101 protein-coding genes and 1 riboswitch (2 of these 102 cut by a window edge) are annotated in these 115,343 nt (G+C 64.4%); of the genes, 51 read left to right on the top strand and 50 right to left on the bottom strand.

The genetic code is table 11. The annotated features are described in order from the left end of the window. Together V474_RS10430 and V474_RS10425 are read left to right on the top strand one after the other, a co-directional pair. A protein-coding gene (locus tag V474_RS10430) for a DUF2252 family protein (RefSeq protein ID WP_059151415.1) crosses the window boundary here: on the top strand, positions 1–953 show its 3' portion. Its footprint begins 241 nt before the window's first position; the window shows 953 of its 1,194 coding nt (coding positions 242–1,194); the start codon falls outside the window, past its left edge; the stop codon is at positions 951–953. A gap of 360 nt (positions 954–1,313) precedes the next feature. After that, entirely contained in the window at positions 1,314–4,319 is a 3,006-nt protein-coding gene (locus tag V474_RS10425) for an ATP-binding protein (protein WP_148649352.1), read from the top strand. Positions 4,320–4,450: 131 nt separating this feature from the next. On the opposite strand, the gene V474_RS10420 is transcribed toward V474_RS10425, so the two are convergent. The 3 genes from V474_RS10420 to V474_RS10410 form a co-directional block, all read right to left on the bottom strand. Next, positions 4,451–5,671, bottom strand: coding sequence for a phospholipase A (locus V474_RS10420; protein WP_059151414.1), 1,221 nt, complete (start codon positions 5,669–5,671; stop codon positions 4,451–4,453). A 107-nt stretch (positions 5,672–5,778) separates the two neighbouring features. After that, complete coding sequence (locus V474_RS10415; RefSeq protein WP_059151413.1) at positions 5,779–7,224, bottom strand: L,D-transpeptidase family protein; 1,446 nt, start codon at positions 7,222–7,224, stop codon at positions 5,779–5,781. Positions 7,225–7,283: 59 nt separating this feature from the next. After that, positions 7,284–7,976, bottom strand: coding sequence for a murein L,D-transpeptidase catalytic domain family protein (locus tag V474_RS10410; protein ID WP_059151412.1), 693 nt, complete (start codon positions 7,974–7,976; stop codon positions 7,284–7,286). A gap of 269 nt (positions 7,977–8,245) precedes the next feature. Between V474_RS10410 and V474_RS10405 the strand changes: the two genes are divergently transcribed. After that, entirely contained in the window at positions 8,246–10,315 is a 2,070-nt protein-coding gene (locus V474_RS10405) for an AsmA family protein (protein ID WP_059151509.1), read from the top strand. A 328-nt stretch (positions 10,316–10,643) separates the two neighbouring features. Here the strand turns inward: V474_RS10405 and V474_RS10400 are convergent, their stop codons facing one another. Then, positions 10,644–10,901, bottom strand: coding sequence for a GlsB/YeaQ/YmgE family stress response membrane protein (locus tag V474_RS10400; RefSeq protein ID WP_059151411.1), 258 nt, complete (start codon positions 10,899–10,901; stop codon positions 10,644–10,646). Positions 10,902–11,252: 351 nt separating this feature from the next. Then, a riboswitch (cobalamin riboswitch) is annotated at positions 11,253–11,476 on the top strand. Between the two features lie 243 nt (positions 11,477–11,719). Between V474_RS10400 and V474_RS10395 the strand changes: the two genes are divergently transcribed. The 4 genes from V474_RS10395 to cobJ are packed head-to-tail and all read left to right on the top strand — an operon-like array spanning position 11,720 to position 14,923. Further along, positions 11,720–12,802 carry a cobalamin biosynthesis protein CobG gene (locus V474_RS10395; RefSeq protein ID WP_059151508.1) on the top strand — a complete coding sequence of 361 codons (1,083 nt, stop codon included), beginning with the start codon at positions 11,720–11,722 and terminating at the stop codon, positions 12,800–12,802. Beyond that, complete coding sequence (locus V474_RS10390; RefSeq protein ID WP_059151410.1) at positions 12,802–13,431, top strand: precorrin-8X methylmutase; 630 nt, start codon at positions 12,802–12,804, stop codon at positions 13,429–13,431. Before V474_RS10395 ends, V474_RS10390 begins: the two co-directional genes overlap by 1 nt. Beyond that, positions 13,428–14,165 (top strand): precorrin-2 C(20)-methyltransferase, encoded by a 738-nt coding sequence (cobI, locus tag V474_RS10385; RefSeq protein ID WP_059151409.1) that lies wholly within the window; start codon positions 13,428–13,430, stop codon positions 14,163–14,165. Before V474_RS10390 ends, cobI begins: the two co-directional genes overlap by 4 nt. Then, positions 14,162–14,923, top strand: a complete 762-nt coding sequence (gene cobJ, locus V474_RS10380) for a precorrin-3B C(17)-methyltransferase (RefSeq protein WP_059151408.1) — start codon at positions 14,162–14,164, stop codon at positions 14,921–14,923. Before cobI ends, cobJ begins: the two co-directional genes overlap by 4 nt. On the opposite strand, the gene V474_RS10375 is transcribed toward cobJ, so the two are convergent. Then, a complete protein-coding gene (locus V474_RS10375; protein WP_059151507.1) occupies positions 14,887–15,657 on the bottom strand; it encodes a cobalt-precorrin-6A reductase in 771 nt (256 codons plus the stop codon). The two genes, cobJ and V474_RS10375, sit on opposite strands and share 37 nt — an antisense overlap. On the opposite strand from V474_RS10375, the gene cbiE reads away from it, so the two are divergent. The 4 genes from cbiE to cobF are packed head-to-tail and all read left to right on the top strand — an operon-like array spanning position 15,656 to position 18,801. Beyond that, entirely contained in the window at positions 15,656–16,858 is a 1,203-nt protein-coding gene (cbiE, locus tag V474_RS10370; protein ID WP_201786020.1) for a precorrin-6y C5,15-methyltransferase (decarboxylating) subunit CbiE, read from the top strand. The two genes, V474_RS10375 and cbiE, sit on opposite strands and share 2 nt — an antisense overlap. Then, the gene (locus V474_RS10365; protein WP_407938324.1) at positions 16,840–17,235 is read left to right on the top strand and encodes a cobalamin biosynthesis protein; all 396 of its coding nucleotides are present in this window, start codon (positions 16,840–16,842) and stop codon (positions 17,233–17,235) included. Before cbiE ends, V474_RS10365 begins: the two co-directional genes overlap by 19 nt. Beyond that, a complete protein-coding gene (gene cobM, locus V474_RS10360) occupies positions 17,232–18,017 on the top strand; it encodes a precorrin-4 C(11)-methyltransferase (protein ID WP_059151405.1) in 786 nt (261 codons plus the stop codon). The genes V474_RS10365 and cobM overlap by 4 nt, the downstream gene beginning before the upstream one ends. Before the next feature lie 28 nt (positions 18,018–18,045). After that, positions 18,046–18,801, top strand: a complete 756-nt coding sequence (gene cobF, locus V474_RS10355) for a precorrin-6A synthase (deacetylating) (protein ID WP_059151506.1) — start codon at positions 18,046–18,048, stop codon at positions 18,799–18,801. A 52-nt stretch (positions 18,802–18,853) separates the two neighbouring features. On the opposite strand, the gene V474_RS10350 is transcribed toward cobF, so the two are convergent. The 5 genes from V474_RS10350 to V474_RS10330 form a co-directional block, all read right to left on the bottom strand. Continuing rightward, entirely contained in the window at positions 18,854–21,208 is a 2,355-nt protein-coding gene (locus tag V474_RS10350; protein ID WP_059151404.1) for a TonB-dependent receptor, read from the bottom strand. Between the two features lie 177 nt (positions 21,209–21,385). Continuing rightward, positions 21,386–22,774, bottom strand: a complete 1,389-nt coding sequence (locus V474_RS10345) for an MFS transporter (protein WP_059151403.1) — start codon at positions 22,772–22,774, stop codon at positions 21,386–21,388. Between the two features lie 43 nt (positions 22,775–22,817). Further along, positions 22,818–23,411, bottom strand: coding sequence for a cupin domain-containing protein (locus V474_RS10340; RefSeq protein ID WP_059151402.1), 594 nt, complete (start codon positions 23,409–23,411; stop codon positions 22,818–22,820). Next, positions 23,408–24,265 carry a phytanoyl-CoA dioxygenase family protein gene (locus V474_RS10335; protein WP_059151401.1) on the bottom strand — a complete coding sequence of 286 codons (858 nt, stop codon included), beginning with the start codon at positions 24,263–24,265 and terminating at the stop codon, positions 23,408–23,410. The genes V474_RS10340 and V474_RS10335 overlap by 4 nt, the downstream gene beginning before the upstream one ends. Positions 24,266–24,416: 151 nt before the next feature. After that, positions 24,417–25,373, bottom strand: coding sequence for a LysR family transcriptional regulator (locus V474_RS10330; protein ID WP_059151400.1), 957 nt, complete (start codon positions 25,371–25,373; stop codon positions 24,417–24,419). A 171-nt stretch (positions 25,374–25,544) separates the two neighbouring features. Between V474_RS10330 and V474_RS10325 the strand changes: the two genes are divergently transcribed. The 4 genes from V474_RS10325 (at position 25,545) to V474_RS10310 (ending at position 29,687) form a co-directional block, all read left to right on the top strand. Next, entirely contained in the window at positions 25,545–26,738 is a 1,194-nt protein-coding gene (locus tag V474_RS10325) for an LLM class flavin-dependent oxidoreductase (protein WP_059151399.1), read from the top strand. Then, entirely contained in the window at positions 26,735–27,307 is a 573-nt protein-coding gene (locus V474_RS10320) for a cupin domain-containing protein (protein WP_059151398.1), read from the top strand. The genes V474_RS10325 and V474_RS10320 overlap by 4 nt, the downstream gene beginning before the upstream one ends. A 125-nt stretch (positions 27,308–27,432) precedes the next feature. Continuing rightward, positions 27,433–28,656 (top strand): alpha/beta hydrolase-fold protein, encoded by a 1,224-nt coding sequence (locus V474_RS10315; RefSeq protein ID WP_059151397.1) that lies wholly within the window; start codon positions 27,433–27,435, stop codon positions 28,654–28,656. An 11-nt stretch (positions 28,657–28,667) separates the two neighbouring features. Next, positions 28,668–29,687, top strand: coding sequence for an alpha/beta hydrolase (locus V474_RS10310; protein WP_236711120.1), 1,020 nt, complete (start codon positions 28,668–28,670; stop codon positions 29,685–29,687). Positions 29,688–29,715: 28 nt separating this feature from the next. Here V474_RS10310 and V474_RS10305 read toward each other — a convergent pair whose 3' ends face one another. Continuing rightward, positions 29,716–31,929 carry a beta-glucosidase family protein gene (locus tag V474_RS10305; RefSeq protein WP_059151396.1) on the bottom strand — a complete coding sequence of 738 codons (2,214 nt, stop codon included), beginning with the start codon at positions 31,927–31,929 and terminating at the stop codon, positions 29,716–29,718. 216 nt (positions 31,930–32,145) lie between these two features. Here V474_RS10305 and V474_RS10300 point away from each other — a divergent pair, with 216 nt between their 5' ends. The 4 genes from V474_RS10300 to V474_RS10285 all read left to right on the top strand — a co-directional run bounded on the left by V474_RS10300 (position 32,146) and on the right by V474_RS10285 (position 36,133). Further along, positions 32,146–33,549, top strand: coding sequence for an MFS transporter (locus tag V474_RS10300; RefSeq protein WP_236711118.1), 1,404 nt, complete (start codon positions 32,146–32,148; stop codon positions 33,547–33,549). A gap of 17 nt (positions 33,550–33,566) precedes the next feature. Beyond that, the gene (locus tag V474_RS10295; protein ID WP_236711116.1) at positions 33,567–34,631 is read left to right on the top strand and encodes a DUF3089 domain-containing protein; all 1,065 of its coding nucleotides are present in this window, start codon (positions 33,567–33,569) and stop codon (positions 34,629–34,631) included. Positions 34,632–34,817: 186 nt separating this feature from the next. Continuing rightward, positions 34,818–35,219 (top strand): c-type cytochrome, encoded by a 402-nt coding sequence (locus V474_RS10290; protein WP_059151394.1) that lies wholly within the window; start codon positions 34,818–34,820, stop codon positions 35,217–35,219. Continuing rightward, positions 35,216–36,133 carry an alpha/beta hydrolase family protein gene (locus V474_RS10285; protein ID WP_236711114.1) on the top strand — a complete coding sequence of 306 codons (918 nt, stop codon included), beginning with the start codon at positions 35,216–35,218 and terminating at the stop codon, positions 36,131–36,133. The genes V474_RS10290 and V474_RS10285 overlap by 4 nt, the downstream gene beginning before the upstream one ends. Positions 36,134–36,219: 86 nt before the next feature. Here V474_RS10285 and V474_RS10280 read toward each other — a convergent pair whose 3' ends face one another. Further along, complete coding sequence (locus tag V474_RS10280) at positions 36,220–37,779, bottom strand: FAD-binding oxidoreductase (protein WP_059151393.1); 1,560 nt, start codon at positions 37,777–37,779, stop codon at positions 36,220–36,222. 239 nt (positions 37,780–38,018) lie between these two features. Here V474_RS10280 and V474_RS10275 point away from each other — a divergent pair, with 239 nt between their 5' ends. From V474_RS10275 to V474_RS10260, 4 genes are all read left to right on the top strand, one after another. Continuing rightward, positions 38,019–38,585, top strand: a complete 567-nt coding sequence (locus V474_RS10275; protein WP_236711112.1) for an ureidoglycolate lyase — start codon at positions 38,019–38,021, stop codon at positions 38,583–38,585. Positions 38,586–38,589: 4 nt separating this feature from the next. Further along, positions 38,590–38,946: a hypothetical protein gene (locus tag V474_RS10270; RefSeq protein WP_059151391.1), complete on the top strand. Its 357-nt coding sequence runs from the start codon at positions 38,590–38,592 to the stop codon at positions 38,944–38,946. Positions 38,947–38,968: 22 nt separating this feature from the next. Then, positions 38,969–40,153: a class I SAM-dependent methyltransferase gene (locus V474_RS10265; protein WP_059151390.1), complete on the top strand. Its 1,185-nt coding sequence runs from the start codon at positions 38,969–38,971 to the stop codon at positions 40,151–40,153. A 254-nt stretch (positions 40,154–40,407) separates the two neighbouring features. Then, positions 40,408–41,493: an LLM class flavin-dependent oxidoreductase gene (locus V474_RS10260; RefSeq protein ID WP_059151389.1), complete on the top strand. Its 1,086-nt coding sequence runs from the start codon at positions 40,408–40,410 to the stop codon at positions 41,491–41,493. 53 nt (positions 41,494–41,546) lie between these two features. On the opposite strand, the gene V474_RS10255 is transcribed toward V474_RS10260, so the two are convergent. The 8 genes from V474_RS10255 to V474_RS10220 form a co-directional block, all read right to left on the bottom strand. Then, entirely contained in the window at positions 41,547–42,503 is a 957-nt protein-coding gene (locus tag V474_RS10255; protein WP_059151388.1) for an alpha/beta fold hydrolase, read from the bottom strand. Further along, positions 42,500–42,889, bottom strand: coding sequence for a Cap15 family cyclic dinucleotide receptor domain-containing protein (locus tag V474_RS10250; protein WP_059151387.1), 390 nt, complete (start codon positions 42,887–42,889; stop codon positions 42,500–42,502). Before V474_RS10250 ends, V474_RS10255 begins: the two co-directional genes overlap by 4 nt. Then, entirely contained in the window at positions 42,886–43,878 is a 993-nt protein-coding gene (locus V474_RS10245) for an alpha/beta fold hydrolase (RefSeq protein WP_059151386.1), read from the bottom strand. Before V474_RS10245 ends, V474_RS10250 begins: the two co-directional genes overlap by 4 nt. A gap of 65 nt (positions 43,879–43,943) precedes the next feature. Then, positions 43,944–45,347 carry an MFS transporter gene (locus tag V474_RS10240; RefSeq protein WP_236711103.1) on the bottom strand — a complete coding sequence of 468 codons (1,404 nt, stop codon included), beginning with the start codon at positions 45,345–45,347 and terminating at the stop codon, positions 43,944–43,946. Between the two features lie 14 nt (positions 45,348–45,361). After that, on the bottom strand, positions 45,362–46,378 hold the full coding sequence (locus V474_RS10235) for a phosphotransferase enzyme family protein (protein ID WP_059151384.1): 1,017 nt from the start codon (positions 46,376–46,378) through the stop codon (positions 45,362–45,364). Further along, a complete protein-coding gene (locus tag V474_RS10230) occupies positions 46,347–47,225 on the bottom strand; it encodes an alpha/beta fold hydrolase (RefSeq protein ID WP_059151502.1) in 879 nt (292 codons plus the stop codon). The genes V474_RS10235 and V474_RS10230 overlap by 32 nt, the downstream gene beginning before the upstream one ends. A 26-nt stretch (positions 47,226–47,251) precedes the next feature. After that, positions 47,252–48,646 (bottom strand): MFS transporter, encoded by a 1,395-nt coding sequence (locus V474_RS10225; RefSeq protein ID WP_236711101.1) that lies wholly within the window; start codon positions 48,644–48,646, stop codon positions 47,252–47,254. A gap of 2 nt (positions 48,647–48,648) precedes the next feature. Further along, positions 48,649–49,521 carry an alpha/beta fold hydrolase gene (locus tag V474_RS10220; RefSeq protein WP_059151382.1) on the bottom strand — a complete coding sequence of 291 codons (873 nt, stop codon included), beginning with the start codon at positions 49,519–49,521 and terminating at the stop codon, positions 48,649–48,651. A 119-nt stretch (positions 49,522–49,640) separates the two neighbouring features. Between V474_RS10220 and V474_RS10215 the strand changes: the two genes are divergently transcribed. The 8 genes from V474_RS10215 to V474_RS10180 all read left to right on the top strand — a co-directional run bounded on the left by V474_RS10215 (position 49,641) and on the right by V474_RS10180 (position 58,371). Then, the gene (locus tag V474_RS10215; RefSeq protein ID WP_059151381.1) at positions 49,641–50,942 is read left to right on the top strand and encodes a M24 family metallopeptidase; all 1,302 of its coding nucleotides are present in this window, start codon (positions 49,641–49,643) and stop codon (positions 50,940–50,942) included. Next, entirely contained in the window at positions 50,939–51,787 is an 849-nt protein-coding gene (locus tag V474_RS10210; protein WP_059151380.1) for an LLM class flavin-dependent oxidoreductase, read from the top strand. The genes V474_RS10215 and V474_RS10210 overlap by 4 nt, the downstream gene beginning before the upstream one ends. Next, positions 51,784–53,013, top strand: a complete 1,230-nt coding sequence (locus V474_RS10205) for an LLM class flavin-dependent oxidoreductase (RefSeq protein ID WP_059151379.1) — start codon at positions 51,784–51,786, stop codon at positions 53,011–53,013. Before V474_RS10210 ends, V474_RS10205 begins: the two co-directional genes overlap by 4 nt. Further along, positions 53,010–54,014 carry an alpha/beta fold hydrolase gene (locus V474_RS10200; RefSeq protein ID WP_059151378.1) on the top strand — a complete coding sequence of 335 codons (1,005 nt, stop codon included), beginning with the start codon at positions 53,010–53,012 and terminating at the stop codon, positions 54,012–54,014. Before V474_RS10205 ends, V474_RS10200 begins: the two co-directional genes overlap by 4 nt. Positions 54,015–54,140: 126 nt before the next feature. Then, the gene (locus V474_RS10195) at positions 54,141–55,349 is read left to right on the top strand and encodes an FAD-dependent oxidoreductase (RefSeq protein ID WP_059151377.1); all 1,209 of its coding nucleotides are present in this window, start codon (positions 54,141–54,143) and stop codon (positions 55,347–55,349) included. 53 nt (positions 55,350–55,402) lie between these two features. Then, the gene (locus V474_RS10190; RefSeq protein WP_059151376.1) at positions 55,403–55,693 is read left to right on the top strand and encodes a DUF1330 domain-containing protein; all 291 of its coding nucleotides are present in this window, start codon (positions 55,403–55,405) and stop codon (positions 55,691–55,693) included. 115 nt (positions 55,694–55,808) lie between these two features. Next, positions 55,809–57,257 carry an MFS transporter gene (locus V474_RS10185; protein WP_059151375.1) on the top strand — a complete coding sequence of 483 codons (1,449 nt, stop codon included), beginning with the start codon at positions 55,809–55,811 and terminating at the stop codon, positions 57,255–57,257. 46 nt (positions 57,258–57,303) lie between these two features. Beyond that, complete coding sequence (locus V474_RS10180) at positions 57,304–58,371, top strand: LLM class flavin-dependent oxidoreductase (protein WP_059151374.1); 1,068 nt, start codon at positions 57,304–57,306, stop codon at positions 58,369–58,371. Positions 58,372–58,463: 92 nt separating this feature from the next. On the opposite strand, the gene V474_RS10175 is transcribed toward V474_RS10180, so the two are convergent. After that, positions 58,464–58,829, bottom strand: coding sequence for a hypothetical protein (locus tag V474_RS10175; protein ID WP_059151501.1), 366 nt, complete (start codon positions 58,827–58,829; stop codon positions 58,464–58,466). A 5-nt stretch (positions 58,830–58,834) separates the two neighbouring features. After that, positions 58,835–60,064 (bottom strand): class I SAM-dependent methyltransferase, encoded by a 1,230-nt coding sequence (locus tag V474_RS10170; protein WP_059151373.1) that lies wholly within the window; start codon positions 60,062–60,064, stop codon positions 58,835–58,837. 180 nt (positions 60,065–60,244) lie between these two features. Between V474_RS10170 and V474_RS10165 the strand changes: the two genes are divergently transcribed. Further along, entirely contained in the window at positions 60,245–61,282 is a 1,038-nt protein-coding gene (locus tag V474_RS10165) for a DUF1838 family protein (RefSeq protein WP_059151372.1), read from the top strand. 165 nt (positions 61,283–61,447) lie between these two features. Continuing rightward, entirely contained in the window at positions 61,448–62,506 is a 1,059-nt protein-coding gene (locus tag V474_RS10160) for a Gfo/Idh/MocA family protein (protein ID WP_059151500.1), read from the top strand. 190 nt (positions 62,507–62,696) lie between these two features. Here the strand turns inward: V474_RS10160 and V474_RS10155 are convergent, their stop codons facing one another. From V474_RS10155 to V474_RS10120, 8 genes are all read right to left on the bottom strand, one after another. Continuing rightward, positions 62,697–65,225 (bottom strand): TonB-dependent receptor, encoded by a 2,529-nt coding sequence (locus V474_RS10155; RefSeq protein WP_059151371.1) that lies wholly within the window; start codon positions 65,223–65,225, stop codon positions 62,697–62,699. Between the two features lie 369 nt (positions 65,226–65,594). Beyond that, on the bottom strand, positions 65,595–66,389 hold the full coding sequence (locus V474_RS10150) for an SDR family NAD(P)-dependent oxidoreductase (protein WP_059151370.1): 795 nt from the start codon (positions 66,387–66,389) through the stop codon (positions 65,595–65,597). A 72-nt stretch (positions 66,390–66,461) separates the two neighbouring features. After that, complete coding sequence (locus tag V474_RS10145) at positions 66,462–67,097, bottom strand: isochorismatase family protein (protein WP_059151369.1); 636 nt, start codon at positions 67,095–67,097, stop codon at positions 66,462–66,464. Further along, positions 67,094–67,738 carry a 3-isopropylmalate dehydratase small subunit gene (gene leuD / locus V474_RS10140; protein WP_059151368.1) on the bottom strand — a complete coding sequence of 215 codons (645 nt, stop codon included), beginning with the start codon at positions 67,736–67,738 and terminating at the stop codon, positions 67,094–67,096. Before leuD (V474_RS10140) ends, V474_RS10145 begins: the two co-directional genes overlap by 4 nt. After that, positions 67,738–69,144: a 3-isopropylmalate dehydratase large subunit gene (gene leuC, locus V474_RS10135; RefSeq protein WP_059151367.1), complete on the bottom strand. Its 1,407-nt coding sequence runs from the start codon at positions 69,142–69,144 to the stop codon at positions 67,738–67,740. Before leuC ends, leuD (V474_RS10140) begins: the two co-directional genes overlap by 1 nt. An 85-nt stretch (positions 69,145–69,229) precedes the next feature. Then, positions 69,230–70,243, bottom strand: a complete 1,014-nt coding sequence (locus tag V474_RS10130; RefSeq protein ID WP_082699712.1) for an alpha/beta fold hydrolase — start codon at positions 70,241–70,243, stop codon at positions 69,230–69,232. 86 nt (positions 70,244–70,329) lie between these two features. Further along, positions 70,330–71,187 carry an alpha/beta fold hydrolase gene (locus V474_RS10125; RefSeq protein ID WP_059151366.1) on the bottom strand — a complete coding sequence of 286 codons (858 nt, stop codon included), beginning with the start codon at positions 71,185–71,187 and terminating at the stop codon, positions 70,330–70,332. 103 nt (positions 71,188–71,290) lie between these two features. Next, the gene (locus V474_RS10120; RefSeq protein ID WP_059151365.1) at positions 71,291–71,968 is read right to left on the bottom strand and encodes a hypothetical protein; all 678 of its coding nucleotides are present in this window, start codon (positions 71,966–71,968) and stop codon (positions 71,291–71,293) included. A gap of 170 nt (positions 71,969–72,138) precedes the next feature. On the opposite strand from V474_RS10120, the gene V474_RS10115 reads away from it, so the two are divergent. The 6 genes from V474_RS10115 (at position 72,139) to V474_RS10090 (ending at position 78,828) form a co-directional block, all read left to right on the top strand. Continuing rightward, positions 72,139–72,669 (top strand): VOC family protein, encoded by a 531-nt coding sequence (locus tag V474_RS10115; RefSeq protein ID WP_059151364.1) that lies wholly within the window; start codon positions 72,139–72,141, stop codon positions 72,667–72,669. Continuing rightward, the gene (locus V474_RS10110) at positions 72,666–73,484 is read left to right on the top strand and encodes an alpha/beta fold hydrolase (protein WP_059151363.1); all 819 of its coding nucleotides are present in this window, start codon (positions 72,666–72,668) and stop codon (positions 73,482–73,484) included. Before V474_RS10115 ends, V474_RS10110 begins: the two co-directional genes overlap by 4 nt. A 155-nt stretch (positions 73,485–73,639) precedes the next feature. Next, on the top strand, positions 73,640–75,106 hold the full coding sequence (locus V474_RS10105) for a flavin monoamine oxidase family protein (RefSeq protein WP_059151362.1): 1,467 nt from the start codon (positions 73,640–73,642) through the stop codon (positions 75,104–75,106). A 140-nt stretch (positions 75,107–75,246) separates the two neighbouring features. Beyond that, on the top strand, positions 75,247–76,170 hold the full coding sequence (locus tag V474_RS10100; protein ID WP_059151361.1) for a polysaccharide deacetylase family protein: 924 nt from the start codon (positions 75,247–75,249) through the stop codon (positions 76,168–76,170). Between the two features lies 1 nt (position 76,171). Beyond that, a complete protein-coding gene (locus tag V474_RS10095) occupies positions 76,172–77,323 on the top strand; it encodes an FAD-dependent oxidoreductase (RefSeq protein WP_059151360.1) in 1,152 nt (383 codons plus the stop codon). Next, positions 77,320–78,828: an aldehyde dehydrogenase family protein gene (locus tag V474_RS10090; protein WP_059151359.1), complete on the top strand. Its 1,509-nt coding sequence runs from the start codon at positions 77,320–77,322 to the stop codon at positions 78,826–78,828. Before V474_RS10095 ends, V474_RS10090 begins: the two co-directional genes overlap by 4 nt. 80 nt (positions 78,829–78,908) lie before the next feature. Here V474_RS10090 and V474_RS10085 read toward each other — a convergent pair whose 3' ends face one another. The 5 genes from V474_RS10085 to V474_RS10065 all read right to left on the bottom strand — a co-directional run bounded on the left by V474_RS10085 (position 78,909) and on the right by V474_RS10065 (position 85,853). Continuing rightward, positions 78,909–79,703: an IclR family transcriptional regulator gene (locus tag V474_RS10085; protein ID WP_059151358.1), complete on the bottom strand. Its 795-nt coding sequence runs from the start codon at positions 79,701–79,703 to the stop codon at positions 78,909–78,911. 158 nt (positions 79,704–79,861) lie between these two features. Beyond that, positions 79,862–80,992, bottom strand: coding sequence for an alcohol dehydrogenase catalytic domain-containing protein (locus V474_RS10080; RefSeq protein ID WP_059151357.1), 1,131 nt, complete (start codon positions 80,990–80,992; stop codon positions 79,862–79,864). Between the two features lie 11 nt (positions 80,993–81,003). Then, on the bottom strand, positions 81,004–81,876 hold the full coding sequence (locus V474_RS10075; protein WP_059151356.1) for an isocitrate lyase/PEP mutase family protein: 873 nt from the start codon (positions 81,874–81,876) through the stop codon (positions 81,004–81,006). A gap of 25 nt (positions 81,877–81,901) precedes the next feature. Then, a complete protein-coding gene (locus V474_RS10070; protein WP_059151355.1) occupies positions 81,902–83,791 on the bottom strand; it encodes a hydantoinase B/oxoprolinase family protein in 1,890 nt (629 codons plus the stop codon). A gap of 13 nt (positions 83,792–83,804) precedes the next feature. Then, complete coding sequence (locus V474_RS10065; RefSeq protein ID WP_059151354.1) at positions 83,805–85,853, bottom strand: hydantoinase/oxoprolinase family protein; 2,049 nt, start codon at positions 85,851–85,853, stop codon at positions 83,805–83,807. A gap of 258 nt (positions 85,854–86,111) precedes the next feature. Here V474_RS10065 and V474_RS10060 point away from each other — a divergent pair, with 258 nt between their 5' ends. The 3 genes from V474_RS10060 (at position 86,112) to V474_RS10050 (ending at position 89,913) form a co-directional block, all read left to right on the top strand. Beyond that, on the top strand, positions 86,112–87,617 hold the full coding sequence (locus V474_RS10060; RefSeq protein ID WP_059151353.1) for an aldehyde dehydrogenase family protein: 1,506 nt from the start codon (positions 86,112–86,114) through the stop codon (positions 87,615–87,617). 269 nt (positions 87,618–87,886) lie between these two features. Further along, on the top strand, positions 87,887–89,104 hold the full coding sequence (locus tag V474_RS10055; RefSeq protein ID WP_059151352.1) for an FAD-dependent oxidoreductase: 1,218 nt from the start codon (positions 87,887–87,889) through the stop codon (positions 89,102–89,104). A 65-nt stretch (positions 89,105–89,169) separates the two neighbouring features. After that, positions 89,170–89,913 (top strand): maleate cis-trans isomerase family protein, encoded by a 744-nt coding sequence (locus V474_RS10050; protein ID WP_059151351.1) that lies wholly within the window; start codon positions 89,170–89,172, stop codon positions 89,911–89,913. Between the two features lie 125 nt (positions 89,914–90,038). Here V474_RS10050 and V474_RS10045 read toward each other — a convergent pair whose 3' ends face one another. The 9 genes from V474_RS10045 to V474_RS10005 all read right to left on the bottom strand — a co-directional run bounded on the left by V474_RS10045 (position 90,039) and on the right by V474_RS10005 (position 99,942). Continuing rightward, positions 90,039–91,229, bottom strand: coding sequence for a CaiB/BaiF CoA transferase family protein (locus tag V474_RS10045; protein WP_059151350.1), 1,191 nt, complete (start codon positions 91,227–91,229; stop codon positions 90,039–90,041). Next, positions 91,226–92,146, bottom strand: coding sequence for a hydroxymethylglutaryl-CoA lyase (locus V474_RS10040; protein WP_059151349.1), 921 nt, complete (start codon positions 92,144–92,146; stop codon positions 91,226–91,228). Before V474_RS10040 ends, V474_RS10045 begins: the two co-directional genes overlap by 4 nt. After that, on the bottom strand, positions 92,143–92,748 hold the full coding sequence (gene leuD / locus V474_RS10035) for a 3-isopropylmalate dehydratase small subunit (protein ID WP_059151348.1): 606 nt from the start codon (positions 92,746–92,748) through the stop codon (positions 92,143–92,145). The genes V474_RS10040 and leuD (V474_RS10035) overlap by 4 nt, the downstream gene beginning before the upstream one ends. A 4-nt stretch (positions 92,749–92,752) precedes the next feature. Further along, positions 92,753–94,135: a 3-isopropylmalate dehydratase large subunit gene (locus V474_RS10030; protein WP_059151347.1), complete on the bottom strand. Its 1,383-nt coding sequence runs from the start codon at positions 94,133–94,135 to the stop codon at positions 92,753–92,755. A 28-nt stretch (positions 94,136–94,163) separates the two neighbouring features. After that, positions 94,164–95,189, bottom strand: a complete 1,026-nt coding sequence (locus tag V474_RS10025) for a zinc-binding dehydrogenase (RefSeq protein WP_236711096.1) — start codon at positions 95,187–95,189, stop codon at positions 94,164–94,166. Then, entirely contained in the window at positions 95,186–96,841 is a 1,656-nt protein-coding gene (locus V474_RS10020) for an FAD-binding oxidoreductase (protein ID WP_059151345.1), read from the bottom strand. The genes V474_RS10025 and V474_RS10020 overlap by 4 nt, the downstream gene beginning before the upstream one ends. Positions 96,842–96,935: 94 nt before the next feature. After that, complete coding sequence (locus tag V474_RS10015; protein ID WP_059151344.1) at positions 96,936–98,345, bottom strand: FAD-dependent oxidoreductase; 1,410 nt, start codon at positions 98,343–98,345, stop codon at positions 96,936–96,938. Beyond that, positions 98,342–98,701, bottom strand: a complete 360-nt coding sequence (locus V474_RS10010; protein ID WP_059151343.1) for a hypothetical protein — start codon at positions 98,699–98,701, stop codon at positions 98,342–98,344. The genes V474_RS10015 and V474_RS10010 overlap by 4 nt, the downstream gene beginning before the upstream one ends. After that, positions 98,698–99,942: a class I SAM-dependent methyltransferase gene (locus V474_RS10005; RefSeq protein WP_059151342.1), complete on the bottom strand. Its 1,245-nt coding sequence runs from the start codon at positions 99,940–99,942 to the stop codon at positions 98,698–98,700. The genes V474_RS10010 and V474_RS10005 overlap by 4 nt, the downstream gene beginning before the upstream one ends. Before the next feature lie 102 nt (positions 99,943–100,044). On the opposite strand from V474_RS10005, the gene V474_RS10000 reads away from it, so the two are divergent. The 7 genes from V474_RS10000 (at position 100,045) to V474_RS09970 (ending at position 105,825) form a co-directional block, all read left to right on the top strand. Then, positions 100,045–100,353, top strand: coding sequence for an REDY-like protein HapK (locus V474_RS10000; RefSeq protein WP_059151341.1), 309 nt, complete (start codon positions 100,045–100,047; stop codon positions 100,351–100,353). Beyond that, positions 100,350–101,171 carry an SDR family NAD(P)-dependent oxidoreductase gene (locus tag V474_RS09995; protein WP_059151340.1) on the top strand — a complete coding sequence of 274 codons (822 nt, stop codon included), beginning with the start codon at positions 100,350–100,352 and terminating at the stop codon, positions 101,169–101,171. Before V474_RS10000 ends, V474_RS09995 begins: the two co-directional genes overlap by 4 nt. 1 nt (position 101,172) lies before the next feature. Then, positions 101,173–102,549, top strand: coding sequence for an MmgE/PrpD family protein (locus V474_RS09990; RefSeq protein WP_059151339.1), 1,377 nt, complete (start codon positions 101,173–101,175; stop codon positions 102,547–102,549). 112 nt (positions 102,550–102,661) lie between these two features. Continuing rightward, the gene (locus V474_RS09985) at positions 102,662–103,552 is read left to right on the top strand and encodes a hypothetical protein (protein WP_059151338.1); all 891 of its coding nucleotides are present in this window, start codon (positions 102,662–102,664) and stop codon (positions 103,550–103,552) included. Between the two features lie 2 nt (positions 103,553–103,554). After that, positions 103,555–104,400: an alpha/beta fold hydrolase gene (locus tag V474_RS09980; protein WP_059151337.1), complete on the top strand. Its 846-nt coding sequence runs from the start codon at positions 103,555–103,557 to the stop codon at positions 104,398–104,400. Between the two features lie 3 nt (positions 104,401–104,403). After that, on the top strand, positions 104,404–105,066 hold the full coding sequence (locus V474_RS09975; RefSeq protein ID WP_059151336.1) for a hypothetical protein: 663 nt from the start codon (positions 104,404–104,406) through the stop codon (positions 105,064–105,066). 30 nt (positions 105,067–105,096) lie between these two features. After that, positions 105,097–105,825 (top strand): DUF3108 domain-containing protein, encoded by a 729-nt coding sequence (locus V474_RS09970; RefSeq protein ID WP_043970073.1) that lies wholly within the window; start codon positions 105,097–105,099, stop codon positions 105,823–105,825. Between the two features lie 37 nt (positions 105,826–105,862). Here the strand turns inward: V474_RS09970 and V474_RS09965 are convergent, their stop codons facing one another. The 3 genes from V474_RS09965 to V474_RS09955 are packed head-to-tail and all read right to left on the bottom strand — an operon-like array spanning position 105,863 to position 110,465. Continuing rightward, positions 105,863–107,440 (bottom strand): FAD-binding oxidoreductase, encoded by a 1,578-nt coding sequence (locus V474_RS09965; RefSeq protein WP_059151335.1) that lies wholly within the window; start codon positions 107,438–107,440, stop codon positions 105,863–105,865. Beyond that, entirely contained in the window at positions 107,437–108,780 is a 1,344-nt protein-coding gene (locus tag V474_RS09960; RefSeq protein ID WP_059151334.1) for an MFS transporter, read from the bottom strand. The genes V474_RS09965 and V474_RS09960 overlap by 4 nt, the downstream gene beginning before the upstream one ends. Continuing rightward, the gene (locus V474_RS09955; protein ID WP_059151333.1) at positions 108,777–110,465 is read right to left on the bottom strand and encodes an alpha/beta fold hydrolase; all 1,689 of its coding nucleotides are present in this window, start codon (positions 110,463–110,465) and stop codon (positions 108,777–108,779) included. Before V474_RS09955 ends, V474_RS09960 begins: the two co-directional genes overlap by 4 nt. A gap of 119 nt (positions 110,466–110,584) precedes the next feature. Here V474_RS09955 and V474_RS09950 point away from each other — a divergent pair, with 119 nt between their 5' ends. Then, positions 110,585–111,832, top strand: a complete 1,248-nt coding sequence (locus V474_RS09950) for an MFS transporter (RefSeq protein ID WP_059151332.1) — start codon at positions 110,585–110,587, stop codon at positions 111,830–111,832. Between the two features lie 89 nt (positions 111,833–111,921). Further along, positions 111,922–112,659, top strand: coding sequence for a GntR family transcriptional regulator (locus V474_RS09945; RefSeq protein ID WP_236711094.1), 738 nt, complete (start codon positions 111,922–111,924; stop codon positions 112,657–112,659). 57 nt (positions 112,660–112,716) lie between these two features. On the opposite strand, the gene V474_RS09940 is transcribed toward V474_RS09945, so the two are convergent. The 3 genes in view from V474_RS09940 to V474_RS09930 are tightly spaced (each overlapping or abutting the next) and all read right to left on the bottom strand, a layout consistent with a single transcriptional unit that may run on beyond the window. Then, positions 112,717–113,730, bottom strand: a complete 1,014-nt coding sequence (locus V474_RS09940) for a zinc-dependent alcohol dehydrogenase family protein (RefSeq protein ID WP_059151331.1) — start codon at positions 113,728–113,730, stop codon at positions 112,717–112,719. Then, positions 113,727–114,644: a polysaccharide deacetylase family protein gene (locus V474_RS09935; RefSeq protein ID WP_059151330.1), complete on the bottom strand. Its 918-nt coding sequence runs from the start codon at positions 114,642–114,644 to the stop codon at positions 113,727–113,729. The genes V474_RS09940 and V474_RS09935 overlap by 4 nt, the downstream gene beginning before the upstream one ends. Beyond that, a protein-coding gene (locus tag V474_RS09930) for a polysaccharide deacetylase family protein (protein WP_236711092.1) crosses the window boundary here: on the bottom strand, positions 114,641–115,343 show its 3' portion. The gene runs 200 nt beyond the window's last position; the window shows 703 of its 903 coding nt (coding positions 201–903); the start codon falls outside the window, past its right edge; its stop codon occupies positions 114,641–114,643. Before V474_RS09930 ends, V474_RS09935 begins: the two co-directional genes overlap by 4 nt.

Here is a 115,343-nt window from a genome sequence, read left to right as displayed (position 1 = left end):
GCGACCTCGACCAGGCCGTTATCGGCAATCCGGCGCACGATCTCGTCCGCCTCGGCCTCTCGCTTGCGACAGCGGCCCGGGGCTCGGACCTGCCCGGCGTGACAACTGCCTTGATGGTTCAGGAGATGGTCGAAGGCTATGCCTCGGCGATGAATGATCCGACGAGCGGCGATCCCGGCACCGAACCGGATGCCGTGCGCAGCGTTCGCCGCAAGGCGTGGAACCGCAGGTGGCGCCATCTCGCCAAGGACCGACTGGACGGCAACGAACCCCGAATCCCTATGGGCCGCAAGTTCTGGCCGCTGACGCCCGAAGAACATGACGCTCTGGACGCCCTGTTCAATGACGAAGACGTGATGCAACGCATCCTCGCGTTCGAACGGCACGACGAAGACCGAACGGTGCGCATGATCGATGCCGCATACTGGATGAAGGGATGTAGTTCGCTGGGTCTTTTGAGGTATGCCGTGCTCATCGAAATCCGAAGCGCCAAGGGCCGCCCCTCCTATGCGCTGGTAGACATAAAGGAGGCGACCGCTCCGGTAGCGCCCGCTTACCGGGATGCGACCATGCCTGAAGACAACGCCCATCGCGTTTTTGCCGCCGCCAAGGCGCTGTCTCCGCATTTGGGGGAGCGGATGATTCCAGTACAGATGATGGCCCGCTCTTTGTTCATTCGCGAACTGGCACCGCAAGACCTCAAACTGGAAATCGACCAGTTCACCGAAAGCCAAGCTGCCCGGGCCGCTCGTTATTTGGCGTTCGTGGTGGGCAAGGGCCATGCCAGGCAGATGGATCACATAACCCGGCACGAGTGGCGCGAACGGCTGGAAGCCGATCGCCGCACCTCCATCGATGCGCCGTCCTGGTTGTGGGAGAGCGTCGTCGCTTTGGCAGGGCGGCATGAAGCGGGATACCTTGATCACTGCCGCCGTTATGCTCTGGCCGCCTGATCGCGCTGCGTGAGACCTCTGCGTCATTATTCACGGTCGCCTCCCGGCCGGCAAAAGACCGAGCATCGCCAGGGGCCTCACATTCCTCTCACGTATCTGGGGTGAGGGTGAAGCGGCCGGGGTTTCGGCAGTAAACGATCCCTTTGCCGAAGCGACGGTGCTTGCATTGCCGGCAGGTGCATCCTGCAGCCGTCCGCGAGGCCTCCGGGGGGGTGGGCTCGACATCATAGCCAAGCCCGCTGGTGCGTAACGTCGTATCCAGCGGAAAAGGGGAACGTATCAACAAAACGGCAGTTTCTATCGAAAGCCGAGGGATGCGGCGCGAATTGATGACGCATCGGCAAGGGAACGTCGTCGCGAATGACCATTCTGAGTGAAGATCAAGACCGCGCTGCGCCTTCGTTTCTAACCGGGGGTGGGGAAATCGGGGCGTTGATGCGGGCATTTGACTGGAGCGCCACGCCTCTCGGTGATCCCGGGACATGGCCACAATCGCTGCGCTCGATCGTCTCGGCCTGCATCAACTCGCCAATCCTGGGCGCGGTCCTGTGGGGGCAAGATCTGATATTGCTCTATAACGATGCATACATCCCGGCACTCGCGGGCGGGCATCCCCATGCACTGGGCCGTCCGGCGGGCGACGGCTGGGGCGAGGCTTGGACCCTGCTCGCACCATCATATTACCGGGCGATGGAAACCGGTGAGGGTTTTTCGGCGAAGATGGTTCGCCTGGAATTGGTCCGGAATGGCGAGCGTGAAGTCACTTGGTGGGACTTCACGGCGGCCCCTATCCGTGGCGAGGATGGCGCCATCGCTGGCCTGCTTCATCAAGGTATCGAGATCACCGCGCAGGTCCAGGCAGAAGGCGAGTCGGCAAGCGAGAGGGACCGGCTTGCGCAGTTGTTCGCGCAGGCCCCCAGCTTTATGGCTTTACTGGAAGGCCCCGAACATCGTTTCGCGCTGGCCAATCCGGCCTACCTTCGATTGACCGGCCGAAGCGCTCTTGTCGGCCAGACTGTCGCTCAGGCGCTCCCCGATGCTGCGGCACAAGGATATGTTGCCACCCTCGACGAGGTGTTTCGCTCAGGCAAGGCATACAAAGCGGATGCGGCGCTCTACGCCGTTGAACCGGTCGCGGGGGGGCCAGTTACTAACCATCTTGTCGATTTTGTATTTCAGCCGGTTAAAGACGCAAACGATGTCGTCACGGGTATCTTCGTGGAGGGCGTCGACGTGACCGAACGGGTGAATGCCGATGTTGCGCTGCGCGAAAGCCAGGAGCGGCTCGAGCAGGCGCTTTCTGCGGGAGAAGGCATCGGCACCTGGGATTGGGACGTCGCCGCCAATTTCGTTCGCACGGATTCCAGGTTCGCGCGGCTTTACGGTGTCGATCCCCAAATGGCCCAACGCGGGGCGCCCATTGAGCTGTTCTTCCGGCGTCTGCATCCCGCCGATATGGACAGAGTGCAGGCCGCCATTGCCAACGCGCTGAACAGTGGCTGCATGTTCTACGAGGAATATCGCCTTGTGCAGGACAACGGCGCGATCGTGTGGCTCGTGGCGCAGGGTCGTTGCATCCTGTCGGACGCCGGTGAGCCACTGCACTTTCCCGGTGTCAGCTACGATATCACCGAGCGCAAGACCGCCGAGCAGCGCAAGTCCGCACTGCTCGATCTGAGCGACAAGCTGAGATCGATTGGCGAGATTGCCGAGATGGAATTTGCCGGCGCGACCGCACTCGCGCTTGGTCTGGGCGTGAGCCGCGCTGGCTACGGCACCGTGGACAAGGTCCTGGAAACGATCACTGTCCAGCGAGACTGGAACGCGCCCGGCATCAAGACGATTGCCGGTACACTCAACTTCCGCGAGCATGGCTCCTACATCGAGAATCTGAAGCGAGGCGAGACTGTCGCAATCGGTGACGTCAGGCTCGACGACCGCACGCACTCTACCGCTGACGTTCTGGAAGCGATCAGCGCCCGATCGTTCATCAACATGCCTCTGGTCGAGCAGGGCGACTTTGTAGCACTTGCATACGTAAACAATGCCGGGCCGCGCGTATGGAGCAATGAGGATGTGTTTTTCATGCGCGATGTTGCCGAGCGCGTGCGCGGGGCAACGGAGCGCAAGCGGCAGACCGAGGAACTAGCGCAGCTCAATGCAACTCTGGAGGAGCAGGTCAGCGTCCGGACACAGGAATTAATGGCCGCCGAAGAGGCGCTCCGCCAATCCCAAAAGATGGAAGCGGTCGGCCAACTGACCGGCGGCATTGCCCACGATTTCAACAATCTTCTTCAGGGCATTACAGGCAGTCTCGAGATCATACAGCGCCGCGTGGAACAGGGGCGCCATGCCGATATCAGTCGGTTCATCACCGGCGCCACTACCGCGGCCAATCGTGCGGCAGCTTTGACGCACCGCCTTCTTGCCTTCTCGCGCCGTCAACCGCTCGACCCCAAGGCGGTCCGGTCCAACAAGCTACTCGCTTCGGTGGAAGATCTGCTTAGGCGGACGATCGGTGAGCATATCGAACTGGAACTGGTGCTCGCTGGCGGTCTGTGGCCCACGCTGTGCGACCCCAATCAACTTGAAAGCGCGGTGCTTAATCTTGTAATCAACGCGCGCGATGCGATGCCCGATGGCGGCAAACTGACGATTGAAACTGGCAACGCGCATCTTGATCAGGCTTACGCTGCAAGAAAGAGCGGCGTTAAACCTGGGCAATACGTCTGCATCAGCGTCACCGATACCGGCACCGGGATGAGTAAGGATACAATTGCCAAGGCATTCGAACCTTTCTTCACCACCAAGCCGATTGGCCAGGGCACCGGCCTTGGCTTGTCCATGATCTACGGATTCGCCCAGCAGTCGGAAGGCTATGCCAAGATTTATAGCGAACTTGGCCATGGCACCACATTCAAGCTCTACCTTCCGCGGCACCTCGGGGAAGCAGAATGGGAAGAGGATATTCCAGCCCTCGGCGACGAGCATGTTTCCGATTCCGGTGAGGTCGTGCTTGTCGTCGAGGACGAGTCAGTCGTTCGCGACCTTATCATCGAGGTTCTGACCGAACTGGGCTACCGCGCGATCGAGGCGAACGACGGGCCAAAGGGGTTGCAGATGCTGCAGTCGGACAAGCGTATTGACCTGTTGATCACCGACATCGGGCTGCCCGGGCTCAACGGTCGCCAAGTCGTCGAGGCAGGGCGGCTGCTTCGGCCTGATCTCAAGGTGCTGTTTATGACCGGATATGCCGAGAACGCGGCGCTGGCGTCAGGCTTTCTTGAGCACGGGATGAGCATGATTACAAAGCCATTTGCAATGGAGGCGCTGGCCACGCGCGTTCGCGAAATCATCGAGGGATGATGCGGGTGCGTCGGGAGCCGCTTTGGCTCCCAGCGATTTGCCCTTCAATAGCCCCTAGATGTTTGAACTCCGGGTTTGGTGGTGCGAGACGGAAGCATTGCGGGATAGATTTGTCACGGGGGCCGCAGCCGTCACCTTACCAGAGCTACGCCGATGCGAAGGCGGGTGGTGCGCCGGTTGTAGTCCAGCAGGTTTTCGCCATAGCCTGTAAAAGTTTGACCGAAGAGGTAGAAGTCCGGGCCGCCGCCTAGAATGCGGCGTAGCGGATAAGACAAGTCTGCTGCGATCGAACCTTTCCCGCTGCCGAAGTTGAAGCGGCTAGAGGTGGAAAGGCGCAGGCCGTTTTCTTGGCCGATCTCTACGGATAAACCGGTATTCCCACGATAACGGCGGATATCCGGGTTGTCCGACAGGTCGCCCGCATACAGCCAGGCGCGGGGGGCAACCGTAAGGCGGGTGCCGCCGCCTAGCGAGAAGGCGGCCATCGGTGCGATGTAAACCGTGTTGAGGCTGCGCGAAAAGTCGCCGTCGCGCCCGTTCGATTCGTGACGCATGCCGATCTGCGCGCTCAACGTAGTTTTGTCGGACAGCGCCTTGGGCGGAGTTACGTAGAACAGTTCCGGTTGAAAATCGATGTTGCGGAAAGGAGAGGAGTCGGCCCCCAAATCCCAGAACATGCGCTGGGTATAGGCGAAGTAGAATCCGTCGCCCATTGCGGGCCTGCCCTCTCGGGCGCGACTACCGAACAACTGGTACTTGAAGCTCAGTTGTATGCGGGCCTCGCTGTTGGTGCCGGGCCCATAAACAGCATAGATCGGATCGTAGGCGCTCAGATTCTCAAGGAAAGCATTGCCTACGGTGCGATCGGTCGGCGGCGGGGTTGCCGGGAGGGCTGCGGCTATCTGCACGCCGGTGTCACGCGCCGCGCCTGACGGTGCGGCTGCCGGTACGGGATCCAACGCTGCGAGCGCCACGGTCTGCCCGCCCCAGACGGGCACCGAAAGCAATGCCCCGTTCTGGAAACTGCCCGGCGCCAATTGGTAGTGGGCGGAAGCGAAGCTGCCGGGAGTGATGGTGACCGTGGCAGGCGTCGCCGGCGCGCGGTGCAGCATGACGGTGCGCCCTGCGCCCAATGCCCCAGGCCGGGCCAGTCGTGCCTCGACGGCATCCGGAAGGCTTGCTTCGGCCGTCGCCGTACCGGTGTTGAGCAAGCGGATATCAAGCTCTGCGCCGCCATCCGCGCCTGGTTCGACATTGCCTATCAATGTTTCGATCACGCTCTGGGCGAATGCGTTGCCGGGCAGCGCGGCTGCTAGAGCCAGCGCGGACACAAACGTGAGCGGTCTTTTCATACGAGCAACTGCTCCCCGGCATGGATTGGGGCATGACCAATAGGGCTTATGCTACTGTAGGCAACAGGAGTTTGCGTTCAGTCAACCCGGACGCACCGTTCAGCACCTCAAGGGCCGACATCGTTGCCTGAAGTCTTCAGACGGTAAGTCTGGCGCGCAGGAAAGCTCAGTGCAGCTGCGACACCGTCGTTCCATCCGTAAGGATCGGAGCGGATAACCGGCTCACCGTCTTCGCCGAACCCCACCGTCTGGTAGATGAGCCTGACGGGGATCTCTCTCGGCAACGAAACGAAGGTTTCCTTGCCAGTTGCCCGGGCGCGGTGCCATTCGTCGATCACGCCTTCATCGCGCGCCAGCATTTCCGCAAAGTCCAGCGCATCGTCAACCCGTACGCAGCCGTGGCTGCGCTGGCGCTGAACTTCCTGGAACAGCTGCTTGGCGGGCGTGTCATGAAGGTAAATCTGGTGCTCGTTCTTCATATCGAACTTGACCAGACCAAGCGAATTTTTCGGACCTGGCTGCTGGACGACCCAGCCATTTTTCCAAGCCATATTGTTGCGGCGCAGATAGTCACCGCCCTTGCCGGCGATTTCCTTGCTCTGGATGGAGCGCGGCACGGTCCACGTTGGATTGGCAACCAGCCGGTAGATCGGCGATCCCAGCTGCGGCGTTTCGTTCGCCGGTTCGCCGACCACGACCTTGCGGCTGTCGGCGATTTTCCCGTCGCGCCAGTACAGCAGCCTCCCTGCGGCGATATTCACGTCAATGCGGGTCGGCGGGGCATTGCGATCCAGCCAGCGCATCCGCTCCATGGCGACTGCGATCGTCGTGGCACGGTCCGCATCGGACAAATTGAGGATTTCGAGCGCATCGCTCCCGATGATGCCGTCCGGCTTGATCCCGTAATCGGCCTGCATGTGCTGGACAGCCTGAACCATTGCCGGGCTGTAGCTACCGCCTTGCGCTGCAGAGCGGTCAAGATAGTCGGATGCCACCAGCTGGCGGGCGATTGCGGGAATGCGCGGGTCGGCAGTGCCGGGCTTCAGCGGCTCATCCCTGTCCGGGATAGCGGGTGTCGGCGCATCAGTCTGTTTGCGAAGCGCTAGATAGGCCCTGGACAAGGTGTCATAACCCTCGTCCTTCGGCGCGAGGCCATCGATCCAGTCCCCGACCTCGCCGGTGGAAAGCGCCCCGGCAAGCCCGCGCAGCAGATCGGGCTTTGGACGGCGCACTGTGTAGATGTCGTATAACTCGGCAGGGTCGGTGGCGCCGCGTGCCAAGGCTGCTGCATAGCGAAGAGCGCTGCGGGTTAGCGCCTCCTGGCCCTCTGCGCTGCCGGGTTGGCCTTCGACGACAAATTGCATGCGATCGAGGCCGTGTGCAGCGCGGCTGTCGACGGCTTTGCGAAGCTGGCGTACCGATGCTTCGTTCCAGTGCACTTGCTCAATTCTGGTCGCGACTGCCGCCTTGTCAGTTTCTCCGGCAAGGAAATTGCATCCGGCCAATGTGAACGTCAGAACCAACAGCGAACCAGCGATCACACTTTTGCGCACACGGATCTCCCTAAAAGACCCTTACAACAACAGGTGGCAGCGCTGAGAGTTTCACAGCGTCACGCGCGGACTGCGTAGACGAGCCGACCTTTCCCCAAAAACCCGAACACGTCGTCCAGCCTGTTCTCACCCACCGCGAAACAGCCCTGGCTACGGCCTAACTTGCCGTGAGCGGCTACCATTTCGTCATTGGCATACCATGCGCTGTGTATAACGATAGCCCGGTCGAGGGCGTTATTATTCGTCGCGTCGAGCCCGATCAGGCGTTGCGAGCGGCCGTGCTTGCCGGCGTAATAGGTATCGGTCATGAAAGCCCCTTCGCTGGAGGCATTGGATCCAAACGCATTCGAGAAACTTTTGAGGAAGCCGGTATGGCCCGGGTCCGAGCCGGACCCGTGTGCAACGAGCAGCCGAGTGGCTTTGCCACTTTCAACATCGAGAAAGTGAAGCCTCTGCTCGGAAGACGGTGCCGAAAAGTCAACAATGGCGATGCGATCGCGCGCGGTGATGGTCTTCGAATGCTCGTCGAGCGCGGCCAGCGCCTTTTGGAGGATCTTTGGGTCGACGGTAAACCGCGTGGTTGCCGGAGCAATTGCGGCGGGCGCGATCGGAGGGCGGGCCGGTAGAGGCATAGGCGGGGCGGACTCCGCCATAAATGGTACGCGAGTTGAACATGCTGCGGCGCCAACAGCCGCAGCAACACCGGCAAACATGGCGGCACGTCTGGAGGTTTGAAGGGACATTTTATCCATGGCCCCATTATGGAAATATGTTGGTCTATTTAAAGATGTTGACAGCGGGTTTCTTAGTTCACTTTTACACACTTCATTCAATTTTTACGATGAGCTGCCTGGTGGCGGTTCCGGGTGAATCTTGCCGAATAATTGGCTGAGTATGACGATATCTATTTGAGCACCGGTTTGTTTTCCGTGAACGACCGTGACTGTCATTTGCGAGTTACCTAGAGCGGCGCGTTGGTTGGATGGAAACCAAACGCTACCTTCGTGCGCTACGGCATATGATGGACGCAAATACACCTGCCGATGCGGATAGCCCAGCAACGCCTGCAGACGTGCGGCGGCGGCGGCATATTCTGAAAATCATACGCAACGCAGTGTTGATCTTGATTGGCGTGATTTTTGCGATCTGGCTGGTGCTTTTCATCACGAAAGGGCGTTTTCTAAAACACCCATTCGAAAATGTCGCAGGGTCGCTGGCGGATCGCAAAATTACCGTGGGAGGAGACTTCCAGCTTTATTTCGCACCGTTCCGCATCAAGTTTGTGGCAGAGAAGCTCACCGTTTCTAATCCGCAGTGGGCGTCCCGCGATACTCTTTTCGCTGCGCGGCGGATCGAGGCACGCATCGCGCCGTTTTCGATGATCTTCGGTCGCAAGCACGCTTATTCGCTCGATCTGGTGGATGGAAACGCCAATCTTGAATGGGATGCGCAGCACAAGCGCAATACCTGGACTTTTGGCAGCAGCGGTGAAGGCAAACCATTCGAACTGCCGCTCATCGACCGCGCCAGCGTGGCGGGCACGCGCATTCGCTATGTCGATCCGAAAATGCCGCTGCTGGCGAACCTCAGGATCGATCCCATCGTTTCGACTGATACCCGGATTGGCAAGTCAGTTGGAGTGAACGGCGACGGACGGTTTCGCGATACGCCGTTCCGGGTAGCCGCGCGCCTGCTTTCGCCCGATGCGAGCGTCGCTGGAGGGACGAACAAGCTGGAACTGCGCGCTTGGGCCGTGAACAGCGTGATCGACGTCGCCGGAACGCTCCCGGCGCTGACCGAGTTCGAAAATGTGCCGCTCCGCGTCGGTGCCCAGGGTAAAGACCTGTCGCAGCTGCTGGGGGTGATCGACGTCACTATTCCGCAAACGCGGCGATACGCTCTAAAGGCGCAGATGGTGAAGGATGGGCAGGCGTATCGCTTCACCGGCATGACCGGTACCTTCGGCCAGTCTGATCTTTCGGGCGGCTTTACCGTCAATAATGCGGATCGGCTACGCCTGGACGCTACGTTGACGACACGCCGACTGGACATCATCGATGCAGCGCCCTTCATCGGGTACAATCCTGATATCGTCGCCGCGGATGGCGCGGTGGCGGCCGCAGCGGCGACGGGCGCAGGGGCGCAACGAGTGCTGCCCGATGCGGAGTTGCCGGTGGCGTCGATGCAACGCTTTGATGCCGGACTGGATTGGAAGATAGGTATCATTCGGTCGAAGAATGTGCCGGTTTCAAACGTCGCGATGAAGCTGTCGCTCGAACGCGGGCGGCTGGCGCTGTCGCCACTGACCTTTTCGATGGCGAGGGGTGATGTTTCTTCCGACCTGATTTTCGACACCCGTCAGCGTCCATCGGCCATCAGTTACGACATCCGCCTCGGTTCGACGCCGATGGGGCGCCTGCTTGCAGGGTACGGGGTTGCGGATTCGGGCACCACCGGATCGGTTCACGGGCGCATCAAGCTGGATGGGCGCGGCGACACCCTCCACGATTCGCTTGCGACTTCGTCCGGGCGCATCGCTTTTGTAATGCCGCAGGGCACGCTGTGGACCCAGAACGCGCAGCTGGCCGAACTCGACCTTGGGACCTTCGTCTACAAGATGTTCGAAGGCAAGTTGAAGAAGCCGATCGAGATCAATTGCGGTCTGCTCGCTTTCACCGTTCGCGGTGGCAGGGCGGCCTCAGATCCGATTCTCATCGACACTAGCAAAAATGTAGTCACCGCGCGCGGAGGCTTTAACTTTGCTACCGAAGCTGTTGATCTGGCGTTTCGTGCAGATGGAAAGAAGTTCAGCTTGCTGTCCGGGCAGTCGCCAGTGCGCTTGGGCGGGCATTTTGCCAGCCCATCGCTGCAAGTGATCAGCCCCGAACTGCTGGGGCGCGCTGGAGCTGGGCTGGGGCTGGCAGTGTTGGCATCACCGGTGGCAGGCTTGCTTGCGTTCGTTGACGTGGGCGACGCGAAGTCAGCCGCCTGCGGTCCTGTCCTGTCAGGCGCTAGGGCTGCGGCTCAGCGCACCACCAAGGGCACGCCCCGGACCGATCTAGGTGATGAAAAGGCAAAGACGGGTTCCTGAAGCGGTAAGTATATAGCGCCTTCAGAACGCGGATGGCCGGCTTACTAGCTTCGTTGCGCAGGGGACGGTCTGCACTGACCGGAAACTCACCCATGCGCACTTCCCATGCGCCGGAAGGCTTCGGTGATCGCACTCTTAGAGACCGTTTGAGAATGGGCTGGTGCCGCATTCAAAATGCGCTCTTCTGCGCATTTTCAAACGGGCTCTCAGAGATTCTCAGATCGAAAAGTTTCGCGGCGATGCGCAAACCATCTCACCGCGCATAGAGCCGGGGCGGTCAGCTTATCAGCTGCCGCCCCGGTATTACTCTAGATATCAAGAGGTAGTTCTAGCGTACGGAACCACGGCGTACGAGATTGACAATCGCCAGCAGGACGACCGCGCCGATCAACGAAACGAGGAACGTGCCAAGCGTCAGAGGGGCATTGTTGATGCTGCCGCCAGAGAAGATCAGGCTACCAATAAACGAACCGACGATCCCGACGATGATATTGAGGAAGATACCCTGCTGCCCATCTGTCCGCATGATCAAACTGGCCAGCCAGCCGATGACGCCCCCGACTATAAGCCACATGATAATTCCCATAAATCCTCCTGTTTTCCGGTCGTAAGAAACCATCTTGGCCTTGACGACATCGAAGCCACGTAAACCTCCTAGACCGTACAACGTTCCCACGACCCATCTGACTTATTGTAAGCCACGCGCATTCGGGATCGGGGAAATGCGGATGGTGAGGAGCGTTGCAGTGCACCAGTTCCCGTTCGCCATGAACCACAGCGGGGCATAGGTGTGCCGTGATTCCGATAATGCCAAAACGGTGCCGGTTGTTTGTCGACCGTTCGTTTTCAGCTTAGGGCGTCCGGTAAAGTCCGTTCGTCTATTGGCTTAGGGAGGCGAATTCGATAGGGCGGTGGCGAGGCGGCAGGCTTGCCTGTCGCCAGACATGATCGTGCCGGTGCCCTAACGGGCTTAATCGGGAATGCGGTGCGGGAGCCTTGGCTCCCAATTCCGTGGCTGTCCCTGCAACTGTGAGCGGATAGCGCGATGCACATGCCTCCATTCGGAGGCAGCCACTGGAAGGGCCCATTTGCCCATCTGGGAAGGCGTGCATCAAGCTTTGACCCGCGAGCCAGGAGACCTGCCGGCGCACCGGTCGCTCTTGCCCTGACCCAGGGGTTGGTCATGGCACGGTACTTCTCCGTCTGGGCGACGAAGCTGTGTGGCTGGGGCTGCACGGCCGCGTGGCGTTGGGTGCTTTTGCGCCTGCCCAGTGGTGCGCGGCGGCCGAGGTGTCGGTAAGCCCAGCCTTCTCGCCCGGCGCGTGGAGAGCGACTGTGAGCACGCCGCAAGGTGGCAGCAGCGGCGGCAAGGTCAGGGGCTGGTGCCCTGATGCCTGGCGCCCGATGATGGCGGGAGACGGGCTTTTGGTCCGCGTAAAGCCGCGCCTTGGCCGCCTGACACCCGCGCAGGCTGTCGGTCTGGGCGAGGCGGCGGTTGCCCACGGATCAGGCTCGCTAGACGTTACGCGCCGCGCCAACCTGCAAATTCGTGGCGTGACCGAAGCAGCGTGGCCGGACCTGCTGGACCGCCTGCTGGCACTTGGCCTTGTCGACGCAGATGGTGGTCGAGAAGGGCGCCGCAACATCCTCGTTTCGCCCGACTGGAAGCCTGGCGACGATACCCACCGCATCGCCGCCGCGCTTCACGACCGGCTAGGTGAATTGCCCGCGCTGCCGGGCAAGGTGGGTTTCGTCATTGATGCCGGCGCTGAGCCTGCCCTGAGCGCAGAGAGCGGCGATTTCAGGATCGAGCGCGGCAGCGAGGGCGTTCTCCTGCTACGCGCAGAGGGCCGCGCGGTCGGTGTGCCGCTTGGGCATGGGGCTGAGGTAGAGGCGCTGATCGACCTCGCGCATTGGTTCGCCAAGAGCGGCGGGGCTGCTGCAGGCCGCATGGGACGACATGCCGCACCCCTGCCCGACTGGGCCCGGGGAAGCGTGCAGCCCGCGCAGCCGAAAGCCGCTCCCGCTCCCGGTCAGCGCGAACTAGGCACGGCCTATGGGCTGCCCTTCGGCCGGCTGAAAGCGCCGACCCTTATCCAACTGGCACAGACGCCGGGTATCACGGGAATACGCACCACACCCTGGCGCATCCTGCTGACGGAAGGCGGGATGCCAGGTCAGCTCGACGGTCTTTCTCTCGACCCGAACGAACCGCTGCTGCGCGTAGACGCCTGCCCCGGTATGCCTGAATGCCCGCAGTCCAGCGTCGAGACGCGGATGCTGGCCCGTAGGCTGGCGCCGCATGTCGTGGGCCGGCTTCACGTCTCCGGCTGCGCGAAGGGATGCGCCCATTCCGGCGTGGCCGATGTGGTGCTGACCGGACGCCGCGGCGCTTACGATCTTTCCCTTGGCCAGCGTGCCGGTGCCCCGCCGCTTCGTGCGGGCCTGGATATCGACAGCCTTATCGCTCACTTCGGAGCCGTCTGATGCCTCATGACTACGAAAAGGACGGCGCGGCGATCTACCGCCAGTCGTTCGCCATCATCCGCGCCGAGGCCGATCTGGCGCACTTTGACGCCGAGGAAGAATCCGTTGCGGTACGGATGATACATGCAGCGGGCATGGTGGAACTGGCGCGGCATATCCGTTTCTCGCCCGGTTTCGCCGTGGCCGCGCGCGCCGCGCTGGCCGCCGGTGCCCCAGTTCTGTGCGATGCGCGAATGGTGGGCGAGGGTATTACCCGCGCTCGCCTGCCCGCAGACAACCGGGTAATCTGCACCTTGAGCGACGAGGCGGTTCCACGGATGGCGCAGACGATGGGCAATACCCGTTCCGCCGCCGCGCTGGAGCTGTGGCGGCCTCATCTTTCCGGCGCGCTTGTGGCCATCGGCAACGCGCCGACTGCCCTGTTCCACCTGCTCAACATGCTGGAGGACCCCACTTGCCCCCGCCCCGCCGCCATCATCGGCTGCCCGGTGGGCTTCGTCGGCGCGGCAGAATCCAAGGACGCCTTGTGGCAGGCGCTGCCGGTACCCGGCTGTATCGTCGAGGGGCGGTTGGGCGGCAGCGCGGTGACGGTGGCGGCGGTCAACGCCCTGGCGAGCCGCGCGGAATGAAGGACGCGGGAACGATCGGCACGATCCACGGCGTGGGGCTGGGGCCCGGCGCCATGGACCTGATGAGCGTGCGGGCCGACCGGCTTGTGCGGGGTGCCCGGCAGGTGGCCTATTTCCGCAAGGCGGGCCGGTTTGGCCACGCGCGGCGCACCGCCGAAGGGATGCTGCGGCCCGATGTCGTCGAAATTCCCATGGAATACCCGGTAACGACGGAAATCCCGTTTTCCCATCCGGAATACAACGCCTGCCTTTCGGCCTTTTATGCCCGCTGCACCGAGCAGTTGGTGGCCGCCGCCGGCAACGGCGAGGACGTTGTGGTCTTATGCGAGGGAGACCCCTTCTTTTACGGGTCCTTCATGCACCTCCACAGCCGCCTCGCGGGGCGTACTCCGGTGGAGGTGGTGCCCGGCATCACCGGCATGGCCGGGGCCTGGAACGCCACCGGCCTGCCGATCACCTGGGGCGACGATGTATTGACCGTGGCCATGGCGACACTTCCAGAGGAAGAACTGGTACGGCGCATCCGCGATACCGATGCGCTGGTGGTGATGAAGATCGGCCGCAACCTGCCCAAGCTGCGCCGCGCCGTCGCCGCTGCCGGGCGCGAGGACGGAGCTTGGCTGGTCGAACATGCCGCCATGCCCGGCCAAAGCGTAACCCGCCTTGCCGACGCACAAAGCGTGACGCCCTACTTCGCAATCCTGCTGATCCACGGGCAGGGGCGCCGACCATGAGCGGCTGGATCGCCATCGCCGGTCTTGGTCCGGGCGACGAGGCGCTGGTGACGCCGCAGGTCGATGCAGCGCTGGCAGAGGCGACCGATGTGGTCGGTTATGGCCCTTACGTCGCGCGGGTAAGGCCGCGCGAAGGCCTGGTGCTGCACCCGTCGGACAACCGGGTCGAACTGGACCGGGCCGCGCTGGCGCTCGATCTGGCGGCGCGGGGACGGCGCGTGGTCGTCGCCTCGTCGGGCGATCCGGGGGTCTTCGCCATGGCCGCCGCCGTGTTCGAGGCGCTGGAGGCCGGGCCGGAGCATTGGCGCGCGCTGGACATCCAGGTCCTGCCGGGCATCACCGCGATGCTGGCGGCATCTGCCCGCGCAGGTGCGCCGCTGGGCCATGATTTCTGCGCGATCAATCTGTCCGACAATCTCAAGCCGTGGCCGGTGATCGAGAAACGCTTGCGCCTGGCGGCTGAGGCGGACTTTGCGATGGCGTTCTACAACCCGCGTTCGAAAGCGCGGCCGGACGGGTTTGCTCACACGCTGGCGGTCCTGCGAGAGGTTTGCGGGGACGAGCGACCGATCCTTTTCGCCCGCGCGGTGACTACGCCCGACGAAACCCTGCGGATCGTCTCGCTGGGCGAGGCGCGGCCGGAAATGGCCGACATGCGCACGATGGTGATCGTTGGTTCGAGCCGGACCCGGATCATCGAACGGCCGGCGGGGCCCATCCTCTATACGCCGCGCTCGGTGCCGGGGGAGGGATCGTGACCGAGCCAGTGCAGGACGTCCTGCGGAAAGTGAAATTCGCGCCTGTCGGGCAGGGCGGGGCGGTCAATCATCAGTACCGGCAGGCCCAGCTGGCGCGCCGCGACCAGTTTGGCGCTGGCGCCGCTGCCGCCTGCGTTCTTGCTCACGACGAGATCGATGGCGTGCGCCCGCAGCAGATCGCGATCAGTCCTGGCCGCGAACGGACCGCGGTCCACCACCAGGCTGTGGTAGGGCAGCGCGGGGGGATGCTCCGGCGCGTCGACAAAGCGGAGCAGGTAGTGGTGCTGGGGCTGCGCGGCGAAAGCATCGACGTGCATCCGGCCCAGCGCCAGCATGATGCGGCGGCGCGGCCCGGCAAGCGCCTCGACGGCATCGTCAAGCCCGGACACGCGCGTCCAGCGATCGCCCGCCTCGGGTTGCCAGCCGGGCCGGGTGAGCGCGGCAAGGGCCGTGCCGGTCAGCCCTGCGGCGGCTACGGCATTGGCGCTCATCATCGCCGCGAAAGGATGCGTGGCGTCGACGAGGTGGGTTATGCGGTGCTCGCGCAGGTACGCCGCCAGCCCGGCTACTCCGCCGAAGCCGCCGATGCGCGTGGGAATGGGCTGCGGTCGCGGGCTTTCGGTGCGGCCCGCGTAGCTGAAGATTGCGGTTATCCCGCGTTCCGCCAGCAGCAGGGCAAGCCTGCTTGCCTCGGTTGTACCGCCCAGCAGCAGGACGTTGGGTTTGACTGACATGAATTCCCCCTCCCCCTGGTTGACGATCGTCGGCATCGGCGAGGATGGCGCCTCCGGTCTTTGCACGGCGAGCCGGGCGGCACTGGCGCAGGCCGATCTGGTGATCGGGCCGCCGCGCCACCTTGCGCTTCTGGGGCCGGTTAGCGCTGCCTGCATCGAATGGCCAGTGCCCTTCGCCGAGGGGGTCGCGCAAGTGCTTGCCCACCGGGACCGCAAGGTGGTGATGCTGGCATCAGGCGATCCGTTCTGGTTCGGCGCGGGAAGCAGCGTGACGCGCCATCTTCAAGTGGGCGAGTGGACGGCATATCCGGCGCTCTCCACCTTCGCCTTGGCGGCGGCGCGGCTTGGCTGGGCGATCCAGGACACAGCTTGCCTTGGCCTTCATGCGGCCCCGGTGCATCGGCTGCGACCCTACCTTTGGCCGGGGCGGCGCATTCTGGCATTGCTGCGCGGCGGCGAGGCAGTGGGGCCGCTCATGGCCTACCTTGCCAAACAGGGCTTCGGGGCTTCCACCATCCACGTGCTGGAAGCACTGGGCGGGCCGCGCGAACGGCTGCGCACTGTGACCGCCGCCGCGCCGGGGCTTGCGGACGTGGCTCATCCCGTGGCCGCCGGTATCGAGGTGCGGGGCGAGGGGGCGGTGCTGCCTGCGACCTGCGGCCTGCCCGACAGCCTGTTCGACCACGACGGCCAGATCACCAAGGCGCCGATACGCGCGCTCACCCTCTCCGCCCTTGCCCCGCGCCCCGGCGAATTGCTATGGGACATCGGCGCGGGTTCTGGTTCCATCGCGATCGAGTGGCTGCTTGCGCATCCCGCAAATTCGGCCTGCGCCGTGGAAGCGGATGCGCAGAGGGCAGGGCGGGCGAGGGCCAATGCCCTGGCCCTGGGCACGGACAAGCTGGAAGTTATCCTTGGCCGCGCGCCGCAGACCCTCCCGCAAGGCCCGTCGCCGTCTGCGGTCTTCGTCGGCGGCGGGCTGTCACAGGCGATGCTTGAGGCTTTGTGGGCGCAGCTTCCTGCCGGAACCCGGCTGGTGGCGAATGCGGTGACGCTTGAATCCGAAGCCTTGCTCGCCGCATGGCATGGCCAGCTCGGCGGCAATCTGATGCGGATCGAACTGGCCGACGCTGCACCGCTGGGGAGCCGCCGGGGCTGGCGTTCGCGTTATCCGGTGGTGCAGTGGAGCACGGCGCTGTGATCGTTGCCGGCTTCGGGTTCCGGGCGGGGGCCAGCGTCTTTTCGCTGTGCTCGGCGTATCAACTCGCGCGGGAGGGTGCCCCGCCGGTGACCCATCTGGCGACCTTTGCCGACAAGGCCGACGATCTGGCCGAACTGGCGAACCTGCTGTTTCTGCCGGTGATCGCCGTTGCCCCGGAACAGGTCGTCGGTTTGCAGACACTGACCCTGTCCAAATCTTCGTTGGCAGCGCGCGGCGTGGGCAGCGTGGCCGAAGCCTGCGCGCTTGCGGCGCTGCGGGGACGGGAAGCCCGCCTGCTGGCCCCGCGCCGGATTTCACAAGATCGCATGGCGACCTGCGCCATCGCACAAGACATCGCACAGGGAGCATCGCAATGACGGTCCACTTCATCGGCGCCGGACCGGGCGCACCAGACCTTCTCACCCTGCGCGGACGCGACCTGATCGCGGCCAGCCCGGTATGCCTTTATGCCGGATCACTGATCCCGCCGGCCGTGCTGGGCCATTGCCCGGCGGATGCGCGCATCGTCAATACCGCGCCAATGGACCTCGATGCGATCATTGGCGAGATCAGCGCGGCCCATGCCGCCGGTCAGGACGTGGCGCGGCTGCATTCCGGCGACCTTTCGGTGTGGTCGGCGATGGGGGAGCAGGTGCGCCGCCTTCGCGCGCTCGGCATTCCTTTTACCGTGACCCCCGGCGTCCCCGCCTTTGCCGCCGCTGCCGCCGCGCTGGAGGCGGAACTGACGCTGCCGGCGCTGGCGCAGTCCGTGGTCCTCACCCGCACGCCGGGCCGCGCCAGCACGATGCCGCCCGCCGAGAGCCTGGCCAATTTCGCGGCGACCGGGGCGACGCTGGCGATCCACCTTTCGGTACACAATCTGGCGCAGGTCGTTGCAGACCTTAGCCCGCTTTACGGCGCGGATTGCCCCGTCGCCGTGGTATGGCGGGCAAGCTGGCCGGACCAGCGGATCGTTCGGGCCACGCTGGACACCATCGCCGAGGCCGTTGCAGGCAGCATGGAGCGCACGGCGCTGATCCTGGTCGGCCGTGTTCTTGAGGCGCAGGATTTCGCCGAAAGCAGCCTCTACGCCAAAGGCTACGACCGCCGTTTCCGGCCGCAGCACGCGGATTCCCGTTATGCAGGGTCGGCGGAATGAACCGCCCGTCCCGCGCCGCGCCGTCGCTGTGATGGAACTGAGCCTTATCGGTATCGGCACCGGCAACCCCGATCACCTCACGCTGCAGGCGATCCGAGCAATGAACGATGCTGACGTGATCCTGCTGCCGCGCAAGGGTGAAGCCAAGTCGGATCTGCTCGATTTGCGGCGGGGCATCTGCGACGCGGTCCTCACCCGGCCGGTGCGCGTGGTCGAATTCGATCTGCCGACGCGCGATGCGCAAGGCGACTACCTCGGCGCGGTGAACGCATGGCACGATGCCATCGCCGATGTCTGGAGGGAGCAGATCGCGCTTCATCTGCCCGAGGGTGGCAGGCTGGCCCTGCTCGTCTGGGGAGATCCATCACTTTACGACAGCACGCTGCGCATCACCGAGCGATTGCAACGCGGCGGTCTGGAGATCGACCTTCGGGTGGTTCCAGGCATCACCAGCATACAGGCACTGACGGCCGCCCACCGCATTCCTCTGAACCGGCTTGCCCGGCCCGTGACCATTATGACGGGGCGCCTCCTGCGCGATCACGGATGGCCGGAAAATGCGGATACGATGGTCGTCATGCTGGACCCGGCGTGTGCGTTCGAGGAGTTGGCGGATCAGGACATCCGCATCTGGTGGGGCGCCTATCTGGGTATGCCGAATGAAGCCCTGGTGTCGGGCCCGCTTGCCGAAGCAGGTCCTGTCATCGCCCAGCTGAAACCCCGGCTACGGCGGGAGAACGGCTGGGTGATGGACGTCTATCTGCTGCGGCGGGGGCCCGCCTAGGTCCGGCAGGACGTGCCTGCCGGACCTGTTTTACGGGATGTCTTGAAAGATTTTAGAACCGCAGCGTGGCTTCCATCCCCCATTCGGCGGGGCGGGGAATCGAAGCGTAGAGGCACTGCTGGTTCGCACCGTAAGTAGCGGTATCGCGCTCCACGAAGATGCAGGTCGCGGTCGCGCCGGCGAGGCCGGAACCGGTCGGGCGCTGGTTGTTCAGAATGTTGCGGCCGAACAGCGAGAAGTCGATCATGTCGCTGGCGAAGTTGATCCGCGCATCCACCGTCCAGGCCGAGCGGCCCTTCACGGTATTCGCGAGGTTCGCGTACCAACTGCCGCGATAGGCACCGTCGACACGAAGGCTGGGCGAAAAGCCGCCCATTTCCGGAAGTTTGTACTCGCCGCCGATGAAGCCGTTCCAGTCGGGCACGTTTGCTTGGGTCAGCCCGTCGAGCACGATCGAGTTGTTGGCGCTGGCCGGGAAACCATACGTCGAACTGGCGCTGATGATTATCGGGTTCTTGGCAGTGAACTCCTGATGGGCATAGCCGACCGATCCACGCAGGGTCAGGCTGGGCGTGACCTTCAGACTGGCTTCGCCTTCGAAACCCAGGATCTTCGAGGCGCCGACATTGCCGACCGTGGCGATATTGACCGTGTTGCCATTGACCGTGCGTTCCTGCGTGGAAACCAGCTGCTGGTCCTTCACTTCGTCATAGAACGCGGCGAGGTTGACTGTCAGGCGCCCCCCAAAGAACGAGTTCTTGCTGCCGATCTCGTAGTTGAATAGTTTCTCAGGATCGGCGGCGAGGCCGACATAGGTTCCCGCCACATTGACGAAGCTGAACCGGGCGCTCTTCACACCTTTCGAGAACAGAGCGTAGACCATGTTCTCGTTGGTGACCTTGTAGCTCAAGGTCACGCGCGGGCTGAAGTCGTTCGACTTGTTGTTGAAATCGGTGAGCGTGGGATAGAATGCGCAGCTTGGGCAAGCGGGTGAGGACACCTTTTCATGCGCATAGCGGCCTTCACCGCTCAGCGTCAGCTTATCCGTGAAATCCCAGTCGAAACCGCCGAGAACGGCCATGTTGGTAAGGTTGTCATTGCGGGTGATGCCCTTTGGATTGGCGGCGGTGCCGTAGCCGGTGAAGGCCGACAGATCGTTCTCCCAGAAGTAATACAGCCCGGCGCGCCAGCGGAAGGGCTTGTCGCCGGGAGAGAGCAGCATGAGCTGGTGGCTGGTGTTCTCAAACGTCTCGGTGGAGGGAAACGTGCCCAGCACCGAACTGCGCACTGTGACGGTGCCGGTGGTGACGAGGTCTCCGAAGACCGGGTCTACTCCCGGTCGCGGCGAGCGGGGGACGGTGGCCACGTTGGCCCAGCGCGATTCCTTGAAGTAGCCACCGCGGTAGCTCAGTTCGTAATCGCCCAGCTGCTTGGTGACCACGGCGCTGGCGAAATAGCGGTCGCGGCCATAGCCGGTGGCGCCCTGAGTGCCGATCGAATCGAGGTCGCCGCTGGGCAGGTAGGTGGGGAAGAACGAGCCGCTACCGCGTGAGAACGCCGCTACCGGAACGCCAGCGTTCAGCCATTCGCGGGGATGTTCGACGGCCTGTGAAGGGGAGGAATCCCGGTCGTGCTGGTACATGCCGCGCAGCTTGACCGAAAACGTGTCGTCCGGCTTGAAGAACAGGGTGCCGGAGACGACCTGGGTGCGCTCGCGCCCGATCGGGGCGCGGTCGTCCACCGACTTGGCGAAGGCGCCGTTCTGCATGAGTGAGCCCGAGACCGAAAGCCAGAGCGCGTCCTTGACGATCGGCGCGGTGACGGTGCCGCCGAAGTAGTAGCTGGCGTCCGGTGCGTTGTTGGTCAGGCTGCCGCGCGCCTTGACGAAGCCGGTGATGCTGTCGCCCGAGGGATCTGCGGTGACGTAGTTGATGGCGCCGCTGTATGTCGCGCGGCCGAACGTGGCGCTCTGCGGACCCTTGATGATTTCCACGCGCTGCAGGTTTTCGAGGTCAAGCGAGGCAAGCTGGCCGGAAAGCGCCACACCGTCGATGAAGATCGAGATGCCCTGGTAGCGTTCGTCCGAAGTGTTGGGCGCCAGTCCGCGCAGTGAATAGGCAGAGGGATCGTTGCGGCCCGATCCGGCGAAGAGGCTGAGGTTGGGCGTGATCTTCTGAAGGTCGCGTGCGTCGCGGATCTGGGCGCTGGCAAGATCCTGGTTGCTGAGCGCGGTGATTGCCAGCGGAACATCCTGCAGGCTTTCCTTACGGTTCTTGGCGGTGACGACGATGGTGTTGCCGTTTTCGCTTTCGTCCGCCTGCTGTGCCAGCGCGGGGATTGCCGTGAAGGCCAGTGCTGTAAAGATGGCGCTTCCTGTCAGTTTTGCAATTCTCACTCGGCCGGTCATGGATGTTTCCCTCAAGTTGTATTGTTCTTGAGGTGTCATGATGACGCAATAACGCAATCTATATTTATGGACGTTATCTGTATCCGTAGGTCGGACATTCAACAGTATCGTGAATACGACAAACAACGGACTGCCGTTTGGCAATCCGTTGTTCAATTAGTTTGACGTAATATTTGGCTAATAAACAGTTTTGTTTATAACTGGATTTTCGTTTTTGATTACTGGTGCGTTCGAAGCAGACTTTCGAACATCTGGACCGGCTTCGCCCGGAATACGGTATCGCAGCATGATTAGCGCTGCGCCAACGGCGGCCAGCGCGGGCACCAGCGAAAGTGCGGCCATGATGCCCACGCGCACGCCTGGAGGCTGCGTGGTTGCGCCGTCGCCGGTGGAGGAGATGAAGCCGACCCAAGCCATGGCCATACTGAACACGAAAGTGCCGAATGCCGCCGTGCCCTTTTCGACCATCACGAAGATGCCCGCCAACATGCCCGCGCGGTTTTCGCCCTGGAGTTGGCGCGAATAGTCCATCGTGTCGGTCAGCACGGTATAGAGGCCGAGGAATACGCCACCTGTAGCCGTCCCGGATAGCAACGCGCAGATATGCACGTAAGGCTCAGGGTGCGATGCGGGGATGAACAGCCAACTGAAGTAGGCCACCGCGCACAAAGCGGTGGCCCCGAGCAGTGCATTGCGGCGGCCGTGGCGCGCGGCCAGCCGGACCCACAGGTACTGCGACCCCATCATCGCCAGTGTCTGTACGAGGAAGATCGAGCCCAGTGTGCTGTCCGCCACGCCCAGCACGTGGCGCGTGTAGAAGGGTATCGCCGACATGTGCACCGTCAGGCCCGAGAACAGCACCAGTTTGAACCCGATCAGGCACAGGAACGGGCGGTTTCTGCGCAGCGCCGCGAAAGCCTCGCGCAGGGACCCTTCGCCGGCTTTCGCGGGTTCAGGCGCCTCGCGTTCGCGCAGCAGCAGGAACGATGCGACGCCGCCCATCGCGATCAGCACGCCCAGAATCACGGCGACCACGCCGTGTCCGGCGCGGTCGCTGCCGATCCGCGAGAGGAGGAAAGGCGCGGCGGCCGTCGCGGCCATGTTGCCGAGCGAGGAGCCATAGACACTGAAGGTCATCAGTTTCGAGCGTTCCGCGAAGTCCGTGGTGATGGCCCGCCCCAAGGCAAGGTAGGGGATGCGAAACACCGTATACGCGGTGGAGAAGACCAGCAGGGTCATGACCACCCAGGCCCAGAGCGCTGTGCCCGACAACGCGCCGGGCACGTTGAACAGCATTACCATAGACAGCCCCGCCATCAGGCCGCCGCCCAGCAGATAGGGGCGATACTTGCCGAAGCGGGTATGGGTGCGGTCGCCGAGATAGCCCATCAGCGGATCGCATGCCGCGTCGTAGATCTTGGCCAGAACCGTGAACATGCCTGCCAGGCCGATGGTGATGCCAAGCGAATCCGTCATGAAGCGCAAGTGCAGCAGGCCCACCGCGCTCACCAGCGCGGAGGACGTGAAGGAGCCGATCGCCCAACCCAAATATGCACTCTTCTTCACGCGGTTTCCTCAAATGGAAGGGCTGGGCAAGGTTGGGGCTGGATCAGTCGGACCAGACTTTTGTCATGTCGGAACTGCCGGTCGCCGGGCATCCGCCCTTGGGCAACTGGACGGCGACCATGAACGATCCATCCGGGCCGGCCTTTGAGATATGGCCCTTGCCCGTGCAGTCCTCGGCATAGGCGAGGTCACCGTGGCGCAGTTCGTATTGAGTGCCATCGTGCAGGCCGATCATCATCGACCCGAAGATCGGGATCAGCAATGTCGGCTGGTTGGCGACGTGAAAGCCGAAGCCCGCGCCCGGCTGTGATCCGCCCAGCGTCACGCGCGCGGCTGTGCGGCGCAGCAGCGTGGCAATGGCCTTGCCGCGCGGTTCCACCACGTCGAGCTGCTCGGCCCGGGTGAGGCCGTCGGCGCCGGAATAGAGGTGAAATCCCCGCTTCAGCCAGGGTATTTCACCGCCGGTTCCGGGGAATTCCATCGGCAGGTCCGGGCCCTGGATCGGCTCGACGCTGGTGCCTGCCAGAGCAGCACCAGGCCACGCAGCTTCGACAAGGCCAAGACTGGCGAGCAGGGCCGCGCCGCCGCCAAGGAATCCACGCTTGCCGGCGTCGACGGGATCGGAGGTGAAGCTCATGCGAACTGCTCCTTGCACGGGGTGAAGGCGCGCGGTTCGTCTTCAGGACGGCGCCAGATCAGCGGCAGCAGTTCGCCGGGCTCGGGATGGACGCCGTCCGGCTGGCTGAGCAGGTCCATGCCCTGCACCGGCATCAGGCCTTCGCGCGGGCACCAGTAGCAGTCATCGCCGATCATCCGCATGGCGAGGCCGGTGCGGGCCAGCATCTCGGAATCGTTGCCCTTGGAATAATGCGGGATGTCGACGTGGAACAGCACCGCATCCCCCGGCTGGAGATCCCAGGTGACGAAGCGGAAGGGGAAATCGGGATTGCCGCGCTCCGTCTCGAAATCGGGGAAACGGAAAGTGCCGTCACCCGCCGGACCGAAACGCGATCCCGTATCGATACAGAAGCGGTGATAGCCTGCGACAAATTCGATGCGGCCGTTCTCCTCGTTCACCGGCGACAGGGCGACCCACAGGTTGGGGATCATGGTGCCGGTGAAGGGCCAGAGATGGTCGGCATGCCACTGCATGATCGAGGGCGACTTCGGCGGCTTGCGAAACAAATGGTCGTGGAACATCTGCACATTGTCCGCCTCGATCACCCGGCCGACGATCTCTCCCGCCGGAGAATTGAAGACGAAGTCGCGGAAGATGCCCGGCTTGTGCCATAAGTGCGAGACCGAGATCATGGCGCCGTGCGAAGGGCCGGTCAGGCCATGCGCGGCTGGATCGGCGGCAACTTCGAGCGCGGCCTGTTGAAGACGCTCGATCCATTCCGCATCGAACATCTGGCGCAGGCAGACCACGCCGTCGGCGCGGTAGGCCTCGATGTGCTCGGCGGTGATCGGGTTGAGGGGACGTTCGTTCATCGTCGGTCTCGCCTGAAGGGGAAAAGGGGCCGGGATGGGAGACTGGATACCCATCCCAACCAGTTCGCCTATCCTGCGACTAGGTTCGGGGCGGGAACAGAGAACTAATATTGAACCGTGATAAGGAGACTTTATCGCTCGGCGCCCATGGTCATGCGGCGATATCCGGCACAGGGATAATTTCGAGCCGTTCCGGGGCCTGCATGATGCGCAGGGCCGATTTCAGCCGGCGGCGGGCCACCGTCTCATAACCGCCGTCGATCCACAGCAGACCCAGCGGGGGGCCTTCGATGTTCGATCCGGGCACCTGCCGCACGGTGCCGTCGTGCAGTTCGGTGGCGAACTGGCTTTCCGGGATCATCCCGAGCAGGCCGCCGTCCAGAACCATGCGGCGGATCAGGTGCATGGAGGCCGAACGCACCGCTACCGTGCTTTCCGTCATTCCGAAGCGAGCAAGCAGTTCCAGCACCAGGTTTGCATTGTCGTGCTGCATGGCGCCGGCTGCCCGTCCTGCTGCGACATTGGGGGCGTCCGCCTGGGCCCAGGCATGTTGGGTGATCTCGCCGCCGCCCGCGATCTCGCCGAAAATCTTGTGATCCGCGCGCCCGAACACCGAATAATACTGGCGGAGCAACGGTTCGAAGGCGACTTCCTCTTCCTCGCCCTCCGGCGCGGCGGAGAATGCAAGGTCCAGCTCTCCGCGCCGCAGCAGGGCGATAAGGTCAGCGCTATAGGCCTCCACCACGCGGAGGGTGACCGTAGGTTCCTGTGCCCGGAAGGTGGCCACGGTATGGGCGAACTGGCTGTTCAGCAGTACTGGATGCACCCCCACGACGATCACCTGAGAGCGGTTGGTACGCTCCACTTCAGCGAGCAGGCGGTTGTGTTCGTTGACGATCAGGCGGGCGCGGACGATCAGTGTTTCACACACCTCGGTCGGGCGGATGCCGGACGGCCCGCGTTCGAACAGCGAAAGACCCAGGCTTTCCTCCAACTGGCGGATGCTCCAGGTAAGCGCGGGCTGGGACATGCCGAAGCCGCGCGCTGCCTTGCGGAAGCTTCCGGCCTCATAGACCGCGATCATGCGTTCGAGCTTGACGATGTTCATTTTGGGCGCTTTTCCGTTATGGCCGGGAGACGCTGCTAGGCGTCGATCAAGGTTATCTTGCACGGTAATAGATTTCTTGAATTATTCGCTCTGCGGTCAGCTGGCAGTTTCCGCGTTCAATCAGCCGGCCGGAGCGATGTTCTGGGCCGGTTCAGGGAGACAGCCCCCGCCATGCCGCTCGAAATTCTCGGAGTTCTGCTCCACCGTAACGCCTCGGAGATATCCCGCGACGGCGGCCCGCCGTTCGATGCGCAGATGATCGGTACGCTGGCCCGCGCCTTCGACGAGAACGGGTTCGATCGGGTGCTGATCCTGCAGAATTCTTATGCGCCCGATCCCTTCGCGATCGCCAGCTATGCCGCGGGAATTACGCGCCGGCTCTCGTTCATGGTGGCGCACCGGCCTGGCTTCATCGCGCCGACCATGGCCGCGCGTATGTTCGCCACGCTTGACCAGATGAGCGGCGGCCGGGCAGGGGTCCATATCATCACAGGCGCTAACGATCTCGAACTGGCTTGCGACGGCGATTACCACACGAAGGATGAGCGCTATTTGCGCAGCGGCGAATACGTGGAAATCATGCGCTCGATCTGGGAAGCGCGCGAGCCGGTAAGCCATGCAGGTGAGTGGTATCGTTTCGACCGTGCGCTGTCGGAGATACGGCCGGTGCACGGCGCCGTACCGGTCTACTGGGGCGGAGCCTCGCCGCTGGCGCTCGAAACGGGCGCGCGGGTGGCGGACGTCTATGCCATCGGCGGGCTCAAGCCCTTGGCGCAGATGGCCGAAACGGTGGCGCAGGTGCAGGGCGCCTGGGCCAGAACCGGCCGTCCGCTGCGCCTGCAGACCTCGGCGCGGGTAATCCTGGGCGATACCGAGGAACAGGCCTGGAAGGCCGCAAGCGAGGTTATCGAGGCTCTGCGCGAAACGGCGGCGGAGCAGCAAGCAAAGATCGCCGCTGCCGAAACCGGCAAGGCCGAGGCGACCGGCACCGCGATGCGGCTCGACCCCAGGCTGGCCACTTCGCGCGGCGGTTCCGGCCGCGCGGAACTGGAGGCATTGGCGAACGGCAGCGAAATGGTCGACAAACGGCTGTGGACGGGGATCACGCGGGCCTCGGTGGATTTCTCCACGCCGATGCTGCCTCCGGCGCTGGTGGGAACGGCGGAGCAGGTGGCCGATGCGCTGATGGATTACTATGCGATGGGCATCGGCGGGTTCCTGCTGCGCGGTTTCGATCTGCTTGGCGATATCGCGGTGCAGGGCCGCGAACTGATCCCGCGCCTTCGCGAACTGGCCGCGCGCCATGATGAAGCAGCGGGTATCGCTCGCCCGGTAGGTGCCGAGCCTGTGGGAGCCGAGGCATGAAGGCCCGCCATCTCTTTGCCGCAGCCGCCATGATCGGCATGTCTTACGGGCCTGCATCGGCAAAGCAGGCAGGCGATCCGCCGCCGGTCTCGCCGCTCTCGCCAACCGGCAAGGCCATGCGGGTTATGCATATGTCCGGCGGCGCCGACGGAGAATCGCATCTCGAGATCATCGACCTCCCGTTGACCGGCGGGGGCGACGGGCACTCGGTACAGTCCCGGTTGCGGGCCACCGATGTCGAGATCGGCGACACCCTGCCGGGCGATTTCATCGATTTCCACGGTGTCTCCACCCCGCGTTTCCTGATCGTGCTGGCGGGCCAGCTGGAAGTCGGACTGGGCGATGGATCGAAGCACATCCTGTCCAAAGGGGACATCGTGCTGGCCGACGACGTGACCGGGCGCGGTCATACCTCGCGGATGATCGGGACCGAGCCGGTGCGCATTCTCACCGTCCGTCTCCCCAAGGACAGTCCGCTGGCGCCCAAAAGCAGCAGTTGCCCGGATGGGATGCCGGCCGACCAGTGCGTTGCCGCGCGGCTTCAGGGTCAGGCCGGGCCGCACAAGTGAACCGACCGCGCGCCCTGTTCGGATAGCTGCCAGTCGGATAGCCGTCAGTCCGGTATTTGTTCCCGGGCCATAGGCGGTGACCTTTTCGCAGAGGCGGCATGTGCCGTTCGTGCGAAGGGGGTTTCATGGTTCGCAGCAGGTTCGTTTCCGTGTCGGCGCTGATGGCGGGGCTTGCCGCCTCGTTTGCCGCGCCGCTCCCCGTCATGGCGCAGATGCAGCCCCCCAAGCTCGATCCGTCGACCTGCGTGACGCCGCCGTTCTATTCCGGCCCCGCCCCCTTCAAGTCGGTCGAACAGCTTCCCGACCAGCGCATGACGTTCCGCCTCTGCGCCCCGGCTGCCAATGAAGTGCTGCTGACCAGCACTGACATCGCGAAGATCATCCCCATGGGCTTCCCGCCGGGCACGCCGCCGGGCTTGGAGATGACGAAGGACAAGACCGGGCTGTGGAGCGTCACCACACCGCAGCCCGTACCGGCCGATACCTATCGCTTCGCCTTCAGAGTGGACGGCGTGAAGACCGTCGACCCGCTGGGCAAGACGTTCTCCGAGGAACTCAAGGGCATCGATTCCACGTTCGAGGTCAAGGGTCCCGAAGGCGAGTTCCAGAGCTGGAATGCCGAGGTCGCGCACGGCGCTGTCTCCACCGTGGAATACTGGTCGAGGTCGCTGGGCATGGCGCGGCGCGCCCACGTCTACACGCCGCCGGGTTATACGAAGGACGCGCGCAAGTACCCGGTGCTCTATCTCGTCCACGGCGCGGGTGACAGCGACGATAGCTGGACCAGCGTGGGCCATGCCAACCTGATCCTCGACAACCTGATCGCCAGCGGCAAGGCGATGCCGATGATCGTGGTGATGCCCGATGGTCACACGCCGCTGCGCGAAGGGGTGATGACGCTCGATAATCCGGATTTCGGCGATGATCTCGTCAAGGACTTGATCCCCTATGTCGACACCAATTATCGCAGCGATGCGCGGGCAGAAGCCCGGGCAATGGCGGGGCTGTCGATGGGCGGATCGCATACTTTGCGAAACGGGCTGACGCATCCGGACCTGTTCCGCTGGATCGGTGTGTTCTCGATGGGTTTGACCGAGGGCAACGCGTTCAACGGGGTGGATACCTATGCCGCGAAATACGACGCTCGCTTGCGCCGCAGCGCGCAGGAGCTGAAGCTGCTCTACTTCGCGATGGGCCGCCAGGATTTCCTCCACGCCACTGTCGCCCCTACGCGCGGACTGTTTAATCGCTATCATATCGCCCACCTCTATAATGAGAGCGGAGGCGGCCACGAATGGCCCAACTGGCGCCGCTACTTCGCGGACTTTGCGCCCCGGTTGTTCCGATGAGGGGTTTGCACATGACCATGACCATTACCATGGCTGCGGCGCTGCTCGGGGCTGCGGCGGTTGTGGCCGCGCCTTGCGTCCAGGCGGCCCCGGCTGCCGGAGAAAGCGCCGGGGCAGAGGGCGTGCGCACCCGTGCGCCGGTAGCAATCTGGCCGCGCGGGGTGCCCGATCTGCAGGGGTGGCCGGGCAAGCTGGCGGTTCCGGTCACCGAAGAAGCGCGCGGGGGGCAGGTGCCGGGCGACAGGACGCTGTGGAACGTCACCGTGCCGACCTACCAGGCCTTCCTGCCGCCGCCCGGCAAGGCAACCGGCTCGGCGGTCATCATCGCGCCAGGCGGAGGCTTTCGCCTGCTTGCGATCGAACATGAAGGCAGCTTCGTTGCGCAGTGGCTGGCGGCGCGCGGCATTGCCGCCTTCGTGCTCAAGTACCGCCTGATCCAGACCCCGCCGGGTGAAACCAACGAGGCGATGCGCGCCCGTGTGAATGCCACGATAAAGCCCGGTGAGGGCGGCATTCCCGGCGTGGCGGACGGGCTGGAAACCTTGCGCCTGCTGCGGTCGCGCGCCGCAGAGTACGGCATCGATCCGCAGCGTATCGGCGTGGTCGGCTTTTCGGCGGGAGGGCATGTCGCCGGCATGATGGCGCTGGCGAAAAAGCCCGAGGATCGCCCGAATTTCGCAGGGCTGATCTACGGCATGCCGTTCGTCTCGCCCTTGCCGGCGCTGCCCCCAGCCAATCTGCCTTATCCTCCCGGCACGCCGAAGGAGCCCTGGCTCCAGCCCCCGGCCACTCCGGCTCCGGGCCGCCTGCCGCCGTTGTTCATGGCATCCGCGCAGGACGATGTGGTGGTGCAACTGGGCTTCCGGGCCTTCTACGACAAGCTGTATGAGACAGGATATCGGCCCGAAATGCACCTGTACCAGCGCGGCGGCCACGGTTTCGGCGCGAAACCGCTGGGCGGCACGACCGACCACTGGATGGACGAGTTCCTCTGGTGGATCGAGGGCGAAGGGCTCACCGCCGCGCGGTGAGCCCCGGGTGGCAGGCCTTGCTGGCCTGTCAGTCCTTCCAGCGGCGCGACTTCATCTTCACCGAAACAGCGGCGCCGAGATGCTCGGCGTCGCTGCCGACCGCGAAGGCGTAATCGCCCGCAGGGACCGTCCAGCCGCCGTCCTTCCAGTCCGCCAGCAAACGCGCATCGATGGTCATGGCGACCTTGCGCGATGCGCCCGGCGCCAGTTCCACCCGGCCAAAGCCGACAAGGCGGCGCTTGTTCTCACCCGCTCGGCTGATGAGGTATAGTTGGACCACATCCGCGCCGGCCCGCTGGCCGGTGTTGGTCACGGTGACGCTGGCCGACAGGCCCTTCACCGCCGGTTTTTCCTGCGTGAAGGTGGTGTAGCTGAGGCCATAGCCGAACGGGAACAGCGGCTTCGCACCCGTGCGCGCATACCAGCGGTAGCCGATGTCCGAGCCTTCGATGTCGTAGTCGGTAGGCAGATTGTCCTTGCCGCCCTTCGGATTGCCGCCGAAGTCCGGTTCCACCCAGTCGCTGCCGTCCAGGCGGGGGCGGGGCAGCTGGCTTTCGTCGGCCGGGAACGAGACCGGCAGGCGGCCTGAAGGATTGGTGTCACCGAACAGCACCGAGGCGAGCGCCTCGCCGCCGCGCGCGCCGGAATACCAGGCCTCGACCACGGCCTTGACCTTGCCCAGCCACGGCATCTTCACCGGCCCGCCGGTTTCCAGCACGACGATCGTATTGGGATTGGCCGCGGCGACGGCTTCAATCAGCGCGTCCTGCCCGCGCGGCAGCGAGAGATCGGGCACGTCCAGTCCCTCGGTCATCCACTGCGTGGCGAAGACCACCGCCACTTCCGATCGCGCGGCGAGTTCGGCGGCGTCCTTTATGTACTGCCCCTGCCGGTAGAGCACGGTGGCACCGGGCGCCTGCGCCTTGATCGCGGCCATCGGGCTGGAGCGGTGATAGGATTCGGAGATGAATCCGGCCCAGATGCCGGAGCCCGCTACCGGCAGTTTCACGGCCGGGCCGCCCTTGCCCATGACCTGACTTGAACCTGCGCCAGACAGTACGCCGCCGTCTGCATAACCGCCGATCACCGCGATTGACTTTGCGGTCCTGGCCAGTGGCAGCACGCCGCCTTCGTTCTTGAGCAGCACGATGCCCTGTTTCGCCACATCCTCGGCAACCAGGGCGTGGGCGTCCCAGTCGATGGCGCCGCCGGGAGGGGCGGGGTACTTGTCCAGCCCGGCCGCGTAGATCGCGGTGAGGATGCGGCGGTTCATGTCGTCTAGCCGGGCGGACCACGCCTTGTCTGCGGCCGCCTTTCCGGCGATCTGCGATCCGAAGAACACGCCCGGATCGAGCTGTTCGCCCGATTGATGGTCGAGGCCGTTGATAGCCGTCTGGATCGAGGGCACCGCGCCCCAGTCGGACATGACGAAGCCCTTGTAGCCCCACTCTTGCTTGAGCACCTTGTTGAGCAGCCAGTCGCTGTCGCAGGCCTGCGCGCCGTGGACGCGGTTGTACGCGCACATGACGGACGCGGGCTGGCCCTGCTCGATACCGATCTGGAAGGCCAGCAGGTCGCTTTCGTGCGCGGCGCCCGGGGCGATCTTGACGTCCACGTACTTGCGCCCGGTTTCCTGCCCGTTAAGCGCGAAGTGCTTGATGGTGGAGATGACGTGGTTCGACTGCACGCCGCGGATCGCCGCGCCCGCGAGCACGCCCGATAGCAGCGGGTCTTCCGAGAAATATTCGAAAGTCCGCCCGTTGCGCGGATCGCGGGCAAGGTTGACGCCGCCGGCGAGCAGCACGTTGAAGCCCTTGGCCCGCGCTTCGGCGCCGATCATCGCGCCGCCGCGCCGGATCAGTGCGGGGTTCCAGCTGGCCGCCTGGGAAACGGCGGAAGGCAGCGCCGTCGCCCAGTCGCCGCGAGCCCCCGAAACCCAGGTGACGCCCAGGCTCGCGTCGGTTTCGCGCAGGGCCGGAATGCCCAGCCGCTCGATCCCGGCGACGTAACCGGCGCCGATGATGGCGTCCTTGGGAATGTCGACCTTGGGGCCGCCGCCGGGAAGCGGCATGATGCCGTGAGTGATGACGGTCTTTTCTTGGGCGGACATCTGCGCGACGGTTGCATCCGCACGTTTTTGCGCAGCAGCAAGGTCGATGGTGTTGTCCTGACTTTCCGCCGCCGAGATCGGGGCGGCAAAGGCAAGCGCAAGGGCGGTGCAGGCAAACAGGCGAGGGTTCATCGCGCAGAAATCTCCGGAAAATCCGCCCGTTGGCGTTGCGCTGCAACATGGCCGGTGGCTCCACTCTGTCCATGCGGCGAACTCCTGCATCCGTCTGGTGGATAAACTTTGCGCGGGCCGAGGCGGGAGGTAGCCAATCGCATGAATATTCTGTCGACGGGGTGATCGCCGTGACACATGCTGCGGTGCGGCATAAAAGATTCGGAAAAAAAGCGCATGGCCACCATGATCGATACGACAATTCTTCCGCATGACCGGCCGGGGTCGGTCCATGACGACCGGGTGCGGACTTCTGTCCTGCTGCGCTACGGCACCGGCCAGCTTGGCGCGCAGATTTTCCGCGATACCCCAGCGGTGTTGCTGCCCCTGTTCCTGACCACCATGCTTGGCGTAGAGGCCTGGCTGGCGGGCCTTGTGGTGCTGATACCCAAGCTGTGGCTGATCGTCTGCGATCCTCTGGTGGGCGCATGGTCCGACCGGCTGCGCGGGCGGCATGGGCGTACGCCGTTCCTCGTGGCCGGCGCGGTGCTGACGAGCCTGGGCTTCTTAGCGCTGTTCACCCTGACCCAAAGCGCCAGCCCGTTGGTTTCGGCGGCGATCACGTGCTTCCTGTTCTTCCTTGCCTCCACCGCATTCTCGATGTTCTCGGTGCCCTATCTCGCGATTTCGGCAGCGCTGTCCCATGACCCGCACGAACGCACGCGGATCATGGTCTACCGCATGGTGTTCTCGACCCTGGGCGTGCTGGTCGGCGTGGGCGTGGCGCAGCCGCTGATCTACGCGCTGGGCGGCGGCGCGCATGGCTGGACGGTGATGGCGGCGGTGCTGGGCGTGATCTGCCTTGTCACTATGCTGGTCACCGCGCTGGGGCTGGCCCGGGTACCGATGATCCGTGACGATACCGCGCCCGGCAGCCTGCGCGAACAGCTTGGCGCGATCAAGGGCAACCGTCCTTATCTCGTGCTGCTGGCGACCTGCCTGATCCAGAACATCGGGCAGGCATCGGGCTATACGGTGATCGGCTTCATCTACCTCTATGCGATCCAGGCGATCTGGATCATCCCGCTATTCATCCTGATCATGGCGATCACCGGCATTCTCGCGCAGCCGCTTTGGCTTTCGCTTTCGCGCCGCTGGGGCAAGGAACGGACCTACGTGGTGGCCTCCGCCGCCTGGGCATTGGTGACGGTGACGTGGTTCTTCGTCCACCCAGCCACCGATGTGCTGCTGACAATACCCGGCGTCGGGGCGCTTGGTACGCAGCATGTGCTGGTGCTGGTGCGCGGCGCGGTGATTGGCGTGGTGAACTCTGCCTTCGTGATGCTCTCGCTGTCGATGCTGACGGACACAATTGATTATGAACGCCGCCGCAAGGGCATCGCCAACGAGGGCGTGTTCGCGGGCCTCTTCTCGGCCATGGAAAAATTATCCTTTGCGCTCGGCCCGGTCGTGGCAGGGTTGGTGATGAGCGCGTTCGGCTTCGTATCCTCGACCGGCGGGGCGGTGACGCAAACGCCGCATGCGATAACCGGCATCGTGCTGCTTTACAGCCTGATCCCGGCGGCGACCCAGCTTGTCAGCCTGGTGGTGTTTTCGCGCTATCGGCTGCCGGCCGCATGACGATGGCGGCGGCTCGGATGCTTCTATTGGCTGCTTCGGCGCTTTTAGGTTCCCCCAATGTATCGGCAGCAACGCCGCAGGAGAACATCGCCGCTAGCGCTGCGCCCGCGCCCGACTACGCCGATCCTGCCAGCTGGGCAGCAGGGCCAGGCGGCGCGGGAGCGGCAAGCGCCTTGCCTGAAGGCGCGAGCCCGGCAGCGCGCGATCCCGGTGTCGACGTGTTTTACGTCCACCCCACTACGTTCCGCAGCGAGACGCAGTGGAGCCAGGACCCCCGCGACGTAAAGGCCAATGCCTGGGTGGACGAAAGCGTGATGGCCCGGCAGGCCAGCGTTTTCGGCGCGTGCTGCCGGATATGGGCGCCGCGTTACAGAGCCGCCAGCTACAAGGCGCTCAGAGACCCGGCTTACCGCGACGCGGCCTATGCCTTCGCCTATGCAGATGTCGAGCGGGCTTTCGACTGGTTCCTGGCGAACGTTAGCAAGGGCCGGCCCTTCATCATCGCCGGGCATAGCCAGGGCGCCAAACACATCGCCGACCTGCTGGAGCAGCGTATCGATGGCACGCCGCTACAGAAGCGCATGGTGGCGGCCTATATCGTCGGCATCAATCTGTCCGAGGGTGAGTTCGGGCTGCGCTACAAGCACGTTCCGATCTGCGATAAACCCGCGCAGACGGGATGTGCATTGCAGTGGAACGCGATCGAGGCGGGCGCGGATCTGGCTCCCGTCGTCGCGGCGTTTGAAAAGGGCTTCGTCGAGAAATACGGCGATGTTCCAGGCAGGCAGCCGCTCTGCATCAACCCGGTGACGTTCGACAGGAGCCGCCCCGCTTCGCTTTCCTCCGAGGCAAAAGGCACGGTCCCGGGCGACCCTGGTGCCGGTGCGTTGAGGCCGCTGCGCGCAGGCGCCGTCGCCGTAAGCTGCGAACGCGGCCTTGCGGTCAGCTATCTGGCGCCGGGGCTGGACCTCAAGCCGCTGCCGGGCGGAAGCCTGCATTATCATGATATCGGACTTTTTTACGCCGACATTCGGGCCAATGCCGCCTTGCGCGCGGCCGCCTGGCTCAAGGCGCATCGCTGACGGGTGCTGTCCGCAAGGCGGATAATCGGCGGTGCCGACCGGGCAAGCCCGGCGCGGCGAACTAGATTTGAAAGTGACTGGACATAAGGGGCCGCGTGGGCCTCGGGTACAGCTTTCCGACAGAGAAGGCGGTGCAAAATCCAGGCCTGAGCGGCAAAACACAATTCCAAAGGGTGGGCTTCACACATGACCAGAAAGATCATCGTCCCGGCACTCGCGATCGCAGCTGCTGCGTGCATGATGGCGGTCCCGGGAATCGTTTCGGCGGCGCCGCCGGCAACCGACGCTGTAGCGGGCAAGCGCGTGTACATGCGCTGCATGGCCTGCCACACGGTGAACGCGGGAGGACCGAACAAGGTTGGCCCCAATCTTTCGGGCGTCGTCGGCAAGAAAGCCGCCTCGGTGAAGGGCTTCCGGTATTCCGCCGCGATGACCAAGGCCGGCGTCACCTGGAACGAGGCCACGCTGGACAAGTGGCTGACCCGCCCGGCCAGCGTGGTTCCAGGCACGTCGATGGTATTCGCGGGCTTATCCAAGCCGGAAGACCGCAAAGCCGTGATCGCCTATCTCAAGAAGCCTGCGCCTTGATCGCGGCGGGCAGTCTTTCGCTCTCGCGCCGCTCGCTGCTGGCCGGTTGCTCCGCAGCTGCTGCCATGCTGGTGGCGGGCCGGGCGCTTGCCGGGCCGGCGCCGGCATCCTCGGTCATCGAAATCAAGACTGCCGAAGCGCGCCCGGTTTCGGTCACCGAGTGGCGGCCTGCGGGCAAGCCGCGCGGCACGATCCTGTTCTCGCACGGGGCGGCTTCGGCGCCGAAGTATTACGGCCTGATCGTTAGCCCTTGGGTTACGGCGGGCTGGCGGGTGCTGGCGCCGCTTCATGTCGATTCCCTCGAGCATCCCCAGACCGCGCAGTTCAAGGGTCTTGCCAGCTGGAAAGCGCGGATCGAGGACATGCGCGCCCTCATCGGGCATATCGGCGATGCGCCATTCGTGGCGGCAGGCCATTCCTATGGTGGGCTTGTGGCGACTATGATGGGCGGGGCGCAGCCGGTGCTGCCGGAAGGCCTGCAACTGCCGCTGGTGCCGCGCTTGGCCAAGGCGGTGATCGCCTTTTCGCCGCCGCCGGTGATCCCGGTGCTGGTGACCGAGCAGGGTTACGGCGCGCTTGCGGTCCCGGCGCTGATCCAGACCGGCACGCTCGACATCGTGCCCGGCATGACGGCCGAGACGGTCGACGGCTGGAAGGCGCACCTCACCCCGTTCGAGGCGGCCGCGCCGGGCAGCCAGCGCTATGGCCTCGTTCTCGAAGGCGCGAACCATTATTTCGGCGGTGCGATCTGCGATCCGGGTCAGCCGGGCCCGCAGCAATTGGCGCCCTTGGAACTTGCAAACCAGCGTGCGGGGCTGTTTCTGGAAGGGTACGGCGCGGGCAGCGCCAAGGCGCGCCGGCAGCTTGACGCCCTGTTGACGGACGCTCTTCCGGCCCGCCTGATGAAGCGCTGACCCGGCGTATACGGCACAAAAAACCCCGGCGGGATTGCTCCTGCCGGGGTTTTTCTTTGTCGGTGCCGTAAGAGCTTCGGCTAGGGTCAGAACCCCAGCGCGCCGGGGTTCATCAGTCCCTTGGGGTCCAGTTCGGTCTTCACCGCGCTCAGCAGCGAGATCGCCTGCGATGAGAGCCGCTGCTTGTAGGGATAGGCGCGGCCGAGCTGGAAATGGCCCGCGCCGTGCTCCTGCATCAGCGCGACGATGGCGCGCTTGAGATCGTCGGCATAGGCGCGCGATGGTTCGTTGGCGTCGAAGTGCGGCTGCTGGCCGAGGTATTCCGCGCCCAAGGTGGTGCGGTGGTAGGCGGTGCGATCATCCGGCCAGTAGAGCGCCACTTCGTAGAGGAAGCCGGAAGCCCCCACCGGCGAGAACATCGTGCCGGTCCACACTCCAAGCTGCTCCATCTCCGCCTTGCGGCCGGCGATCAGCGCCTTGTAGGCGGTGTCGAACGCCACCACCTGATCATGGGCCAGCACCCCGTGGATCGGCACCCAGCGCTCGCCGCCGGGGCCAAGCACGTTGAACAGCGGCGCGAATGGCACCGAGTGGACGAACGTGGGGATCGAATTGGCGATCTCGCGGCCCAGCCCGGACAGCAGGCGGCGCAGGATCTTCGCCTTGTGCGCGGCCTCGTCGGCGTCGAACCCCTCGATCATGAAGTGGCACATATAGGCGCCCGCACGCATCGGGTTCTCGCCCGCCAATGCCATGCGGACCAACTGGGCAATGCCCTTCATCTTGTCCGGCGCTTTTCGCAGCACTTCGGCGGCGATCTTGAGGCGTGCGCCCATACCGTCCTGCCGTCCGATCTGGCCCTGCGACAGCGCCAGGTCGAGGCCGAAGTGCGAATCGTCGAGCCGCGCCATCGCCGCCTTGCGCGAAGCGGCGTGGTAGTCGGCGAAACTGTCGAAGGCGAAGCTGAGGCATTCGAAATGCGGCAGCACCGGCAGCAGGGGCAGGCGGATGCGGGCCTTGATCCCGAAGATGCCGCAGTCTCCGGTGAACAGGCCGGTGAGGTCGGGCCCGTAAAAGCGCATGGCCGAACTGGCGCTGGTCGAGAGGACCTCGCCGCTGGCCAGGACGACGTCCATCGACAGGACCGACTGCGCAGAGATACCGTGTGCGGTGCTGCCATGGCTGAGGGTGTTCTGGCTCACGCTGCCGCCAACGGTGGCGGCTATGCCGGAGAACGGCCCCCAGAACGGCGTGCGCAGCCCCTTGGCGTCGAGCGCGGTCTTGAGCGCCATCCATGTAACTCCGGCCTCGACGGTGACGACGGCGTTCTGCTCGTCGATCTCGATCGTATCCAGTGCGCCGGTGTCGAACAGCACATGGCCGCCTGCGGGGACGAGGTAGGCATCTGTATAGGATGCGCCGCCGCCGCGCGGGACCATGGCGGCGCCCGCTGCTGCGCAGATGCGCACGGTGTCCTGAAGCGCCTCGATGCTGGCCGGGCGAACGACCGCCTGCGGGGCACCGCCGCCGCGGTAGACGTCGTTCGAGAAGTAGGCGAGGGCATCGCCCTCATGGATGACCGCATTGGCCCCCAGAGCCTCGGTCAGGGCCGAAACCAACTGTTTCTCGACAATCGCGCTGCTCATCAAAACACCTGAAATTCTTGGTATCGAACACCAAGGCTTGGCCAATATGGCGGGCCAGGGCGACCGCCGGGAGGAAGCTATCCACTCTGCGGCTATCCGGCCAGCGATCAAACAGTTCGATCCCCGCTCGAATCCGCAATCCTCCGCGCATGACCGGGCAAGACAGAGGTTGCAAAGGTGCAGCCCGGTCGGAGCGAATACCCACGAGGGGGTCCATGACCAAGGTTGGCGGCAATTCCATGGCTGAATGCAAGGTGATCGATCTCACGGTCGAACCGGCGACGCCCGAGGCGCTGGCGCCTTTCGGTGCCGTGATCGGACGCGAGGCGCCGGTGAAGCCCGTTTCGGTCGATTTCTACAAAGGCGCGGTTAAAATGAGCTACCCGGCTCGGTTCCTGTGCGAGCATCCGGTAGAAGTCACGCTGGCGCAGATGGACCGGCGCCCCGGCGAAGTGCGCTATATGGAGCGCCACTTCCAGCACACTCAGGCCTTCGTGCCGTTGGGCGGCAAACCTTTCGTTGCGGTCATGGCGCCGCCGGGGGATGGTGAGCTTCCCGACCTTTCACAGGTGCGCGCCTTTCGTTTCGACGGGACTGCGGGCTTTGCCATGCACCTTGGCACCTGGCATGAATTTCCCTTCGCGGTTGAGGATGGGACCGACCTTGTGGTGATCCTGTCCAGCCAGACCGGCTACGACCTCAAGGCGAAGGACGCCCTGACCGAGGAGGCCCACGGCCCGGATCTCGACAAGAAGGATATCGTCGCCCGCACCGGCAACGTGTTCCGTTTCGAATTGATGGAGTGAGTTGATGGCAGAGCGCATGAACCTCGATCGCAAAGCGCGGTCCAAGGGCAGCCAGCCGGTGGTTTTCGAGAGCGAAACGGTCGATGCCCTCGCCGGGCTGGTGTTGGCGCTGCTGGGCGAAGTGGTCGTGCTCAAGGACCGGCTCGATGCGAACGAGCGGCTGTTGAAGGCTGCGGACTTGCATGGACCCGCGGATATCGACACATTCGCCCCCGATGACGAAGCGCGCGCGCACCGCGCGGCCTACCGGCAAGGTATCTACGACCGCGTGCTGGGCTCTGCCCGCGACAAGCTGATGCCCGAGGCACTGGCCGACCAGCACGATTACGAAGGCGTGCTTGACGCCGTCACCCGCGATTGACCTGAAACGGGAGCCCTAAGCCATGGAACAGTACCGCCAGGAACATTTCGGTCATGCCGTCATGCCGCAGTCCAATCATGACGAGCAGGCGATGGAGGATCACTTCCTCTCCATGCGCGCGTGGACCAGCAAGAACATGGACCCGCTCGACCGCCGACTGCTGGACGAAGTGATCGTACCCGGCATCGAGAAGAAGACCGGCCGCAAGCCCACGTCCAGCACCCAGGTCCGCCAGGCGCTGGAAGCGCATCCGCTGCATCAGTACTGGTTGACGCTGTCGCTGTTCTACCAGGACCGCATCTGGCTTTCGCTCGACGGTGCCATCGACCGCCAGTTCGAGGAGCTTTCGGCTAAGGTCGAGGCGCAGGTGTCCGAGCCGAAAGGCAGCCTTCGCTTGAACCCGGAGCTTGCGATCCCGCGCTATATCTCCGCCTTCGACCATCATCGGATGCCCGGCAGCTACACCGTCGACACCGCCGTGGGCGATTTCCGCGCCGGCGCGCTGTACGACCGTTTCGCTTCCACGTACCTGCGCAACCTCAACGGCGGCTGGAAGAATGACGGGCGCGGCCATACGCTGGCCAGCCATGTCCAGGACTTCTACCCGGACTTCAAGCCGAAGCGCATCCTGGACCTCGGCTGCTCGGTGGGCCATTCCACCGTGGCGATCGCTCAGGCTTTCCCCGATGCCGAAGTCTTCGCGCTGGATGTCGGCGCGCCGATGCTGCGCTACGGCCACGCCCGCGCCGAGGCGATGGGCGCGCCGATCCACTTCAGCCAGCAGGACGCCGAACATACCGATTTCGAGGACGGCAGCTTCGACCTCGTCTGCTCGTCGGCGGTGCTTCACGAGACTTCGGCCAAGGGCATGCGCGGCATCTTCAAGGAATGCCACCGCCTGCTGCGAGAGGGCGGGGTGATGTGCCACGTCGACGTCCCGCCGCGCCATGAGCACATGTCGCTCTGGGACCAGATGCGCTGCGATTTCGAGAGCCATTACAACAACGAACCGTTCATGACCTCGCTGGCCCGGACGGACTGGATGAAGGTTGCCCTCGATGCCGGGTTCGATGCTGAAGGCGTGCTGGTGGGTTACCGCAAGGGCACGTTCTTCCTGAAGCCGGACCGGTCGGACTTCTTCACCGAAGGCCACCCCGAAGGACGGGCGATGATCGGCAGCTGGTACGCCTGCTCGGCGACGAAGTAGGATAAATCGCTGCCCGCTCGTTCTAATCGGGCGCATGGCCACGAAAGATTCGTCTTTGCGGACGGCGAAGCCGCGCGACAACCCAGGGCAAGCTGCCCTGGGTTGTTTCGTTTTGTTCCCCGTAATGAACCAGGGCAAAGCGTTCTTCAGCGGCTGCGGTCCACCTGTCGGATACTCGCAAACCGCGATTTTCTGCGCGTCTCACCCAGCATAGACTTGGGCCTTCAACAAGCATCAGGGAGGGCCTCGCGCTCATGCCGGTCGAGATCAACGGTCTGCTCAACCACAACATTTCGAGCGAGACGCATCCCGTTCCCTTCGAAATATTCGATCCCGAAGGCATCGCCGAGATGGCCAAGCTTCACGACGCCTGGGGCTACGACAAGGTACTGGTCGCCAATGCCGCGATCATGCCCGACAACTTCACAATCGCCGGATATGTCGCTGCCCATACCAAGCGGCTTGGCGTCATGCTGGCGCACCGCCCCGGCTTCATTCCGCCGACGATGGCGGCACGCATGCTCGCCACGCTTGATCGGCTAATGCCGGGCCGGGTCGGTGTTCATATCATCACCGCAGCCAGCGACGAGGAAACCCAGGCCGACGGCGATTACCGGACCAAAGTCGAGCGCTATGACCGTGCGAAGGAATATATCGCGGTGCTGCGCCGGATGTGGACCAGCGACAAGCCCATCGACCATGAGGGCAAGTGGTTTCGGTTCAACGGTGGCTTCGCGGCGATCAAGCCCACGCAGGGCACAGTCCCGGTCTATTTCGGCGGCATGAGCCCGGCCGCGCTGGAAGTGGCGGGCGAATATTGCGACACGTTCGCCACCCTGTCCGATACGGTCGCGGGCATGACGGAAGTGGTCGGCAAAGTCCGCGAGGCCGCCGCGCCTTATGATCGCAGCCCGCGCTTCCTGATGTCGATCCGCATCGTCATCGCCGATACCGAGGAAGCGGCCTGGGCCCGCGCCGACGAGATCCGCGAGGCGGTGGCTGCCAACATGGGCAAGCTGGCGCCGAACACCGCCGCGGTGAAGGCTGATGGTTTCAAACGGACCGCCGAACTCGCGGCGAGGGGCGACCGGCTGGAAAAATGTTTCTGGAACGGCATCAACCAGCTTCGCGGCGGGCAGAGCAATTCCGGCACGCTGGTCGGGACACCCGAGCAACTTGCCGATGCGCTGATGGATTATTACGACGCCGGAGTTTCCGCCTTCATCCTGCGCGGCTTCGACCCAGTGGAGGACGTCATCGCCATCGGGCGTGATCTCATCCCGCTTGTGCGTGCAAAAGTGGCGGAGCGTGATGCCGAACTGGCAACTGCAATGGCCTGACCCGCGCCTGGTCGATCTGGTAAAAAGGCCGCGCCGGTCAGGGCGCGGCCTTTTTATTTGCCGGTGATACGCTGCAGGAACGGTGTCACGCGGGCAAGCGCCCGGTTGGGGCAGTCGAACGGCATCATGTGTCCGCATGCCTCGACCACCTCCAGCGTTTTGTCCGTGCTGCCAAGCAGGTAGAGTGCCTGCTTGCCGTCGCGCTCCAGCGTGGTCTCATGGTCGTCGGCGGACCACAGCAGCAAGGTGGGCGCGGTGATCGCTCGCAAGTCATCCGGCGCGCGCTTGAAAGAGGTGGAGGCCGCCACAGCCTTGCCGATGGCAGGATCGCGCAAGAGGCGGCTGTTGAGATCGGTCCACTGCTGCACCAGCGCAGGCGTGATGCCCGAGGGGTCGGTGACATTCGCCAGCAGGATCTGGCGCCAATATTCCGGGGCGTGCCAGCCGGGGTGGGTGCGATCTTCGGCCAGTGCAGCCTTGAGCGCCGGCGCCATCCCGTCCAGGTCGAACTTCACCGGGCCAACTGCGATGTTGTTGAGCACCAGCCCCTGCACCCGCTGCGGCCGGGCGGCGGCATAGGCAGCGGCAGGCAGGCCGCCGCTGGAAGTTGCGACCATGACGAAGCGCTCGATCTTCAGCCGGTCCATCAGCCCATCGATCACGCGGATGCGGTGTTCGATTGAATAGTCGCCGGCTGGGCTGGGGCCCGAAAGTCCGGCGGGCGACTGATCGTACCGGATCACCCGGTAACGGCGCGAGAGTTTTGCTGCCCATTCGTCCCACTGGCGCAGACTGGCGAAGGAGCCGTGGACCAGCAGGATCGCCGGGCCCTTGCCTTGCACGGCATAGTGCACGGTTTCTCCATCGATTTCGCCGAACTGCGAGTTGGCCAGCGCATAGCGGCTGCGCAGGGCCGCGTCGTCAAGCTGGGCAGGCGCCGACTGGGCGATTGCGGATGAGGCGGTGAGCGCGGCCAGCAAAAGCCCCGTCGCGACCGATACTGCCTTCATGCCGGTTCCTGCCGCCTGGCCTGCAACAGCATGACCACGTAGCGCCCATTATAGTTGCACGAGGTTCCTTCGGCGCTTTGCAGGTCCGGTGCAAAGGTCAGCTGCGAAAGGCCGAAGAACGTGTGGCTTTCGGTCGCGAAGTGCGCCGGGTCGGCCTCGTAGCCATAGCGCAAGTGCCATTCGCCCGATGGCAGGGCGGTGAGCTTTTCGGCGAAGCTGATCGAACGCGAAGTCTTGAAACCCGTCGTTTCGATCGCGACGGCGAAGCTGCTTGCGCTGGCTGAGAGAGTCATCTCGGCATCCCACTCGTAGAGCGTGTCGCCCTCGGGGCCGAGGGTGGCGCCGTGCAGGGCCCAGGTGCCTGCAATGTCCGGGGCCGCCGTCACCGCGGAGCCCCGGCGGGCACGGTGCGATCCAGCCAGGTGCGCAAGTCCCTCGCGGTTTCCTTCGGCAATTCCAGCATCGGATAGTGGCTGAGGTCAGGGTAATGGATCACGTCGACCTTGGTGCCGGAGAACTGCTTCACCGCATCGGCGGCAAGGTATTTGGGCAGGACCGGGTCGACATCGCCCCATTGCAGCAGGATGGGCGCCTTGACCTGCGCCGCATCGTCGCCCGCGCCCTTGGCCCAGACCACCTTCTTGTTGGTTTCGTAGTATTCTTTCACGCGGGCGAAGCCTCCGGGGAGGTTGTTGGTCTGGTAGTACCAGTCCACCGTCGCGTCGGTTAGGCGTTCGGGCCGGCCGTAAAGTTCGGACAGGGCGCGGCGGTAGTAGAAACGCGGGTAGTAGTTGGGCACGAAATTCTCATGGGTCCAGACCATGGCCCACATCACGCGGCTGAAATCGCTCGGCGGCGGCGCCTTGAGCGGCAGCGCCGAAAGCGCCAGGGCGGTGACCTTTTCCGGATACTTGGCGGCGTAGAGCGTCGAGACGGTCGCCCCGCTGGAAGTGCCGACAAGTGCGAAGCGGGTTAGGCCCTTCTTCTCGACCAGCTTTTCGAGCAGGGCGACCACACCGGGCATGCCGCTGGAAGGGGCGCTGTCGGTCGAAAGGCCGTAGGGCGGCCAGTCGAAGCGGATCACGCGGTACTTGTCCTTGAGGGCATCAGTCCAGCCGTCCCATTCGCGCAGGTTGGTCATCGAGCTGTGCAGCATGATGACGACCGGACCGCCGCGCGGGCCTTCGTCGCGGATGTGGAGGTTAGCGGTGCCGACCTGCTCGAAGGTGGAGGGCGCGGTGGCCTGTGCGGCTTTCACGCTTTCATACGAGGGATTCCACCAGCCCAGGCGCATCGTCAGTAGCACCAATGCCAGCAAGATGACCACGGCAAGGAGCAACCCTCCCGCAGCCTTGAGAATTCGACCGACCGTCATCGCTGTTCCCCCCTTGTGTATTAACGGGGCCGGGCGATAACGCCCGCCCCGAAACCTATTTTCGCTTAGTTGGCTCCGCTGGACAGCAGGTCGGCGCATTCGCTGTCGCCGCGCGCCGCCGCCCGGCGCATGGTGCGTCCCGCAAGTGCATAAAGCGCCGCGCCGATCAGCAGGAACGGCGTGCAGACCACCGCGATCGACCAGCCCACCAGAGCCGGATCATGCAGCACTCGCTCGGTCACGCTCGCAACCATCAGCGGGCCGAGAGTGGCGCCAATGATGGTGTTGAGCACCAGTGTCAGCGAAATGGCGGAGCCGCGCATGCGGGGTGGAACCACCGACTGCAACGTCGCGAACATCACCGTGCCGATCACCGAGAACACGGCATTCGATGATGCCACCAGTACGGTGGCGAGATGAAGTTCGCCTGCCAGCACTGCGAGCACGGACGGGAGCGCAAAGACCGGCGCGATCGACAGGATTGCAAAACGCGCCATCGTCCGGCCGGATCGCATCGAACGGTCAAGGATGGTCCCGCCGATCAGCGGGCCGATCGCCGAAAACAGGATCGACAGCGGACCCAGCCATTTGCCCAGGAACGCGGCGTCGGCGCCGTAGCCGCGCAGCAGCATCGTGGGCGCCCAGGCGGAAGCGCCGTAGGCGACCGTGAAGCAGGTCGCGAAACCGAAATAGAGCGGCAGCAGCACGCCGCGATTGCGCCAGAAGTATGCGGCTTCGGCCGCACCGGGCATGCGTGCGGCAGCGCCCGTAGCGGCCTGGACCTGCCGCGCAGGTTCACGTGTGAAAGCGAGCAGGGCCAGCGCCACGACCAAGCCGCCGGCACCGAACACCACGAAGACGATCCGCCACGGCACCAGATGGCCGATTACCGGCACGCCCACGAATGCACCTGCGCCCGCTGCCGTCACCAACAGGCCGGTGAGTGAAATGGCGATACCGTTCGCAAGGCCCTGGCCCATCATGTAGAAGGAGATCGGCCGCCCGCGCCGCGCAGGCGAGAACAGGTCTGCGATCAGCGAGATCGCGGCAGGGCCCAGCGCCGCTTCGCCAAGGCCGACCATCAGGCGGGCGGTGAAAAGCCAGCCGAAAGTCTGCGCCAGGCCGCTGCCGATCGTCGCCACGCTCCACAGCGCGATGCCGGCGACGATCAGGTTACGGCGCGATACGCGGTCCGCCAGCAACCCCATCGGCAAGCCCATGAAGGCGTAGAACAGCCCGAAGGCAAGGCCCTGCAACAGCCCGATCTGCTCATCCCCGATGCCAATATCGGCGCGCACCGGATCGACGAGGATGTTGAGCGCCGCACGGTCGATGACCGACAGGACACCCGCGAGGAACAGCATGAAGACCATGACCCAGGCGGACTTGCCGCCCGGCCACGATCCCCCGGCCGCTCCGACAGGCCTTGCCGCCGGAGCCTCGGTCAGATCGATTGCGCTGGGGCTCATGCCTTGCGCCATGGTCAGAGCAGGCCGCAGGCGCGGGCGCGGGTCTTCACATAGTCGCCCAGCCAGTCGAGGTTGCGAAAGCGTAGCGTGCCGCGGCCTACGGCGGTCGAGCTATGGGCCATTCCCGCGATGAGACGCAGCGCCTTGGCCATCAGGAACAGTTCGGTATTCTCGGTCTCTTCCTTGGTGAAGGGCCGCACCGACTGATAGCCGTCCTCGAACGCTTCGCCGATCTTGGGGTCGAAGCCGTAGAACAGGTTGCCCCAGACGAAGTTCTGCACGTCCTGCATGAGGAAGTCCTCACCCGCCGCGTCGAAGTCGAGCAGGGTGATGCCGCCGTCTTCGGCGACGTGGACGTTGCTGGGGTGGAAGTCGCGGTGGCAGACGCCAAGCGGGACCTTGCCCGATGCGGCCAGTTCGTCGAGCCGCTTGTCGAGGTTGGCGGCGATCACCGGATAGTCGCGCAGGTCGTCAGGCCGGTCGTAAACGAAATCGATCAGCGCCGGCATGCAGATGTTGTAGTCCTTCGCCGTTTCAGTCGAGAACTGGTGATCCTTGCCGGCCCAGCTGTCGCCCAACAGGTGCATGCGCGCCATGGCCGCGCCGATGCGGAAGGCAGTTTCTTCCGAAAGGCGGTCGCCGAACTTCACGCCGGGGGCCCAGTCGTAAAGCGCGATCGCGCGCTCTCCTTCGGGCGAGGCGACCTTGAAGTAGAGCTTGCCATCATGCTGGGGCACGCCGACCGAGGCGGGGAAGCCCTGCTGGCGCAGATAGTCGAGGAAATCGAGTTCGTAGGCGACATCGTCGACATCGCGGTAGGTCTTGCGCCAGACGCGCAGGGCATACTTCGTTTCTTCGTCCTGGACGAGGTAAACGTCGTTCATGCCCCGGTAGAGCAGGAAACAGGTCAGCTCGCCCCTGATCGGATATCGGCGCGCCACTTCGGCGGCGATGAACTCGGGGTGGAGGACCGAGTGCGAAACCTCGGCCACGGGGATTTCAGACGCGGTCAAGGAAGTCACGCAGTTCATGGGCAATACGCTCCGGAGCAATGTCAAAGATGTCGCGGTCGAGATCAGGAAGTTCGACCACACGGCAGAAAGGCATGCGCGCGGCAGCCTCCAGGGAAACGGAGAGAAGGTCTTCGGCCGGCTGGATGAGCAGCGCGGGCTGGGTGACCTGTTCGAGGCGGGAGAAATCCCAGGACCACACGCCCCGATAGGCCCAGGTGAAGCGGTCCAGCACGCGGGCCTTGTCGGCGAAGTTAAGCGCGGCCTTGTCCAGGGGCACGGCCGGGTTTCGGCTGGTGACCACGTAAGTCCACAGCTTAGTCAGGAGGTCCCCGATCACGGTGCCGTCTTCGTCCGGCGCCGGGAAATCGTCGGCGGCGGCAAGGCGCTGCGCGAGCGCGGCTTCGTCGAACATTGGAATGCCGGTGAGGCCGAGCGCGCGTACCCGGTCAGGCCGGGCGATCGCCAGTTCGCACGATAGCAAGGTGCCGGTGTGGAAGCCGTATAGGTCGACCGGCCCGGTCAGTATGCCTTCTTCTGCCAGCGCGTCCAGCGCATCGGAAAACGCGGCCGCATAGCCCGGCATGCCGGGAGGGGCGGGCGGGGCATCCGACATGCCGTAGCCGGGCGTGTCGAGGGCCACGACCAGACGGTCGGTCGCCAAGGCGCGGATAAGCGGCTCGTACTCGTAGGACGAGGAGGGGTTCTGGTGCAGCAGCACGATCGGAACACGCGTGCCCTTTGCCGGGCCCGCGATGCGGTAATGCATCTGGCCGTGGCGGCAGCGGGTATAGGCGCGGTGGATCGCGGGGGCCTCGTTCATGCCTGTAGAATGCGCTTCACGCTGTCCGCTGCGCTGATGGAGCATGGACTCTCCGCTGTTCGGGTATCCGCTCATGCAAGCGCGTTCCCGGTGACTTCGGCGGTTTCCAGCCGGGCCGCGGCGAGCTTGTCCTCATCGAGATCGTAGGCCCAAAGGAACAGCCCGTTGATTGCGAACATGCATGCCGGGATCACCGAGAAACCCAGCTTCAGCGCCAACAGAGCGCTGGCGGGCTGGGCAACGATGGCGCCGCCCGTGGTCGGTACGTAGCCAAGGCCATGAAGAAATATGCCGAGCACCGCGACGCCCAGTGCAAAGCTGACTTTCTCGATCACCGCGATGGCGCTCGACAGCAGACCTTCGCGGGCCTCGCCGGTGAGGAGGCGGTCGTAGGCCTGGGTGTCGCCCAGCATCGAGATCGACATGAGGATGATCGCACCTGAACCAAGGCCGCCGAAGATACCGCGCAGGACGATGCCCAGGGTGGTGATCGAATGGTCGGCGAAAAGCCAGCTCAGCGTGGTCAGACAGAACAGCACTACCCCGGCAAGGTAGGTGCGGCGCTTGCCGAAGCGCTTGCCGGTCCAGACCCATAGCGGCATGGCCAGCGCGGTAACGACGTTCTGGGTTACCGCGAAGGCGATCTGCCCGCTGTAGCCCACGCCTACCACGTTCAGCATGTAAAGCAGCATCGTCGAGGCGACCGAGGCAAAGGAAAGGAACTGGAACACTTTGGCGCCCAGCAGCATCATGAACGGCCGGTTGCGGGCAATGGCGCGGATCTGCGCGAAGCCGGGGAGATGCTGGCCCGCCTTCGGCGCAGCTCCGTGCTTTACCGGCACCGCCAGCGCCGTGGCGGTCATCGAACCCGCGATGATAAGCGCCATGACGAGGCCCATCGTCGCAAAGCCGGAACGCCCGGCGCCGCCGCTCTGGATCAGCCACGCGGTGCCCGCCATTGCGAGCAGCTGGCCGATGGAGACGAATACGGTGCGGAACGAGATCAGGCGGGTGCGTTCGTGAAAGCCGTCGGTCAGTTCGGCAGGCAGGGCCATGTACGGCACGTTGAACAGCGAATAGGCCGTGGAATATATCACCAGACCGGCGATCATCCAGACCAGCAGCGTACCCTCGGACATGACCGGCGGTGCGAACAGCATCACGAACGAGATGGCCGAAAGCAGCGCGCCTCCCAGCAGAAACGGCTTGCGGCGGCCCCAGCGCGTGCGGGCGCGGTCGGACAGACTGCCGATGGCGACGTCGATCACCGCATCGGCCAGCTTCGAGATCATCAGCAGGTAGCCGGCAATTTCGGGCGACTGGCCCAGCACGGTGGACATCATCGCCGGGAAGTAGGTGGTCACGGTGTTGAGCATGATCGACACGCCCACCGTGCCGATCCCGAAGCCAAGGCAGGTGCCTATGCTGAGCCGGGCATCGGCGGCGTCGTCCTTTGAACGGGGCATCGTCATGGTAGCTGCCTCTTGAGGAATGTCGTCATGGCGGCAGCCTTGGCTGCCGGCGAACCGCCGGTTGTTGCCTCGTGCCCGTCAGCCAGCAGGCCAAGCGCGGTCTTCACCGAGGCGTTGAGCAGGGCGAGTTCGGTTTCGGGCTTGAGCAGCAGCGTGGGCGCGGTGATCCGGGCCATGCGCTCGAAGGCGCGGTAGCGGAATGCGGCGATGTAGGGCTTGGGGTAGGTATCCAGCGCCTTGAGCACGTCGAGCGTCATGCGGTGCAGCACCTGCGGCGGCGGCATCGGCACGGCAAGACGGTGCGCGGCATCCTTCATGAAGTGCGGAAAGAACAGCGCCTGATCGCGGCAGAAATTAAACGCCCAGATGAAGTGGCGGCCATATTCGTCGGGCTCGACCATTGGGGCGTAATTGGCGATCACCGCATCGCGCAAGTTGTCTTCGTACTCGGTGATGCCGTCGAGCACCACGCGCCGCACGCGCGCCGGGGAGGCGGCCGCGAGCTCGCAGGCGATACGAGCGCCGGTGTGGCTGCCATAGACGTCCACCTGCTCCAAGCCGAGCGCGGCGCAGAGCCGGTCCATCGAATCAGCGAAGTAGGCAATGTCCGGTTCGGCGGGGACGGGCGCAGGAGAATCGCCGTTGCCAAGCGTATCGGGCGCGATGATTTCGCCAAGGCAGCCCGCCTTGCGCAGTTCCAGCACCAGGTCCTGCATGAACCACGACGATGCCGGCGATGGGTGGAGTATCAGCATCGGAACATGGCCTGCGTCCGCGGCAGGCAGGCGGCGCAGGTGCAGTTGACCTTCGTCCAGCCGGACGAAGGCGCGTTCGATCTCGTTGATGGTCGGAGTCTCGGGCTGGCTCATGACACGAAGGCTATCGCAGGCCGGTCATCGGCCGCCCCTCCATGCAAACTTGATCGGCAGGCGAATAGTTTTATCCCCCCGTCCCGGAATGCCGCTCGGCCGGGTTCATAGTTGCCTTCATGGACACATCCTTCCTTCCTGACGACAGCGCGCTTCTGGCAGCGCTGGAACGCGAGGGGCCGATGAACCTGGCCCGTGCAGTCGCCGTCATGGAACGGCACGACCTTGCAGGGTTGGTGCTTGGCGACCCTGTCAACGTGTTCCACGCGCTGGGCCACTGGCCGCAGATCGGCCGGACCCGCATGGGCCAGCCGCCGGGCACGTTTGCGCTGATCGGCCGCGCGCGTCCCCAGCAGCTGGGTCTGGTCACCAGCCGGTTCCTGCACCATTACAGCTGGGCCGACGGGCGCGATCGCAGCGACGTTGCCGTGTGGCTATATACGTTTCTCGGTGACGAGGGTGACGAGGCGCCCGGCGAAGTGCCCGCCGCGCCGGTGCTGCCGCAGCGCGATGCCGCGCCGCTCACCGTTGCCGAGCACCACCGCGCTGCGATCTCTGCGCGCGAGGCCGGAGCCAAGACGGCGCGCGGCGATGCGGGAGCGGCAATCGTCGCGGCCATGCGCGGGCTGGGTCTGTGGCAGGGCCGGATCGGTTTCGACCACCCTGTGATCGCCCAGGTCGCCCAGCACCACGACCATCCGGGCGCTATGGTGCAGGCCGATAATATCCTGCGCGAGATACGCCTCGTTAAATCACCGCTGGAACATGCGCTGATGGCGCACGCGGCAAAGGCCAATGTCGATGCGCTCAACGCCGTCGGCAGCGCCATCCGCGCAGGTGCGACCCACGGTGAATTGCAGGCGCTGTTCCGCATGGAGGCCGCCGCGCGCGGCAACACGGCGGTGTTCCTCAACGTAGACCGCGTTTCCTCCGAGCTTTCGCGCCTGAAAGTGGCGGACGGGCAGACGCTCATGCTTGACGGGGTCAGTCAGCATCTGGGCTACCACGGCGACTTTGCGCGCACCGTCTTCGTGGGTGAGCCCACCCGGACCGCGGCCCGCGCAGCGCAGGCCGCGGCGTTCGGCTGGCAGGCCGTTCGTGAAAAGCTGCGGCCGGGCTTGCGCTATTCCGAAATCGCCGCGCTGGGCGAAGATGCCATCCGCAAGGCCGGCTACGATGCCGCGATTGGCTTCGGCCCGCACAGCGTCGGCCTGGCTCATACTGACGAGCCGGGCGAAGTTCACGGCGGCTTCTGGCGCAAGCCCGACATCGTGCTCGAACCCGGCATGATCCTCTCGGTCGATTGTCCGACGCTCGATACCGGCATCGGCGGCTCGGCCCACTGCGAAGACCTCGTGCTCATTACCGAGACGGGCTGCGAGCCCATCCATCCCCTTCACGAACCGGTGATCATCGTATGACCAGACCTTTCATCCTTTCCGCCTCGATTGCCGAGGCCACCTTCGCGGTTCCCGAAACCGCCGCGCCGATCCTGCAGGCTGCCGAGGCGGCCGGGCTCGACCTGCTCGTCATGGGCCGCTCCGGCGAACGTCCCTTTGACGCGCAGGTGCTGCTGGCCTGGGCCGCGCCGATGACTACGCGCCTCGGCCTTGTCGCCACGGTTCCAGCCTCGAATGCGCACCCGTTTCATGTCGCCCGCGCCCTGTCGGCGATCGACTTCCTGACCGCAGGCCGGACTGGATGGTCGGTGATCCCCGAAGGCGCCGAGGACGGCATGGCCGAGGACATGGTCGGCGCCGCGCGCGCACTATGGGACGGCTGGGGTAGCGACACCCTGATCCTCGACAAGGCAAGCGGACGCTATCTCGACGCGGCGAAGGTCCATGCGTCGAATTACGAAGGGCCGTTCTTTAAGGTGGCGGGGCCGGTCAATGCCATGCGCCCGCCGCTGGGCCATCCGCTGCTGGTGGTGGACGGGGATGACCCAATCGCCATATCCGATGCCGACCTGGCCCTGATCGACGAGGACGGCGCGGCGCCCACCGCGACCAAGCGTCTGCTCAAGGTTTCGCCGGATGCCGATGTGGCCTCGCTCATAACTCGCTTTGAGGCGGGAGAGATCGACGGCGTGCATCTCACCCTGACCAATGCCGCTGCCCAATTGCCCGAGATCGGCGCGCGCTTCACGTCGCTGGTCGAGGGCCGGGCCCACGAGGCGGGCGACCTGCGCCGCCGCCTTGGCCTGCCGATCCCGCAGACTGCATCCAACCAGCCCGGCGGCGCCGTGATCCCGGAGAACGCATGATGGAAAAGCAAATTCACCTCTGGGCCTTCCTGCAGGGTATTGGCTTCTTCCCGAGTGGATGGATGCATGAGCGCGCGCGACCGGAAGGCGTCTTCTCGATGGACTACTACGCCCGCGTCGCAAGGCTGGCCGAGCAGGGCTGCTTCGATGCCATCGTCTTCGGTGATCAACTTCAGTCGCGCGGCGCCGGGGGCCGCACGCCCGAGCGCATGGCAATGCCGACGCTGGACCCCGTCAGCCTGCTTGCCGCGATGGCCGCGGTGACCGACCACGTCGGCTTGGTTGCCACGGTTTCGACCAGCTACAACACTGCGGAGATGCTGGCTGAGCGGTTCGGCGCGATGGAGCGTATTTCAGGTGGCCGCGCAGGGTGGAACATTGTCACCACCGCGCACCCGGCCACCGCGCCCAACTTCGGCGAGGATGATCTGCCGCCCAAGGACGAGCGTTATCGCCGCGCCAAGGAAGTGGTCGCGAAAGCCTGTGAACTCTGGGCTGCGATGGACCGGGAAGGCCCCATGCTGCCGCAGGGCCGTCCGGTGCTGGTGCAGGCCGGCCAGTCCCCCGATGGCCGCGATTTTGCCGCGCGCACGGCGGAAGCCATCTTCTGCCCTGCCGCCAATATCGAGGCCGGGATCGACTTTCGCAACGACCTGCGAAGCCGCGTCGCCGATGTCGGCCGTAACCCCGACGGCGTGCGGATCATGCCGGGCCTGTCCTGCGTACTGGGCGGCAGCGAGGAAGAAGCGCGCGCCGCCCACACCGCGATCCTCGACCTGGCTGACGACGCGCTGGCTATCGAGTATCTTTCGGAATCGCTGGGCTGCGATCTGACCGCTTTCGATCCGCTGGGCATGATCCCGGTCGAAACCATTCTCGACCAGACCATTTTGCCCCGGGCCGACATCGCCCGCGCCGTTACCCCGGCGCAGGAGAAGGGCACCCCGCTTGGCGCGTTCGCGGCGAATTTCATGCGCCATCCGCGCGGTCACAACGTCTTCCTTGGCACGCCTGAGCAGATGGCCGACATGATGATCGAATGGCGCGACGCCGGGGCATGCGACGGCTTCACACTGCAGCCCAGCTACATGCCCGGCGGCCTTGAAGACTTCGTCGAGCAGGTCGTGCCGATCCTGCAGAAGCGCGGACGACTGCGCACCGAATACCCTGGCACGACGCTGCGTGAAACCCTGGGCCTTTCCGCGCGCGAAGCGGTGACGGCATGAAGAAACGCCATATCCTCCTCGCCGCGTTGGGGGCAGTGGTGCTGGTCGGCGGGGGCAGCGTGCTGGCGCTGCGCGCCGGAGCCGGTGCGAGCGACCGTGCGGAACTGGAAAAGCGCTGGGCCGACGCCCCTTCGCGCTTCGTTATGGTGGACGGGGTGCGTATGCATGTTCGCGAGGAAGGTCCCGCGAACGCACCTGTAGTCGTCATGCTGCACGGTTCGATCGTCAACCTGCACGAATGGGACAATGTCGCCGATCTGCTCAAGGACCACTACCGCGTGGTCCGTTTTGACTGGTCGCCCTATGGCCTGACCGGGCCCGATCCTTCGGGCGTTTATTCCACTCCGCGTTCGGCCCAGCTCATGGCCGGGCTGCTGAAACAGCTTGACTACGACAAGTTCGCGGTGGTGGCGACCTCCAACGGCTCGAACGTGGCGCTTGAATACAACCGTGCCTATCCGGGGCATGCGACGGCGATGGCCTTCTCCATGTTGCCGCTGGAGCGGCCCAGCCAGACTCGCAAGGTCGATCGGCGTCTGGCCTGGATGCTGTCGTTTCACAAGGCGGTGCTGCCGAACTGGCGCTCGCACTGGTTCTGGAAGCTGATGCTGGAGGATACCACGCCCCCCGGCTTCAAGCCGACCGATCGTATGGTCGACCAGATATACGACATGAACAACCTGCCCGGCGCGCTGGATCGACAGGCGGCCTATATCAAGGCCAACGTCAGGGCATTCCAGACATCGGACGTGGGCAGCGTGGCGACGACGGTTAACGTGCCGGTTTTACTGCAATGGTGCAGTTATGACGACGTGATCTCACAGGGCGCGACGGCCTCCGTCGCGCGCTTCACCCATGCGCCTGTGAGGTTGATCGAATACCCCGATCTCGGCCATTTCCCGATGTGGGAAAAGCCCGAAAAGTTCACGCGCGATCTCAAGGCCTGGTTGGGCACCGTCAGCTCGGCGGGGCAGCGGCCTGCCGAGATGCCGCAAGGCTGAACGCTCTTTGCAACATCGCCGTACCGATGGGGCTTACCGCGCGTCGGATAGAGTCCCGGTTGGCACCGCAAGACGCGACGTCCTTGCCTAGGGATGTCGGTCCTTGTGAATGGAGTTCTATCACACATGTCAGGTAAAGATCGTTGCCAGGTGGCGATTGCCGGTGCCGGCCCTGTCGGCACCGTCATGGCGACGTTACTTGCGCAGGCGGGGGTCTCGGTGATCCTCCTGGAAGCCGGCCAGGACTGTGCGCAGGATCTGCGCGCCTCAACGTTCCATCCGCCGACGCTGGAAATGCTGGATCAGATCGGCATCACGTCTATGCTGCTGGAAAAGGGCCTCAAGGCGCCTGTCTACCAGTGGCGCGACCGTGGTTCGGGCGAGACGATCGAGTTCGATCTTGGCGAACTGAGCGATGTCACCCGTTACCCTTTCCGCATCCAGTGTGAGCAGTATCACCTGTCGCGGGCGCTGGCTTCAGGGCTGGACAACTGTTCCAATGCGGACGTCCGTTTCGGCACCCGCCTGCTGTCGTTCGAGCAGGACGACAGCGGCGTCGACATGGCCGTCGAGACGATGGTGGGTATCGAGCGGATCCGCGCGGACTACCTGATCGGCGCCGATGGGGCGAACTCGATCGTGCGCAAGTGGCTGGGCATCGAGTTCGACGGCTTCACTTATCCCGAACGATTCCTGACGCTTTCCACTGAAACCGACCTTGCCCAGCATCTGCCCAACCTTTCGCTGGTGAACTACGTTTCCGACCCGCAGGAATGGCTGGTGCTTCTGAAGGTGCCGTCGGTGTGGCGCGTACTGGTGCCGGTGAACGGTTCGGTGGACGAGGCGGACCTGACTTCCGATGCCAACAAGAACGCGATCTTCGACCGCCTGACCGGGGATGGAGCCTCTGTGGTGACGCATCATCGCACGCTGTACCGCGTTCACCAACGCGTGGCGAAATCGTTCCGCGAAGGCCGCGTGATGCTGGTCGGCGATGCGGCGCACCTTAACAATCCGCTCGGCGGCTTCGGCATGAATTCAGGCGTCCACGATGCCTTCAATCTTTTCGAAAAGATGCTGCCTGTGCTCAAGGGGCAGGCGCCGATGGATCTGAATCTCTCGCTCTACGAACGCCAGCGCCGTGAGGTGACGCATTCGTTCACCCAGGCGCAGACCAAGCAGAACATGGCTTTCATAAGCGGCGGCGTCGGTTCCGCGCACGATGCCCGCCGCCGCGAATTCCTTGCGATCAAGGAAAATGACGAACACCGCCGGGCCTATTTGATGCGCCAGGCGATGTTCCAGAGCCTCGAGGATGCAGCGCTGATTCGCTGACGCATTCGGGACCGGGCGCCTGGCGGTCCGGTCCCGCCAAAAGGAGATCCTCAATGCCCGCATGGTTCATCATCACCACCAAGGTTCATGACCGCGCGGCCTTCATGGAGGGCTATTCGCCTGCTGTTGCGCAGCTCGCCCAGCAGCATGGCGCGCGCTACCTGCTGCGCGGCAGGCAGGGCCGTGTACTCGAAGGTGACGGCTATGAAGGCGGCGGCGCCGTCGTCATGGAATGGCCCGACGCCGAGACGGCGATGGCGTTCTGGAACTCGCCCGAATATGCCGAGGTCAAGAAGCTGCGCGACGGCATCGCCGATGTCAGCGTGACCCTCGTGGAGGGGTAGCAGCTTGGCGTGTCCGCTGTGCGGAGAGTGACCAGAAACGGCAAGGTCGGCGGGGCGTTGCAGGCACCTTTCCATTGAAGGCATCGACTGGGATGCCGGGCAGGAGCGCAAAGGCTTGACCAGCAACATTTCCGATGCAGGAGCAGTCCCGCTCGGCCTCGAGACACCGCAGGAGCTTGCCGCGCCGGCCGGTTCCAAGACCTGGCGCATCCGTTTCGGTTCGCTGCTGATCCCGCTGGCCCATGCGGCGGGCCAGAATGTCGTTACGGTGCTGGGCCTGCGGTTCATGACCGACAGCCTCGCCATTTCGGCAGGCGCGGCCGGGCTGATCTTCGCGCTCGTCAAGATTTACGATGGTTTCCTGGACCCTGCGATCGGCGCCTGGAGCGACCGCGCGATGACGCGCTGGGGTCGGCGTCTGCCCTTCCTTTTCGCGGGCGGCCTGGCCATGCCGCTGGGGCTTGCCCTGTTGTTCGGTGCGCCTGATTTCGGTTCGATCCTGCTCGCGCAGGTTTTTGTAACGCTGGCGCTGGCGATCCATGCCAGCGGCTATACTCTGCTGACGATCCCCGGCTTTGCGATGGTGGTGGAAAGCTCGTCCGACCCGCATGAGCGTACCCGGCTTATGGCCTGGCGCACTTACGGTAATGCCATCGGCACCCTGATCGGCTCGACGTTGCCGGCATGGCTGCTTGGAATGACGGGGCCGACGCGCGGCGGGCACCTGCTGCTGGCCGTGGTCGTCGGCGTCGTGGTGTTCATGGCGACCCTGCTGGCGGTGCGTATGCTGCGCGATGCGCCGCGCACGCAGCCGCGCGTATCGGTTGCTGCGGTTCGCCGCAACCCGCTGAGCGCGCTGGGGCATCAGGTAAAGTTGGCTTGGGACAACCGGCCTTTCCGCATTCTGGCCATCGCGCATGTCTTCCTGTTGTTCGGCACGGCGATCGGTTCCGCAGCGCTCGCCTATTTCACCCGCATCGTACTGGGGCTCGGTGACGAGGTGCTGGGCACGTATTTCATGATGGCGACCGTAATGATGGTCCTGGGCATGACCGTGTGGGTATGGCTCTCGGGCCGGGTCGGCAAGAAGGCGTGCTACATGGGCGCGCTCGCGTTGTTCGGGCTGGTGCAGCTAAGCTGGCTTCTGGCATCGCCGGGCGAAAGCATGGTGCTCGTCGGTGTGCGGGGCCTTGCCAGCGGTTTTGCGGGCGGCGGCATGATCCTTTGCGCCTACGCCCTGCTTTCGGACGCAGTACGCTACGATTACGTCCAGAGCGGCGAACGGCGAGAAGGCGCCTTTGCGGGCTTCACCACATTGTTCGACAAGCTATCGTCAGCCGCCGCACTCGCCGCGATGGGCGTGTTCCTCGGCGCGATGGGCTATGTGCCCTCCGCCAGCGGCCAGGCCGCGCAGCAGGGCGAGCGGGCCGTCATGGCAATCATGCTGTGCGAATCCGCCGTTCCCGCGCTGGCCATGCTCGGTGCCATCGTCGCCTTGTGTTTCTACAAGCTCGATCCGGCGCAGCTTGAGGCGCTGGAGATCGGTCAGGACGCCAAGGCCTAAGCCCTGAGGCCCGATCATCCAGGCCAGTTTCCCAAGGACTGTTTTCATGCCCCGCCATCCCATCGAACTCGTAGGTCTGATCTCGCCTTATCGCAGTTCCGAAGCGAGCCCTGAGCCCACGCCTTACGATCCTGCCTTCATTGCCGAATGCGCGCGCGCTTATGAAGCTGCCGGTTACGACCGGGTACTGATCGGGCAGAACGCCAGGTCGGCCGACAGCCTCGTCACCGCGACTTGGGTGGCAGCGGCCACAACCCGGTTGAAGCTCATGGTAGCCCACCGGCCCGGCTTCATTGCGCCGACCATGGCCGCCCGTGCGTTTGCCACGCTCGACCAGTTTTCGGGCGGGCGTGCGGGCGTACACATCATAACCGCCTTCTCCGACATCGAGACGCGCTGCGACGGCGATTACCGCTCCAAGGAGGAACGCTACCATCGTAGCCGCGAATATGTGCAGGTTTTGCGCCGCATGTGGGCCGGAGAGCAGCCTCTCGACCATGAGGGCGAATGGTATAGGTTCGAGCAGGGCGGCAGCGAAGTCCGCCCGGTGAACGGCGGCGTGCCTGTGTTCTGGGCGGGTACGTCGGACCTGGGCATACGCTACGGCGCCGAATTGGCCGACGTCTACGCGCTGGGCCCCGGCAGCACGGCGCAGGTGGCCGAATTGGTGGGCACGGTGAAAGCGGCTGCCGCAGCCCATGGTCGCAATCCGCGCTTTTCGATGTCGATGCGCCTTGTCGTCGCCGACAGCGACGATGCCGCATGGGACCGCGCGCGCGATCTTCTGCGCGGCGTGGAAGCGCGGCAATCGGGGCATGGCGCTCTCGGCCGCGATCTGGGCCGGGCGGCGCAGGATGCCGCAAAGCGCGCCGTCGAAGCTGACGATGCGGCAGTGGACCCGTGCCTTTGGACTGGGCTTACGCGTGCGACGCAGGGGCGGCTTCAGGTAATGTGTCTGGTGGGATCGCCGGATACTCTGGTCAAGGCGCTGCTGCGCTACCGCGAGGCCGGGATCGACAACTTCCTCATAACCGGGTTCGACTGGCTGGCGGACACACACCGCATCGGCACAGAGATCGGTCCCGACCTGCGGCGTTTGGCCGACGCCATCTGAAAACGGAAAACAAAGACCCCCCGGCGGGATATTCCGCCGGGGGGTCTTTGTTTTGTCATACCCCAACCCGGGCGAAGGTTCTTCTATGCGGGTTACTGCTGGGCGATGTCCGCGATAGTATCGTTGTAGACGGCTTCGGTCTGCGCTTTTGCAGCCTCATCCGCGTCCTTGAGCTGAAGGTAGAACAGGCGCTGCAGGAAGTCCTGCCGGCGCTGCTCGCGCTCCTCCAGTGCGTCTTGGTCCAGTTCGAGCGCTTCGATCCCGGCGGCAAGGTCGAGGCCGGAGCCCTTGGCCACGCGTTCAGCGGAATCGAGGCGGTCGCGCAGGACGCACATCTCGTTGGCGAGCACCATGATCATCGACATCGCGGCATCGAGGCCGGGCGTGTCGTAGAACTGCGGGCGCTTGCCCTTGGCGTGGCGGATGACGTGCGGGCGTTCTTCTTCAGTCATGGTCATGTCGTTCACGCGGCGAGCGCCTTTTCTTCGGGCTTGTGGGCAATCAACACCTCCCAGCCCCCGCCGGGAGCGAACTCACCGGCGGTGAAATCACGTTCGGCGACGTGCTCGGAGGCTTCCTGGCTGTAACCGGCTGCGGCTGCGGCGAATTCCATCACGGCCATCGGGGCGGTGTCGAAGCGCACTTCCGCGCGGTCGAACCCGGCCTTTTCGGCCAGTGCGACCTGGTCCATGTCGCGCATGGCGCCCCAGAACGGCTCGTTGTTGTACCAGGTCTCGTTGTCGAGAATGAACTGGGTGAACGGATCCATGAGGTCGAACGGGGGAAGGTCTGCGTGGACCATCATGCCGCCGGGTGCGAGCACGCGGAAAGCCTCCTGGAAGATCTTCGGCATGGCCTTGCCGCTGGTTTCGTGCAGCAGGATATGGCTGACCACGAGGTCGAAGTGACCATCGGGGAAGGATGTGTTCTCGGCGTTCATCTGCGCGAAGTTCACTTCCTGGCCCATCGCGGCGGCGCGGGCGTGGGCATAGCGCACAACCGGTCCGCCCACGTCGATGCCCCAGACCTCGGCCTCGGGGAACAGTTCCTTGTAGGGCAGGGTCGAGTGGCCCACCGTGCACCCCATGTCGAGGATGCGACGCGGCTTAAAGTCCGGCATCTTGCGCTTGAGGTAGTTCACCACAGAGCGGCCCATGTCGTCGTTGTCGGGGCCGGTATAGCCCATCGCATAAAGGTAGACGCCCCGGTCGTAGAGCGCGCCGACCGAAATGTCGTCGGCGCAGACCTCGGAGCAGTAGCCGCCGGGCATGCAGTGGATGTCAAGCGCGGTGACGTAACGGGGAGGCTCGAAGCCTTCGGGAATCAGGAGCTTGGCAGGCGTCGAGGCTGAAAGTTCCTTCGCCTTTTCAATCAGCTGGGGAAGCTGGCGATCGACCGATCCGTTGACAGATTCCCACAGCAGTTCCTGCGCGATGCGGTTCGCGGCGGCATAGTGCTGGAAATACAGGTCATCGACCATGCCAGCGCGGATGTCGCGGCGGTCGGCAGGGGCGCGGCCGTTGGCTTTTTCGAACGCGCGAGAAACGCGGGTTTGATAAACGGGGGTGAGGCCAGGCAACAGGCCCGACTGGATGAAGCCCTTGAAGCTTTTGGCGAATTCCTGGCGCGATGCCTCGTCTGCCGTAGCCGTGGGCAAGGCCGAATGGGCCGATTGCTGGAAAGTGTTGAGCATGGTTGCGACTCCGCTTGATCCTGTGCGCGCGGCCTGTTGTGCGGTGTTGCGGCCGCTATGGCAGCGTCGGCACCGCCGGCTATCCGCTTGGCGACCAACGCATCCTATCGCGATGTCGCCGGCATTCAAAAGCGCAAAAACCGCACGAGTAGATAATGGAATCCAACAGGGGGTCATCGAATGGACGATATGAAGTTCTCGCGCCGCGAAAGCCTCGGGCTTGCCGGGCTTGCAGCAGGGATCGCCGCCGCGCCCTCACTGGCGCAGGCGGCCACGGCGGGCCCCAGCAAGGCGACCCCGGCATTTCGCACCAAGATCGATTTCAAGGATCCCGAGTGGAACCGGGACGTTTATGCCCGCCTTGATGCCGACATCGATCCGACCAAGGAAAAGTGCGGCTGGCTGAAAGGCAAGGCTTACGGCGTGCGTCCGAACGAGCCGGTTCGTCAGCTGTTTGGCGTCGAAGGGTTCAGCTTCGTGCGGACCAAGCGTCTGGAAGATGGGTCCTACCGCCGTATGCTGCGCGAGATCGTGTTCTACCGTGATCTGGAGACCGGCAAGATCCTTGAAACCTGGGACAATCCCTATACTGGCGAAACGGTGAAGGTGGTGCCGATCGCCAACGATCCGTTCAACTTCACCATCAGCCAGTGGGCGCCCGAGCCGCCTTCCTACGGCGGTCTCAACAAGGACAAGCCGCCGCGCAAGCCGTTCCTGCAAGACTGGGAATTCGGCCCCAACGGCACGATGATTCTGCGTACCGACATCGACATGCAGTATCCCAATGCGCTCGATCCGGCGAAATGGGTACGCGAATCCGCTGGCGCCATGAACCGCGTGTCCGAGCACTTCATCTACACCGTGCAGCGCAAGGACGTTGAAAACCCGCGCCTCACCCATATCCCCCACATCGGTGCATGGAGCCGTATTACGCCGTGGTTGCCGTGGATGTTGATGGGCCAGGCGGAAGGCCATGTGAACTATTTCACTCACTTTCAGACGATTGAGGACGGTGTGAAGGGCCTTCCCGCCGATCTGGTGGCCGCAGCGCGCGCGATGGACGAGAAGTGGCTCCATGCACCCACCGAGGATTACGGCCCCTCGCTGTCGAGCCTTGAAAACTATGCTCGCGAACAAAAGCCTGCGCCAGTTCCGGCCGGTTGGACACCGCCCAAGCCGCCGCCCGCAGCAAAGGCGCTTGTCCGCAAGCCCGAGTAGACCCTATCCGAGGGTGCCGAAACGCATCTGACCACACCGAACGGCCGGCGGGGATGACCCGCCGGCCGTTTCTGTTCGGCCATCGGACAGAGGCATGCGGGCCGAGCCTTTACCGTCATTCCGGGGCACTCTCCGGCGCATGATTGAAGATGGATGGAAGCGTGGATGGCTGAACTGAAAAATTTTCCTACCGGCCCTCTAGGGATTGCGGTCATCGGCTGCGGCCGCATATCTGGTGCGCATCTTGCCGCCGTGGCTGCGCTGCCGGCTCAGGTTCGCCTTGTGGCTGCGGTCGATGCAGACCTTTCCGCTGCACAGGCCGCGGCCAAACCGGCGGGGGCGCCCGCGTTCGCTTCGCTGGACGAGGCGCTGGCCTTGCCCGAGGTGGAGGCGGTGCTGGTGGCCACACCCAATGCCCTCCATGCCGAGCAGTGCCTCGCGGCGCTGCGGGCAGGGCGCCACGTTCTCGTCGAAAAGCCGGTGGCCGAAACCGGAGAGCAGGCCGCTGCCCTGGCGCGCGAGGCCGAGGCGCGCGGACTGGTTCTCGCGGCCGGGCACACGTTCCGTCACAATGCCGCCGTCCGCCATATCATGGACAACCAGGAAAGCTTCGGCCGCCTGCGTACGCTGGAAGTGTCATCCTGCGTCAAGTGGGACGGCCCGCAGGCACCGTGGTGGGCAGAGCGCAAGCCCGAGGAAGGATTGATCCTTTCCCTGTTCGCGCCGCACGCGCTGGATTTCGTCCAGCTTGTCATGGGACAGGATGATCCTGTGCGGGTCCATGTCGAGGCGGCGCGCCACCAGTCCGGCTGGCAGGGAGAGGACGAGGCGATGATCCTCATGGCCTATCCCGGCCGCCGTATGGCGAGCGTCCATATTTCCTATAACCAGCCCTCAGTCCTCGATCGCAAGGTGCTGCATTTTGATAAGGGCGTGCTCGAGATCGAACACGGCGAGATCCTCAGCTGGAACGGCGACGTCCTGGTTGCGCCGCCCGAAGGCGTGCTGATCGATCCGCGCGCGATGGGCGGGCGCAAGCTGGAGCATTATTTCCGCGATCAGCTGCGTGAATTCGTCGCTGCCGTGCGGGGCGAGGTGCACCGCTGTCCGACCGGCCACGACGCCGCGCGCCTTATTGGCCTGATCGACAGGGTGAAGGCATCCGCACGCGCCAATTCCGCTGCCGATGCGATCGACCCGCCGCTGGACGTTGTGCCTGGATAGGGCCCTGGCCTGCAATAACTGCCCCTACGCGTTCCGCCGCAGCTTTCACTGATTGCGGCGATTGACCGGCCATGCTCCCAGTCGCGGCCCGGGTACTGCCCGCATTTCACCACCAGGCTTATCAGCTGTATGACGAAAAAGGCCGGACGCTTGCGCGCCCGGCCTTTCTGTCTTGTCTTTTAATCGAAGATCAGAATTTGACCTTCGCTTGGATACCGGCAGTGCGCAGTTCCGGCAGGCCGAGTACCAGCGCCGAGCTACGCGCAGTGTACGCGAAGTCCGGCGTGAACAGGAAGTTGTCGGAAATCGAAATTGGTTTCTTGTTATTGAACACGTTGTTGACGAACACTTCGATCGAAATGTTGCCATGGGTCAGTCCGGCTCGTGTATTGAAGAAATGCACATCCGGGCTCTTGGCAAGGTTGGCTTCGTTCGACCACTGCCCGGACTTGAAGTTCCAGTCGCCACGCAGGAACCAGCTACCGCGATCCCAGCCTGCGATCTCCGTTCCGACCTGGACGCCGACGTTGGCGGAGTACTTCGACGTGTTCTTCATTTCCTTGCCGGAGAAGTCGTAGATCCCTGAAAGCGCGCTGACGGTTGTCGAGGCGAACTCCTGGATGTCGCTGTCGTTGAAAGCAGCTGCGGCATCGATGGTCAGGAATTCGGTCGGACGCCAGGAGGCTTCAGCCTCGATCCCGTACAGATTGACAGAACCTGCGTTCGCCGACGTGTTGACGAAGCTGAAGCCAGTGGTCTGCGTGGCGTCCGGAGCGACGATCAGCACGGCATTGATCAGCTTGCGCCACTGGGCATAGTAGGCGGCGGCGGTGTAACGGAAGGTGGAACCGATACGGCCCTTGATGCCCACTTCGTAGTTGGTGACCTTTTCGGGATCGATCGCAAGCCGGCCACCGGCATCGAGCGCAGCCTGCTGCACAGGGCCAGTGTTGGACAGGATGTTGGTGTTGAACTGCGCCGGATTCACACCCTTGGCCCAGGATGCGTAGACCATCAGATCGGGGCTGACCTGCCAGTTGGCGATCACGCGGGGCGTGAAGTTTTTGTAGGTCTGACCCACCAGCAGTGTGCCGCCGGTGTAGAAGCCGGCCGGGATGAAGGCGCTCGATTGGACAGTGAGGCCCGAAGGACGAGCGAACGATTCCAGCTTGTCGATCTGGTAACGGCCTTCGACGCTCAACGACAGGGTGTCGGTCAGGTCGTAAGTGGCACCGAAGAAGAAGCCGGTGGTCTTGTTGCGGCTAAGACCGCCGGGGCTGAGAACCGCCGCGGTTAATGCGCCGCTGCCGCCGCCAAGACCTTGAAGCTGGTCGGCGCTCAGGTAGCTGACACCGACGACGCCGTGGACCGGACCCTTGTCATACGACAAGCGGCCCTCGACCGAGAAATCCTCGATCTTGCGTTCGATCAGGTAAGGGAAGTCGAAATAGCCTTGGCCGAAGATCTCCGAAGGGTTGATGACCCCGTTGCGGTTATAGTCGTATCCGGATGGGAAGGCGCGGGTGTCGTAGCCGTCAAGGTCGATCAGGGTGGTCCAGATTTCTCTGTTGTAACCGGCCAGAGCCGAGAACTTCACCGAATCCGTCACGTCCCAGTCGAAGGTGGCATGGGCATGCTTGGTCTTGCGCAGCAGGCCGTAGCCCTGGACACCGTCTTCCGGATTGACCACTCGATTGGTACCGATCGCCAGGAATTGGCGGATGAAATCGGTGTTCGTGACGTTGGCGGTGACGGGGTTACCGATGCTGGGGATGGTGCCGCAGAAGTAGTTGTTCCGCACAGGAGCGCCCGCAGGAAGTCCGGTGGTGGGGTTGATCACGCCGCGCGTGTCCCCGGTGAGCGTGCAGTTCGACTGGCCAGCTACGACTACCTGACCCGACGGCGCAACGGCATCATAGGCATAAAGCCGCGTCTGGGCGGCGGGGCCGTCCTTGTCCTCGCTGAGCATACCGAACAGCTTGATGGTCACGTCCGGCGAAGGGGTGATCGCGACAAGCAGACTGGCGACCTTGGTCGACTGGTCGCCCAGGGTCTGACCGTCGTAGTTCTTCCAGGAACCATCCTTGGAGAACTTCTCGCCGGCGATGCGGAACGACATCAGGTCCTCGATGATCGGGCCTTCGATCGAGCCGCGCAGACGCCAGTTGTCGCGCGTCCCGATCATGCCGAGCACTTCGCCGCCCCAGTCGTTGCCGGGAACCTTGTTGACGACGTTGATCGCGCCGGCAAAGGTGTTGCGGCCGAAGTAGGCGCTTTGCGGGCCCTTGATGATCTCGATACGCTCGGGGCTGGTGACGGCGCTGAGCTGCGAAGGCGAAGACACCGCGACGCCGTCGATAAACATCGAGGTGGTGGTCGCCAGCGTGGTCGACGGGGTCATGCCGCGCATCACGACTTGCTGGAACGAGCGATCGGCGTGGCCCGACGAGCTGTTGTTGATGTTGATGCCCGGGGTCGACTGCGCCATGTCGACGACCGAAACGATGCCCTTGGCATCCAGCGTTTCCGAGGTGATCGCGGTAACCGTGACGGGAACCTTCAGAATGTCTTCGCCGGTCTTGCGGGCCGTGACGATGATGTCACCGCCCACGCTGCCGGATGCCTGGGCCATGGCCGGGGCCGCCCAGGCCATGCCTGTGACGAGCGCCATCGTGGAAAGCGTGGACGCGAGACGGATTGTGCGAGAATTGCCAGTCATGTTTTCCCTCAATGCTAATCAAAGGACGCACGGTGCGCGTCGCTCTAAATCGAGTCCCTGCTGCTTGAACACTTGTTTTTATCGGCAGCGAGTGAAGTCTGCTTGAGTGCAGCTTTCTAACTCGATGTCCGTACTGTTTCGAAATACATATATTTAATATTGTATATTTGTTTTCTGATATTGGATCGCATCATTGCGTGAAAGCGAATGTGCTTTTGAATCGTCTTCCCTGTTGTCCGGTTTTGGCCTGGTGGGGCGGCGTACCGCCTTTTCTTGCACTGATAGATTTACTTGAGTCTCGTCAGAATGACGGCGAAATTGATGCGTGTTCGCCTGTCGGATGCATGGGGGTGAGAAAAGGGCGGTCGTTCAACGCCCGCCCGAGACGTCGAGCGTAGTGCCGGTCACGTAGCTGGCTTCCTGCGAGCAAACGTAAAGCAGCGCGTCCGCGACTTCGCGCGGGGTGCCCAGCCTGTGCATGGGAACCATGCGGAACGGGCTGTAATCAAGGCCTTGCTCTTCCATGGCGCGCAGGAATGGTCCGGCCAGTTCGGTGTCGATGGGGCCGGGTGCGACTGCGTTGATGGTGACGCCGCTGTCGGCCAACTCTATCGCAAGATCGCGGACAAACCCGGTCACGCCCGCCTTGGCGGTGGAATAGGCGCAGGCCCCCATGTGCAGAGCATTCCATACGGTGCCGTTGCGCGCGCCGGAGGAAAGGCAGGCGATTCGTCCGTAGCCACGCTCGATCATGCCGGGCAGAATCGCCCGCGTGCACAGGAACATCGAGCGCAGGCTGAGACGCATGGTGTGGTCCCAGTCTTCGACCGAAAGGTCCCAGATGCGTCCGGGACGGCCGCCGCCGACGTTGTTGACCAGAATTTCGACGGGGCCGAACGCATCGGCGTGGCTGAAAAGTTCGGCGACCTGGGTTTCTTCGGTGACGTCGGCGACGTGGACGAGCACCTCGCATCCGGGTGCGAGCAGTGCGCGCGTTTTCGCGAGGTTTATGGGGTCGATGTCGGTGAGGACCAGCCGCGCGCCTTCCTCGGAGAAACGGACGGCGCAGGCGCGCCCGATGCCAAGACCGGCGCCGGTGATGAGCGCGGTGCGGCCGGCAAGGCGGCCCTCGCGATGAGATGGAGAGTTGGGGTTCGTGGACATGGGGCGATGCTAAGGGCCGCCATGCCGGGAATGCGGGCCGGGCAGTCTATGACCGCCCGGCGGAGAGTGTGTTCAGGCCTTGAGGCCCTCAAGGAAGGCCACGACTTCGGCTTCGCCGACGACGTCGGCATACTTGGCATTCATGTCGAACAGGTTCGCTTCATGCGGAGCGGCATGCCGGTCGCCGCAGGCTTCGGCGACGACGGCGGTGCGAAAGCCGTGGCTCATGGCATCGACGCAGGTGGCGCGCACGCAGCCCGATGTGGTGAGGCCGGTCAGGATCACACTGTCGATCCCCGCAGCCGTCAGTGTCGAGGCTAGCGAAGTGCCGAAGAAAGCGCTGGGGTACTGCTTGGAGACCACCAGTTCATCGTCGAACGGCTCCAGGCCGGGGCCGAAGGCGCCCATCGGACTGCCCTTGAGGAAGTTCTTCAGCGGCATCGCCTTTTCATAGAAGCGGCCGCCGTCGAAGCCCGTGGGGTGGTAGACCACGTTGGTCAGCACTACCGGCACGCCTGCCGCACGGGCGGCGGCGCGCACGCGCAGCGCCGATTCCAGTGCCTCGTCCACCTCGGAATAGAGCGCATTTCCCGGCTCGAAATAGGCCTGGCAGAAATCGATCATGATCAGCGCGGGGCGCGATCCGAAGCCGACGCGGTTGTCATAGGCCTTCTTGTAGTTGGCTAGCAGGTCTTCCTCGCTGCTCATGCGTCCTGTTCCTCTTGATAAAGCCACGGCTGTACGCGGCGCTGCCCCTGTTCGAAGGCGTCGATCGCAGGGCTGTACTGGTTGATGATCTGGTCGGTCTCGTCCCAGCCGTTGAGCATCGCCATGCGGCGTTCGGCAGGGATTGAGAAAGTGCGCGCGCCTTGTCCGTCCACCCGAAGTTCCTGGGTTTCGAGGTCTGCGGTGAAGACGGCGCCGCTTTGCGCTGCCTCCATCAGCGCGGCGACATCGTCCTGCGGCAGCAGGATCGGCAAGACGCCATTGCGCAGGCAGTTCGAATAGAAGATTTCGCCGAAGCTGGACGATATGACCACGCGGGTTCCGCGGCCCAGCAGCGCCCAGACCGCCTGTTCGCGGCTGGAGCCGGAGCCGAAGTTCGCACCTGCGACAATCACCGGCGCTTCACGGAACTGCTCGGAATTCAGCACGAAGCCGGGCACTTCCTTGCCTTGTGCATCGAAGCGGCGATCATGAAACGCATATTCGCCCAGCCCGGAGCGCGCGGTGATGAGCAGGAAGCGCGCCGGAAAGATGATATCGGTATCGATGTTCTCCTCGCGCATGGCGGCGGCGAGGCCGGTGACCGTCTTGAACGGCCCCTTGTCTGAAGATGTGCTGGGCATCAGGCGAAATCCCTCACGTCGGCGAGATGGCCGGAAACGGCGGCGGCCGCCGCCATGGCCGGGCTCATCAGGTGCGTGCGGCCACCGGGGCCTTGCCGCCCCTCGAAGTTGCGGTTGGATGTGCTGGCGCAGCGCTCGCCGGGGGCAAGGCGGTCCTCGTTCATGGCCACGCACATCGAACAGCCCGCGAAACGCCACTCGAAACCGGCATCGCGAAAAATGTGGTCCAGCCCTTCGGCTTCGGCGAGCGCGCGGGTGGCGGCGGAGCCCGGCACGACGATGGCGCGTACCCCATCCGCCACCTTGCGGCCCTGCGCGATGCGGGCAGCGGCGCGCAGGTCTTCGATGCGGCCATTGGTGCAGGAGCCGATGAAGACATGGTCGATCGCAACGCTGGAGAGTGGCTGTCCGGCTTCAAGCCCCATGTAGGCGAGCGCCTTCTCGGTTTCGCGCCTTTCGGAAGCATCGGCAATAGCGGCCGGGCTGGGCACCATTGCGCCGATCGGCAGGGTCTGGTTGGGGCTGGTGCCCCAGCTCACCTGCGGCTCGATCAGGTCGAGGTCCAGCGTGACGATCCTGTCGTAAGCTGCGCCGGGATCGCTGGCGAGCGTACGCCAGTAGGCGGTCGCGGCCTCCCAGGCTGCTCCCCTGGGCGCAAGCCGGCGGCCCTTGAGGTAGGCGAACGTCACTTCGTCGGGCGCGACCATGCCCATGCGGCTGCCTGCCTCAATGGTCATGTTGCACAAGGTCATGCGCTCGGACATGGCCATGCCGGCGATGGCGGGGCCGACGTATTCGACGGCATGACCCACTGCGCCATGCGCGCCGATCCTGGCGATCAGGGCGAGCGCGATGTCCTTGGCGTCGATCAGCGGATGACGCTTGCCGACAAGTTCGACTTTCATCGTGCGCGCCTTGCCCTGCGGCAGCGCCTGCGCGGCCATCACAGTGCCCTGTTCGCTGGCGCCGATCCCGAAGGCAAGCGCCCCGAACGCGCCGTGGGTTGTCGTGTGACTGTCTCCGCAGACCACGGTGGTGCCGGGCAGGGTGAAGCCGGTCTCGGGGCCTATCACATGGACGATGCCCTGCTCCGGTCCGGTGAGATCGGCATAAGGCACGCCGAATTCGGCGACGTTGCCTTCCAGCTCGGCGACTTGCGCACGGGCCTGCGGATCGGGGATTTCGCCGCCGCGGGTCCGGGTAGGGACGGCGTGATCCGCCACGCCGAGGTGCGTTTCTGGCCGGCGCAACTTGCGCCCGCTTTCGCGCATGGCAACAAAGGCCTGCGGACTCGAAACTTCGTGGACGATGTGGCGGTCGATGTAGAGCAGACTGTCGCCGCCGGGCAATTCGGCGACGACGTGGCTGTCCCACAGCTTCTCGTAAAGCGTGCGCAGTGCGGTCATGGTTCGCTCCTAAGGGGGAAAGCCATGCCGCGGAGGACGGCGGCTGGCAATCTCCGACCAGCGGGCAATCGGAACGCGATTTCGGCTATTGCGGCAGCTTCGGCGTTCCCGCCTCGACATAGGCGGCGACAAGCTGGGCGAAGCGGTCCGGCACTTCCAGCGGCGGGTAATGTCCGACATCGGGCATCACCACCTTCGAAATCTGCGCGTGCGAAAGATAGCGCGTGATTGCAGTTACGGCCGATTCCGGCAGCAGCGGGTCGGCGCCGCCCCAGATGAGGAAGGCCGGCTTGTCGATCTTGGCCATTTCCACCGAAGCCTGCTTGCCGTCGCCGATGCGGGCGATCAGTGCGATCAGGTTCTTCTCGGGCACACGGCGGTAGAAGTCGTAATATTCCTTGCGCGTCTGCGCGGAAATGCGGCTGGCATCTCCCGCGAAGTAGCTGAGGAACTGGTTCCAGAAATCCTGATCGCGAAAGCCCGTCTCCTTGGCGCGTGCCTGCGCATCGAGGAACGCCTTGGGCATGACGAGGTGACTGGTATCCACCGGGTCGGACGGCGTGTTGGACAGGATCAGCCGCTCGACCATGTCTGGCCGGCGGGCGGTAAGGTACATGCCCATGGTGCCGCCGCTGGACACGCCGACGAACGTCACTTTCTTCACGCCCAACTTGTCCAGCAGGGCGATGGGAACGTCGGTAGGCTGAAGGGCCTTTACAGCCTTGTCGGTGGGGCCATCGGATAGGCCATAGGACGGCAGGTCAAAGCGTATCACGCGGTATCGGCTCTTGAGAACCTGTGTGATCCGGTCCCATGTCCGCAAACTGCTTTCCGAACCGTGGACCATGAGCAACACGGGCGCATCGCGCGGGCCTTCATCCTTGTAATGGATGGTGAGGTCGCCCACGGTCAGGAACCGGCTCTGGTCGTCCTTGTAGAGCTTGCGCAACTCGGCAACCGTCAGCCATGGGTGAGGCTGGGCGCTTGCAGACGGAGCTGCGGTCGAGGCAGACGTCCCCTGGGCGGCGGCAGGCTGGATCGCGCAGAGCGACAACGCGATGGCAAGGGCGGTAGGGCTGAAGCTGCGCAGTGACGGCACGTTTGTTCTATCCTTCAACCAGTGGGCGCTTCGGCGGTGAGGTACGCAATAAGGTCGTAACGCGCCGCTCCGGTGCGCCCTGAAAATCAGGCTGTAATATCCGCCTGGAGAGTATTTCCGGCCGGGTGCAGGAACGCGGCTACGGCATCGGCCCAGGCTTCGGGCTGTTCGTCGACGATGTCCACGCCGCTGCCTTCAAGGGCCGCATAGGCGAAGTCGGGGCGGAGTGCATGGGCGGCAGGTGCATGGTTGTGGATCACGTCGCCGGTATTGGTGAGGATCATGGCCGGCTGGGTCACCAGTGGCAGGCGGGCGGCCTGATCGTACGTGAACGCAGCGTGATGGCCCCACCAATATGCGCCCCGGCCCACGAGCGCCTGAACCGCGTAGTCGCTCAGGCGTTCGGGCGGGATCGCGCCTTTCGCCAACCAGTCGCGCACCTTGACGATGTTGACGATGTGGCCCGCTTCGGGTTCTGCATGGAAGGCCTTTTCCTTCTCGTGCAGGCCTTCCATGAATTCGCGCAGGCCGGCTTCGTCGACCAGCAGGGGCCCATTGATGATGAGCGCGCTCACTCGCGAAGGGAACACGACAGCCGCCTCGGTGGCGGCGAGCGCGCCGGTATGGTGGCCGAGGATCGCGGCTTTCTCCAACCCCAGCGCATCGAGCACTGCGGGCACGACCTGCGCATAGTCGCCGATGGTCGGTGTATCGGGAGTGGCATCTGAACCGCCGAAGCCGGGCATGTCGATGCCGATCGCCCGGAAGCCGCGCCGGGCCAGCGGCTCATAGACATAGTCGAACTGCGAGGATGTCATGGGAGCCTGATGCAGCAGCAGCAGAGGGGCGCCGTCTCCCAGGTTCTGGTAATGGACCTGCCCGAAAGGACCGTCGGCATAGCCGCGCCGGGTGATGGGCTTGGCAGGCAACTGGCTCGAATTCATGCGGCTTCACCTTATGGGGCCTGGGCGTCCGGTGCAATGATGCGCACGGCTGGAGGGGCGGAGGAGGGGCTGGTCCCGAATGTTCGCCTGCCGGAGAGCTTTTTCAATCCGCGCCTGAGATTTCGGTGAGTTCGTAGCGGGCGCCTACCATGTCCCAGGCCATCTGAACGAATATGGCGCGCGGACCGTATACCCACAGGTCTGCAACGGGCCAGTCCACGTGCCAGCGCAGGGCGTAGCGGTCGGCATCGAACGTGCCGGCGGGCACCGTTACCTGCTCGCGGCCAAGCCAGGCGGCGTCGATGGTGACGGGCATTGCGTAAAGGCCCTGGTCGCCGTTCGGGGAGATGGAGTTGGTCACGCCGTGAACCGGCAGGAATTCGCCGGCCCGCGCGGTGCCGCGAAGCGGCGCCACCAGCGCGTCTCCGACCAGCGGATGGAGACCGAGATAGGCGGCCGGCTCTTTCAGCGGCAGATGCTGCGAAATCCGCCCGAGGTCCTGCATTCGCGCCTCGCAGCGAACGCCTTCCTTCTCGGCAAGGAACAGCGCCGTACCCTTGACCGCACCGCCCACGGTAACCCGGCAGAAGGCATCGACCGGGCGCGATGTGCTGTCGAGGAAATAGGTGACGTCGCGGGTGAGGGCGGCGTCGTCCATCTCGCAGAACGCGCGCAGCGTGCTGGCGCCGGTCTGTGGGTGGTCGATCCGATCGAACCATTCACGCCCGGTTTCCACGCCTTCCCGCAAGTAGGAAATATGTCCCCGAACATGATCGGTCATTAGGTGATGTCCCCTGTTCCTTTCGCATATCTGCGCAAGGAACAGGGGGCGCAGCAAGCCGCAAAGGTGCCGGATGTCCACCTATCGGCCACTGGCGGGAGAGGGGCTGCACGCTGGCGGTCGCTCGCGTCTGTTTTCGCTTTACGAAACGCGAAGGACGCCTACCGACCATGCAGGAGCATCCCAGTTCCGCCCTGATCCGCGCCACGCTTTTCGTGCGCGACCTCGACCGTGCGACCAGGTTCTACCGCGCCATCGGCTTGACCGAGACATATTTCGAGGGAAACCTGGATCATCCGTCGGCCATGGCGATCCTTGGTTTCGAGGACCCGCGCCCGTTCCGCATCCGTATCGTCAAGCGTCCGGGGCCGAACTACGGGATGATCGGGCTTTTTCAACTGGCCGACGGCACCCCCGCCGAAGAACTGCCGCCAGCGACCGGCCCGGCGCGGATCGGCGAGGTAGCGCTGGTATTCTACGTCACAAGTATGGCGGCGACTACGGCGCGGCTGCGCGAACTGGGAGCCACCTGGGCGCCTGAGCCGATGCTGTTCACGATGGAACACCGCGCTCAGCTCGAAGTCTGCATCCGCGACTGCGACGGCGTTTTCATCAATCTCGTAGAGACGGACCCCGCCGAGCAGGAGCGGACAGCACCTGAGCTGTCCTACTCCGGCGATAATCAGGATATCACGCAATGACCGTCATCAAACGCGGCTATGCCGACAGCCGTTACGGCCAGCTTCACTACCGTATTGCTCAAGGCGCGCTCAGTGCGCAGGGGCCTGCGCTGCTGTGCCTTCACCAGACCCCCAGCAACGGCAGGGACTGGTTGCCGGTGATGGAGCCGCTGGCGCAGGGGCGCACGGTGATCGCAGTAGACACGCCCGGTTACGGTATGAGCGATGTTCCCCCGGAACCGGCACGGATCGAGGATTTCGGGGAAGTGATGGCCTCCCTGATGGACGACCTTGCCGCGCAAGGCATCATCGCGCCAGGCGCATTCGACGTCATGGGTTTCCACACCGGTTCGCTTATCGCGACCGAACTTGCGCGCAGCCTGCCGAAGCGGGTGCGGCGCGTCGTGGTGTTCGGCGTGGCGGCCTTCCCGGCGGAACTGCGCGAGGCGAAGCTGGAAGAACTCCTGAGTGCTTTCCCTCCGCCGGGGAAGGATCTCTCTCACGTCGAGAAACTGTGGTCGATCATCGGCGAACTCAGCGATCCGCGCATTCCCTACGAAGAACGCCACGTCAACATGGCGGAATACCTGCGCCTTGGATCGCGGATGCCGTGGGGCTACATCTCGGTCTACCGCTACGACTTCCTTGGCGCGATGGCGCAGGTCCGGCAGCCGGTGCTGGTGTTCAATCCCGAGGACGACCTGTGGGATGTCACACTCGAAACCGCCCACCATTATCGCGGTGGCCGCAGGATCGACATGCCTGGCGTCAAGCACGGGGTCATCCAACTGGAGCGGGACCGGGTCGTGGCAGAGGTGAACGCCTTCCTTGCCTAGACCAGTACCATTCCGCCTGACCCGGTTATCCGCCTGATGGGCATCCACGCCGATCCCGTCCTGACTTTCACACGGCGCGGTATCTCTCGTTGAGACTACGATTTCGCGCGATTACTGCGCGTTTCAGCCCCCTACGGATCGAGGAGCAGGCACGGATGGCGATGGACAGGCGCAGGTTCGCAATCGGCGCAGCGGCGTTCGGCGTGGGCGCACTGGCCTCGGGCCTGCCGCGCACCTCTGCTGCGAAGGCGGCGAAGGCGAAACCCGCTGCCGCGCGTTCCGGTGAGCCCGATGTGCTGGTCCTTGGCGCAGGTATCTCTGGTCTACAGGCGGCCTGGCTGCTTGAGGACCAGGGCCTCAAGGTCAGCGTGATCGAGGCGCGCGATCGTGTCGGCGGGCGGATCATGACCTTGCTTGACCAGCCTGGCTATCCCGAGATGGGCTTCAATTCGATGGGCGAGGGCTATGGCCGCGGCCTGGATATCGCCAACCGCGCCGGCGTCGAGATGCAGGAAGTGGGCGCCCGCTATCGCATCGGCCCGCCGGGCCTGCTGTACATGGGCGACAAGGCGCTCACCCGTGAGGAATGGGCGAAGTTTCCCGGGAACCCCTTCCCCGATGCGTTCAAATCGGTGATGCCCGGCGAACTCGTGCCGATGCTGGTGGCCCAGAAAACCCGGCTGACGGACTGGAACTCCTGGCACGATCCGGTCAACGCGAAGCTCGACATCTCGCTCCATGCATTTTTGCGCGAGCAGGGGCTATCGGATCAGGCGATCCACCTCGCCTACGATATCGCGCCCTATTACGGCATGAACGCCTACGACGTTTCGGCGCTGCTCAGCGAATACAACGACGGTTTCGTCAAGGCGCAGATCGCTGCGGGCCCAAAGTCCTTCGCAGTGAAAGGCGGCAACCTGCTTATGCCGATGGCGCTGGCAAAGCAGATGAAGGGCGACCTCCTGCTGGGCCGCGAAATCGTGGCGATCACCCAAGCGGGGGGCAAGGTCACCGTTCATTGCGCAGATGGGGCGACGTTCTCCGCGCCGAAGGTAATCTGCTCGCTGCCGTTCTCTGCGCTGCGCAACGTGGCGATCGACCCCGGTCTTTCCGGCATTCAGGCGCAGGCGGTGGCGCAGCTCGGCTATCAGCCGATTTCCATGGTTTTCGTGACGGCAGAGACCCCTTTCTGGGAGCAGGACGGCCTTGCGCCCGCCATGTGGACTGACGGGACGCTCGGCAACGTCATCCCGCAGCGCTACGGTGAAGACCCCCAGCAGATCACCGGCTTCATCGCGCAGGCCCGAGGCAATCTCGCGAACTATTGGGACCGGGCCGGAGCAGAAGCGGTCAAGGCCATGGTCGTCGCCCGGATCGAGGCGCTGCGTCCTGCCGCGAAAGGCAAGCTGACCGCGCATTCCTATTTCAGCTGGTCGCAGGAAAAGTTCAACCTGGGTGACTTTTCCTACATCGCGCCCGGGCAGGTGGCCTGGATGGACGAGATGGCAAAGCCGGCCGGCAATCTGTTCTTCTGCGGCGAACATACCGCCACAGGTGCGCGGGGCCTGGAAGGCGCTCTGGAATCTTCCGAGCGCGTGGCTCTTGAAGTTCTCGGCATGTGAGTGCCATGAGGTGTCGCCCCCGGCTTATCCGAAACTTGCAAGCCTTTGATCGCAAGTCGGAGATTCGCGGCGCGGGGGTGGGGAAGGATGCCTGGATTATGGTTCGGGTCCTGTAACAAGTCGTAAGCGAGAATTGTCCCATGGAATACGATTACGTCCCCCTTCCGCAGCGTAAGCCCCTCAAGTGGCCGAACGACGCGCGGGTTGCCCTGATCCTGACGTTCAACCTTGAAACCTGGGACCTTACCAAGGACACAGACAAGCCCTATTACGCGGGCGGCCCGGCGATCCTGCCCGATGTACTGCCCGGAAATACGCCTGACTTTCCGAACTTCACCTGGCGCGAATACGGCCAGCGCGTAGGCATCTGGCGCCTGTTCGAACTGTTCGACGAACTGGGCGTTCCGGCCAGCTGCACCACCAACGCCGTGACGTTCGAGCGCCGCAAGGCAATGACCGACGCCGTGCTTGAGCGCGGCTGGGAACTGCTGACCCATAACTGGGAGCAGGGCGAACTGCTGACCAACTTCGCCCACCACCCGGAGAAGGAGCGCGACATCGTCATGCGCAGCCTTGAGCAGTTTGAGAAGTTCACCGGCCGCAAATCGAAGGGCTGGCTCTCGTCCTCGCTGCGCGGCACGATGCAGACGGCCGACATTCTGGCGGAGCAGGGCTGCACGTTCTACTGCGACATCATGAACGACGACCAGCCGTTCCTGCTGCGCACGCCGAACGGCCCGATCGTTTCGGTGCCTTATTCGAACGAGATCAACGACTTCACCTTCATCACCCGCAAAAACTTCACCACCGACCAGTTCCGTGATGCATTGATCGAGGAACTCGACGTGCTCTATGCCGAGGGTGCGAAGACAGGCCGTATCATGAACGTGGGCCTGCATCCGCATGTCTCGGGCCGCGCCCACCGCGTGCGGGCGCTGCGTGAATTCATCGAACACGCCAAGTCGCTGCCGGGCGTCTGGTGGGCCACCCGTGAGGAAATCGCCGAGTGGTATCTTCAGAACCACGAGTCGCACATTCCCGGCCAACTCGAGAGCAAGGGCTGACATGGGCCGCAGCGAAACTATCGTCGTGGTGGGCGGCGGCATTGCGGGTATGACCGCAGCCGCCGCGCTTGCGCAGGAGGGCTTCAAGGTCACGCTGCTCGAAAGCGCGCGTGAATTTGGCGAGATCGGGGCGGGTGTTACGCTGTCCCCGAACGCGATGAAGGGCCTCGATTTCATCGGCATCTGCGAGGAAACGGCAACTGCGGGCGTCGAGCCTAGCCGCCAGCGTATCCAGCACTGGCATGATGGGCGCACCATCGTGGCCAAGGACCGTTCGGACCAGCGTGACAAGTACGGCGCGCCTTACGTTACGATTCACCGCGCCGACCTGCACGAAGTGCTCCTGGGCGCCGCGCGCCGCGCGGGCGTTGAGCTGCGCACCAGCGCCGGCGTGGTTTCCAGCGATGGCAACACTGTGACGCTGGTCGACGGTTCGACCGTGACGGGTGACCTCATCGTTGGTGCGGACGGCGTCAAGTCTGTGATCCGCGAACGCTTCGAGACCACGCCGCCGCACTTCACCGGCCACGTCGCCTGGCGCTGCCTGGTGCCGGTGACGCCGGAACTGCAGGAGCTTTCCGACTTTCCCGGCATCATCATCGGTCCGGGCGCAATGATCACACGCTATAATATCCGTGGGTCGACGGCGATGAACTTGGTGTTCTTCTCACGCCAGGAAGGCTGGAATGAGGAAGGCTGGACCACTCCGGTCGACCCGGAGGAAGTCCGCAAGGTCTATGCAGGCTGGTGCGACGATGCACAGAAACTGATCGCGGCCGCCTGCGAGCAGCCGATGTACAAGTGGGCGATCAACGCCCGCACCGCGCTGCCCGGCTGGATCGTCGACGACAACGTCACCCTGATCGGCGACGCCGCCCACGCCATGACGCCGTTCCTGGGGCACGGTGCGGCCTGCGGTATCGAGGACGGTGTGGTGCTGGCCCGCGCATTGGCGGCCTCAGCCTCCATCGGCGAGGGCCTGAAGCGCTACGAAGCCGCGCGCCACGAACGCGCGACCTTCATCCAGGCCGAGAGCAACGCCAACGCCGACCGCATGCAGGGACAGAACACCGACTTCTTCGGCCTCGAAGGCACGAAGGACGAAGAATCGCTGGGACTGTTCACTTACGATTGCCGGACGGTACCGGTATGAGCGCCAACGCTGTACCGTTCGATGGCCACGCCATCGCGCCCGAAACCGCCGCTTTCCTCGGCAAGACCCACAAGCTGCTGATCGGCGGCGAATGGGTCGAGGGCAGCGGCGAGATGGCGAGCATCGACCCGGCCACCGGCATAGAGCTGACCCGTGTCCAGACGGGCGGGGCTGCGGAAGTGGACCGCGCCGTGGCCGCCGCGCGGCGGGCGTTCGACGGGCCGTGGACCCGCATGACCGTGGCTGAACGGACCGCGCTGATGCACCGACTTGCCCGGATCATGGAGCAGAACGCGCTGCTGCTGACTCAGCTCGACATTCTCGACAATGGCATGCCCGCCTTCATCGCCGGATTGACGACGTCGAACTGCGTCGAGATGATCGACTATTACGCAGGCGCGATCATGCGCATCGAGGGCACCACCACCGCGCCCCCGCGCCATATCGCCGCGGAAACCGAAGCGCTGACTTACACCTTGCGCGAACCTGTGGGCGTGGTCGGCCAGATCGTGCCGTGGAACGTACCGCTTTCGACCGCGATCCTGAAGCTGGCGCCGGCCCTGGCGGCCGGCTGCACGGTAGTCATAAAGCCGTCGGAAGAGACCCCGCTTTCGGTGCTTGCGCTGGGGCAGATGGTGCTGGACGCTGGCTTTCCCGCAGGGGTGGTCAATATCGTCAATGGCCTCGGCGGCGATGCCGGGGCTGCGATCGCGGCGCATCCGGGGATCGACAAGGTCTCGTTCACCGGCTCCACCGCGACCGGGCGCAAGATCGTCTCGGCGGCGCTGGGAAATCTCAAAAAGGTCAGCCTGGAACTGGGCGGCAAGAGCCCGGTCATGATCATGCCCGACGCCGACCTTTCGCTGGCCGTGCCGGGCGTCGCAATGGCGACTTTCTTCCTGCAGGGCCAGAACTGCATGGCCGGCACGCGCATCTTCGCCCATGCCGACGTGCATGACCAACTGGTGGCCGGGCTCAAGGGCTTTGCGGAGTCAATGAAACTGGGGCACGGCCTTGACCCGGCGACGATGCAGGGGCCGATGATTTCCGGGGCCCATACAGCCAAGGTCATGGGCTACATCGGTAGTGCCGAGGCAGGCGGGGCAACGCTGGTGACAGGCGGAGAGAAATTGGACCGTCCGGGCAACTTCATCCGGCCGACGATCTATACGGACTGCCGTCCGGACATGGCGCTGGTGAAGGAAGAGATTTTCGGGCCGGTTATGGCAGTGATGAAAGTCGAGACGACCGATCTCGACGAACTGGCGGCGATGGCCAACGACACGCCTTATGGGCTGTCCGGTTCGGTCTGGACCAAGGACCTTTCGACCGCGCACCGGCTGGTGAAGCGTATCCGTTCCGGCCATGTCTCGATCAATTGCCACGGCGCGGTGGGGACCAACATCCCCTTTGGCGGCTACGGCCAGTCGGGCTGGGGTCGCGAGTTCGGCAAAGAAGGGCTCGATGGTTATCTTGAAACCAAGGCGGTCACTGCTCGGCTTTGACGTCGAACCAATAAAAAAGCGCCGTTGAGGCGCGTCGGAGGCAACATCTCGGGAGGTCCACTGGACCTCCCGTTTTCGTGTCAGGCGTTGCCCATCGGCATCGGGTTCGACAGGTCGTGACTGATCGCAGCGGCCGTCGCGCGCAGATCGTCGAGGTAGAGTTCCAGCGCCTGCGAAAGCCGCATGGCTGCCACGAAGAACACCATGGTCATCGCCGCTTCGAAGTGCCCATTGCGGAAGATCGGGACCGAGATCGACGAGGTCTTGCCCGGCGTCAGGTTGAAGTGGTTACGGCCCTGCACCGCGTAACCTTCAGCACGGATGCGCTCGACATCCAGGCTGACTTCGGCGGTGGCGAGATAGTTGAGGTCGATTTCCTGCGAGACACGCATGAAGCGCAGGATCATTTCGCGCTCATCGTCGGGAGCATAGGCCATCGAGACCTTCCCTGAGGCGCTATCGAGGATCGGCAGCGTAAAGCCGGGGTAATACCGCTCAAACGTCAGCGACGAGTTCGAGTGCGTCGAATCGCGCAGCATCATCTCGCGGCCCACGCGAATCGCTATTGAGACCGGCCAGCCGACGCGCTTGGTCAGGCCAACGATATGCGGACGGGCCAAGCGGACGAGTTCGTCGTCATGCTGAAATCCGGTGGCCAGTGTCTGGACCATAGCGGTCGCGCGGTAGCGCTTGCGCGCGGGCTCCTGCTCGATCAGGCCTTCATAAAGCAAGGTCTGAACGATGCGGCACGCGGTCGGATAGGGCACTTCGGAAGCCTTGGCGATCTCCATCATGGAGAGCGAACCGTGTCGGTTGATGGCTTTCAATGCCGCGATCGAACGCGTGATAGAGCGAATTGGAACCCCTTTTTCCATTATCAGACCCTGTCAGTTTCTTGCGATGAAGAGAGAGTGACAAGAGAATGACGTTTGCTCGAATTAATCAAGCTATTATCCGACTGTCGGATAGATAAAGCCGATAGGCGGGAACCAATCCGCCCATCGGCATTTGCAGCGCGGGTCCTGCTTTGCGGCTACCAGCCGGGCACGATCACCTGTCGGATAGCCTCACCCGAAGCCAGCTTGTCCATGGCCTCGTTGATCTCCTCCAGCGGACCAACCGAGGTCAGCAGCTTCTCCACCGGCAGGCGTCCTGCGCGCCAGAGTTTGATGTATCGGGGGATGTCGCGGGCGGGGATTGAGGAGCCCATGTAGCTGCCCATGAGGGTTTTTCCGTCAGCCACCACCGATAGCGCGTTGATCGACAGTTCTTCCGAAGGATTGGGCAAGCCTACCGTAACGATGCGCCCGCCGCGCCGAGCCGAGCGGTATGCGTGGGCGAGCACGGCGGCCTTGCCGACCGTTTCGACCACCACGTCGCTGCCCATCGCCACTTCATCCTCGCCGGGAGCCGAAGCACTGGCCGCGCCCAGTTCCAATGCCAGCGCCCGCTTTGCGGGAGACGGGTCAACGGCATGGACCGGCTGCGCGCCCGCCGCCAGCGCGCCCAGCAGCGCCGAAAGGCCAACGCCGCCTAGGCCGATCACGGTCACGCTTTCACCCGGCTGGACTTTCGCGGTGTTCATCACCGCACCGACCCCGGTCAATACCGCACAGCCGAAAAGGGCGGCGGTTTCGGGCGGAATATCGGCATCGATCTTCACCAGCGAGCGGCGGTCCACCACCGCCTGGGTCGCGAAGGCCGAGACGCCGAGGTGATGGTGCACGGTCTCGCGGCCATGTTCCCCGTTGCAGGACAGGCGGCTGCCGCCGCGCATCAATTCGCCCTTGCCGTTGGCGGCGGCGCCGTTGGCGCAGAGATACCCCTCGCCCGAAAGGCACTGCACGCATTGACCGCAACTGGGCAGGAAGACCAGCACCACGCGGTCGCCCACGGCGAGGCCCGGCTCATCAGGATCGCCAAGTTCGAGCACGGTGCCCGCGGCCTCGTGCCCCAGCGCCATCGGCATCGGCCGTGGGCGGTCGCCATTGATGACCGAGAGGTCCGAGTGGCAGATGCCCGCAGCATCGATGCGTACCAGCACTTCGCCGGGCAGCGGATCGTCAAGATCGAGTTGGCGAACCGCGAGGGGTTCGTTCTCGGCATAGGGCTTGGGATGGTCGCCCGAGCGGGAGAGGACGGCAGCGGCGATGCGGCGTTTCATGGGATTATGCCTTAGTTGACCGGAGCCGGGGCGGGCGCCCACTTCTTCTCGAAGTCCCAGACGTCCTCGAAGCCGATCAGCGAGCAGAACTCGTTGAAGTCGAAGATGCCTTCCGGCTCGCCGACACCGTTATCCTTGAGGTTACGTAACGCCTTCTCCATCGCAGTGCAGGCGACGAGGCTGGTGAGCGAGGGGTAGATTGCATAGGCATAGCCGATCTCCTCCAGCACCGAGGCGTTCGGCACCGGGGATTTCCCGCCGTTCGACATGTTGGCCATGCACGGCTTGTCCAGTTCGGCGCAGGCGCGGCGCATTTCTTCTTCCGAGGTCAGCGCTTCTGGAAAGAGTACGTCGGCGCCCGCCTTGGAATAGGCTTCCAGGCGGCGGAGCATGCCGTCCATACCTTCGCTGGCGCGGGCATCGCTGCGGGCGATGACGACGAGATTTTCATCGCTGCGGGCATCGATGGCGACCTTGATTTTCTCGACCATGTCTTCCAGCGGGATCAGGCGCTTGAAAGGCGTGTGGCCGCATTTCTTGGGGAATTCCTGGTCTTCGAACTGGATCGCGGTGACGCCCGAAGCCTCGTAGCCTTTGACGGTGTGGTGGACGTTGAGCAGGCCGCCGTAGCCGGTGTCGGCATCGGCGATCACCGCTGCGTTGGAAGTGCGTACCAGCGTTTCCATGCGGTTACGCATCTCGGTGTAAGTGGCGATGCCAGCATCAGGCAGCCCCCAGGCAGAGGCGGTGAGCCAGTAGCCGGTGCCGTAGACGAGGTCGAACCCGACCTTGTTGGCGATCACTGCGGCGATCATGTCCTGGATGCCGGGGACGATGAAGAATTTGCCGCTTTCCAGCTTCTGGCGAAAAATCGGGTTGGCCATGATGGTTTCCTTGTAATCTGAATGCTTATGCGGCGGCTTCGGCGAGCGCGCCGTTCGAGAGGGTGGCCCACTGCGGCGCGGTCGGCGCAGGCAGGCCGGTTTCAGCGAGGCAGTTGCGGCGCAATTCCTCGATGTCGGGGCCAAAGTTGAACACTGGAACTGCGCCGCGCACGGCGCGCATTTCGCTGCGTAACGCCTGCGTCGCCGCGTCGTCCACCGAACCGTTGACCAGCACTACACCGTAGTCCTTCGCGCCCTCTGCGGTGACGAGCCCTTGCTTGAGTTCCTTGGCCAGCAGCGCCGGTTCGCGGTCGAGCGGGTCGCCCCAGCCGCCGCCGCCCCAGGTGATGAACTGGAGTTCGTCACCGGCCTCGACCGGATAGTCCTCCAGCTTGTTGCCGACGACGATCCGCGTGCCGTCTGCTTTGGTGAGAATCTTTTTCGCGCGCTTGCCCGGAAGTCCGCCGTTGACGCCCCAAGGAGGTACGAACCAGCGGTCGTCGTGGATGGCGATTACGCCGCTTTCCAGGAAGCGGTAGACCATGTTGATGCCGTTACCGCCCCGGTGCAGGCCAGCCCCGCCCGAATCCGCCACCGTTTCGTAACGCACGATCTCCAGCGGAAAGTAGCGTTCCAGAAACTCGTTGGGCACGTTGGTGAAGCCCGGAAACAGCGAATGGCCATCCGGGCCGTCGCCCAGCGGACGGCCGGGAATCCCGCCAAAGCCGATCTGGAACAGCTGGAACCACTTTCCGGCCTTGTCGTGCCCTGCATAGAACAGGTGCGGCGACGACGAGAAGCCGGCGGCGTTGAGGAATTCCGGTGTTTTCTGGCCCAGCAGGCCGCCCAGGATGTCGAACAGGCGTCCCAGCACGTGGGTGCGGCCCGAAAGCGCGGCGGGGAACTTCGGCTTGAGCAGCGAACCTTCGGGAATGCGCACGTCGATCAGGTCGTAATACCCGTCGTTGAACAGGATCTGCGGGTCGAAAATCATGATCATGTAGATGCCGAAGAACATGCGCATCATGTTTTCGTTCAGCAGCATGTTGATCGATGCCTTCGACTGCGGATCGGTGCCCGCGAAGTCTAGCACGACGCGGCCGTTCTCGCGCCACATCGTGCACTTGATCTTGTACGGGCCGCACCCCATGCCGTCGTCGCAGATGTAGTCCTCGAAGGACACCTTGTCCTCGCCGATCGAGCTTTCGATCAGATGCTTCATCGCGCGGTGGTTGCGTTCCAGCAGCATGTCGGTGGCCGACACGAAGACATCGTCGCCGAAGCGCTCCACCATTTCGACCACACGGTGCGCGGCGACCCGGCAAGAAGCGATCAGGGCGTTGAGGTCCGCCTTGCACCAGTCCGGGGTGCGCGACTGGTGCATGACCAGCTTGATGAGGTCCTCGTTGTATTCGCCCTTCTTCCAGATCTTCACGGGCGGGATGCGCACGCCTTCCTGAAAGATTTCGGTGGCGTGGATCGGCATCGATCCGGGCACCATTCCGCCGATGTCGCTCTGGTGGCCGAACATCGAGGTATAGGCGATCAGGCGCCCGTCCTTGAACACCGGCAGCAGCACCAGCCAGTCGTTGCAATGGCTGATTGCGCCGCCAACCGAATAGGGGTCGGACAGGAAGATAAGGTCCCCGTCCTCTACCGTGCCGTCGAAGCCGTCCAGGAAGGGGCCGATGTAGGAGCCGAACTGGCCCACGATCATCTTGCCCTTGTGGTCGGCGATGAGGGGGAAGGCGTCGCCCTGTTCGCGGATGCCGGGCGACATGGCGGTGCGCACCAGCGTGGCGTCCATCTCGATGCGGGCGTTACGCAGTGCGTTCTCGATGATGTCGAGCGTGACCGGGTCGACGTGTACGGTCTGAAAGGGAGCCTGGTTGGCCTGGATGATGCGTGCGGTCATGTGAAAGGCTCCCTCAGGCGAGGTTGATGAGGATGTTGCCGGCGTGATCGACGGTGCCGATGCAGTCGGCTTCGATCAGCGTGGTCGAATCCATCTCGGTGACGACGGCGGGGCCGGGGATCACGTCTCCGGCAAGCAGCTTCGCGCGGTCGTAGATGACGGCCGCCTGCATGGCGCTGCCGGTCCACAGTTCGTGATCGCGGATCTTGGCGCGGATCGGATTGCCGTCTCCCTTTTCGAGAGGGGGCGAGGGCAGTTCCAGCGCAGGGCCCATTGCCACCGCGCGCAGGTTCACCAGTTCATGGGCCGAGTCCATGTTGAAAGTGAAAAGGCGCAGGTGCTCGGCATCAAAGCGAGCAGTGACGCCCGCCAGACCATCGGCTTTCAGCGTTTCCGGGTCGATCGAGAGCGGTACTTCGAAGGCTTGCCCTTCATAGCGCACGTCGAGTTCGAACTGGCTGGTTATGTCGGCATCGGCGATGCCTTCGGCCACCAGCTCGGCGCGGGTCTGGCGGGCCATTTCCTCCAGCAGGGTCAGCACCTGATCCTCTCCGGTATCAGCCACGCGCTGCGAGAACGAGCGCGCGGTTTCGGTGCGCATACGGGTAGTGGCATCACCAAGCGCGCAGAGCACGCCCGGCGAGACCGGCGAGACGGCAGGCCATGACCCCATCAGCCGGGCCACCGCGTTGACATGCAGCGGGCCGGCGCCGCCGAAGCCCATCACCGCGAAGTCGCGCGGGTCGTAGCCCTGCTGCACCGAGATCATACGCAGAGCGCCGAACATGTTCTCGTTGACGATGTCGATGATGCCGCGCGCGGCTTCCATCAGGCCGATGCCAAGCGCGTCGGCGATGGTCTGGACAGCGGTCCTAGCGCCCTCACGATCGAGCTTGAATGTGCCGCCAAGCAGGTTTTCGGGCAGGTAGCCGAGCACGACGTTGGCGTCGGTGACGGTGGGCGCGGTGCCGCCCTTGCCATAGGCGACGGGCCCCGGCACCGCGCCGGCCGACTGTGGGCCGACGCGCAGCGCTTTGGTCAACTCTGGCACATAGGCGATGGACCCGCCGCCTGCACCGACTGTCTTCACATCCAGCGCGGAGGCGCGGACGGAAAGGTGCCCGACTTCGGTAGTGCGCTGGCGGCGCGCCTCAAGGTCCTCGATCAGGGCGACGTCGGTGGAGGTCCCGCCGACGTCCAGCGTCAGGATATTGCGGATACCGGCATTGCGGCCGACCCAGATCGCGCCGGTGACGCCGCCTGCAGGGCCAGACATCAGCAGCGAGACGGGATGCTCCTCAGACTTCTCCGAACTCATCAACCCGCCGTCCGAACGCAGCAGGGAGAGCGAGCCCGCCATGCCGGCACCGCGCAGCCGGCTGCGCAGGTTGCGCACGTACTTGCCCACGACCGGGCGCACAGCGGCATTGGCCACGGTAGTAAGCGTGCGTTCGTATTCCTGCATCTCCGGCAGGACAAGGTGGCTAAGGGAGATCGGCACGTCGGGCATGATCTCTGCGGCCAGTTCAGCCACCCGAACTTCGTGCGCGCCGTTTAGATAGGCGTTAATGAGCGCAACGGTCAGCGCTTCCACGCCAGAGGCTTTGAGCGTTTCCAGTACGGAGCGGATCTGGGCCTCGTCGATCGGGGCGGTTTCCTCGCCGCGGGCATTCATGCGGCCGGCGATCTCGAAGGTGTCCTCCAGCGCGGCCAACGGCTCGGGCTTGGGCCAGACGATCCAACCTGCCAGGCCGCCGGGCACGAAGGAACGGGCGATCTGCATCACCTGGCGATAGCCATCGGTGGTGATAAGGCCAACGCGCGCGCCCTTCCCCTCGAGCACCGCATTGGTGGCGACGGTGGTGCCGTGCAGGAAGAATTCGACGTCGGACGGGGCGATACCGCCCTTTTCGCAAACGGCGGTTACACCGTTCAGAATGCCCTCGGAACTGTCATGCGGGGTCGACGGCGTCTTGTGACGCCAGAACTCACCGTTTTCCTGGTTGAACAGCAACAGATCGGTGAACGTCCCGCCGACATCCACGCCCAAACGATAGGTCATGCGTTTCCCATCCCGGTTTGCCCGCAGGCCGTTTCTTGGTCCCGAATTTCGCGCGCGGTGTGCGGTTGACGACTCCGGGTTTATCAAAATGGTATATAAATATAACAATCCGGCAAGGCCGCATCCTGTTATGCGTACTGTGCAGGCGCGCCGGCGCTGCGGTTTCGGACAAACTTATCCGCCAAGCGAATTTTTGGGGTGGTGAGGGGCCACGTCGCCGTTCACCATACTAGGAAGGTCGCAACAAAGGAGACAGCCATGCCACTCGACTTCAGCACGCTTCGCACCGGTACGCGGGAGTTTCTTGCGCGGCGCGCCAGCGGACAGGGCCTGCTGATCGGCGGCGAGTGGGCGCAGGCCGCGAATGGCGGCACGTTCGCTACCCTGGACCCCGCCACCGGCAGCGAACTGGGGCAGGTCGCCAAGGCCGGCGCGGCCGATGTCGATGCCGCCGTTTCTGCCGCCCGTGCCGCGCTGGCAGTCTGGGGCGCCACGGTTCCCGCAGAGCGCGCGCGCATCCTCTGGAAGGTGGCGGACCTTATCGAGGCGAACATCGACGACCTTGCCGAACTGGAAACGCTCGACCAAGGCAAGCCGCTGTTCGTCGGCCGCTGGGCCGAGATCCCCGGCGCCGTCAGCCAGTTCCGCTTTTTTGCCGGACAGGCCATGGCTATAGAGGGCAGCACGCTCGAAAGCTCGATCAACTACCAGCCCGCCGGCAAGCAGATGCGCACATGGACGGTGCGCGAACCGGTAGGCGTGGTGGCCGCCATTGTGCCGTGGAACTCCCCGCTGGTGCTCACAGCGATGAAGCTGGCCCCGGCGCTAGCGGCAGGCTGTACCGTTGTGCTCAAACCTGCCGAGGACACCTCGCTCACCGCACTGCGCCTTGGCGAACTGATGATCGAGGCTGGGGTGCCTGCGGGCGTCATCAACATCGTCACCGGCCTGGGCGGCGAAACCGGCGCGGCGCTGGCTGCCCATCCGGGCGTCGCCAAGATCGCGTTCACCGGCTCCACCGCCACCGGCCGCGCGGTGCTCGATGCCGCGAAGACCAATTTCAAGCGCGTGACGCTGGAACTGGGCGGCAAGTCACCCTCCATCATCATGCCCGATGCCGACCTGTCGCAGGCGATCCCTGGCGTCGCCAATGCGATCTACTTCAACGGCGGGCAGGTGTGCATCGCCGGATCGAGGCTTTACGTCCATCGTTCCGTCCACGATCAGGTCGTGGAAGGCGTGGCCGAATATGCCAAGGGCCTGAAGCTGGGCCACGGCCTTGCCGCCGATACGCAGATGGGTCCGGTGGTATCGCTGCGCCATGCCGAGCGTGTCGAGGGCTTCCTCCAGCGCGCCCGCGCCGAGGGGGCGACGATGCTGGCCGGCGGCGAGCGTACCGGTGAGGCAGGCACCTTCATCACCCCCACCCTTGTCGTCGACGTAAAGCCCGGCATGGAGATCGTGCGCGAAGAAGTGTTCGGCCCGGTCCTGGTCGCGCAGGCCTTCGACGATGTGGAGGAAGTGATCGCGGCTGCGAACGACAGCGAATACGGCCTTGCCGCCAGCGTCTGGACCGAGGGCCTGTCGAACGCTCACCGGATGTCGAGCGCGATCAAGGCGGGCACTGTGTGGATCAACTGTCACGCGATGTACGATCCCACACTGGCCATCGGCGGCGTCAAGCAGTCCGGCTGGGGCCGCGACAGCGGGCGGCAGGCCTTGGAGAATTACCTGGAGTGGAAGACCATCTGCGCCGTGGTCTGACGCCGGAAATACAATCGAAAACAGACAGAAGGGCGTACCGCAAGGTGCGCCCTTCTTGGCGTCAGGGTGCTGCCGGCAAACACGAAATTCCGCTTCCCACTAGGCGGGCAATGGGTTTGAAACCTCCGCCTGCCGACCAATAGCCATATGCCCCGGATTACAATGCCGCCCGTTCACCGCGAGGCGGATAGTTCGGCGAGATTGCCGTTTGGAGCGAGAACACCAGTCCATAGCCTTGAGCAGAATAGGATTATTGGAGTCTGCTCGACATGACAGCGGTTGGAAGGTGCCAGGTGGCGATTGCGGGGGCCGGCCCGGTCGGAACGGTTATGGCGACGCTGCTGGCGCAGGCGGGTATCGACGTGGTCGTCATCGAGACGGGCCATGACTGCGCACAGGATCTGCGCGCCTCGACCTTCCATCCGCCCACGCTGGAAATGCTCGACCAGATCGGGATCACTCCGATGCTGCTCGAAAAGGGCCTGAAGGCGCCCGTCTTCCATTGGCGTGACCGGCATTCCGGCGAAGTTATCGACTTCGACCTTGCCGAGATCAGCGACGTCAGCCGCTACCCTTTCCGCATCCAGTGCGAACAGTACCACCTTTCGCGCGCGCTGGCGTCGGGCCTCGAAAAGCAGGGCAATGCGCAGGTCCGCTTCGGCAGCCGTCTGCTGGCTTTCGAGGAAGACGCCGAGGGCGTGAACCTCGCGATCGAGACGATGACCGGCATCGAGCGCCTGCGCTGCGATTACCTGATTGGCGCGGACGGTGCGAACTCGGTGGTACGCAAGTGGCTCGGCATTGAATTTGACGGTTTCACTTACGCCGAGCGGTTCCTTTGCCTTTCGACCGAGTTCGACATTGCCGCCCACCTGCCGAACCTGGCGTGGGTCAACTATGTCTCCGATCCCGATGAGTGGCTGGTGCTGCTGCGCGTACCTTCGCTGTGGCGCGTACTGGTGCCGACCGATGGAACGCTCAGCGATGACGAACTGCGTTCGGATGCCATGAAGGATGCGATCTTCGGCCGCCTCGTCGGGGACGGGTCGATGGTGCAGACTAGGCACCGCACGCTCTACCGCGTCCATCAGCGCGTCGCGAAGTCGTTCCGCGAGGGCCGGGTGCTGCTGGCGGGCGATGCCGCCCATCTCAACAACCCGCTGGGCGGGTTCGGCATGAATTCAGGCGTGCACGATGCCTTCAATTTGTTCGAAAAGCTGCTGCCGGTGCTGAAGGGCCAGGTTTCGGCCGCCGTCGCAGAGGAGAACCTCGCGCTTTACGACCGTCAGCGTCGCGAGGTGACGCATAGCTTCACCCAGACGCAGACCAAGGAAAACATGGCGATGATCCGCGGCGGTCAGGACGATGCGCATAAGCGCCGCCGCGAAGCCATGATGGCCATCAAGCAGGATGACACTGCCCGGCGCGCTTACATGATGCGGCAGGCCATGTACGAGAGCCTGGCGCTGGCTTCGCAGATCCGCTGAACCCCGTCCCCGGCAAACCCCATCAACACGCGGCGCCCGCAAGTTCCGCAACAGGAGTATCTGCAATGGGAGACGTTCTTGGTTGGCGCAAGCTGCTGGGGGTCATCGCCCCCTCAACCAACACGGTGGTGCAGCCCGATATGGAACGGATGCGCCCCGAAGGCGTGACCAACCATTTCTCGCGCATCTACGTCGAGGACCCGCTGGCGCTCTCGAACGAGGATTTCATCGCCGGGACCACGGCCATTGCCGAAAACACGCTCGACGCGGTGCGTTCGGTGATGACCTGCAAGCCGGACTATCTCGTGCTGGGCATGTCGGCGATCACATTCTACGGCGGCGTCGAGGGTAGCCGAAAATGGAAGAAGCAAGTCGAGGACCTGTCCGGGACAGGCGCTTCCACGGGCGCCGAATCGGTGGCGGCCGCGCTTCACGCCTACGGTGCCAAGACGGTGAGTTTCGTCTCGCCTTACTACCCGGTCGCCAATGCCGAAGTGCGCAATTTCCTTGAGCAGTCGGGCTTTACCGTCAAGCGCGACATCCCGCTGGAATGCAAGCGCTGGACCGACATCGCCAAAGTCGGTCCCGACCGTCTGCGCGAAGTGATGGCCGAGCTCGACGGGGATGATGTCGACGCCATCGTACAGGTGGGCACGAACCTTTCAATGGTCGATCTGGCCGCCGAATACGAGGCGAAGCTGGCCAAGCCGGTGATCGCCATCAACACCGCGACGTATTGGCACGCCCTGCGCGCAGTGGGCATCGAGGACAAGATCCAAGGCATGGGCCGTCTTCTGGCCGAGTTCTGACAAGGGACGTGTTCCCATACGGTAAAAAGGCGCAAGGCTAACTGCCTTTGCGCCTTTTTCTTATCCCTTGAAGCCCGTTCCGTCAGTTTGCCGACGTAATCAGTTGCGCCCCCGGGGGGGCCGGGTCACTGAGACCCGACCGCTCCCTGTGCGACAAGCCGCTCGATCCGCTCCTCGTCGTAGCCCAGCTCTGCTAGCACCGCGCGGCTGTCTGCTCCGGGGGCGGGCAGGGTGACCGGGGCGCCGGGGCGCAGGCCGCCCATCTGCAGCGGGATCGTCGGCAGGCGAGTCTCGCCTCCGGTATCCAGCGTGACCGGCTCAAGGCCCCCGTTGGCGAGCTGCGGGTCATCGAACATGTCTTCGGGCCGGGCGATGGGGGCGAAGGGCAGCCCGGTGCCTTCCAGCTTGGCCACGATCTCGTCCCGGGTCATCGAAGCGACCAGTGCGCGGACGTGCGGCAGGATGCGGTCGCGGGCCATCACTCGCTGGTTATTGGTGCGCAGGGATTCGTCCGCCCACAGGTCATCCAGCGCGAACAGCGCACAGAATTTTTGCCACAGCACATCGCTTACAACGCCGATGAAGACTGGCTCGTCGCGGGTTTCGAACACGTCGTAGATCGCCCAGGCCGAGATACGCGCTGGCATGGGTGCGGCGGCCTGTCCGGTGACGGCGAACTGCGCCATGTGCTGGCCAACGAGGTAGATCGTGGTTTCGAACAGGCTGGCAACGACCTTCTGGCCGCGTCCGGTGCGGTGGCGTTCCTCCAGCGCGGCAAGGATGCCGATCACACCGAACATGCCGCCGGTCACGTCGATGACGCTGGAGCCTGCGCGCAGGGGGCGTCCCGGCGGGCCGGTCATATAGGCAAGACCGCCCATCATCTGGGCCACTTCGTCAAGCGCGGTACGCTGTTCGTAAGGGCCGGGGAGAAAGCCTTTTTCCGAGCAGTAGATGAGGCGCGGATTGACCTCGGCAAGCTGCTCGTAGGAAAGGCCCAGCCGGTCGAGCGCGCCGGGGCGGAAGTTCTCGATCAGGACGTCGGCGCCCTCGGCAAGGTCGCGGGCGACGGCGAGGCCCTCGGGCGATTTGAGGTCGAGGCAGATCGACTGCTTGCCCCGGTTGTACATCGGGAAGTAGCCCGAGCCCGAGCCGAGCAGGCGGCGGGTCTGGTCGCCGCCGATGGGCTCGATGCGGACGACTTCGGCGCCCAGTCCGGCCAGGATGTGCCCCACGGCGGGGCCCATGACCATATGGGTGAATTCGACGACGCGGATGCCGGCAAGGGGCTGGGGAGTTGCGGGGGTCTCGCTCATCGGGCGATCCTTTCGTTGTAGTCCAGCATCGGTCCGGCATCGGGCGTGAAGCCGTAGAGCGGTTCGCCTGGCAGTGCGTCGACGAGGATCTGGCGCACTTTGAGCAGGCGTTCGAGGTCGATGCCGGTATCGAGGCCCATGGCATTGAGCATGAGCACGAGGTCTTCGGTGACAAGGTTGCCCGAAGCCCCCGGTGCGGCAGGGCAGCCGCCAAGGCCGCCAAGCGATGCGTCAAGGGTGGTGATGCCTTCCTCAAGACCGGCCAGCGCATTGGCGAGGCCGAGGCCGCGTGTGTTGTGAAGATGCAGGGTAGTGAGCATGTCCGCGCCCACCGCCGCTCTGACCTTGCGGACCAGCCGTCGGACTTGCGCCGGGTCGGCATAGCCGGTGGTGTCGGACAGGCTGAACTCCTGCGCGCCCGCTTCGGCGGCGGCAACGGCAAGGCGCACCACGGCGTCTTCGGCCACTGCGCCCTCGATAGTGCAGCCAAAGGCGGTCGCCAGGCCGACGGCGAAGTGCACGCCCGCCGCCCTGGCGATCTGCGCGGCCTCGGCGATTTCCGCCAGCATGGCCGGATGGTCCTTGCGCACGTTGCGGATCGAGTGCGTCTCGCTCATTGAAAGTGGGATCGACATAGCGTGCACGCCCGCGTCGACCGCGCGCTGCGCGCCCTTGGCATTGGGCACGAGGGCGACGACGTTAAGTCCTTCAATTCCGCGCGCGAAGCGAACGAGTTCGGCCGTATCGGCCATCTGCGGCAGGAGGCTGGGCGGCACGAAGCTGCCCACTTCGATCTCGCGCACGCCGGCAGCGGCCTCGGCGGCGATCCAGGCCTTCTTGGCCTCCAGCGGCATGACCGCCTTGATCGACTGCAACCCGTCGCGCGGGCCGACTTCGGAAACCAGTATCTGCGTCATTGTGTTCTTTCGAGATAGACCCATGGCCGCGCCTTGCGGTCCAGCGAGGTCCAGTCCTCGATGGCCGGCAGCGACTTGAGCGTGAGATCGATGGCATCGAGCCCTTCGAGCAGCATCTCGCGCGGCTCGGGCTCGATTTCGAATCGGTGGACGGCATCTGCGCAGCGCACTTCCTGAGCGGGCAGGTCCACGGTGATCGCCTGCCACGCCATGGGGGCGATGGCGGCTTCGGGAAGCGTCACCGGCAGCAAGCCGTTGCGGATGCAGTTCGCGCGGAATATCGGCGCGAAACTGGGGGCGATCACGCAGCGCATGCCATATTCGGCCAGCGCCCAGACCGCATGTTCGCGGCTGGACCCGCATCCGAAATTCGCGCCCCCCAGCAGGATTTGCGCGCCTGACGCTTCCGGCCGATTTAGCGAAAACTCTGGATCGGGCGTGCGGGCGGCAGCATCGAGATAGCGCCACGGTGCGAACAACCCATCTGCGAGGCCGGTGCGGCCGGTGCTTTTCATCTCGCGGCTGGGGATGATCGCATCGGTATCGACGTTGTCGCGCAGGAGCGGAGCCGCGCGCGAAGAAAGTATGATGAAAGGGGTCATGCCATCAGTTCCCGACCAGCAGTTCTCGGGGGTCCGCGATCATGCCCGCGATCGCGCTGGCGACCACTGTTTCGGGGCTGGCGATATGAGTGCGGATGCCCGGCCCCTGACGGCCTTCGAAGTTGCGGTTGGTGCTGCTGACGGTGCGGCTGCCTTCGGGGAAGCTCTCGCCGCCCGCGAAGAAGCACAGTGAACAGCCGCTGGCGCGCCACTCGAACCCGGCGGCGGTAAAGATCGCGTCGAGCCCCTCGGCTTCCGCGGCGCGCTTTACCGCGGAGCTTCCCGGCACGACCAGGGCCTTGCGGATAGAGGGCGCGATATGGCGCCCCTTCAGCATCGCGGCGGCGCGGCGCAGGTCGGATATGCGGGCATTGGTGCAGGAACCGATGAAGGCTACGTCGATCGGCGTGCCCAGCAGCGGCGCGCCTGCATCGAGGCCGATATAGTCGTGCGCGCGCGGCGGACCTTGCGGCACGGTGCCATCTACCGGCATAGCGTGCTCCGGGCTGGTGCCCCAGCTGACCATCGGCGCCAGCGCGGCGGCGTCGATCTCAATCTCGCGGTCGAAGCGGGCGCCGTCGTCGGTGCGCAGCGTGTGCCAGTATGGCTCGTCGAAATTTTCGGGCGCGTAGCGGCGGTCGGCAAGGTATTCGAAAGTCCGCGCATCGGGCGCGATGATCCCGGTCATGGCCGCGAATTCGGTGGCCATGTTGCACAGGGTCATGCGCGCCTCAATATCGAGGGCGCGTACAGCCTCGCCGGCGAATTCCACTACATGGCCAGCGCCGCCGCCAGCGCCGTTTGCGGCGATCAGGGCCAGCACCATGTCCTTGGCAGTGACGCCCGGCGCCAGCTTGCCCCGGTAGGTGACGCGCATCGTCTTCGGCCGGTCAAGCCTCAGCACGCCGGTCGCCATGGCATGTTCCGCCTCGCTGGAGCCAATGCCCCAGGCCAGCGCTCCCAACGCGCCCTGCGTGCAGGTATGGCTGTCAGGCGCAACGAGGGTGAGGCCGGGCAGGACGATGCCCAGTTCGGGCGAGATCACATGCGTGATGCCCTGGTCGCGGTCGTTCACGTCGAACAGGGTGATCCCGGCGGCCTTCGCGGCGGCGCGGGTTTCAGTGATGAACGCCGATCCGCCTTCCATCAAAGTGCCGTCGCCTCGTCCCGGGCGGGTGTCGACGATATGGTCCATCACCGCGAAGACGCGGGCGGGATCGCACACGGGACGCTTTGCCGCCGCCATGGATTTTAGCGCGGCGGCGCCGGTGCGTTCGTGAAGGAACACGCGGTCTACGGCGATGAGAGAGGCTCCCGTCGCGGTATCCGCGACATGGTGGGCATCCCAGATCTTTTCGAAGAGTGTCTTGGCTTTTTGCACTGTCATATGTTGTCGCACCCGGCTTAGTGCCGGTTCAAATAGCCTGCTTGGGGGTGAGGTCGACCACGACCTTGCCCATTGAACGGCCGGAAAGCAGGCGCTCTACAGCGCCGAAAACGCCTTCGATGCCCGTGTGTGGTTCGTCGTCGAAATGCACTTTCAGCTTGCCCTCGGCGTAGAGGGCGAACAGCCGTTCGCGCGCCTCTGCCCAGTAGGGGGTGAGCAGGCCGTTCATGAAGCCGCGAACCGATGCGCCCTTGTAGTATATGGTATGGGCGATGCGCGGGCCGGTGACGACTTCGGGTTTGCCTTCGAGGTCGGAAGCAGCGCCGCCAACGACAAGGCGTCCATGATTTGCCAGATGGGTGAGGAAGGCGTCGAAGATCGCGCCGCTGACGGTGTCCACCGCCACATCAAGGCCGCCGGGATACTCAGCCGCAAGCACGGTATCCACGTCTTCGGACTTGTAGTCGATCACCCGTTCGGCGCCGAGCGAGGCCACGAAGGCGCACTTCGCCGGACCACCCGCCACACCGATTACCCGGGCGCCCTTGAGCACGGCAAGCTGTACCAGCAAGTGGCCGAGGCCGCCTGCGGCTGCCGAAATGGCGATGGTTTCGCCTTCCTTCAGCTCGCCGATCCTTTCCAGTGCGACAAGCGCGGAAACGCCGGTGGAAGCCAGCGCGAGATATTCGCGGGTCGCCGCAGGAGCCTTGGCGAACTGGACAGCTGCGCCGACATTGGCCTCGCGGTAACCACCGGTGAAGCGCACAGTCACGGCAGCGTCGCCGGGGGCATAATCGGTCACGTCCGCGCCGACTGCCTCGACCGTGCCGATTGCTTCCACGCCGGTGAACGTAGGCAGGGCGATCTTCACGTAATCCACCGCATTGCGGGCGATCTGGGTGTCGAAGATGGCGTTGACGCCGCAGTGCAGGTTGCGCACGCGAATCTCGCCGGGGCCGGGCGCGGTCAGCGGTAATTCCACTATCTCGCTGCCCTCGCGAAACGAAGGGGCGATGCGTGTCAGCCGGATGGCGCGGTAGGTTTCGCTCATCATCCGGCGGCTCCCTGCCGGGCGGCGATCTTGCCCTGTGGGAAGCCGAGGCCCCCGGGGTTGAACAGGCCCTTGGGGTCCATCACGGCCTTCACCGCATCAAGCACGTCGAGGAAGGCCGGGTCGCGAGTTTCGCGGTAGGGATAGGCGCGGCCGATCTGAAAATGGGCGGCGCCGTATTTCTTGCAGATCGCCTTCACCTGTTCGCGCGCCTCGGTGACCATGGCGGTCGCCTCGGGCGCGGAGCCAAGCTGCTTGAGGCGCTTGAGATGGTCCGGCTCGACCATCGATTCATGCACCGGGCGGTAGCCTTCAGGCCAGAAGAATACCGGCTCGATGACGATCGCATTGGTGGAAAGCGATGAGAACAGGAAGCCGTTGTGGATGCCCAGTGCGTCGAAACGCTCCTTCATCGAATCGAAGTATGCACGAATTTCGGCGAACATGGCGGGCGCGGTGGAAAGCGAGGCCTGTCCGTGAACGGGCACCCAGCTTTCGCCCTCGGGGCCAAGGATGGAATTGGGCGCCGGGAAGGGCATCGCGCGGATGACCTTGGCGATCGAGTTTTCAATCTCGGTGCCGCCGAAGCGCCTGGCGATCTCGCGCGCGGTGGCCAAGTCTGCTGCAACGGCTTCCTTGCAGCGGCCTTCCGCCGTGATGTGCAGCGGGTAATCATCCTCGGGAATGAAGTCGCGTCCGCCCATCGCGATCTTGGCAGCGGCGAGAAGGCCCTTGCCCAGCGATTTCTCCTTGGCGACGACCTTGCCCAGCGTTTTCATGTCACTTGCCAGCGACATGCGGCGCATGCGGACCTTGGTGAGGCCAGGGTCGAAGCCGCAGGTTTCCGATGCGATGCCCGCGCGGGTCATTTCCGCCAGCGCCTGGACCATGACCTCGCCGTCCGGGAACGAGAACGATACCGAGTCCTCGAACTGCGGCGTGCGGATCAGGCGGAAGGTTACTTCGGCCTTGAGGCCCAGCGTACCGGAATCGCCGCAGAACAGCCCGGCAAGGTCGGGGCCGAAGTGGCGGTAGTGCGGGGTGTCGCCGTCAGGACCGCGTGCGCCGGTGCGCAACATGCGGCCGTCCGCCAGCACCATGGTCACCGCTATGACGCTTTCGCTGGAGGTTCCGTAGTGGCCCGCGCCGAACATGGCGTTGAGCTGCGAAAGGCCGCCGCCGATGGTGGAGTAGATGCCCGACATCGGGCCCCAGAACGGCGTGCGCAGTCCGTGGGGCTTCAGCGCTTCGTTAAGCGCCAGCCAGGTGCAGCCGCACTGGACGGTGACCGTCATGTCCTCGGGGCTGACCTTTAGAACCTGGTCCATGCGGGTGGTGTCGATAGTAACGGTATCGTCGGTAACCGGCAGGTAGCTTTCGGTGTAGCTCATGCCCGCGCCGCGCGGGGCGATGGCAACGCCAGCGTCGTTGGCGGCCTTGACCACGGCGGCGAGTTCGGCGGTGGTTGCCGGGGCGACTGCCAGCATTGCGACGTGATCCGCACGGGTCCACACGTCCTCGCTGAACAGGCGCAGGCGGGCGTCATCGGCGCTGACGTTATCGCGCCCGACGATCGCTTCCAGAGCGGCGCGCAGATCGGCGGGGCACGGAGCGATCTTGGTCAGGATCTGCTCGAAGGTCTGGCTATCGGACATGGTCTCGTTCCCGAACGCTGAATGCCAAATATGGCTTGTTATTAGATCAATTGGCGCGCCGCCCAAGGCTTGCGCGCCAGTCGGATAAAGATGCTCACCTGTCGGAGAATTCGGCCTCGCCGCAGGTGAGTGCGGTATGCGCCGCAGCCCGGCCTGCGAGCCGTCCGAACGTCACCGCCGTGGCAAGCCCCATCGCGGGCAGGTAACCCCAGTGCGCGGGGCCGGAGACCGAACGCGCAGCGCCGCCGCCGGCGAAAAGGTTGGGCAGGGGCGAACCATCGGAGCGGACAACGCGGGCCTCGCCGTCTATCTGCAAACCGCCCTGGGTATGGAAGATCGCGCCGACGACCTTGAGTGCGCGGTAGCTTCCCGAAGGAGGCACGTCATCGCCCCACAGGCGTCCCAGGGCATCGGGCCGACCTTCGCTTTGCGCCGCTTTCGCTTCCGCTAGTGCGGTTTCAAGTGCGCTGGCAGGAACGCGGATGGCTTCGGCCAGATCGGCTGCGCTATCGGCCTTTTTCAGAGCGTTGAGCGCTTTGAGCTGCTGCATTTCGGGGATATAATCGGCGGCCGCCTCGATCCGCCCGTCGAAGACCACCCATACGTGATCGCCTTCCTGCGCCAGCACCGGGTGCACCATGCCGGCGATGTCCGCGGTTTCGTCGACGAAGCGTTCGCCCGCCATGTTGACGAGCACGCCGCCCTCCACCGGAACCCCCGGCGGAACCGGTATGCCCTGTGGTTCGGTCAGCATGGCATAGCCCTGATAGGCGGCCATATCGCCGAGCATGGCGCCAAGCTGTTCGCCCACGCGCACGGCGGTGCCCTGGCTACCTTCGTGGCCGTTGTTTCGGGCATGAGCCATTTCAGGCATGTAGCGCGCGACCATGGCGTGGTTGGCCGCAAAGCCGCCGCAGGCGAGCACAAGCGCGCCGCAGCCGATGCGCTCAACCGAACCATCGGGCCGAGACAGCGAAACGCCCAGTATCCGTCCGTTTTCGTCGGCGTGAACTTCGCTGAGCCGGGCGCCTAGAAGGACATCGATGCCGGCATCGTCCAACCGGCGGTGAAGCAGGTCAACCATGTCCTGCCCGCTATGGCCGCGCCAGCCGTGGACGCGGTAGGCGCTGTTGCCATAGGCGGGGCGGAAGCCGGTATCGAGCTGCCATGGCATGTCTAGAGACTCGATCATCCAGTCCACGGCCGGCCCGGCATGGTCGGCGATTGCGCGGGCGAGAACTGGGTCGGTCAGCCCGCGCGTCTTGGCGATGATATCGGCATAATAGCGGTCGGCATCATCTTCTATGCCGTGTTCCGCCTGCGATTTCGTTCCGGCCGCGCAGACAAGACCCTGCGACATGCCGGTCGACCCCATGGGTCGTTCGTCCTGTTCCACCAGCAGCACTTGCGCGCCGGCTTCATGCGCCGAAAGCGCCGCAACGCAGCCGCAGGCGCCGCCGCCGACTACCAGCACGGGAACGGTGATTTCAAACGGCTGGCTCATTTCTCGCCGGCCAGTTCGTCGCCGACATCGCCCGAGGCGACATCCTCGCCAAACATGGCCGCTTCGTTCTCCTGCTGGACGATGCGCAGGATGCGGGCGATATATTCCTGGTTCCACATCTGCCGCTCGGCCGAGGCAGCGCGGTCCGGCGCGAAAGCGTCGATCTCGCCCGCTGACAGAACGCCTTTGTCAAGCAGCAGGCGCTCGAGCGTGTCGGCGCGCTGACGCGCAACCGCCAGTTCCTGCGCCACCGCCATGGTGATGGCGAGCACGCGCTCGACCTGCGAATCGAGGAAATAGGGACGTTTGCCAGCGGGTTTGGCACCGGCGTGGTTCAGGGCCTCGGCAAAGCTCATATCGTCGCTCCGATCACATGCCAGGCGGCCTTGCGGCCGTAATCCTCGGTTTCGTCCTCAGCGGCATCCGGGAACAGATCGCGGTCGACGACGCCGAAAACGCCGCCGTGGATCAGGCTGTCCCTGTCGAATCCGGCGGCGACCATCTCGGCGTCGAGGTCCATCTCGTGCATCCGGCTCCAGAACGGCTCGTTGTTGTAGAAGGCGTCCCAATCACGCATTGCCTGTTCGAACAGCGGCATTTCCGCGGCATACTGTGGCTGTTCGACATGGAGCACGATGCCGCCCGGCTTTAGCAGGCGGCGGGTTTCCGCGAAGATGTTGCGCAGCGCCTTGGTCGAAAGCTCGTGCAGGAACATCGTCGTCTGGATCCAGTCGAAGCTCTCGTCCGCGAAGGCGGAAAGATCCTCGCCGCTTGCCTGCACGAAGCGCACATTGTCGACGCCGAGCGACTTGGCGCGGGCCAGGCCGTAGCGCAGAACCGGGGCGCCGAGATCGGCGATCGTCAGTTCCGCATCGGGAAAGGCCTGTGCCAGCGGCAGGCTGGAATGGCCGACGGTGCCGCCGATCTCGAGGATCTTTCTCGGCTTGAAATCGGGCAGGTTGCGGCGAACCCAGTTGACTACCGCATGGCCGCCGCCGTCCGAATATTTGCCGAGGAGGCCGCTGGTGGTGACGAACCCGGCGTGGTCATAATTGGCGCCGTTAGTGACGTCTCCCGGGAAGTATTCGGTGTGATAACTGCCCGGCATGCAGTGGTGGTCCACCGCCGAAACATAGCGCGGGATCGCCAGCGCAGGGTCCAGGCTGAGGCGTTCGTCGCCATCGGTCAGGTCGGCGGCGATACGGGCGAGCCGCTCGTTCTGGCGCAGCGCCGTCCAGCGCCCTGCCTGCTGGCGCTGCTCCATGGTCATCCGGCGTAGCGCTGACCAGGTTTGGTACGCCGGATCTTCCAACATGGCCTTTCGCGCTTCATGGCGATTGGCGAGCGGGCGGCCGTTCTGCGCCGCAAAGCCGGGGACGACGCGGTTGTCGTAGGCAGCCTTCACCCCCGGAACCACGCGCGCGGCGAGATGCCGGTTCATCTGCGCGAGGAAGTTGATCCGCTCGATCTCGTCATGGCTGGTCTCGGGGAAAACCGCGTGGCGACCAATGACCCGATAGTCCGGCGGCCCGTCGTAGGCTGCGCTAGGGTCGTTCGCGGCAGGGGCGGATGAATGGGGTGTCTGAGACGTCTTCACGGCCTACCTCATTTGTTATAGTGTTATGATATATGGCCTGAGAGGCGGAAGCAAGTGCGCGTGGCGGCATTGTCCGGCAGGCGAAGAGGAAGGACTTACGAAATGCTGATTTTCGCGCTGTTCAACCTGAAGCCGGGTGTCTCGGTGGAAGCATACGAAGCCTGGGCCAAGAAGTCGGATCTGCCCACCGTCAACGCCCTTGCCTCGATCGAGAGCTTTCGTGTTTTCCGCACGACCGGCGTCCTGGGCAGCGATGCGCCGCCGCCGTTCGGCTATATCGAAGTGCTGGACGTCAAGGACATGGACCAGTTCGGCGCCGATGTTTCAGCCGCCGCGATGCAGGAAGTGGCCGCCGTGTTCCAAGGCATGGTCGAAGTGACTTTCCTCACCACCGAGGAACTGACCGCATGAGGTTCGCGGGCAAAGTCGCGGTCGTAACCGGATCGGGCCGCAAGGGTGGGCTGGGCGAGTCGATCGCCCGCCGCCTGTCCGAGGAAGGCGCAAAGCTGGTCATTTCCGATATCGGCGGATCACGCGATGCGGCGACGCCAGACGCGATGATCGGCGGCACTGCGGAAATGCAGGACATCGCCGCATCGTTGCCGACGCAGGCGTCCACTTTTGCCTGCGATGTGCGTGATCCGGCGCAGGTAGCGGCGCTGGCCGATCATGCAATTACTACGCATGGTTCGCTGGACATTTGGGTGAACAATGCGGGCATCGGCTATATCATGAAGCCGCTCGGCGAAGTTTCGCCGGACGATTGGCGCGCGGTGATCGATGTGAACCTGACCGGCGCGTGGTTCGGCCTGCAGGCCGCTGCCGAGCGCATGATCAAGCAAGGACGCGGGGGGCGCATCGTCAACATCGCCAGCCAGGCCGCCAAATCCGGCTTTCCCCATGCGCAGGCTTATACGGCGTCGAAGCACGGCCTTGTCGGGCTGGTCCGCTCTGCTTCGATCGAATTGGGGCCGGAGGGGATCACGGTCAACAACGTGTGCCCCAACCATGTCACCACGGGCCTTGGCAAGTGGCAGAACGAGCATTTTGCCGAGTTGCAGGGCATCTCGGTCGAGGAATACCTGAAACGCATGGCGGGGCGCATCCCGATGGGGCGCCCGGGCTTGCCGCAGGATACCGCCAGCGCCGTTGCCTTCCTCTGCTCGGACGAGGCTGCCTACATCACCGGAGAGAGCATGAACGTGTCTGGCGGCGAGGAGCCGCACTGAGATGGCGGATGCGCAGGCTGGCAATCCCGCCCATGTGCTGATCGATCATGCGCTGGCGCTACGCTGGGAAGACATTCCCGCCACGGCCCGGGATAAGGCGCTGATCTTCCTTCACGATAGTCTCGCGGTTGGTGTGGCGGGGCGCAATGCCCCCCACGCCGACGGCGTGCTCGCCATGGTGCGGGGGTGGGGAGAGGGCGAGGCCGCCGGTGTGCTGGGCCGCCCCGGTGTTCGCTTGCCTGCGCCTTCGGCGGCGTTCGTCAACGCCTTCCAGATCCACGGGCAGGAATATGACTGCGTTCATGAACCCGCCGTGCTGCACCCGATGGCAACGGTTCTGGCAGCATTGTTGGCAGAGGCGGAGCGGGGCGATCCAGTCAGCGGCGAACAGTTCCTGACGGCGATGGTCGCAGGTGTTGATGTGGCGGTGACGCTGGGAATCGCAGCGCCCGATGCGCTGATGTTCTTCCGTCCCGCGACGGCAGGTATTTTCGGCTGCGTGGCGGCTATCGCCAGTCTGCGGGCTATGCCGCGTGACGTGGCGCTGGATGCATTCGGCCATGCCATGGCATTTGCTTCGGGTACGATGCAGGCCCATCTGGAAGGCAAGCCGGCGCTGCCGGTGCAGGTCGCCCATGCGGCGCGCAGCAGTCTTGATGCCGTCGATCTCGCACGGGCAGGGATGCCGGGCGTGGCTCATCCGCTGGACGGCCCGTTCGGGTACTTCGCGCTGATGGAGAAGCGCGAGGAACTGGCCGCCGCGCTGGCGCGGCTGGAGCAGGGACACAGAATCACCGAAGTCAGCTGGAAGCCGTTTCCGACCGGCCGCGCGGGCCATGGAGGCATCGTTTCGGTGCAGCGGTTGATGGCGCTTCATGGGCTCACTGCCGATCGGCTGGACAGTCTGGAATATCATGCGCCCCCGCTAATCCACCGGCTGGTTGGACGGCCTGCGAAACCAGGAATGGAGCCTGGCTATGCGCGGCTGTGCCTCCCGTTCCTCGCGGCTGTGACCTTGCTGCGCGGCACCGTGTCGCTCGGCGATTTCAAACGCGGTACGCTGGACGATCCCGCCGTGCTGGCTCTGGCGGCGCGTATCCGCGTGGTCGCGGACGGCAACCCTGACCTTGCCGCCTTTGTCCCGGCGCGGGCTGCGGCGCGCACCGTGGACGGGCGCGAACTGGTTGAAGATGTACTCGCGCAGTTCGGCTCGCCGGAGTGGCCACTCAGCGAGGCCGAGCATCTCGCCAAGGCGCGCGGATGTCTGGCCTTCGCGCAGATGGAGGACGGTCATGCCGCCCTGGCCGATACCATCGCGCAGTTGCCGAAGGCTGCGGATGCGGTGGCGATGTTGCGCAGCAGCGGCGTGATCGGCTGAAGCGAATTTTCTCCGCAGGACGGACAGCCGGGTACCCGGCGCGCACCGTTTCCGCTTGCAATATGATATAAATGTATATCAAATTAATCGACGGGCAGGGCGAGGAGCCAAAATGACCTTACTCAAGTGTGCCACCCATGTCGTTGCGGATGTTCCAGCGGCAATCGAGCGTTACGAAACCTGGATGGACTACCGCCTCGTCGAAGAAGGGGCTGTGCCTGAAGACCTCGCCGCTGCTTGGCAGGCGCCCGCTAGCGTGGGCAAGGCCTATGCCGTGTTGCAGCCTGCTTCGGGTGAGGAAGTGTTCCTGCGCTTCGTGGAGGGCGATCCGGTGGCGGACTATTTGCCGATACGCAGCTACGGCTGGGCAGCCATCGAACTGTGCGTGTCGAATGTCGAGGCGGTCAATGCAAAGATGCTGGAAAGCCCCTTTGAGGTGATCGGCCCGCCCAAGGAACTCGACGGGTTCGCCACGGTCAAGCCAATGCAGGTTCGCGGCGCCGACCTGGAAACGGTCTATCTCACCGAAATCCTCCAGCCGGGCCCGGATACGGGTCTGCCGCAGCCGCGTTCGCTGGTCGACCGGCCTTTCATCATGGTGCTGGCTTGCCCGGACCTGCGCAAGTCGGCGCAGTGGGTGAAGGACGTGCTTGGCCTTCCGGTGATCGATCCGGTGGCGATCCGCTATTCGATGATCACACTCAGCTTCGGGCTTGCCGAGGACGCCAAGACCGAACTCGTCACCGCCAAAGGGGGGGGACAGGTTTTTCTCGAACTCGACCAGTATCCCGAAGGTGCCGGGAAACGTCCTTGTCATCCGGGCGCATTGCCGCCGGGCGTGGCCATCACGACGATGCTCCACCCCGATTTCACGCGGCTCGAAGGGCACTGGGCCTCGCCGCCAGCGGTGCGCGAGGGGCCGCTTTACGGTGGTCGGCGCACCGGTGTCCTGCTGACACCGGAGGGCGCGCTGCTTGAAATCATCGAAGGCGGGGCGCTGTGACGATGGATACGCAGGTCCGCATTCGCCGCGGTTTCGCTGATCTGGCGCAAAGGCAGGTTCACTATCGCTGCGCGGGCGAGAAGGGGCAGCCGCTGCTGATCCTCCACGCATCGCCCGGCTCCTCGCGCCAGCAGGTCCGCCTGATCGAGGACTTCGCGGGCGAGGCCATGGTGTTCGCCCCCGACACGCCGGGTAATGGCGACAGTGAGGCACTCAGCGCCAAAGAACCCGAGATTGCCGCGCTGGCCGGGGCCATGCTGGAATATCTCGACGCGATGGGCCTTGAGCAGGTGCGCGTCTACGGCTCGCACACCGGCGCGGCGATCGCTGCCGAACTGGCGATCCTTGCGCCCGAGCGAGTGAGCCATCTTGTCCTCGATGGCGTCAGCCTGATGGAAGGCGCAGAGCTGGAGGAAATCCTCGCCACATACGCTTTCCCTTTCGAGCCCGACCTCGACGGTGCCTATCTTGCCCGGTTGTTCCAGTTCTGCCGCGACCAGTACCTGTTCTTCCCCTGGTATCGCCGCACCCGCGAGGGACGCCGCGACGGCGGGTTGGGCAGCGCTGAAGACCTACATGCCTGGGTCACTGAAGTGATGAAGGCGAGCACGACCTACCACCTCAACTACCGTGCCGCGTTCAAGTGGCCGGCCGACCGCCGCCTGCCGCTTATCCAGTGCCCGGTGCTGGTTACGGCCGCAGTCAATGATCCGCTTTATGATGCCAGCGCCCGCCTTGCGCCGCTGCTGCCGCACGGGCGCTTCCTTGAACTGCCGCGCTTCGACGACCCCGGATTTCGAACCTTGCGCCACGACGCGATGGCCGCCTTCTTCGCAGGAAATAACTAAGCCATGGATATCGGCCTTTCGCTGCTGACGCTGCTTCACATTCTTGTTCCGGTCTACTGGCTGGGCGGGGATCTGGGCGCCTTTTACGGGTCGCGATTCATGGTGGACCCCAAGCGTTCGGTGCCCGAGCGGATGATGGCGCTCACGATCCTCAACAACATCGACATGGCGCCGCGCACCATGCTGATCCTGGCATTCCCGACCGGCTTTGGCCTTGCCGTGGCCAAGGGCTGGCTGGACGTTCCGGTGTCTTATGCGGTGGTCGCCGGGGTGCTGGGACTGGCGTGGCTGGCCTTGGCCTGGGCAGTGCACCTGAAGCACGGGCCGCAGGGGCAGGCGTACAAGCGCTTCGATATTTTCGTGCGCTATCTCGTCCTGGCCGGACTGGTGGCTGCGGTGATGCTGGGCCTTTCCGGCGAGATCGCGGTGCCGCTGTTCATCGCGCTCAAGATGCTGGCACTGGCCATCTGCATTACCTTGGGCCTCATCGTGCGGCGTCAGTTGGTGCCGCTGTTCCCCGCCATCATCCAGATGCGGGAAACCGGCCCGACGCCCGAGACCGACCGTGTCATCGCCGCCGTCAACAGCCGCGCGCGCGTCAGCGTGATCAGCATCTGGGTACTGGTCCTGATCGCCTGCTTCCTCGGCATCGCCACCCCTGTTTAACCCCGCAGCCTCTGACCAAACGGAGAAACCATGCAGCAGCATCGCACGATTAGCGGAAAGATCCTCTACACCTCGCGCAAGCCCGGCCGTGAAGGCCAGGAGCGTGGGCGCGAATGGTTCACGTTCACTCACCACACGGATGGCAAGCGAAGCCTGCGCGCCCGCTGCGAGATCGACGAACCGGCACCGACCGTCCACCGCGACGTCGTCTATAGCCTCGACGAGAACGACCGGCCGATGGATTGCTTCGTGCGCCTTACCATCGGTGATAAATTCATGGGTTCCGGCCTGTTCATCATCGGCAAGGACGCAGTCGAATGCGAAAGTTACGGCCCCTCGATCGGCCGCGTCTCGCAGACGATGCCGATCGGCGGTGACTTCGACGGTTTCGGCACTCACCCGATCTCGGGCGACGCTTATATCACCAAGAAGATCGACCGTTCGTTGGGGGTGCATAAGCGCAACTTCCGTTGCTTCCTGCCCTCGCCCGATCATCGCGGCGCAACGCCGCCGCTTATCGCGGAATCCAACATCGATCTTGGCTATCTCGGAGAGGAAACCGTCACTGTCGCGGCGGGTACTTTCGATTGCTACAAGTACCAGTTCACTGACGATGCCGGCGGCATGATCTCGATCGACGGCCACTCGCACCCGCCCTACGAGGTGTGGGTGACGGCGGACGACGATGCGATCTTCGTGCAGGGCGGCGTCGGTGGTTACATGCAGACCTGGTACGAACTGGTCGAACTGAGCCGCTGAGGCGTTTTACGGCTGGGCCGGGGATGGTTTCCCCGGCTCACAGTTCCAACGCTCCGGGGTTCATCACGCCCTGAGGATCGACCGCGCGCTTGAGCGCTTCGAGCAGCGCGCGTGCTTCCGGTCGCAGTACCGAGGCATAAGGATACGTCCGCCCGATCTGATTGGAGGCGGCGCCCAGCCGGGCGAACAGCGCGATCAGTTCGCCGCGGACTTTCATCACCAGAGCACGGGCATCGGGCGCAGCGTCCGGCTCGGCGAAACGGGGGGCGGGCCCAAGGATGTCGCGGTGCAGCGGCAACCAGGCATCGCGCCAGTTGAGCACCGGCTCATAACTGAAGGCATGAGTGCCCATCACCGTCAGTAGGCGCGAAACGGTGACACCTGCGGCATCGAGCGCGGGTTTGTACCGGGACAGCAGCGCCTCCACTTCATTGGTCAACCGCATGGCCTCGCTATGCGGCACTTTTGCGTTGAGCGCGATCCAGCGGTCGGCATCGGGGCCCAGGATCATGCCGTCAACTGGCACGAACAGGTCGGCCCGGCCTGCGCGGGGGATGGAATCTGCCAGTTCGCGTCCATCGAAGCGCGCGGCAATCGCGCGCACCTCGGCCATGTCTGCCTCGACCGCCGCCTCGCTGCGCCCGGTAAGGACGAGGTGCAGCGAATGGCACCCCGCGTCGATGAATGAGCGGCCTGCCATCGCCAGCTTCGCGCCTGCCTTCAGGCCCTTGAAAAGACCGCGTTCCTGCCGGGCGACCTTGGCCAGCACGCGAACGTCGTGGACAAGGTCGGTAGGGCCGGAGAGGGCAGCGCGGGTCTTGTCCGGGTCCATCATGTAGGCGTCTTCGGCCAGATCACTGCGGGCGATCTCGCAAAGTGCGGCGATGCCGTCTGCCTGGCGCTCGAAGCCGAACGACAGGAAGCCGCTGTGGCGGGGCGCGCGGATCAGCCGCAGGCTTACCCGCGCCTTGATGCCCAGCGCGCCGGCATCGTGGACGAACAGGCCGGTCGTGTCCGGTCCGAATGTGCGCATGAAGGGCAGCGGGGCAAGCGCCACCCCCTTCTGCCCGGTGTGGAGCAGCGAGCCATCCGCCAGCACCACTTCCATGCCGACCACCGCTTCGGCGGCAGAGACATGGCGCGCGGTGCCCAGGAACAGCGCCCCGTTCGACAGCCCGCCGCCGACAGTGGCGCGGATGCCGGAAAATGTGCCGAAGAACGGTAGGCGCAGGCCAAGCGGGGCCAGCGCTTCGTGGACCTGCTTCCAGGTCGCGCCTGCTTCGACGGTGACGATCATGTCCTCCTCGCTGACCGAGATCACCCGGTTGAGGCGAGAGAGGTCTATCGCAGCGAAGCGGCGGTCGGTCGGCGTGTAGCCGCGCACATAGGTAAGGCCGCCACCGCGCGGGGCCATGGCGATCCCGGCCCGGCCAATCAGCCCGACCGCAGCGGCCAGGGCTTCGACCGAAGATGGACGCACGACCATGATGCAATCCGCGCCCTCCGCCAGCAAGTCGGAGCCGTGCAGGCGCAGGCTTTCCGGGTCGCTCAGCAGTTCGCCGCTGCCAAGGATAGCCCGGAGCGCATCGAACAGCGGGGCAAGGTCAGTGGTCATCGGGCAGGCTCCAGGGCGGCGAGATCGGCGGCGGCTTTGCGGAAACTGCGTCTTGCCGCCATGAGCACGAAGAAGGCGCCGAGCCCGCAGGCGAAGAATACGCTGCCGAGCGACCATGCGATGCCGGTCCTTCCGGTGAATACGGTGTCGGACAGGAAGCCGACGATGAAATTGCCCGCCGTCAGCGCGACGAGGCCCGAGGCTATCGTCTGCAGCGCCATAACCTGCGCGCGCAGATGGTTGGGGGTGATCTGCGCAAAGCCCGAATAGACCGCCGAGGTGTTCCAGTTGAGAAACAGCGCGTTGAGCAGGTATCCGGTCAGCGCCAGGCTGCCGCTCGGGGCGAGGCACGATAGCGTGCCGAACACCGCCATCGAAGCCGCGCAGCCCATTGCGCACAGGATCGGCGCATCCTTGTGGCCGCGCCGCGCCAGCCAGGCGATGACCCAGCCACTGTTCACCGCCGCAAAGACCGACACCGGTAGGCCGTATGTGCCCAGTATCTTGCCTGTTTCCGCCGCGCCCCAGCCATGGACCCTGATGAACAATGCGGGAAACCAGCCAACGATGGCGTAGACGCAGACGAGGTTGAGGACCGAACCCAGCATGAACAGCGCGAAGGCACCGGGCCGCTGGGCGAAGAGGTGCAGGATCGGGCGAAGGCTTAACGGCTGGGAGGCCTGCGTGCTGCCTTGGCGTGCAGGTTCGCGCACCGTCAACAGCAGGAGCAGTGCCAGCACCAGCCCCGGCGCTCCGCACAGTACGAAGACCACTTGCCATGCCTGCATATGGCCGAAGATCGCGGGCAGCGAGGCGATCAACCCGTCCGCCCAGTCGAGGAACAGGCCGCCCAGGGCCATCGCCGCCGCTGTGCCGAGCGAGCTGCCGGTCACGAACAGGCCGTAAGCCTTGGGCCGGACGCCCGGCGTAAAGTAATCGGCGATCAGCGAGGTCGCCACCGGGACCAGCGCGGCTTCGCCCACACCCACCATCATGCGCGCAAGGAACAGTTCGTGGAAGGTCGAGGCAAACGAGCAGCCGATGGTGGCGAGGCTCCATAAGGTAAGTCCGCCCAGCAGCAACGGCACGCGCCTGGACCGGTCGCTGAGCATACCCAGAGGGAGCCCAAGGACGCTGTAGACGACACTGAACGCCATGCCTTGCAGCAGACCGAACTGGGTGTCGTCGATCGCCAGCGATTTTTGCAGCGGTTCGATCAGCAGCGCAATCGAAACGCGGTCGAGGATCGCCAGCGCGTAGGCAAGCGTCAGCAGGGCAAGGACGTACCAGGCATAGGACCGCCGCGGCCACACCGCAGCCTCGGTGGCGGCCTGGGTCACGAGGCCACCGCGAGGTGCGCGCCCATTGCGGCGAGCAGCAGCGCGGCGGCCTGCGCGCGGTCGGAGGGCAGTTGGAGCGTCCTGGCTTGAGGCATGAGCGCGGCGATTTCGGGTGCCTCGCGCTGCGCGGGATCGTCGCCCAGGCAGACTAGCGCCGGGACGCTCACTTCGGCCCAGCTTGCCGCTTCACACGCGCCGAGTGCGGCATCGGCAGCTTGCCCGAAATGCTGGCGCTGCTTTAGTATTCCGGTCAGGGCCGCCAGCATGGCCATAGGGTCGGGCAGAACGCCGGTCTTGCGCGCGGCCTGCTGCGAGAGATCGTACCAGGGCCATTGCACCTGACTGTCGCGCAACATGTGCCATGCGCGGTGGAGGTGGCTGCCGGCATGAGCGTCGAAGGCGATCTGCGGAGAGGTTGCCGCCCGCATAGTCGCTGCGGCGGCAGCGCCCAGCGGCGGCGCGCCGTTAATGGTCAGAGCGTTTATGAGCGCGGGGTGGCGGGCCGCCAGCCTTGCGCCGATCGGCGCCGCGAGATCGATTGCGACTACGTCCACCGGGCCGCATCCCAGGCGTTCGATCAACAGGGCAAGGCAATCGGCCACGGCATCGGCGCATGGTTCGGGAAGAGGGTCGGAATCCCCGAAGCCGGGTAGGTCGGGCACTAAAGTCGGACGCTCGGCGCCGAGTTCGCACGCCCAGTCCAGCGCTTCCAGCGTGGTCGGGGCGGAGAGGATCAGCGCCGTGCGCCCTTGTTGTGAGCCGCCCCTGCGCCAGTGGAGCTGCCCTTGTGGCAGGTCCACATAGCCGCGCTGTGCCTCGTGCTGTGTGGGGGGCGAGGCTGGCGCAGCGGCAGTTGCCGCCTGCGTCAGCCTTTCCGCCAGCCAGTCCAGCCATTCGCCGCGGTCGCTGCCGAGGCGTTCGACCGAAAGACTGGGGTTGTGGTCCGTGGGGACCTTGTCGAGGTAGGCGTAAAGCACATCGTCACTCTTGGCGGCTACAAGGGTGGGGACCTTGACGGCCAGCAGATCCTCCCATGGGCTCCAGCGCATCGCGGCGGCATAGGCGCAGGAATAGTGCGGGCCGGCGCTGAAGAGATCGATGCCGTAGTCTTCGAGCCATTCCGCGCTGGGCGAGTCCATGGCGATGCGGCTTTTGGCTTCGTGCGAGAACCACGGGAACCAACGCAGCATATCGCGCACATGGACCCATTCCGCAGCGAGATATGCACCGCTGGCATCGGGCTGGAACGGACGCATATAGGCGGAAATGAAGGTCTCCGGCGCCGGAGCATCGGGGATCGACAAACCGTCCAGCACCAGCAGCGGCATCTTGCCGCCGCGCGCAGCGAGGGCCAGCGCGATCTTGGCGCCGGTGTGTGTTGCGTAAAGCGGAGCGCGTTCAAGCCCCAAGGCCGCCAGCGTTTCGCCAAGCGCCTCGGCGAAATCAAGAATGGTTGGTTCGGTCGCCGTCAAAGGGTCCGAATTGCCATAGCCCGGGGTGTCGAGCGCGAAGACCCGAAACCGGCTGGCGAGCATTTTCATCGCTGGACTGTGCAACCGCGAGGATCGCGGGGAATCATGCAGCAGGACAACCGCCGGGCCCTGGCCGCAAACCCGGTAGTGAACCTGCCGGCCCTGCGTGGTCACGTAGTGGCGCTCAATTCCCTCGGCGGTCGTGGTGGTCATGCGGCCCGTCCTTTGGCAATATGTTATATCTCTATAACGAATACTGTGTCAGGATCGATGACTTGTCCAGTACCCGGGACACCCCCTCCGACAGGCGATAAAGAGTGAGGTCGAACACCATGGAATCCCCTTCATCGGCTCTGCAACCACGCGATGGACGTGCGGGCTGGGTGGTGGTCTTCGCGGCCATGATCGGGCTGGCGATGGGGCTCAGTCCGCTGCCGTTCTACACCGTCGGCATGTTCGCGCCGGAGCTTCAGAGCGCGTTCGGGTGGACATTCGCCTCGCTGATGGGCGCGATTACCGTGCAGTCGTTGGTGGTCATGGCGACCGGGCCGATGGCCGGCTTCGCGGTTGACCGGTTTGGGCCGCGTCCGGTGGCGCTGGTTTCGTTGGTGCTGTTCGGGCTGACCTTCATGAGCCTGTCGCTCAGCAACGGTAACCTCTGGATCTATTACGCCCAGTGGATGCTGATGTCGGTGGTGGGCGCGGGCACGCTGACGGCGACCTGGACTTACACCGTCAACGGCTGGTTCGAGAAACATCGCGGGCTCGCGATCGGCGTCGCCAGCACCGGCACGGGCATTACCGGGTTTCTGGTCAAGCCTTTCGCCGCGTGGCTGATCGGCGATTTCGGGTGGCGCACCGCCTTCGTGGTGATTGGTGCGCTGCCTATCGTGGTCGGCGTGCCGGTTGTAGCGCTGCTGTTTCGTGAACGCGGGGAGAGGGCGGCAATTAACAGTACAGCCCCGGCCATCGTGGAAGGCGGGGCGACGCTGCGCGAGGCGCTGCATGACCGCCGTTTTTGGGTAATGACCTTTGCATTCCTGCTGATTGCCTTCGCGCTCACCGCGCCGACGCCCAATCTCGAAAACATCCTCAAGACCCGACACTTCGCGCTGGCGGAGATCGGTGCGATCACCGCCGGGTTCGGGCTTTCAGTGATCGCCGGGCGCGTGATCGGGGGCTGGCTGCTGGACCGGTTCTGGGCGCCGGGCTGCGCGCTGGTGATCCTCGCCATGCCGGCGCTGGGTAGCTTCATGCTCGCCCAGCCGCAGGTGGATACCTCTCACGCGGTGCTTTCGGTGATCGCGCTGGGGCTTGGTGCGGGTTTCGAGTTCGACCTGCTGGCCTACCTGATCGCCCGCTATTTCGGTCGCCGCAACTATGGGACGATCTATGGCTGTTTCTACACCGTAATCGCGTTCGGCGGCGGGCTTGGGCCGGTGGTCTATGGCTGGGCCTTCGATACGATGGGGCGATACGACGTCGCGCTGATGGCCGGGGTCGGCTGCCTTGTGGCGGGAGGAATATCGCTGCTTGCCATGGGCCGTTATCCGATATGGCGGGAGGAGCCTGCGGCTTGACTAAGCAGGGGCTGGCCCCGAATAGCAGGGAAAGCCGGAATTCCAGCGCGCCGCGTGAAAGTTCCGAATCGGCCTTCCGGGGGAAATACGTGCTCGACCGCGCAACGGCAGTGCCGCTCTATCACCAGATCTACCTGATGCTGCGCGACGAGATTCTCAGCGGCCAGCGGCCTTATGGCAGCGCCATGCCGACCGAGGCCGAGGTATCCGAATTCTACAGCGTATCGCGGATCACCGCGCGCCGGGTGCTGAACGATCTGGCCGATCAGAACTACGTCGAGCGCAAGCGCCGCCTTGGCACGCGGGTGGTGTTCAAGTCTCCCGCCAAACCGCTTGAGGCGAACATCAACCAGGCTGTGGATTCCCTGCTGGCGCTGGGACAAGGCACCACCGTCAACGTCATCTCGGTGGAAAAACGTGAGGCGACCGCCACCGTCGCCAGCGCGCTGCAACTCGAAGTAGGCGCCGACGTGATCCGCGCAGTGCGCGTGCGCTGCCTCGACGGCGTGCCGATCGGCTACGTCGTCAGCTATGTGCCGGGCGCGCTGGAGGCGATCGTCAACGAGAATTCGCTGGTACGCGCGCCGATCCTGAAACTGCTGGACGACGCGGGCTTCCGCGCCAAGCACGCCGAGCAGACCATCGGCGCGATGCTGGCCGACGTGCTCTGCGTGGAGCGGCTTAACGTCGAGCCGCTTTCCGCCATCCTGCGGATCACGCGCACGGTCTACGATGGGCAGGACAAGCCGTTCCTGCGCACTTACGCGCATTACCGCTCAGACCGCTTCAACATCCGCATGGACCTGCAAAACCCCGGCGGCGATTGAACGAAAACGCCGGCCCGCATTGGCGGACCGGCGTTTTGCATGCGATTGCCTGACTGATCAGGAAACGCGGATCAGCACTTTGCCTAGGTGGCTGCCCGACTTCAGGTATTCGCAGGCGGCCACAGCCTCGTCGAAACCGAACACGCGGTCTACCATCGGGGAAAAGGGGTTGGCTTCCATGGCGCGCAGCAGGCGCACCAGCATGCCGCGGCTGCCTGCGGCGATGCCCTTGATGACAAGGTTCTTGCCGATGATCGCGCCGTAGTTCGGCAACGGTCCGTCAGCTGAGCCCGCGCCGACAATGACGATGCGGGCATTGACCGCGCAGGCGTTGATTGATTGCGGCAGGGTGTGCTGGCCGCCGGTCTCGACGACGATGTCGGCCCCGCGACCGCCGGTCTGCTTCATCAGTTCGGCTGCCCAGTCGGGGTTTTTGCTGTAGTTCACCGTAAAGTCGGCGCCAGCCTTGCGGGCCTGTTCGAGCTTCTCGTCGCTGGACGAGGTGATGGCAACGAAAGCGCCGTTGGCCTTGGCGATCTGCAGCGCGGCCATCGCGACGCCGCCGGTGCCCAGCGCGACCACAAGATCGCCCGCCTTGACCTGGCCCACTTCGGCGACCGCATGCCATGCTGTCAGCGTTGCGGCGGCCAGCGCGGCAGCCTGTTCATCGGCCAGGCTCTCGGGCACGCGGACAAGCGCGGATGCGGGGACCTTCAGGTATTCAGCCATCCAGCCGTCCTGGGTGATGCCGACGTCGGCCCCGAAGTAGCGCATGTCGAACGGCCCGTCGCCCCAGGCGATGAAGTGCGAAAGTACCGCGCGGTCGCCCACGGCGATGCCGGTCGCACCTTCGCCGAGTGCGACAACTTCGCCGATGCCTTCGGAAAAGGGCACGCGGTCTTCCGGCTTCTTCGCGCCGTAGCGGCCTTCGAGGATTTGCAGGTCGCGGTTGTTGAGCGAAACATAGCGGACCTTGAGCACCGCTTCACCGGGACCGGCCACGGGATCGGGGCGGGTGACGGGGGTGAGCGAGGACAATCCGGTCTGGGCGCCGAGCTGATAGGCTTTCACATTTGACTCCTGAAGCTGTCGAGAATGTCCGATCCGCGCGCGAACCATGTCTGGGGGCGCGCGGCGAGTTCTGCCAGCAGGCGCTCGAAGGCGTCCATGCGGTAGGGAAGACCCATGATGTAGGGTGTGAGGTGCAGCGGCAGCAGGCGTGCGCCGCCTTGCGCTTCGGCTTCGGTGCTCAGCCAGTCGTGCGCGTCGAGCATCTGCTCAGCGTAGCTGTCTACCGACTGCTGCTGGACGTTGAGGATCTGTCGGTCCGACAATTCGTGGTTCAAAGGCAGATTGACGAGGCCATTGGCGAAGGCCCAAGGCAGTTCGTCGTTCGCCCAGTCGCAGCAATATTCGATCCCGGCTTCGACCAGCAGGTCGGGCGTGGCGAAGCTTTGCGAGCGGGCGATGGAGAGCCAGCCGCGCGGGGCCGCGCCCGTCACGTCGCAAAGCGCAGCGATGCTGTCCCGGATGAGGGCGCGTTCGTCCTCCACCGGCAGGGTGGAGGCGATTGTGCCGTTCATGTCGGTGGAATGGGCGATCACTTCGTGCCCGGCCTCCGCCACGTCGCGGATGATCGAGGGGTAGCGCTGGGCGATGGCGCCATTCGCCGCGACCGAAACCTTGACGCCCGCCTTGGCGAAAGCATCGAGCAGACGGTAGAAGCCGACGCGCGTACCATATTCGCGCGAAGTATAGTGCCGGTAGTCGGGATAGGCGGTCTGCATGTGCCCCGGCGCCCGGAAGGGCGTGTCGCTTGGCGTGATCGGGAACCATTCGAGGCTGACGACGATCCAGGTCGCAACGCTCTTGCTGCCGGGCCATGCCAGCGGTTTGCGGTCCGGCAGGGCGGAATAGGGATAAAGCCCGTGGTCGTAGCCCAGGGCGCGCCTGGGGTATTCGAGATAGCTGGGGTCGAGGGTCATGCGGCTGGCTCCCCGGTGTGGACGGCTCTCCACGCATCGGCGATGTCGCCCGAGCGGGTGATCCAGGCGCGCCCATCGGCGGCGATGTGGCGCAGAACTTCCTCGAAGGCGCCGATGCGGTGCGGCTGGCCGATCAGGTAGGAATGCAGCGGTATGCACATGACAGTGCCCGAAGGCTCGGCGGCAAGCCGTTCGTACTGGCGGATCAGCGTCCGCGCATATTCGCGCGGGCTCATGTTGTAGATGAAGAAACCGTAGTGGTCGTTGACCTCGAGGCTGTAGGGCATCGAGATCAGATCACCGCTCGCTGTGTTGACGCGCTGGGGCTGGTCGTCGTGGTAGAGGTCGCAGGTATAGTCGAGCCCGTACTGCGCGATCAGGTCCAGCGTGCGCGGCGTGTGGGTGAGCGCCGGGGCCAGCCAGCCGCGGATCGTCTGGCCGGTTGCCTCGCGCACGGTGCGGATCGAATCCTCGATGATCGCGCGCTCCTGCGCCTCGTCCATGCCGTAGGAATAGCGGGTGTTGTAAATGCCGTGGCTGAAGAATTCCCAGCCGCGCTCATTGGCATCCGCCACGACTTCAGGGTGGTGCTGGCACAGCGCCACCGAAAGGCTGACCGAGCCGGGAAAGCCGTGCTTGCTCATTACGTCGGCCATGCGCCAGTGGCCCACGCGGTTGGCATGGTCGCGGTGCGCATAG

The organism is Novosphingobium barchaimii LL02, from assembly GCF_001046635.1.
Taxonomy (GTDB): domain Bacteria; phylum Pseudomonadota; class Alphaproteobacteria; order Sphingomonadales; family Sphingomonadaceae; genus Novosphingobium; species Novosphingobium barchaimii.
Note: the sequence above shows the minus strand (reverse complement) of the source record. Positions and strands in the feature narration are given on the sequence as shown.

Coding starts and splice junctions, on each gene's coding strand:
- V474_RS10010 (WP_059151343.1), bottom strand. CDS start 98,701: ATGAGCTTTGCCGAGGCCCTGAACCACGCCGGTGCCAAACCCGCTGGC.
- V474_RS10165 (WP_059151372.1), top strand. CDS start 60,245: ATGGACGATATGAAGTTCTCGCGCCGCGAAAGCCTCGGGCTTGCCGGG.
- V474_RS10225 (WP_236711101.1), bottom strand. CDS start 48,646: ATGCCCCGTTCAAAGGACGACGCCGCCGATGCCCGGCTCAGCATAGGC.
- V474_RS10195 (WP_059151377.1), top strand. CDS start 54,141: ATGTCAGGTAAAGATCGTTGCCAGGTGGCGATTGCCGGTGCCGGCCCT.
- V474_RS10390 (WP_059151410.1), top strand. CDS start 12,802: ATGCCTCATGACTACGAAAAGGACGGCGCGGCGATCTACCGCCAGTCG.
- V474_RS10320 (WP_059151398.1), top strand. CDS start 26,735: ATGAAGGCCCGCCATCTCTTTGCCGCAGCCGCCATGATCGGCATGTCT.
- V474_RS10125 (WP_059151366.1), bottom strand. CDS start 71,187: ATGAATTCGAGCCAGTTGCCTGCCAAGCCCATCACCCGGCGCGGCTAT.
- V474_RS09970 (WP_043970073.1), top strand. CDS start 105,097: ATGCAGCAGCATCGCACGATTAGCGGAAAGATCCTCTACACCTCGCGC.
- V474_RS10210 (WP_059151380.1), top strand. CDS start 50,939: ATGACCAGACCTTTCATCCTTTCCGCCTCGATTGCCGAGGCCACCTTC.
- V474_RS10405 (WP_059151509.1), top strand. CDS start 8,246: ATGGACGCAAATACACCTGCCGATGCGGATAGCCCAGCAACGCCTGCA.
- V474_RS10155 (WP_059151371.1), bottom strand. CDS start 65,225: ATGACTGGCAATTCTCGCACAATCCGTCTCGCGTCCACGCTTTCCACG.
- V474_RS10215 (WP_059151381.1), top strand. CDS start 49,641: ATGGACACATCCTTCCTTCCTGACGACAGCGCGCTTCTGGCAGCGCTG.
- V474_RS10305 (WP_059151396.1), bottom strand. CDS start 31,929: ATGAACCCTCGCCTGTTTGCCTGCACCGCCCTTGCGCTTGCCTTTGCC.
- V474_RS10335 (WP_059151401.1), bottom strand. CDS start 24,265: ATGAACGAACGTCCCCTCAACCCGATCACCGCCGAGCACATCGAGGCC.
- V474_RS10190 (WP_059151376.1), top strand. CDS start 55,403: ATGCCCGCATGGTTCATCATCACCACCAAGGTTCATGACCGCGCGGCC.
- V474_RS10395 (WP_059151508.1), top strand. CDS start 11,720: ATGATGGCGGGAGACGGGCTTTTGGTCCGCGTAAAGCCGCGCCTTGGC.
- V474_RS10115 (WP_059151364.1), top strand. CDS start 72,139: ATGCAGGAGCATCCCAGTTCCGCCCTGATCCGCGCCACGCTTTTCGTG.
- V474_RS10240 (WP_236711103.1), bottom strand. CDS start 45,347: ATGAGCCCCAGCGCAATCGATCTGACCGAGGCTCCGGCGGCAAGGCCT.
- V474_RS10050 (WP_059151351.1), top strand. CDS start 89,170: ATGGGAGACGTTCTTGGTTGGCGCAAGCTGCTGGGGGTCATCGCCCCC.
- V474_RS10020 (WP_059151345.1), bottom strand. CDS start 96,841: ATGTCCGATAGCCAGACCTTCGAGCAGATCCTGACCAAGATCGCTCCG.
- V474_RS10110 (WP_059151363.1), top strand. CDS start 72,666: ATGACCGTCATCAAACGCGGCTATGCCGACAGCCGTTACGGCCAGCTT.
- V474_RS10040 (WP_059151349.1), bottom strand. CDS start 92,146: ATGACGCAGATACTGGTTTCCGAAGTCGGCCCGCGCGACGGGTTGCAG.
- V474_RS10350 (WP_059151404.1), bottom strand. CDS start 21,208: ATGACCGGCCGAGTGAGAATTGCAAAACTGACAGGAAGCGCCATCTTT.
- V474_RS10180 (WP_059151374.1), top strand. CDS start 57,304: ATGCCCCGCCATCCCATCGAACTCGTAGGTCTGATCTCGCCTTATCGC.
- V474_RS10090 (WP_059151359.1), top strand. CDS start 77,320: ATGAGCGCCAACGCTGTACCGTTCGATGGCCACGCCATCGCGCCCGAA.
- V474_RS10275 (WP_236711112.1), top strand. CDS start 38,019: ATGGCTGAATGCAAGGTGATCGATCTCACGGTCGAACCGGCGACGCCC.
- V474_RS10420 (WP_059151414.1), bottom strand. CDS start 5,671: ATGAAAAGACCGCTCACGTTTGTGTCCGCGCTGGCTCTAGCAGCCGCG.
- V474_RS09935 (WP_059151330.1), bottom strand. CDS start 114,644: ATGACCCTCGACCCCAGCTATCTCGAATACCCCAGGCGCGCCCTGGGC.
- V474_RS10055 (WP_059151352.1), top strand. CDS start 87,887: ATGACAGCGGTTGGAAGGTGCCAGGTGGCGATTGCGGGGGCCGGCCCG.
- V474_RS10000 (WP_059151341.1), top strand. CDS start 100,045: ATGCTGATTTTCGCGCTGTTCAACCTGAAGCCGGGTGTCTCGGTGGAA.
- cbiE (WP_201786020.1), top strand. CDS start 15,656: ATGAATTCCCCCTCCCCCTGGTTGACGATCGTCGGCATCGGCGAGGAT.
- V474_RS10080 (WP_059151357.1), bottom strand. CDS start 80,992: ATGAAACGCCGCATCGCCGCTGCCGTCCTCTCCCGCTCGGGCGACCAT.
- V474_RS10410 (WP_059151412.1), bottom strand. CDS start 7,976: ATGGATAAAATGTCCCTTCAAACCTCCAGACGTGCCGCCATGTTTGCC.
- V474_RS10015 (WP_059151344.1), bottom strand. CDS start 98,345: ATGAGCCAGCCGTTTGAAATCACCGTTCCCGTGCTGGTAGTCGGCGGC.
- V474_RS10030 (WP_059151347.1), bottom strand. CDS start 94,135: ATGACAGTGCAAAAAGCCAAGACACTCTTCGAAAAGATCTGGGATGCC.
- V474_RS10235 (WP_059151384.1), bottom strand. CDS start 46,378: ATGAACTGCGTGACTTCCTTGACCGCGTCTGAAATCCCCGTGGCCGAG.
- V474_RS10120 (WP_059151365.1), bottom strand. CDS start 71,968: ATGACCGATCATGTTCGGGGACATATTTCCTACTTGCGGGAAGGCGTG.
- V474_RS10220 (WP_059151382.1), bottom strand. CDS start 49,521: ATGAGCCAGCCCGAGACTCCGACCATCAACGAGATCGAACGCGCCTTC.
- V474_RS10295 (WP_236711116.1), top strand. CDS start 33,567: ATGCTTCTATTGGCTGCTTCGGCGCTTTTAGGTTCCCCCAATGTATCG.
- V474_RS10280 (WP_059151393.1), bottom strand. CDS start 37,779: ATGAGCAGCGCGATTGTCGAGAAACAGTTGGTTTCGGCCCTGACCGAG.
- V474_RS10245 (WP_059151386.1), bottom strand. CDS start 43,878: ATGACGGTCGGTCGAATTCTCAAGGCTGCGGGAGGGTTGCTCCTTGCC.
- V474_RS10045 (WP_059151350.1), bottom strand. CDS start 91,229: ATGAGCGAGACCCCCGCAACTCCCCAGCCCCTTGCCGGCATCCGCGTC.
- V474_RS10290 (WP_059151394.1), top strand. CDS start 34,818: ATGACCAGAAAGATCATCGTCCCGGCACTCGCGATCGCAGCTGCTGCG.
- V474_RS10070 (WP_059151355.1), bottom strand. CDS start 83,791: ATGACCGCACGCATCATCCAGGCCAACCAGGCTCCCTTTCAGACCGTA.
- leuD (WP_059151368.1), bottom strand. CDS start 67,738: ATGCCCAGCACATCTTCAGACAAGGGGCCGTTCAAGACGGTCACCGGC.
- V474_RS09985 (WP_059151338.1), top strand. CDS start 102,662: ATGACCTTACTCAAGTGTGCCACCCATGTCGTTGCGGATGTTCCAGCG.
- V474_RS10175 (WP_059151501.1), bottom strand. CDS start 58,829: ATGACCATGACTGAAGAAGAACGCCCGCACGTCATCCGCCACGCCAAG.
- V474_RS09980 (WP_059151337.1), top strand. CDS start 103,555: ATGGATACGCAGGTCCGCATTCGCCGCGGTTTCGCTGATCTGGCGCAA.
- V474_RS10085 (WP_059151358.1), bottom strand. CDS start 79,703: ATGGAAAAAGGGGTTCCAATTCGCTCTATCACGCGTTCGATCGCGGCA.
- V474_RS10145 (WP_059151369.1), bottom strand. CDS start 67,097: ATGAGCAGCGAGGAAGACCTGCTAGCCAACTACAAGAAGGCCTATGAC.
- V474_RS10265 (WP_059151390.1), top strand. CDS start 38,969: ATGGAACAGTACCGCCAGGAACATTTCGGTCATGCCGTCATGCCGCAG.
- cobJ (WP_059151408.1), top strand. CDS start 14,162: ATGAGCGGCTGGATCGCCATCGCCGGTCTTGGTCCGGGCGACGAGGCG.
- V474_RS10100 (WP_059151361.1), top strand. CDS start 75,247: ATGGAATACGATTACGTCCCCCTTCCGCAGCGTAAGCCCCTCAAGTGG.
- V474_RS10270 (WP_059151391.1), top strand. CDS start 38,590: ATGGCAGAGCGCATGAACCTCGATCGCAAAGCGCGGTCCAAGGGCAGC.
- V474_RS10075 (WP_059151356.1), bottom strand. CDS start 81,876: ATGGCCAACCCGATTTTTCGCCAGAAGCTGGAAAGCGGCAAATTCTTC.
- V474_RS09975 (WP_059151336.1), top strand. CDS start 104,404: ATGGATATCGGCCTTTCGCTGCTGACGCTGCTTCACATTCTTGTTCCG.
- V474_RS09955 (WP_059151333.1), bottom strand. CDS start 110,465: ATGACCACCACGACCGCCGAGGGAATTGAGCGCCACTACGTGACCACG.
- V474_RS10315 (WP_059151397.1), top strand. CDS start 27,433: ATGGTTCGCAGCAGGTTCGTTTCCGTGTCGGCGCTGATGGCGGGGCTT.
- V474_RS10065 (WP_059151354.1), bottom strand. CDS start 85,853: ATGACCTATCGTTTGGGCGTGGATGTCGGCGGGACGTTCACCGATCTG.
- V474_RS09965 (WP_059151335.1), bottom strand. CDS start 107,440: ATGACCACTGACCTTGCCCCGCTGTTCGATGCGCTCCGGGCTATCCTT.
- leuC (WP_059151367.1), bottom strand. CDS start 69,144: ATGACCGCACTGCGCACGCTTTACGAGAAGCTGTGGGACAGCCACGTC.
- V474_RS10025 (WP_236711096.1), bottom strand. CDS start 95,189: ATGATGAGCGAAACCTACCGCGCCATCCGGCTGACACGCATCGCCCCT.
- V474_RS09995 (WP_059151340.1), top strand. CDS start 100,350: ATGAGGTTCGCGGGCAAAGTCGCGGTCGTAACCGGATCGGGCCGCAAG.
- V474_RS10325 (WP_059151399.1), top strand. CDS start 25,545: ATGCCGCTCGAAATTCTCGGAGTTCTGCTCCACCGTAACGCCTCGGAG.
- V474_RS10375 (WP_059151507.1), bottom strand. CDS start 15,657: ATGTCAGTCAAACCCAACGTCCTGCTGCTGGGCGGTACAACCGAGGCA.
- V474_RS09990 (WP_059151339.1), top strand. CDS start 101,173: ATGGCGGATGCGCAGGCTGGCAATCCCGCCCATGTGCTGATCGATCAT.
- V474_RS10310 (WP_236711120.1), top strand. CDS start 28,668: ATGACCATGACCATTACCATGGCTGCGGCGCTGCTCGGGGCTGCGGCG.
- leuD (WP_059151348.1), bottom strand. CDS start 92,748: ATGACCCCTTTCATCATACTTTCTTCGCGCGCGGCTCCGCTCCTGCGC.
- cobM (WP_059151405.1), top strand. CDS start 17,232: ATGACGGTCCACTTCATCGGCGCCGGACCGGGCGCACCAGACCTTCTC.
- V474_RS10300 (WP_236711118.1), top strand. CDS start 32,146: ATGGCCACCATGATCGATACGACAATTCTTCCGCATGACCGGCCGGGG.
- V474_RS10260 (WP_059151389.1), top strand. CDS start 40,408: ATGCCGGTCGAGATCAACGGTCTGCTCAACCACAACATTTCGAGCGAG.
- V474_RS10255 (WP_059151388.1), bottom strand. CDS start 42,503: ATGAAGGCAGTATCGGTCGCGACGGGGCTTTTGCTGGCCGCGCTCACC.
- V474_RS10230 (WP_059151502.1), bottom strand. CDS start 47,225: ATGCTCCATCAGCGCAGCGGACAGCGTGAAGCGCATTCTACAGGCATG.
- V474_RS10425 (WP_148649352.1), top strand. CDS start 1,314: ATGACCATTCTGAGTGAAGATCAAGACCGCGCTGCGCCTTCGTTTCTA.
- V474_RS10340 (WP_059151402.1), bottom strand. CDS start 23,411: ATGAGCTTCACCTCCGATCCCGTCGACGCCGGCAAGCGTGGATTCCTT.
- V474_RS10160 (WP_059151500.1), top strand. CDS start 61,448: ATGGCTGAACTGAAAAATTTTCCTACCGGCCCTCTAGGGATTGCGGTC.
- cobI (WP_059151409.1), top strand. CDS start 13,428: ATGAAGGACGCGGGAACGATCGGCACGATCCACGGCGTGGGGCTGGGG.
- V474_RS10330 (WP_059151400.1), bottom strand. CDS start 25,373: ATGAACATCGTCAAGCTCGAACGCATGATCGCGGTCTATGAGGCCGGA.
- V474_RS09950 (WP_059151332.1), top strand. CDS start 110,585: ATGGAATCCCCTTCATCGGCTCTGCAACCACGCGATGGACGTGCGGGC.
- V474_RS10400 (WP_059151411.1), bottom strand. CDS start 10,901: ATGGGAATTATCATGTGGCTTATAGTCGGGGGCGTCATCGGCTGGCTG.
- V474_RS10150 (WP_059151370.1), bottom strand. CDS start 66,389: ATGTCCACGAACCCCAACTCTCCATCTCATCGCGAGGGCCGCCTTGCC.
- V474_RS10170 (WP_059151373.1), bottom strand. CDS start 60,064: ATGCTCAACACTTTCCAGCAATCGGCCCATTCGGCCTTGCCCACGGCT.
- V474_RS10200 (WP_059151378.1), top strand. CDS start 53,010: ATGAAGAAACGCCATATCCTCCTCGCCGCGTTGGGGGCAGTGGTGCTG.
- V474_RS10060 (WP_059151353.1), top strand. CDS start 86,112: ATGCCACTCGACTTCAGCACGCTTCGCACCGGTACGCGGGAGTTTCTT.
- V474_RS10205 (WP_059151379.1), top strand. CDS start 51,784: ATGATGGAAAAGCAAATTCACCTCTGGGCCTTCCTGCAGGGTATTGGC.
- V474_RS10095 (WP_059151360.1), top strand. CDS start 76,172: ATGGGCCGCAGCGAAACTATCGTCGTGGTGGGCGGCGGCATTGCGGGT.
- V474_RS10105 (WP_059151362.1), top strand. CDS start 73,640: ATGGCGATGGACAGGCGCAGGTTCGCAATCGGCGCAGCGGCGTTCGGC.